Origin of the sequence: Nevskia sp. (genome assembly GCF_021732705.1) — a bacterium.
In the GTDB taxonomy this organism is placed as follows: domain Bacteria; phylum Pseudomonadota; class Gammaproteobacteria; order Nevskiales; family Nevskiaceae; genus Nevskia.
The window spans coordinates 1-93,583 of the sequence record NZ_JAKFUM010000005.1 but is presented as its reverse complement, the minus strand read 5'-3'; the positions used below and the strand labels follow the sequence as shown (position 1 = coordinate 93,583).

Sequence of the window (93,583 nt, the reverse complement as noted above, 5' to 3'; positions counted from 1 at the left end):
AAGGTCTATTTTGAGGCCTACCATAAGTCATTGTTAATAAAGACAATTATACAAAAAACACTTGTAAGCTATTGATTTTGAAGGAATCCCAAACCGCCACTTTTTCCTTCTTCAACCAGATGACCCCAGCCCGTCGACCCGCACCTTCGGATGGGCGCGCAGCATGTCCAGATAAGCCGGCACGAAGTCCTGCATCGCCTGCCGGTTCGGATACTCGATGATCACGGCGTAATCCCAGCTTTCGGTGGTGGATTCGTCGGCGCGCAGCATGCGGTAGCCGGCGATGCGGCCCTGTTCGAGGGCCTTGGCATCCAGCACCAGCCAGTTCGCCCGCAGGTAGCGTTGCAGACGTTCACGCTGGCCTGGCCGCGCGCGGACAAAGCTGATCGCCCAGACGCTTGCATCGGCTCCCGCCGCCGCCCCGACATTCGATGGTGGCGCGGCCGACGGATTCGCGTCGGGCGCAGCGCTCCCCGATTCGCGGCCGCGCAGTCCGGCACCGACCACGACCGCACCGATGGCGATGCCGGCCAGCAGCGCGATGGCGGGCTTCACGGCCACCGGCGAAACCGGGTCACAGGATGTCGAAACCCAGCACCAGCGCGTCTTCTCGGCCGACCGATGCCGGGTAATAGCCCTTGCGCACGCCGATGCGGGCGAAGCCGACCCCTTCGTACAGCTTCAGCGCCGCCTTGTTCGACTTGCGCACTTCGAGCAGCACGATCGACGCCTGCGCGGCCCGGGCAATCTTCATCAGATGCTTCAGCAGCTTGAGTCCGAAACCCTGCCGCTGCTGGACCGGATCGACGCAGATGTTCAGCACGTGCGCCTCGTCCACCGCCATGCTCATCAGGCCGTAGCCGGCCAGCGCGCCATCGTGGCCCATCAGCACCCAGGCGCTATAGCCCGCCTTCAGGCAATCCTTGAAGATGGTCTCGGTCCACGGAAACTCGTACGCGCGGCGCTCGATGTCGAGCACCTGCGGCAGCAGCGAGATGTCCATCGGGACGATGGCCCAGCCGGGTTTCAGTTGTGCGTTCAAGGACCGCTCGGGCTTCCGGTTCGCGATGCGACTGCATCGGCGCGAAAGCATAGCGGGCACGGCAGGCAGACGACAGGCCGGGGCCGGCCAGAATGGCTCAGCCCTTCGCCAGAAACCGATGCACCTGCTTCAGATCGGCCCAGCTCTTGGCCTTGTCCGACGGGGTGCGCAGCAGGTAGGCCGGGTGATAGCTGATCAGCACCGGCGTGTGCGCCGGGCCGTACGCATGCTGCGGGCCGCGGAGCTTCGACAGCGGCGCCGTGCTGCTCAGCAAGCGCTGCGCGGCGATGCGGCCCAGCGCCAGGATCAGCTTCGGCTGCAGCAGTTCGATCTGGCGGTCGAGAAACGGTCGGCAGGCGGCCACTTCATCGGATTCCGGATCGCGATTGCCGGGCGGCCGGCACTTCACGACATTGGCGATGTAGACGTTGCTGCTGCGGCTGCGGCCGACGCTCTTCAGCATCTCGTCCAGCAGCTTGCCGGCCGCGCCGACAAACGGCTCGCCGCGCGCGTCCTCCTCCGCCCCCGGGCCTTCGCCGATCACCAGCAGCGGCGCATCGGTCGGCCCGACGCCGAACACGGTCTTCGTGCGGGTCTTGCACAGCTTGCAGCGAGTGCAGGTCGACACCGCGTCGGCCAGCCCTTGCCAGTCCGCCGGTGCGACGTAAGCCGGGGCTTCAGGTGCCGTCGGTTCCAGCAGCGACAGCGGTGCCGGATTGGCCGGTGGCGGTGGTGTTCGCGGCGGCGGCATTCGCGCGGCGCGGGATTCCGCTGCCCCGTACGAGGCCCGTTCGACCGGCGCGTCGATGACGGGCGCATCGTCCGCCGCTGGCGACGTGCCGGGTGCGTCACGGCGCGTCCAGACCTCGATGTCGAGCGCTTTCAGCAGACGGTCACGGCGGCGGGCTTCCATCGCCGTACTTTACCGCGCCGCGCTCAGTCGCCGATGAAGCGTGTCGGCGACTGACGCTCACGATTGACGATCAACTGCGTGACGTCCGGCCGCGAGTAATGGCCGGCGGCATCGAAGTTCTGGCGCTCCTCGCGGACGCGCGCCGGATCGAGATCGGCGTAGACGATGGTTTCGATGCCCGCGACCGGCGCTGCCAGCCACTCGCCGTCCGGTCCGGCGATGCAGGTCCCGCCATCGGCCGGCATCGGCGGGCAGGCGGCGAGAATCCGCTCGGCCTGCGGCGTCGAGGCCGGAATGTCTTCGCGCCGCATCAGCCCGGACACCGAGATCACGAACGAGCGCGATTCGCGGGCAATGTGCCGGGTCAGGTCGATCGTGTTGCGGACATTGCCGGGCCAGACCGCGACGTGCAGGTCCTCGCCCTGCCCGTAGAGCGCCGCGCGCGCCAGCGGCATCCAGTTTTCCCAACAGTTCAGGCCGCCGACGGTGAACGCGCCGAGCGCATGCGTGCGCAGGCCATGGCCATCACCCTGTGCCCAGGTCAGCCGTTCCTCGTAGGTCGGCATCAGCTTGCGGTGGATCGAGCCGATGACGCCGTCCGCGCCGATGTAGACCAGCGAGCAGTAGACGCTGTGACCGCTGCGCCCGCCGATGCGGCCACCATCGCGCTCCAGCACGCCGACATAGATCGCGATGCGTCGCCGTGCCGCGAGCGCGCACAGCGAAGCCAGATCGCCGCCACCGTCCGCGGCTGCGCCGATCCGCACCGCCTGATCGACGTAGTGCGCGTGAATCTCCTTCTGGATCGCGCTGTTGAAGCGCGCGCCGTCAGTCAGTTCCAGCCAGAACGGATAGCCCGGCAGGATCGTTTCGCCGAAGCAGACCAACTGCGCGCCGGCATCGGCCGCCTCGTGCACGGCGCGTTCGATCTTGGCGAGTGTCGCTGCGCGATCGAGCCAGACGGGCGCGATCTGGGCGGCGGCGACCCGCAGGCGTGACGATGGCGTGGAAGCGGACATGGCAGGACACCGGCGAAGGAATGGCCGATGGTAGCGAGGTCCGCCGCCCGGCAACGGAGCACGGATCAATGCGTCGATCGTGTCGGAAGCGGAAACGACGAAGCCCCGGCGAACCGGGGCTTCGAGGGAACGACGATAACGAGGCGACTTACGGCGTCGCTTCGAACTCGGCCTTCTGCGGGTTGACGCGCTCGGCTGCATTCTCGAGACGGTTCACGGCGTTGACATAGGCCTTCGCCGAGGCGATCACGATGTCGGTATCGGCTCCGAGACCATTGACCACCCGGCCTTCCTTGGTCAGGCGCACGGTGACTTCGCCCTGGGCGTCGGTGCCGGTGGTGATGTTGTTGACCGAGTACAGCAGCAGCTTCGCCCCGGTGCCGACGCGCTGTTCGATCGCCGCGAACACGGCGTCGACCGGGCCATCGCCGAGCGCTTCGACCTCGCGAATCTCGCCATCGACGCTCAGTGCCACCTTGGCCAGCGGCCGGGTGCCGGTCTTCGACGTCACTTCGAGCCACTGCAGGCTGACTCTATCCTCGACCCGCGCCGCTTCCGCCTGCGTGACCAGCGCCTGCAGGTCCTCGTCGAAGATTTCCTGCTTCTTGTCGGCCAGATCCTTGAACCGGGCGAAGGCTTCCGCCAGTTCGCCATCGGACTTGAACACGTAGCCCAGTTCTTCCAGCCGCGCCCGGAACGCGTTGCGGCCGGACAGCTTGCCGAGGGTCAGCTTGTTCGACGACCAGCCGACATCCTGCGCGCGCATGATCTCGTAGGTTTCGCGGTGCTTCAGCACGCCGTCCTGATGGATGCCGGATTCGTGCGCGAACGCGTTGGCACCGACCACCGCCTTGTTCGGCTGCACCGGATAGCCGGTGATGTTCGACACCAGGCGCGAGCACGGGACGATCTGCGTCGCATCGACCCTTGTCGTGACGTTGAACACGTCCTGCCGGGTGCGGATGGCCATGACGATCTCCTCGACGGCGGCGTTGCCCGCGCGCTCGCCGAGGCCGTTGATCGTGCATTCCACCTGCCGCGCGCCGTTCATCACCGCCGCAAGCGAATTCGCCACCGCCATGCCGAGATCGTTGTGGCAGTGCGTCGACCAGATCACTTGGTCGGCATTCGGCACGCGCTCGATCAAGGTCTTGAAGCGCTCGCCCCACAGGCTCGGAATCATGTAGCCGACGGTGTCCGGCACGTTCAGCGTCGTGGCGCCGGCCTTGATCACCGCTTCGAACACGCGGCACAGGAAGTCGATGTCCGACCGCCCGGCGTCTTCGGCGGAGAACTCGACATCGTCGGTGAAGGTGCGGGCGAACTTGACCGCGGCGACCGCGTTCTCGATCACCTGTTCCGGCGCCATCCGGAGCTTCTTCTCCATGTGGATGGCGCTGGTCGCGATGAAGGTGTGGATGCGCTTGCGCGCCGCTGGTGCCAGCGCTTCGCCGGCGCGGCTGATGTCCGCGGCATTGGCTCGCGCCAGCGAGCAGACGGTGGATTCCTTCACTGCGCGCGCGACGGCCTGCACGGCCGCGAAATCACCCGGGCTGGCGATCGCGAAGCCGGCCTCGATGACATCGACCTTCATCTTCTGCAGCGCAAGCGCGATGCGCACCTTCTCGTCGAGGGTCATCGCCGCGCCGGGCGACTGTTCGCCATCGCGCAGGGTGGTGTCGAAAATGATCAGCTGGTCTTTCATGAGGTTCTCGCAGGGATTCGAGTCATCGGCCACGAACGGCGCTTGGCCGACGTGGCAGACCGGTCCGTTTCGGGCCGGTGGCGGGGTTCAGGCGGGTCTTGTCACGGTTTGGGGCCCCCGTGCGGGCAGGATCGATGGTCTGCCTTACGGCAGAAGTCGAAGCGCGAGCAGCAGCGTGCGGCCGAACGGCGTCGGCGCATCGAACATCGGCTGGCTGGGCGGGAACCGCATGGTGACACGATGATAGTGGAACGCGGCTGCGACGAAAACCCCCGCGGCGGCGCCCACACCGTCATGTCGGCGGTCAGGCGCGCGCGCCGGTCGGCGCGGCCTCGAGGCCGGCCACCTTCCGCAGCACCTTCTCGAAGGTATCGGCCGACTGGCCGCCTTCGACGATGTGGCGGTCGTCGAAGATGATCGCCGGCACGCCGCGGATGCCGCGCTCCAGCCACAGGTTCATCCGTTCGTCGACGTCGTCGAGATAGGTTTCGGTGGTCAGGATCTCGCGGGCACGCTCGCCGTTCAGGCCCGCTTCGACCGCGATCTCGGTCAGCACGTCGGGATCCGACATCGAGCGGCCATCGGTGAAATTGGCCTTGAACAGCGCCTGCTTCAGCAGCAGCGGATTCCCGACTTTCTCCGCCCAGTACATCAGGCGATGGGCATCGAAGGTGTTCCAGATCCGGCTGTCGCGATTCAGGTTGAAGGTCAGCCCGGATTCGGCCGCGATGGCGGTCAGGTTGCGCCGGTTTTCCTCGATCTGCGCCGCGTTCGAGCCGTACTTGTTGGCGATGTGCTCGTTCAGGTTCTCGCCTTCCGGCGGCATGTTGCGGTTCAGCTCGAACGGCTGGAAATGCAGTTCGACCTCCAGCTGATCCTGCAGACGGCCGACGGCTTCGACGAAGCTGGCCAGCCCGATCGCGCACCACGGGCAGGCGACATCGGACACGAAATCGACTTTCAGACGCTTCATCGCAAGGACTCTCCGAACGGGGAGGAGACGCCTCAGACCGGCGCCGGCTTGTTGCGCAGCCGGCGCACAACGGTCGCCGCCGGGCCCGACATCGCATAGATGAAGAAGCCGAGGAGCAGGATCAGCGGCGGATTGATCGAGACCAGCGCCAGCACGCCGATCACCGCGACGAACGGCAGGAAGCGCATGCGCCCGGTCAGGTTCAGCTTCTTGAAGCTGTTGTAGCGGATCGAGCTGACCATCAGCAGTGCCGCCCCGAGGGTGATGATGCTGGCGGGAATCAGCACGTCGAGCCCGCTCAGTTCGTACTTGAACGCGGTCCAGACGAAGAACACGACCACCGCCGCCGCCGCCGGGCTCGGCAAGCCGAAGAAGTCCTTCGAACTGCCGGAGATCGCCGCCAGCACATTGAAGCGCGCCAGCCGCAGCGCCGCGCAGGTGGCGTAGGTCATGGCCAGCACGCCACCGAGCTTGCCGCCGAGCCACTGGTAGTCCGACAGGAACCGCAAGCTGTAGGCGTAGACGACGATGCTGGAGGCGATGCCGAACGCCGCCATGTCGCACAGCGAGTCGTATTCCTTGCCGAAATCGGTCGAGGTGTTCGTCATCCGCGCGATGCGGCCGTCGAGCCCGTCGGCGATCATCGCGAACAGGATGCCGAGCGCCGCGTCGTCGAAATTGCCGTTCATCGACGCCACGATCGCGTAGAACGCGCCGAACAGCGTGCCGGTCGTGAACAGGTTGGGAATCAGATAGATGCCCTTGCGGCGGCGCTTGATCGGGGCTGCGGGTTCCATTTTCTCTCGTCGACCGGCGGAAACAGTCGCGCATCTTACGGTCGGAACGGGGCCGGAGTCAGCGGACCGTGATCGATCAGCCACGGTCCGCCGCTCGAACGATCAGTCGCTCAGTGGCGGGCCCGGTGGGAGTTTGGCTTCCGGCAACACGCTGGCCGCGGCGTCCGGTGCCATCCGGAAGCGGCTCAGCAGGTCGTTGATCAGGCGCGCCTGTGCGCGTTCGTCGTTGCTCGACTTGTTGCTCCCGGTCGACGGCGACGTCTTCGCGATCACGCTGACGTAGTCACCCTGCAGGCGATCGAGCGCAAGCAAGGCGTGGGCGCGAACGGGCGCGCTCGCCGTGCGCGCAAGGCCGATCAGTTTCTGCACCAGGATCACCTGCTGCGCGCGGCGAATCTGGGCGTCGACCGCCGACAGTCCGCGCGTCGTGAACGTGCTCGCGATCAGCCGGTCGATCACCGTGTCGAGCCCCGGCAGCGCCGGATCGCGCGCGGGCTGCTGCGCCAGCCGTGCTGCACGCTCCGGCTGCAGCAGCGCCGACATCGTCATCGTCGATGCCGCGATCGCCGGTGCCAGCGGATCGAAACTCAAGCCGGTGCTGCGCGCGAACAGTTCCCGCGTCGCCGGCCAGCCCGGTGGCCTCGGCGGAATCAGGCTCAGCAGCTTCGGCGAGAGCGCCAGTGCGTCCGGTGCCAGCGTGTCGATCAAGGCATCCAGCGCCCGCTTCTGCTCGGCCGCCGGCACCGGCTGCACCGGCACTTGCCCGTCGCCGCGCACGGCGTAGACATAACGCTGGCCACCGAGCGCCTTCGCGGTCGCGTCGATCTGGTAGCGGTGATACAGGTACAGCGGCACCAGCGCTTCCTCGATCGACGCCAGCGGCCGGCCCTGCCGGATCGCGCGCTCGCCGAAGCGCGCGAGTGCCGCCTTGCGCACCGCCATCATGTGGCGCAGTTCGGCGGATGCGTCGGCGCCGTTGTCCCACAGGCTGACGTCGGGATGCGAAGCCCCGGCGGGACGTGCATCCTCGTCGGTCAGGAAGCCGAGGCCCTGCTTTCGGGCGTCGTCGAGGATGCCGCGCAGCGCGGCCGATTCGTCGGTACCGGACGGGAACTGGCGATAGCCGTAATTGATCGCGACCTTGTCCCAGCGGCCGATCTCGCGGGTATAGCTGCTGGCGAGATCCACCGAGCCGTCGGCGTTCAGGCCGACCACCGGCTGCGGGTAGTCCATGACCGAGGTCCGGCCATCGCGGCTGGCAATGTAGTTGTGCTGCAGGCCCAGCGTGTGGCCGATCTCGTGCGCGGCAAGCTGCGCCAGACGCGCCAACACCAGCTTCTGCAGCTCCGGCGGAATGCCGTTGTCGTCGCCATAAGGCGACAGCAGCCCTTCGGCGATCAGGTAGTCGTAGCGCGCCCGCAGCGAACCCAGGGTGACGTTGCCCTTGATGATTTCGCCGGTACGCGGGTCGTTCACCGGATTGCCGTAGCTCCAGCCGCGCGTCGCGCGGTGCACCCACTGGATGACGTTGATCCGGACATCCAGCGGATCGACACCGTCCGGCATCAACTCGACCTGAAACGCGTTGCGATAGCCGGCCGCCTCGAACGCCTGATTCCACCAGCGTGCGCCTTCCAGCAGCGCCTCGCGGATCGGCGACGGTGCGCCACGGTCCAGGTAATAGACGATCGGCTTCACCGCCTCGCTGACCGCTGCGGTCGGGTCCTTCTTCTCCAGCCGGTGGCGGACCAGCCGGTGCTGGATCAGCGGCTCGCCGACCGCCGTCGCGTAGTCGGCATAGTCGACGGTGATGTAGCCATCGCCCGGCTGCGCCGTGCGCGGCTGATAGCCGGGTTCGGGCAGCGCAATGAACGAATAGCGCTCGCGCAGGCTGATCGAGTCCGGCGTCGGCGTGACGTCCTTGATGAAGTTGCCCGGAGCGTCGCCTTCGAAGGTCAGCGTGGCTTCAATCTCGGTATTGCGCGGGAACGCCTTGGTGCCGGCGAGATAGATCGCGCTGCGCTTCTCGTCGAGCTTGTAGCTGCCCTGCTCCGCCCGCTTGATCGCCGCGATCGCGCCGTGGCCGTCGCGCACCGCGAAATCGGTGGCATCCACGAGCACGCGTGGCCCGTCCTCGGCCACGACCTTGAAGCCGAACAGTACCGACTGCGCGAACGACTGCTCGACCGAGCGCCGCTCGTCCACGTTGTCGGTCATCGCCCGGAAATCCAGATTCGGCTGGATCAACAGCAGCTTGGTGCCGACGCGCTCGAAGCGCACATACCGCGCACTGCCGATCTGGCCGCGATCAAGGCCGACATCGTTCGAGCCGAGTCCCTGGGTCAGCGTGGTCAGGAACAGCAGGCTGAGGTCCGGCTTCGGAATCTCCAGATAGACCTTGCCGTCGGCTGCACTCCAGTACAGCGGCAGGAAGCCGTCAAACTTCTGATACGTCGATGTTTTTGCCGCAATCGACGGCAAGGCTTCCGGACTCTTCGCAGGTCCGTCGGCATCGGCGGCCTGCGTCAGAAGCAGGCTCGCGCCAACCGTCAGTACCAAGGCCCGCACGGAGGACAGCAGCAATCGGAACGACATCGGCACACCACCTGTAGGCGACGGGTCTTGGAGGCCTCAAGGCTAACCTGAGCATTGCGTGCGGCGAAGTCCCGGGGACGAATCGCTGATCGGGCTGCGGCGGGGAGGCCGATCATCGCGGCAACGACAACCATCCGGACCACGCCGTCAGGGAGTTCGAAGCACGGCAAGGCCCGGATCGCGCACTGGAGCTCCCCGGCGCTGGTGGGCGCGCCCCGCTGAAACGAATCAGGGCGCCGAAGCGCCCTGATCCTTGCTGCCGGAACATCGGCCTTGCGCCACAGAAACCATCACGCAAGCCGACTTCGCATGCCGTCGATCCCATTCCGACGGCAGGAATGGGCCTTCGCCGGGTGACTCGCGTCTTCAGTTCTTGGTCTTGTCGACCAGCTTGTTCTTCGCGATCCACGGCATCATCGCGCGCAGGCCGGCACCGACCTGCTCGATCTGATGCTCGGCGCCGAGGCGACGCTTGGCCTTCAGCAGCGGCTGGCCGGCCTGGTTCTCGAGCACGAAATCGCGCGCGAACTTGCCGGTCTGGATGTCGGCGAGGACGCGCTTCATTTCCTGCTTGGTTTCTTCGGTGATGATGCGCGGGCCGGTCACGTAGTCGCCGTACTCGGCGGTGTTCGAGATCGAGTAGCGCATCGTCGCGAGGCCGCCTTCGTACATCAGGTCGACGATCAGCTTCAGTTCGTGCAGGCACTCGAAGTAGGCCATTTCCGGGGCGTAGCCGGCTTCGACCAGCACTTCAAAGCCGGCCTGCACCAGCGCGGAGGCGCCGCCGCAGAGCACGGCCTGCTCGCCGAACAGGTCGGTTTCGGTCTCTTCGCGGAAGTTGGTCTCGATGATGCCGGCGCGACCGCCGCCGTTCGCCGAGGCGTACGACAGCGCGATCTGCTTGGCGGAACCCGAGGCGTCCTGATGCACCGCGATCAGGCTCGGCACGCCGCCGCCCTGGGTGTAGGTCGAACGAACGGTGTGGCCCGGGCCCTTCGGCGCGACCATGATCACGTCGAGATCGGCGCGCGGCTGGATCAGGCCGAAGTGGATGTTGAAGCCGTGGGCGAAGGCCAGAACGCCGCCTTCCTTCAGGTTGTTGACCACGCTCTGTTCATAGATCAGGCGCTGGTCCTGGTCCGGAGCGAGGATCATGACGACATCGGCTTCCTTCACCGCGTCGGCCACTTCGAGCACCTTGAGGCCGGCGTTGGCGGCCTTGACCCAGCTCTTCGAGCTCTTGCGCAGGCCGACGGTGACGTCGACACCGCTGTCCTTGAGGTTCAGCGCGTGGGCGTGGCCCTGCGAGCCGTAGCCGAGGATCGCCACCTTGCGCGACTGGATGATCGAAAGGTCGGCGTCTTTGTCGTAATAAACAGAAATGCTCACAGCGGTTCCCTCGTGATGGGACGGATGAAGCGACTTGCGTCGAAGATGGCTCGAAAGCGGCGCCCGGACGCGGCGCTCAGGCCGGCGCCGACAGGACCGCCGCACCGCGAGCGAGCGCTGCGGTGCCACTGCGGACCAGTTCGAGGACCGGCGCGATGCCCGACAGCTCCGCGAGGAAGCCGTTGACTTCGGCACCGGTGCCGGTGAGCTGCACGGTACGGGTCGTTTCGGTCTCGTCGAGGATCAGGCCGCGGTGACGGCGAACGCAGTCCACGATTTCTCGCGCGCTGCTGCCCTCGACGGCGACCTTCAGCATCACCAGTTCGGCCTCCAGATGATCGGAGCCGGCGAGATCGACGATCTCGACGATTTCGACCAGCTTCCGCGACTGCTTGACGATCTGTTCGACCACGGCATCGCTGCCGTAGGTGACCAGCGTCAGCCGCGACAAGGTCGGATCGTGGGTCGGAGCGACCGACAGCGATTCGATGTTGTAGCCGCGTGCGGAAAACATGCCGGCGACACGCGCCAGCGCGCCCGCTTCGTTCTGAAGCAGGATGGAGATGATGTGGCGTTGATCTTGACGCATAGGGCGCGCACGGTAGCCGCACCGGGCTCCGGACGCAAGACCGCTCGGGGGCGGGAAACGGGTCGAACGTGGTATAAAAGCTACCCTTTTTCGCCCGTATTCCGGGCAGTTGAAGGCCTTTTGGGGGGCCTTCCGCACCACTTTCGAGCCTGAACTCCGATGAACGCCCCGCAGTTGAACGAACTCCAGCATCCCCTCGCCGGCCAGACGATGAGCGGCGCCGACATCATCGTCCAGGTCCTGGCCGATGAGGGTGTTGATGTCGTCTTCGGCTACTCCGGCGGCGCGATTCTCCCCACCTACGACGCGATCTTCCGCTACAACGCGGCTCATCCCGGCCCGAACGGCGTCGATCCGATGCCGCTGATCGTGCCCGCCAACGAGCAGGGTGCCGGTTTCATGGCGGCCGGCTATGCGCGGTCCAGCGGCCGCGTCGGCGTCGCCCTCGTCACCTCCGGCCCGGGTGCGACCAATACCGTGACCCCGGTGCGCGATTCGATGGCCGATTCCTGCCCGATCGTCGTCATCTGCGGGCAGGTGCCGACCTCCGCAATGGGTACCGACGCCTTCCAGGAAGCGCCGATCAGCAACATCATGGGTGCCTGCGCCAAGCACGTGTTTCTGGTCACCGACCCGACCAAGCTCGAAGCGACCGTCCGCACCGCATTCGATCTGGCGCGCACCGGCCGCCCGGGTCCGGTGGTCATCGACGTGCCGAAGGACGTGCAGAACTGGAAGGGCGTGTTCACCGGCCAGCGTGGCGTGGCCGGCCAGCTGCCGATTCCGGGCTATCGCGCGCGCCTGCGCGCGACCGACGATGCCCGGATTGCCGACGCCGACCTCGCCCGCTTCCAGGAACTGCTGGCGCAGGCCAAGCGCCCGCTGATCTACGCCGGTGGCGGCGTGCTGCACGCCGAGGCCTCCAACGCCCTGCGCGCGTTCGCGAACGCCTACCGAATCCCGACGGTGATGACCCTGATGGGTCTCGGCGTCTACGACACCACCGACGAACTGTCGCTGCACATGCTCGGCATGCATGGCACCGCCTACGCCAACTACGCGACCGACGACTGCGACTTCCTGATCGCGATCGGCAGCCGTTTCGACGACCGCGTGGCCGGCGTGCCGGCCAAGTTCGCGCGCAACGCCAAGGTCATCGTCCATCTGGATGTCGATGCCAGCGAGATCAACAAGGTCAAGCGCGTGCAGTGGTCGCACGTCGGCAACCTGAAGGTCGCGCTCGCGCAACTGCTCGAGTACACGAAGGCGAACGGTTTTTCGCCGGACTACAGCGAATGGCACCGCCACATCGCGGACCTCAAGCGCGTGCACGCGATGAACTACGACCGCGCCTCCGCCGCGATCCAGCCCTATGCCGTGATCGAGGCGATCAACAAGATCACCAAGGGCGACGCGATCATCGCGACCGGTGTCGGTCAGCACCAGATGTGGGCCGCGCAGTACTTCGATTTCAAGGAGCCGCGCCTGTGGCTGACGTCCGGCTCGATGGGCACGATGGGCTTCGGTCTGCCGGCGGCGATCGGGGCGCAGTTCGCGAACCCTGACAAGATCGTCGTCGACATCGATGGCGATGCCTCGGTGCGCATGAACATCGGCGAGATGGAAACGATCACCAACTACGGCCTGCCGATCAAGGTCGTGGTGCTGAACAACGCCGGCGACGGCATGGTTCGCCAGTGGCAGAAGCTGTTCCATGAAGGCCGCTTCTCGGGAAGCGACAAGACGCTGCACAAGAAGGACTTCGTGAAGTCGGCGCAGGCTGACGGTTTCGAGTACGCGGTGCAGTTGTCGAACCCGGCCGACATCGACCGCGTGGTCGGCGAATTCGTCGCGTTCCCGGGCCCGGCCTTCCTCGAAGTGGTGATCGACCGCGATGCCGGCGTCTATCCGATGGTCGGCCCCGGCATGAGCTACGCCGAGATGATCACCGGCGACTGGATCGCCTCGCGCGAAGCGCCGAAGGTGCTCGACGTCTCGAAGACCCAGCTGTTCTGATGTTCGAGACCGCGATCGCCTTCCGCTGGCGGAACGGCGCGCTGCATCCGATCGCCCATCCGGCGACGACGCAGCTCGCCCATCTGCTCGGCATCGATCGCCAGAAAGCGGCGGCAGTGCAGAACACCGAGCAGTTTGTCGCCGGCCGGACAGCGAATCACATCCTGCTGACCGGCTCGCGCGGCACCGGCAAGTCGTCGCTGGTGAAAGCGCTGCTGACCGAGTTCGCGCCGCGCGGTCTGCGGCTGGTCGAAGTGCAGCCGCAGGATCTGGTCGATCTGCCGGACGTGGTCGCGCCGCTGCGCGGCCGCCCCGAACGCTTCGTGCTGTACGTCGACGATTTCTCGATTGCCGCGAACGACAAGGCGCTGACCCAGCTCAAGGCTGCGCTCGATGGCGGCATCGAGGAACCGGCCGAGAACGTACTGATCTACGCGACCAGCAACCGCCGGCATCTGACGCCGCAGTTGAAGTCGGACAACGCCGAGCACCGCTGGGAAAACGATGAGCTGAATCCGGGCGAGTCGACCGAGGAAAAGGTTGCGCTGTCGGAGCGCTTCGGACTGTGGCTGAGCTTTCAGCCGTTCACGCAGACGCAATACATCGAGGCCGTGAAGCTGCATCTGGCGCGGCTAGGCGTCAGCACGTGGTCGGACGAACTCAAGGTGCTGGCGCAGCGCTGGGCCTTGAATCGCGCGTCGCGCTCGGGGCGGGTGGCCTACCAGTTCGCACGGGATTACGCCGGACGGAACTGACCGCGCTGCCTTGACCGGCAAGATGGTCGGCGTCGCGCCCGGCGCTGGATCGCTGAGACACGATCCCCGACCGAGCGCGGGGTTGCGACGGGGTGGTCGGGTCTCGATTCCTGACGCGGCAGCCTCAGCCCAGCATCGCCTTCACTTTCGCCACGTACTGCGTCATCGCGGCCTCGGTCGACGTGCCCTTGAGCTTGGCCCAGGCGTCGTACTTGGCGCGGTTGACCATGTCCAGCATGCCCGGACGGGTGCCGCTGACATCACCGGCGGAACCCTGCTTGAACAGCGCATACAAGGTCAGGAGGTCTTCGTTGCTCGGGCGCTTGGTCAGCGTCTTGACGTCGATCTGGGCTTGGGCGAACGCGGCTTGGATATCGGCCATTTTTCTTCTCAGTGGGATTGGGTGAACAACTGTTTATAACAGTGCAGCAGGCCGCGATTCAAACCGACTCGGATGCCTTGCGCACGAGGGTCACAAAACGGAACGGCAGCGCGTGACGATCATCGGCAGCGTGGTCTTCGACCGCGGTCTGCCGCCACTGCGTGTCGTCGAGCGGCGGGAAATAGGTGTCGCCGGCGACTTCGGCGAGCACGTCGGTCAGTTCCAGCCGGGTCGCGAACGGCAAGGTCTGCCGATACAGCTCGGCGCCTCCGATCACCACGAGTTCCCGGCCCTGCGCGGCATTCAGCGCCTGGTCGAGCGTGCCGAACACGGTGGCGCCAGGCGCGACGAATGCGGGATCGCGAGTCAGCACCCAGTTGTCGCGATCCGGCAGAGGCCGGCCCAGCGACACCCAGGTCTTGCGGCCCATCAGCACGGTCTTTCCAACGGTCAGGCGCTTGAAGCGCTTGAGATCGTCCGGCAACCGCCACGGCAGGTCGCCATCGCGGCCGATCACGCGGTTCTGCGCGAGTGCCGCGATCAGCACCAGCGGGCTGTTCGGGTTTTGAGTCATTTCGCCGCCGTGCGATCGAGCACGTCGATGATTTCCTTCGTGACCAGATCGGGGCGGTTCCACAGCACGAAGTGGCCCTGATCGGGGACGACGACGACCTTGCCGTTCGGCTTCGGCAGCACCTTCTCGGCATAGGCGGCGGTGCGCGGGTCCACCAGTTCGTCCTTCGCGCCCTGCACCACCGTGATCGGCATCTTCAGGCTCGACCAGCGCGGCGTCTGCTTGTTCAGCTCATCGACCAGCACCAGCAGCTCCTCGTTCGACCACGCGAATTCGTTCGGCGCGATCGCCTTGACCAGCCAGAACGTCATCGCGACGTTGTACCAGCGCGGCTGCTCGGTATTCGGATCGATCGACGGCGCCACCAGCACCGCGCCACGGACCAGCTGCGGGTAGCGCATCGCCAGTTCGGCACCGATCGGCCCGCCGAGCGAGTGGCCGACGATGATCGTCGGCGCGCCCGGACCATCGAGCAGCGGCGCCAGCAGGCGCGCCTGCTCACCGAGCTGCGGCGCCGTCTTGCCGGGATTCGACGCGCCGAAGCCCGGGCGGTCGACGGCGATCAGCGTCGCGCGCTTCTGCAGCTCGGGATCGGCCAGGTAATGCGCCCAGGCCTTCCAGTCGCCCGGCGTGCCGTGCAGGAAGACGATGCGGGCCGGACCGCCGGCCACCTGCCAGTAATGGATCTCGCGATCGTCGATCTGGTAGCTGTGTTCGACCGGCTTCGGGCCATTCGGAAACAGTTCGTCGACCGCCCCGCGCGGATACGGCGGGTTCTTGGCCGCGGCCTGAAAGCACGCGAAGATCAGGCTGGCCGTGATCAAGCCTTTGAATTTCATGCGAAAACGTCCCTGATGACAGCGCCGGAATACAGTCAGACCGCGACCGGCGCCTTGATGTGCGGATGCGGCTCGTAGCCGGACAGCACGAAATCCTGCAGCGTGAATCCGAACAGATCGGTGACAGCCGGGTTCAGCGTCATCGTCGGCAACGGCTTCGGCTCGCGGGTCAGCTGCAGGCGCGCCTGTTCGAGATGGTTCGAATACAGATGGCAATCGCCGCCGGTCCAGACGAAATCGCCGGGCTTGAGGCCGCAGACCTGCGCGATCATCAGGGTCAGCAGCGCGTAGCTGGCAATGTTGAACGGCACGCCGAGGAAGATGTCGGCGCTGCGCTGGTACAGCTGGCAGCTCAGTTTCCCGTCGGCCACGTAGAACTGGAACAGCGCGTGGCATGGCATCAGTGCCATCTGGCCCAGTTCGCCGACATTCCAGGCCGAGACCATCAGCCGGCGCGAGTCCGGGGTCTTCCGGATCTGCTCGACCACGTCCTTGATCTGGTCGATGTGCCGGCCGTCGGCGGTCGGCCACGACCGCCACTGCCGTCCATAGACCGGGCCCAACTCGCCGTTCGCGTCGGCCCACTCGTCCCAGATCGACACGCCGTGCTCCTTCAGGAACGCGGTGTTGGTGTCGCCGCGCAGGAACCACAGCAGTTCGACCGCGATCGACTTCAGGTGCAGCTTCTTGGTCGTGACCATCGGGAAGCCGTGGCCGAGGTCGAAACGCATCTGGTGGCCGAAGATGGAGCGGGTGCCGGTGCCGGTGCGGTCGGTCTTTTCCGTGCCAGCCTCCAGAACAAGCTTCATCAAATCAAGATATTGGCGCACAGACTTAATCCTGATTGCGACGGTAGCCGATGAACATGAACGCAGCCCCGAGTACCAGCATCGGCACGCACAGCTGCATGCCCATCGTGAACCAGCCACTGCCGTAGAGGTAGCCGAGCTGCGCGTCGGGCACGCGGACGAACTCGACGGCGAAGCGGAAACTGCCGTACAGGATCAGGAACAGGCCGCTGATCGCCATTCGCGGCCGCGGCTTCGAGCCGAACCACCACAGGATCAGCAGCATCGCCAGACCTTCAAGGCCGGCTTCATAGAGCATGCTCGGATGGCGCGGCACGCCATCCTTCAACTGCGGGAAGACCATGCCCCACGGCAGCGTCGTCGGCGCGCCGTACAGCTCGCCGTTGATGAAGTTGCCGATGCGCCCGGTCAGCAGCCCGAACGGCACGGTGACGGCGATGAAGTCGGTCACCGTCCAGAAACTCAAGCCGTTCTGGATCGCGTAGACCTGCATCGCCACCAGCACGCCGAGCAGGCCGCCATGGAACGACATGCCGCCTTCCCAAATCCGGAAGATCACCAGCGGGTCGCTGAGGAAGATCAGATGACCCGTGTCGTCGACGTTGTAGAAGAACGTGTAGCCGATGCGCCCGCCGAGGATCACGCCGATGACGCCGTAGAACAGCACGTCGGACACCCGTTCCGGCGTCCAGAAGCGCAGCCACGGGTAGCGGCCGCGCCGCGTGCTCAGCCAATAAAATCCTGCAAAACCCAGCAGATACGTGATTCCGTACCAGTGAATCTTGATCGGCCCGAGGGCCAGCGCGACCTTGTCGAATTCGGGATGGACGAGCATGCGGGGCGGTGTTCCGTGGATGCCGGATTCTAGGCGACCTGCTCGTTGATCGCGGTGACGACAAAACCCTTCAGGTAGCGTGTCTCCGGAATCGCCGGGTGTACCGGATGATCCGGGCCCTGCTCCAGCGTTTCGAGGATCTGCAGGCGCTTCGCCGCAGCCCGTGATTCCCGCAGCAGCACGCGCTGCAGTTCGTCGGCCGCCAGATGGTGCGAGCACGAGCACGACACCAGCACGCCGCCGGGCGTCAGCAGGTTGATCGCCGCCCGGTTCAGGCGCCCGTACAGGCCAAGGCCTTCCTCGTGATCCCGCTTGCGCTTGATCAGCGCTGGCGGATCGACCACGACGACATCGAAGCGGCGGCCGTCGAGTGCCATCTGTTTCATCACGTCCAGCGCGTCGCCTTTCACCGTTTCCAGCGCCTTGCCATTCAGCTCGGCATTGCGCGCGGCTGCGGCCAGCGCCGGTGCCGAAGAATCGACACAGGTCGCGGACGCCGCACCGTGGCCGAGACCGCGCAGCGCCCAGCCACCCGCGTACGAGAAGACATCGAGCACGGTCGAATCGGGCTTGATGTAGCGGCTCAGGCGATCGCGGTTGTCGCGCTGATCGAAGAACCAGCCGGTCTTCTGGCCGCCACGCATCGCGACTTCGAATTTCACGCCGGATTCGTCGATGACCACCGTTTCCGGCACGTCGCCGACTTCCTCGACGTACAGCGGCAGGTTCTCGGCTTCACGCGACGCGCTGTCATTGCGCAGCACGATGCCGCGCGGCGAGAACGTCGCTTGCAGCGCTTCGATCAGACGCGCCTTGAGATGCTCCATCCCGGCCGTGCCGATCTGCACCACGAGGACATCGCCATAGCGATCGACCACCAGACCCGGCAGGCCATCGGCTTCGCCGAACACAAGCCGGTAGTACGGCTCGTCGTAGAGCTTTTGCCGCAGTGCAGCAGCCGCCTGCAGGCGTCGCGACAGCCAGTCGGCGTCGAACACGGCATCGTACTGGCCGGTCAGCAGGCGGCCGCACAGCAGGGCACCCGGATTGATGTAGCCGGCGCCGATCGGCTTGCCGCGACCGTCCTCGAAGCGGCACAGGCTGCCGGCCACCACGCCCTTGATCGGCGTGCGGGCGGTATCGATTTCGTTGGAGTAGATCCACAGGTGGCCGGCGCGCAGGCGACGGTCCTCCTGCGGCTTCAGGCGGATGATCAGATTGGACAAGGGAGCGTTCGCGTGATGACCGAGGACAGGGTGTCATCGGAAAGGTGTGTGACGTATCATACCGGGCATCTGACGATAGACCTGTACCGCGGCGCTCCGGACCTGATCCGGCACTGGGATGAGGCCATCTTGGCCGGCAGCCGGCGGACTTGAGAGCGAGATTGCAGAGTGGAATTTCTGACTTCCTATTCACCGCAAACCTGGGCGTTCGGCATCTACGTCGGCGCCGTGCTGTTCGTCGTCGTGCTGATGGTGACGCTGTCCTCGGTGCTCGGCAGCCGCAACAACGGCCGCGCCAAGAACGAGGCCTTCGAGTCCGGCGTGGTCGGCGTCGGCGGCGGTCACCTGCGCTTCTCCGCGAAGTTCTATCTGGTCGCGATGTTCTTCGTGCTGTTCGATCTCGAAGCCGTCTTCCTGTACGCCTGGGCCGTGTCGATCCGCGAAAGCGGCTGGGCCGGCTACATCGAGGCGACGATTTTCATCGTGGTGCTGCTGATCGGTCTCGCCTACATCTGGCGCCTCGGCGGCCTGGACTGGGCACCGAAGACCCGCGCCGGCCGCCGCAGCCTGCCGCAGCTTGATCCGCCGGCAGATGTCGTGCTGCCGCCAGCCCCGAATCCGGTCAAAAACTGAGAACTCTGTCGGACCATGGAATACGCTCTCAAGCGAATCGACAAGAACGGCCAGACCCACTCCCCGACCCCGCCCGGCGTCAATGCCGGCGAGGGCTACATCGAGGACGAAGTCAGCAAGAACATCGTCCTGACCAAGCTGTCCGACCTGGTCAACTGGAGTCGCAAGAACTCCATCTGGCCTTACAACTTCGGCATCTCGTGCTGCTACGTCGAGATGGCGACGGCCTTCACCGCCGTGCACGACCTCGCCCGCTTCGGTTCGGAAGTCATCCGCGCGTCACCGCGCCAGGCCGATCTCATCGTCATCGCCGGCACCTGCTTCCAGAAGATGGCACCGGTCGTGCAGCGCCTGTACGAGCAGATGCTTGAACCGCGCTGGGTGATCTCGATGGGCTCCTGCGCCAACTCCGGCGGCATGTACGACATCTACTCGGTGGTTCAGGGTGTCGACAAGTTCCTGCCGGTCGATGTCTACATCCCGGGCTGCCCGCCGCGTCCTGAAGCCTTCCTGCAGGCGCTGCTGCTGTTGCAGGACTCGATCACCGCCGAGCAGCGCCCGCTGTCGTGGGTGGTGGGTGATCAGGGCGTCTATCGCAAGCCGATGCCGGCCGAGCGTGATCGCAAGCAGGCGGAGCGCAATGCGCAGACGATCCTGCGTGCCCCCGATTCCGTCTGAGGCGCCTACCGATGGCTGACGACGCCCCTGGCACCAATCCCAACCTGCGCCCGCCGGCCGTGCTGCCGCCGGTCGTCCGAGAACTGTTCGACCGCTTCGGCGAAGCGAATCTCGTCTATCAGGCGTCGAAGGACGACTGCCCGACGGTCTGGGTTCCGCTGGAACTGCGCGATGCCGTGCTGGTGTACCTCAAGCACCACATCCCGCGGCCGTACAAGATGCTGCTGGACTTCCACGCGGTCGACGAGCGCATGCGCCGCCACCGCCACGGCCTGCCGCCGTCGGATTTCACGCTGTTCTACCACCTGCTGTCGATCGACCGGAATTCCGACGTCCGGATCAAGGTGGCGCTGATCGGCGAATACCCGATCGTCAAGTCGATCACCAACATCTGGGCCAACGCGAACTGGTACGAGCGCGAGACCTGGGACCTGTTCGGCATCAAGTTCGAAGGCCATCCGAACCTGCAGCGCATCCTGCTGCCGCGCTACTGGAAAGGCCACCCGCTGCGCAAGGAATATCCGGCGCGCGCGACCGAATTCGATCCCTACCTGCTGACGGCCGGTCGACAGGACGAGGAGCAGAACGCGCTGATGTTCAACCCTGAGGAATGGGGCATGAAGCGGTCCGAGAAGGACCACGATTACATGTTCCTGAACCTCGGCCCGAACCACCCGTCCGCTCACGGTGCGTTCCGCATCGTGCTGCAGCTCGATGGCGAAGAGATCGTCGACTGCGTTCCGGACATCGGCTACCACCATCGTGGCGCCGAGAAGATGGCCGAGCGGCAGTCCTGGCACACCTTCATCCCGTACACCGACCGCATCGACTACCTCGGCGGCGTGATGAACAACCTGCCTTACGTGCTCGCGGTCGAGCGCCTGGCGGGTATCAAGGTGCCGGCGCGGGTCGAGACCATCCGCGTGATGATGGTTGAGTTCTTCCGCATCACCTCGCACCTGCTGTTCCTCGGCACGTTCATCCAGGACGTCGGCGCGATGACGCCGATCTTCTTCATGTTCACCGACCGGCAGAAGGCCTATGACGTGATCGAGGCGATCTGCGGCTTCCGCATGCATCCGGCGTGGTTCCGGATCGGCGGCGTGGCGCACGATCTGCCGCAGGGCTGGGATCGCAAGGTCAAGGAATTCCTCGACTGGTTCCCGAAGCGGCTCGACGAATACCAGCGCGCCGCGCTTGACAACTCGATCCTGCGCAACCGCACGATCAATGTCGCCCAGTACAACGCTGCCGAAGCGGTCGAATGGGGCATCACCGGCCCCGGCCTGCGCGCCACCGGCGTCGACTACGACCTGCGCAAGAAGCGGCCGTACTCGGGTTACGAGAACTTCGAGTTCAACGTGCCGCTCGGCAAGAACGGCGACGCCTACGATCGCGCGCTCGTCCGCATCGACGAGATGCGCGAAAGCTGCAAGATCATCCGTCAGTGTCTGACTCACATGCCGGCCGGCCCATACAAGGCCGATCACCCGCTGACCTGCCCGCCGCCGAAAGAGCGCACGCTGAAGGACATCGAAACGCTGATCACCCACTTCCTCGGCGTCAGCTGGGGCCCGGTGATGCCGGCGAACGAGTCCTGCCAGCTGATCGAAGCGACCAAGGGCATCAACAGCTACTACCTGACGTCCGATGGCTCGACGATGAGCTACCGCACGCGCATCCGCACGCCGAGCTTCGCCCACTTGCAGCAGATCCCGTACGTGATCAAGGGCGCCATGATTCCTGACCTGATCATGATGCTCGCCACCATTGACTTCGTGATGGCCGATGTCGACCGCTAACCCCAGCTCGAACCCCAGCTCAAATCTGGCCGCCGACGTGATCAAGCTGGCCGACCTGGTCGCCAGCGCCTCGCTGCCGCCGTCCGACGGCTACGTGATGTCCGACGAGGAACGTCACGAGATCGAGGAATGCCTCCATCACTACGACGACAACCGGGCCGCATCGATCGATGCGCTCAAGATCGTGCAGAAGAAGCACGGCTGGGTGCCGGATGGCGCGATCGCCGAGATTGGTCGAGCGATCGGCATTCCCGCGGCAGACGTCGAGGGCGTGGCCACTTTCTACAACCTGATCTTCCGGCGGCCGGTGGGCCGCAACGTGATCAAGATCTGCGACAGCATTTCCTGCTATCTGACCGGCTACGACGAGGTGCGGAACGCGATCAGCGCTCACCTGCGGATCAACCTCGGTCAGACCACGCCGGACAACCGGTTCACGCTGCTGCCGATCTGCTGCCTCGGCGCCTGCGACAAGGGCCCGGTTGCGATGATCAACGACGACACCCACGGCAACCTGTCGCCGGACACGATTCCCGCCCTTCTGGAGCAGTACAAGTGACTGCAGACCTGTCCGAAACCAAACCGCTGACCGCGCGCATCGTGCCCGGCCGAGCACCGCTGAACCTCAAGGAGTACGAAGCCGTCGGCGGCTACCGCGCCGTCCGCAAGGCCCTGAAGGAAATGACGCCGGCCGACGTGACCAAGGCGGTCAAGGAGTCCAACCTGCGGGGTCGCGGTGGCGCCGGCTTCCCGACGGGCGTCAAGTGGGGTCTGGTGCCGAGCCTCGAAAAGGCACCGGGCAAGCGCTATCTGGTCTGCAACGCCGACGAGATGGAGCCGGGCACGTTCAAGGACCGCCTGCTGATGGAGTCGGATCCGCATCAGATGGTCGAATCGATGATCGTCGCCGGCTACGCCATCCAGGCCACCCGCGCGTACATCTTCCTGCGCGGCGAATACATCGAGGCGGCGAAGAACCTGAATGCCGCGATTGCCGAAGCGCAGGCCGCCGGCTATCTTGGTCAGGACATCCTTGGCTCCGGCTGGAGCATGGATCTGCATGTTCACACCGGCGCCGGTCGCTACATCTGCGGCGAAGAAACCGCGCTGATCAACTCGCTCGAAGGCCGCCGCGCCAACCCGCGCGCCAAGCCGCCGTTTCCGGCGATTGCCGGCCTCTGGGGTCGGCCGACGGTGGTGAACAACGTCGAATCGCTGTGCAACGTGCCGCACATCGTCAACAACGGTTCGGCGTGGTTTCTGGGCCTGAATCAGGGCAAGTCGAAGGACGGCGGCACCAAGCTCTACGGCTGCTCCGGTCGCGCGAAGAAGACCGGCATCTGGGAACTGCCGATCGGCACCACGGCGCGGGAAATCCTCGAAGTGCATGCCGGCGGCATGAAGGATGGCCTGAAGCTCAAGGCCTGGCTGCCGGGCGGTGCCTCGACCGACTTCCTGATGCCCGAGCATCTCGATCTGGCGATGGATTTCGACACCATCGCCAAGGCCGGCTCACGCATGGGCACCGGCCTGCTGACGGTGGTCGACGACCGCCAGAACATGGTCAGCGTCGTCCGCAATCTCGAAGATTTCTTCGCCCGCGAATCCTGCGGCTGGTGCACGCCGTGCCGCGATGGCCTGCCGTGGACCTACAAGACGCTGGTGGCGATGGAAAAGGGCGAAGGTCGCCCCGGCGACATCGAGCAACTGGAAAAGATGACCCGCTTCCTCGCACCCGGCCGCCCGTTCTGCGCCCACGCGCCCGGTGCGATGGAGCCGCTGCAGTCGGCGCTGAAGTTCTTCCGCGGCGAATTTGAAGCAACGATCAAAAAGATCGACCAGACCACTGCCTCGCACGCAGCGGCCTGAATCAACGGATACGACACCACGTGGCCATCATTCACGTAGACGGCAAGCAGTTCACGGTCGATGGAGCAGACAACCTGCTCCAGGCCTGCCTGAGCCTTGGACTCGACATCCCGTATTTCTGCTGGCATCCGGCACTCGGCAGCGTCGGCTCGTGCCGCCAGTGCGCCGTGAAGCAGTACCGCGACGAGAACGACACGGTCGGCCGCATCGTCATGTCGTGCATGGCTCCGGCCAGCGACGGCACCTGGATCTCGATCGACGATGCCGAATCGAAGGCGTTCCGCGAAAGCGTCATCGAGTGGCTGATGTCGAACCACCCGCATGACTGCCCGGTCTGCGAGGAAGGCGGCCACTGCCACCTGCAGGACATGACGGTGATGACCGGCCATGCCTCGCGTACGTATCGCTTCACCAAGCGCACGCACAACAACCAGGACCTCGGCCCGTTCATCGGGCACGAGATGAATCGCTGCATCGCCTGTTACCGCTGCGTCCGGTATTACAAGGACTACGCCGGCGGCAAGGACCTGGGCGTCTACGGCTCGGCCAGCCGCGTCTACTTCGGCCGCGCTGAAGACGGCGTGCTGGAATCCGAGTTCAGCGGCAACCTGACCGAGGTCTGCCCGACCGGCGTGTTCACCGACAAGACCCACAGCGAGCGCTACAACCGCAAGTGGGACATGCAATTCGCCCCCAGCATCTGCCAGGGCTGCTCGGTCGGCTGCAACATCTCGCCCGGTGAACGCTACGGCGAACTGCGCCGCATCGAGAATCGCTACAACGGCTCGGTCAATCACTATTTCCTGTGCGATCGCGGCCGCTTCGGCTACGGCTTCGTCAACAACGCCGACCGTCCGCGTCAGCCGATGCTGCGTCGTGACGGCAAGCTCGCGATCGTGTCGCCGGAAGAGGCCTTGCTGAACGGCGCCAACCTGCTGAAGACGGCGAAGGGCGTCGTCGGCATCGGCTCGCCACGCGCCAGCCTCGAATCGAATTTCGCGCTGCGCCAGGTCGTCGGCGTCGCCAACTTCTTCGACGGTCATGCCGCGGCCGAAGGTGTCCTCGTCAAGCGCGTCACGGAAGTTCTGCGCACTGGCCCGGTTCCGGCAGCCACCCTGCGCGGCATCGAATCGGCGGACGCCGCGTTCGTGCTTGGCGAGGACGTGATGAACACCGCGCCGCGCGTGGCGCTGGCGCTGCGGCAGGTCGCTCGCGGCAAGGCAACGCAGATGGCAGCGGCGCAGCACATCCCCGAATGGCAGGCGATTGCCATTGCCGATATCGGCCAGCATCACAAGCACCCCATCTTCATCGCCACCGCGGACGCCACGCGCATCGACGAGATCGCGCTGGAGACCGTGCGCAGCGCGCCGGCAGACCTCGCTCGACTCGGCTACGCCGTGGCCCACGCCATCGATCCGGCCTCGCCGGCCGTCGCCGACCTCGATGCGGCCACCGCCGAACGCGCCAGCCGGATCGCGAACACCCTGCTCGCCTCGACCAAGGCCGTCATCGTGTCCGGCACCGGTGCCGGCTCGGAATCGGTGATCAACGCCGCCGCCAATGTCGCCTGGGCGCTGCATGCCAAGGGCAAGTCGGTGGAACTCGTGCTGGCCGTGCCGGAAGCGAACAGCATCGGCCTCGCGATGATGGCGGCACCGGGCATCGATGACGCATTCAAGGCGATCGAGTCGGGCCGTGCCGACACGCTGGTCGTGCTCGAGAACGATCTGTATCGCCGCGCGCCGAAGGCACGCGTCGACGCCGTGCTGGCCAAGGCCAAGCTGATCGTCGTCGACCATCAGCTGACGGAGACGGCATCCCGCGCCGAGTTGCTGCTGTCCGCCGGCAGCTTTGCCGAAGCCGATGGCACGCTGATCTCGAACGAAGGGCGCGCGCAGCGCTACTTCCAGATCTACGATCCGACCTACTACAAGCCGGAGACGGCGATTCGCGAAAGCTGGAACTGGCTGCATGGCGTGCGCGCGGCACAACTCGGTCAGGCCACGGTGTGGACGCAGCTCGACGATGTCACGGCGGAAGTCGCCGCGGTGCTGCCGGCCCTTGCCCGCATCACCGAAGCGGCACCCGGCGCCAAGTTCCGGATCACCGGCCTCAAGATCGCGCGCGAGCCGCACCGCTATTCCGGTCGCACCGCGATGCGCGCCAACCTGTCGGTGCACGAGCCGCGTCAGCCGCAGGACGCCGACACCGCGCTGGCATTCTCGATGGAAGGCCACAACGGCGTGCAGGCCGGCGAACGGCCGGCAGCGCTGACGCCGTTTGCCTGGGCGCCGGGCTGGAACTCGCCGCAGTCGTGGAACAAGTACATGGACGAGGTCGGGGGCCACTCGCTCGGCGGTGACGCCGGCGTGCGGATCATCGAACCGGCGGCGAATGCGCCGGCCGTGCCGGCCTACGCGAACCACGTGCCGCCCGCGTTCGCGGCGGCGGCCGGGGAGTTCCAGATCGTCGTCTCGCATCACATCTTCGGCAGCGAAGAACTGTCGACCAAGGCGGCACCGGTGCAGAGCCGGATTCCGGCCGCGCATGTCGCGCTGAATGCAGCGGATGCCGATGCGCTGGGATTGGTCGACGGCGCGCTGGTCAGCGTTCAGCTCGACGACGTGACGGTGCAGTTGCCGCTGCAGCGCCATGCCGCACTCGCCGCTGGCACGATGGCCGTGCCGATGCTGCCGGGCGTGCCGTTCGCGGTATCCGGTAGCCGCGCCAAGATCAGCGGGGCGGCCCGCGCATGACCGCGCTCATCGAGTTCCTGACGGCGCCGGCGATCGTCGCGATCATCGTCGAGGTCCTCAAGGGCCTCGCGATCCTGTTCGGCATGGTGATCGTCGCGGCGCTGCTGATCTGGATCGAGCGTCGTCTGCTCGGCCTGTGGCAGGACCGCTACGGCCCGAACCGCGTTGGCCCGTTCGGCTCGCTGCAGGTGGTGGCGGACATGGTCAAGATCTTCTTCAAGGAAGACTGGATTCCGCCGTTCGTCGACAAGCCGACCTTCATCATGGCGCCGATGATCGCCATGGGCACCTTGATGCTGGCGTTCATGCTGATTCCGATCACGCCGACCTGGGGCGTGGCGCCGGACCTGTCGATCGGCATCCTGTTCTTCTTCGCCATTGCCGGCCTCGAGGTCTACGCGGTGATGCTCGGCGGCTGGTCGTCGAACTCGAAGTACTCGCTGCTCGGCGGCCTGCGTTCGGCCGCGCAGATGGTCAGCTACGAAGTGTTCATGGGCATCGCGCTGATGGGGGTCGTGATGCTCACCGGCTCGTTCAAGCTCAGCGACATCGTTGCGTACCAGATAGAGCACGGCTGGTTCATCGTGTCGCAGTTCTTCGGCTTCTGCACATTCTCGCTGGCCGCGATCGCCGTGGTGCATCGCCATCCGTTCGATCTTCCGGAAGCCGAACAGGAACTCGCCGCCGGCTATCACACCGAGTACTCCGGCATGAAGTTCGGCATGTTCATGGTGGCCGAATATGTCGGCGTGGTGCTGGTCTCGGCGCTGCTGGTGACCCTGTTCTTCGGCGGCTGGCATGGCCCCGGCGTCGAACAGACTCCGTGGCTGGCGCTCCCCTATTTCGTGTTCAAGACGCTGTTCTTCGTGCTGATCTTCATCCTGTTGCGCGCAGCCCTGCCCCGTCCGCGTTATGACCAGGTCATGGCCGGCGGCTGGAAGTTCTGCCTGCCCCTGGCGGTGATCAACATGCTGGTGACCGGCGCGTTCGTGCTCTCGAATCCGTAAGAATTTTTAGCCACGACACATGAAAGCAATCCTGAGCGGCATCTGGAGCAACCTGCGCAGCATGGGGATGGTCTTCACCCACAGCTGGCGCAAGCGCGACACCCTGATGTATCCGGAAGTGCCGATCTACGTGCCGCCGCGGTATCGCGGCCGCATCGTGCTGACACGCGATCCGGATGGTGAAGAGCGTTGCGTCGCGTGCAACCTGTGCGCGGCTGCCTGTCCGGTGGGCTGCATCAGCCTGCAGAAGGCCGAACGGGAAGATGGTCGCTGGTATCCGGAGTTCTTCCGCATCAATTTCTCGCGCTGCATCTTCTGCGGTTACTGCGAGGAAGCCTGCCCGACCAACGCGATCCAGCTGACACCGGACTACGAGCTCGGCGAGTACCGCCGGCAGGACCTCGTCTACGAGAAAGAACACCTGCAGATCGCCGGCACCGGCAAGTACCACGACTACAACTTCTACCGCATGTCCGGCATGGCGATCGCGGGCAAGCCGAAGGGTTCGGCCGCGAACGAGACGCCGCCGGTCGACGTGAAATCGCTGCTGCCCTGAGTCCGGACGACCATCGTGGAAATTGCCTTTTATCTGTCGGCGACCGTCGCCGTGATCGCGACCGTGTTCGCGATCACCAACACCAATCCGGTCCATGGCCTGCTGTACCTGATCGCGTCGCTGCTGGCCGTGGCCATGGTGTTCTTCTCGATCGGTGCGCCGTTTGCCGGCGCGCTCGAAGTGATCGTCTACGCCGGCGCGATTCTGGTGCTGTTCGTGTTCGTGGTGATGATGCTGAACCTCGGTCAGGCGGCGATCGATCAGGAGCGCCGCTGGCTGACGCCCAAAGGTTGGCTCGGCCCGGGGCTGCTGTGCGGCGTGTTGATGGTCGAGATGATTCGCGTGCTGTCGCCGACCGTCGGCGGCGGCATCGGCGCGGAAGCCATTGAAGCGAAGGCGGTCGGCATCGCGCTGTTCGGCCCTTACTTGCTGGTCGTGGAACTGGCGTCGATGCTGCTGCTGGCGGCACTGGTTGCGGCATTCCATCTGGGGAGACACGACTGACGCCTCCAGGCGTCAGCGATCACTAAAACGACAATGACCACCTCCGAAATCGCTACCACGGCCGCGACCGTTCCGCTGGAACACGCGCTGATCCTGTCCGGCATCCTGTTTTCGCTGGGCCTGCTCGGCATCCTCGTTCGCCGCAACATCCTGTTCGTGCTGATGTCGATCGAAGTGATGATGAACGCGGCCGCCGTCGCCTTCGTGTCGTCCGGCAGCCGCTGGGGTCAGGCCGATGGTCAGGTGATGTTCATCCTGATCCTCACGCTTGCCGCCGCCGAGGCCAGCGTCGGCCTCGCCCTCGTCCTCCAGCTGTACCGCCGGTTCCAGACGCTGGACACCGACGCGGCATCCGAGATGAAGGGGTGAGCGGCCATGCGTTGCGAGCACCGCTCGCTGTGGCCGCGAACGCCCGAGCGCGGAGCGATCGGGCCGACATGAGCGGCCATGCGTTGCGAGCACCGCTCGCTTTGGCCGCGAACGCCCGGCCATGGATGGTCGGGCTGGGACAGCTCACGAAGGCGAAAATCTCGCCAGAGACGGCTAAACAGCCGTCCGACAAACAAGCGGAAACCTGCTGATGTTCGATCTCCTGTTCCTGGTATTCCTCGCGCCGATGATCGGCTTCCTGTTGCTGGCCTTCGGCCGTGACCGGTGGAGCGAGAACGCGGCCGCCGCCATCGGCGTCGGCTCGGTCGGCATTTCGGCACTGGTCACGGCGGGCTGCGTGTTCCAGTTCATGACGTCGCCGCCGGAAGGTGGCGTCTTCACCCAGCACCTGTGGACCTGGATTTCGGTCGGCAACTTCACGCCGGAGTTTGCGTTGCGGCTCGATGGCCTGAGCCTGACAATGATCTCGGTGATCTGCGGTGTCGGCTTCCTGATTCACCTGTTCGCGTCGTGGTACATGCGCGAAGACCCGGGCTACGGCCGCTTCTTCTCGTACATGAACCTGTTCGTCATGAGCATGGTGTTCCTCGTGCTTGGCGACAACCTGCTGTTCCTGTACCTCGGCTGGGAAGGCGTCGGGCTGGCTTCGTACCTGCTGATCGGCTTCTGGTACAGCGATTCGGCCAACGGCCTCGCAGCACGGAAGGCCTTCGTCGTCACGCGTGTCGGCGACACCTTCATGGCCATCGCCCTGTTCCTGCTGTTCCGTGACCTCGGCACGCTCGACATCCAGCAGATCCTCACTGCGGCGCCGGCGTTCTACGCCGACAAGCCGGCTGCGATCACGACGATCGCCCTGCTGATGCTCGGCGGTGCTGTCGGCAAGTCGGCCCAGCTGCCGCTGCAGACCTGGTTGCCGGACGCGATGGCGGGCCCGACGCCGGTTTCGGCACTGATCCATGCGGCAACGATGGTCACCGCGGGTGTCTACCTGATCGCCCGCACCCACACGCTGTTCGAGCTGTCGCCGTTTGCCCTCGACATGGTCGGGCTGACCGGGGCCGTGACCCTGCTGATCGCCGGCTTCACGGCGATGGTGCAGACCGACATCAAGCGTGTGCTCGCCTACTCGACGATGAGCCAGATCGGCTACATGTTCCTGGCGCTCGGCGCGGGTGCCTGGTCCGCCGCGATCTTCCACCTGATGACGCACGCGTTCTTCAAGGCGCTGCTGTTCCTGGCATCGGGTGCCGTGATCCTCGGCTGCCACCACGAGCAGAACATCTTTCACATGGGTGGACTGCGCAAGAAGCTGCCGCTGGCGTTCTGGAGCTTCGTGATCGGCGGCTCGGCACTGGCTGCGCTGCCGTATCTGACGGCCGGCTTCTATTCGAAGGACGAGATCCTGATCGGCGCCTGGGCCGGCGGCCATCAGGGTCTGTTCTATGCCGCTCTGTTCGGCGCCTTCCTCACGTCGATCTACACGTCGCGCCTGATCTTCATCACCTTCTTCGGCAAGTATCACGGCCACGCCGACGTCCATGCCGGGCACGGTATCTCGTACAACCTGCCGCTGATGGTGCTGATCGTGCTGTCGACGCTCGTCGGTGGCTTCATCCATCCGCCGGTCGAAGCCGTGCTGCCAGCCACCCATCACGCCGAGCATTCGGTGCACACCAACATTGCGCTGGTGTCCGGTGCCGTGGCGCTGCTCGGCGTGGCGATCGGCTACGCGCTGTTCTTCGGCGAGCGTCGCTTCGTGACCAATCTCGGCAAGAACCCGACGGCGGCGATGATCGCCAAGTTCTGGTATAGCGCTTTCGGCTTTGATTGGCTGTACGACAAGCTGTTCGTCAAGCCGTTTACCGGTCTGGTCCACCTGCTGCGCAAGGACGCGTTCGATGTCGCGGTGATGAGCGTCACGTCGCCGCTGACCGCGCTCAATGGCGTGTTCTCGCGAACGCAGAACGGCCAGATTCGCTGGTATGCCGCGAGCCTTGCCGGCGGTGCGGTCCTCATCATTGCCCTGGTGGTGTTGTCATGATTCTGGTCTGGCTGCTGCTGATCCCGTTCGTGGGCGGACTGCTGTGCTGGCAGGGCGAACGCTTCGGCCGTGGGTTCCCACGCTGGGTCGCGCTGGGCACGATGATGGCGGTGCTCGGCATCACGGTCTGGCTCTGGATCACCGGCGATTACTCGTTGACCCTGCTGAACGGCCAGAGCCCGCGCTGGGTCGAGGAGTTCCAGACGTCGTGGATTCCGCGCCTCGGCATCAGCTTCCATCTGGCGCTTGATGGCCTGTCGCTGGTGCTGGTCGCGCTGACCGGCCTGATCGGCGTCGTCGCCGTGGCCTGCTCGTGGAACGAGGTGCAGCGCAATGTCGGCTTCTTCCACCTGAACCTGCTGTGGAACCTGTCCGGCGTCATCGGCGTGTTCCTCGCGATGGATCTCTTCCTGTTCTTCTTCTTCTGGGAAGTGATGCTGGTGCCGATGTACTTCCTGATCGCGCTGTGGGGACATAACGCCCCGGGCGGCAAGGGCCGCGTGTTTGCGGCGACCAAGTTCTTCATCTTCACCCAGGCATCGGGGCTGATGATGCTGGTGGCGATCCTGGCGCTGGTGTTCGTGCACTACACCGCCACCGGCAACCTGACGTTTGCGTACGAAGCCCTGCTGAAGACGCCGATGTCGGCCAGCACCGAGTGGTGGCTGATGCTCGGTTTCTTCGTCGCGTTCGCGGTCAAGATGCCGGTCGTGCCGCTGCACTCGTGGCTGCCGGACGCCCACTCGCAGGCACCGACGGCGGGTTCGGTCGACCTCGCAGGCATCCTGCTGAAGACCGCGGCCTACGGCATCCTGCGTTTCGGTGTGCCGTTCTTCCCGAACGCCTCTCACGAGATCGCCCCGTTCGCGATGTGGCTCGGCGTGATCGGCGTGATCTACGGTGCCGTGATGTCGATGTCCCAGAACGACGTCAAGCGCTTCGTCGCGTACACCTCGGTGTCGCACATGGGGTTCGTGATGATCGGCATCTACGCCGGCACCACGCAGTCGCTGCAGGGCGTGATCATGCAGATGCTGGCGCACGGCATCTCTGCCGGTGCGCTGTTCATCCTGTGCGGCGAAGTCTACGAACGCCTGCACACCCGCGACCTGCGCGAGATGGGTGGCCTGTGGTCGCGACTGCCGATCCTGCCGCCAATCGCGATGTTCTTCACCGCCGCGGCCCTCGGCCTTCCCGGCCTCGGTAACTTCGTTGGCGAATTCCTGATCATGGTCGGCAGCTTCAAGGTGGCACCGGTGATCACGATCATCTCGGCCAGCGGCCTGATTCTGGCGGCGGTCTACTCGCTGCTGATGATGCAGAAAGCCTTCTTCGGACCGACGCAGAGCACTGAAAAGCTCCGCGACCTGAACTTCCGTGAAATCGCCACGATGCTGAGCCTGATGATCCTGATCCTGTGGATGGGGCTGTATCCGCAGGCGATCCTCGAGATCACGAAGGCGCCGATGGCCGGTGTCGAAGCCATCTATGCAGCGGCCGCGAAGACACCTGCCGCTGCCGTCGCCGGAGTGCTGCCATGACCCGGAGTCAGTTGCTGGCGATGCTGCCGATCCTGTTCACCAGCGCCACGGTGATCTGGGTGATGACCGCCATCGCGATCAAGCGCCACCACTGGTGGAACGCGACGTTCTCCGTGGTCGGCCTGAATCTGGCGCTGATCGGCTGCGTCATCGCCTACTTCGTGTCGCCGCAGATCGTGACGCCGCTGCTGGTCGTCGACAGCTATTCCTGCTTCTACATGGCGCTGGTGCTGGCCACCGGTCTGGCGACGGCGACCTTGTCGCACGCCTACATGGAAGGCTATGACGGCAACAAGGAAGAGGTGTACCTGCTGCTGAACCTGTCGGTGCTCGGCGGGCTCGTGCTGGTCTGCGCCCGGCATTTCGCCAGTTTCTTCATCGGTCTGGAACTGCTCAGCGTGCCGCTGTACGGCCTGATCGGCTATCTGGTGAAGGAGCGCCGTTCGCTCGAGGCGAGCATGAAGTACCTGGTGCTGTCGGCTGCGGCATCGGCCTTCATCCTGTTCGGCATGGCGCTGATCTATTCGCAGACCGGCGCGCTGTCGTTCACCGACATCGGTGCGCGCGTCGCGGCGGTCACCGGATCGAGCTACACCGTCGTCGTGGTCGGTGGCGCGATGATCCTGGTCGGTCTCGGCTTCAAGCTGTCGCTGGCGCCGTTCCACTTGTGGACGCCGGACGTCTACGAGGGTGCGCCGGCCCCGGTCGCCGCCTATCTCGCGACGGCGTCCAAGGTGGCCGTGTTCGCCGTGCTGCTGCGCTACTTCATCGAGGCGAAGGCGTATCAGTACGATCTGCTGCTCGACGTGCTGGCCGCGCTGGCCATCATCTCGATCGTCGTTGGGAATGTGCTGGCGCTGCTGCAGGACAACCTGAAGCGCCTGCTCGCTTACTCGTCGATCGCCCATTTCGGCTACCTGCTGGTGGCGTTCGTGTCGGCCGGCTCGCTGGCTTCGGAAGCGGTCGGCGTCTATCTGCTGACCTATGTCGTCACGACACTCGCCGCATTCGGCGTGGTCACGCTGATGTCGAGCCCGTACAAGAGCCACGACGCCGACACGCTGTGGGATTACCGCGGCCTGTTCTGGCGTCGCCCGTACCTGACCGCAATCCTGACCGTGGCGCTGATCTCGCTGGCCGGCATCCCGATGACCGCCGGCTTCATCGGCAAGTTCTATGCGATCACCGCGGGTGTCGAGAAGCGTCAGTGGCTGCTGCTTGCCGCCATCGTCGCCGGCAGCGCCGTCGGCCTGTTCTACTACCTGCGCGCGATGGTGCAGCTGTATCTGCGTGCACCGTGGGTCCGCAAGTACTCGGCACCGCTCGACTGGGCTTCCGGCACCGGTGGTGCGATGGTCGTGGCCTTGATGGTGCTGATGATCGTCCTCGGGGTCTATCCGCAGCCGTTCATCAGCGCGATTCAGGCGGCTGGACTGCACTAGCGCGTTCGCGGTCCGCTTCGCAGGGCGTTGACGAAGGCGGGTGAAAACCCGCCTTCTTGTTTTCGGTGGTCACGGCTGTAGCCGGCAGCGGACCATGCGGTTCCGCGCCGCACTTGAGGGATCAGAACGATGCGCCTGCTGGATCGAATGCTGCGTCGTTTCGTCCGTACCGGGAGCCTGACCGTCATCGGTCCCGATGGCTCCCGCGAGGTCCATGCCGGCGCGCCAGGCCCGACGGTCGTCATTCGCCTGACCGACCCGGCGCTGTACCGCACGCTGTTCTTCAATCCCGAACTGAAGGCCGGAGAGGCCTACATGGACGGCACGCTGGTGGTCGAGCAAGGCTCGATCCGCGACCTGCTGATGATCTTCGCGCTGAATCGCGACCACCTGCGCAGCCAACCGCTGCAGAAAGCCGTGCGCGACACCTACAAGCGTCTGCGCAAGCTCGGCAGCCGCAACACGCTGAAGCGCGCACGCAGCAATGTCGCGCATCACTACGATCTGTCGAACGAACTGTACCGCCTGTTCCTCGACGACGACCTGCACTATTCCTGCGCCTACTTCCTGAGCCCGGATGACACGCTCGAAGTCGCACAGCGCAACAAGCTGCGCCACATCGCGGCGAAGCTCGACCTGAAGCCGGGCCAGCGCATTCTCGACATCGGTTGCGGCTGGGGCGGCATGGCGCTGTATCTGGCCGAAGTGGCCGACGTTGACGTCGTCGGCGTCACGCTTTCGGTCGAACAGCACGCGCTGGCGACCGAGCGCGCGCAAGAGCGCGGCCTGAGCGGGCGCGTCAGCTTCGAGCTGAAGGACTACCGCGACGTGCAGGGCCCGTTCGATCGCATCGTGTCGATCGGCATGTTCGAGCATGTCGGCGTCAGCCAGCATCAGGAATTCTTCGCCAAGGTCGCGAACCTGCTGACCGATGATGGCGCCGCCCTGATTCACACCATCGGCCGGATGGGCGGTCCGGGCTCGATCTCGCCGTGGTTTCGCAAGTACATATTCCCGGGCGCCCACGTACCGGCGGTCTCGGAATTCTCCGCCGCCGCCGAGAGCGCGAAGCTGTGGATCACCGACATCGAAATCCTGCGCCGGCACTACGCCGAGACGCTGGTGCACTGGGAGGCGCGTTTCAGCGCGCAGCGTGCGAGCGCCGAGGCGATGTTCGACGCCCGCTTCTGCCGGATGTGGGAGTTCTATCTGATCGCCGGCGAAATCGGCTTCCGCTACGGCAAGCAGATGGTGATCCAGATGCAGCTTGCGAAATCGGCGGCGGCGCTGCCGATCACCCGGGATTACCTCGGCATCGCCGAGACCGCGCTGCGATCGCGGGAATCGGCGTTGCCGAACGGTCTCGCCTGATTCAGCGACACCAGGCCGTCTCGCTGACATCGAACTCGTGCTGGGCACGGTCGAGGATCTGCGAGATCGCGCAGGGCTCTACCAGTGTCGGGTTCAGCCATGAGCCCCACAGCGACTCCGGCAGCACGCACGGCACGTATTCATGCAGCCAGGCCAGCTCCGGGGGGGCCGCGCGCATCAGGATCGTGGCCGACAGCTGCGTGTTGCCGCCGATGCTGCGCGTCCGGTAGACACCCGCGAACGACACCATCTGCTGACGCGGATTGCGCAGCGCGAAACGGCGCTTCGCCACCGCGCGGGTTTCCGGGTCCACCACCGGCTCGCCGGTGGCCTCGTCGATCCGCGGCAGACAGCGATACCAGCCGGTGGCCGGGATCAGGCAACGCGCGTTGGCCATCGCCGTGCCCCACACCGGATGACCCGGCGCCGCCTCGATCGCCGGCTCGGCAGCAAACAGGTTCGCCACGGACGAGTTGGCCGCGGGCGCCGGTGCATCGCGCATGATCGCACCCCAGCGCGCCGCGATGACCTCGGCGGACTGATCGAGCTGCCGCCGGATGATCGGAATCGAATCCGATGGCAGCACGTCCGAGTGATCGCGGATGCCGAGCAGGCGCTCGACGGAGCGGCGACCGAAATGGCGCTCGACCGTCAGGAATTTTGCGGGGGTCGGTTTGTATTCGATGCGTCCGAGCATGGTGCGGCTCCTTGTCAAAACGGCACAGCAGCTTGCCCGATGCTGCGTCAACGATTCATCAAATCTGGCACGCCGGGTGGCGCGCGGGCGGGCGAAAGTCTAGCGCGCGGAAACGCCTTCGGGGCAGGTCCTCGAGGTCAAAGCACCTGACGCAGGAAGCTGCGAAGGCGCTCGTGCTTCGGGGCATCGAAGAACGCTGCGGGCGGGTCCTCGCACAGGATCTCGCCGGCATCCATGAAGATCACGCGATTGGCCACGGCCCGGGCGAAGCCCATCTCGTGGGTCACGACGCACATGGTCATGCCTTCGGTCGCGAGTTGGCGCATCACTTCGAGCACCTCGCCGACCATTTCCGGATCGAGTGCGCTGGTCGGCTCGTCGAACAGGATCACCGCCGGCTGCATCGCCAGCGCGCGCGCGATCGCGACGCGCTGCTGCTGACCGCCCGACAGCTGCGACGGATAGCGCTCGGCCTTGTCCGACAGTCCGACCTTCTTCAGCAGCGCCAGCGCCCGCTCGACCGCCTCGGACTCCGACAGCTTCAAGACCTTGCGCGGTGCCAGCGTCAGGTTTTCAAGCACCGTCAGGTGCGGAAACAGGTTGAACTGCTGGAACACCATGCCGACTCGCTGACGCAGCGCGCGCAGGTCCGCGCCGCGCTCGTGCAGGCCATGGCCATCGACGACGATCTCGCCGGCGGTGATCGCTTCCAGGCCGTTGAAGGTGCGCAGCAGGGTCGACTTGCCCGAGCCGCTCGGGCCGACGATGACGACGACCTCGCCCGCCTTCACAGCCAGCGACGCGGTCTTCAGCCCGAGCACGCCATTCGGATAGCGCTTCTCGACGTTCTTCGCTTCAATCAAAACCGGATTCGTCATCGCTCGCTCAATCCTGGGACGCGTAACGCTTTTCAAGGCGACGAACCGCGACCGACAGCACGCCGGTCAGCAGCAGATACATCAGCGCCACGGTGAACCAGACCTCGAACGGGCTGAAAGTCGAGCTGACGACCTCACGGCCGGCCTTGGTCAGATCGGTCAGCGCCATGACCGACACCAACGACGAATCCTTGATCAGATTGATCGACTGCCCGGCCAGCGGCGGCAGGATGCGGCGCGTGGCCTGTGGCAGGATCACGTACATCATCGTCTGCGCACCGGACAGCCCGACGCTCTGCGCGGCCTCGGTCTGCCGCTTCGGCACGGCCTCGATGCCGGCACGGACGATCTCGGCGACATACGCACCGGTGAACACCGCCAGCGCCACGACCCCGGCAGCGAAGGCCGACAGCTGCAGCACGGTGCCGATGAAGAAGTAGACGATGAAGATCTGCACCAGCAGCGGCGTGCCGCGGATCACTTCGACATAGAACGCGGCGAGGTCGCGCGCCGCCGGGTTCTTCGACACCCGGCCGAGACCGAACACCAGCCCCAGCAGCAGCGCGAACACCAGCGACAGCGCCGAAATCTTCAGGGTCAGCCACAGGCCGACCAGCAGCGGGCCGGGCCCGACCTGATCGGTCTTGGCCACGACATCGCCCTCGAACACGAGATCGCCGTTGTTCGACAGGATCCGGCTGAAGCCGGTGAAGTCATGGGTCTCCGAGCCGCGCATCGCGGTCATCGACAATTGCTTGCCGTCCTCGGAGACCACGATGAAGCCATCGAACGGCGCCTTCAGGTCCTCGCCTTCGGTGGAGATCAGGTATTGCGGGATTCGCTCCCAGCGCCAGGTGTAGTCGATGCGTTTGCTGGCGATGTAGAGGCCGGTGCCGAGCGCTGCAAGCAACGCAACGGCCAAGGCATGCCACAGCCAGCGAGTGGTGGTATTGGACATTGTGGATTCATCGAGCGAAAGCCGTGCCATGACAACGGCTGGCGCGTGGAACCTTCGGGTTGACGCGACGATACCCGTTTTGATTCCGGCTGTTAAGGAAGTCTGGACGACGATGGCCGCTCGCACCGATCCCCGCGGCAATACCCGGATCAATCGACCGGCGCCGGTTGCGTCTTCGCGGCTGACGCCGCTCGCTGGCCAACAAAAATCCCGGGGTCGTTGCCGACCCCGGGATCCAGGCGCTCGACTCAGCGTCGGCGCCGATGCTTCATCAGCTTCAGTTCAGCGGTTCCAGCAGACGCCGCGTGGTCACCGTATAGGTGCCGGTGACGCCCCCGATGGTGACGCTGCCGGTGGTCGACGTCGCGAAGCGATCCGACGCCGTCACGCGGACGCGTACCGAGTCGCCGTTGATGATCGCACCCGGTGCCGTCGTGAAGACGCTGCCGTTGATGCTGTAGCTGCCGCCAGTCACCGTGATCGGCGACGCCGTGTTGATGCCGGTGATGACGACCGGGGCCGAGGTCTGCACGGAGTTGCGCAGCACGCCGGAGACGCTGCCGAAGGTGAACTCGTTTGGCACGTCGTCGTCGTCGTTCTGGATGCTGATCGTCGTCGATGCCGGCGTGCCGAGGCGAGCATTGACCGGCGTGCCGAGATTCAGCACGACGGTTTCGGTCGGCTCGACCACGTTGTCGCGGAGCACGTTCAGCGTGACGCTGGCCACCGTCGCGCCGGCCGGGAAGGTCAGCGTGCTGGTGGCGAGCGTGTAGTCCGTGCCCTGCGTGGCGGTACCGCCGCCGACCGTCACCGGCACCGTCACGGTCTGCACCGAGGCGAATGCCAGCGTTGCCGTCACCGTCACCGGGGTGTTGCCACCGCCGTTGCCTTCAGTCACCGACTGCGCAGCGAGCGTGAAGCCGACATCCGGCTGGAAGCCCTGGAAGTTGATCGTCGCCAGATTCGACGCGAGGCTGTCGTTGCCGGCGGCATCGCGGATCGCCGCCGCGCGGACGCTGGCGATCACGGTACCGTTCGCGGTCATGCCGGACACGGCGATCGTGTAGCTGCTGCCGGAGCCGCTGACCACCGCCGTCGTCGCGCCCGCCGTACCGCCGAGCACGACATCCTCGGCCGTGAAGTCGCCGGTGGCTTCCGAGAACTGCACGTCGAAGTTCACCGGAGCGACCGTCGCCGGATTCGCCTGACCCGCGGCCACGGCGACCGTTGCCGTTGGCGGATCGTGGTCGATCAGATAGGTCTCGCCCGTGAAATTGCCGTTGCCCGCACCCGTGCCGCCGAGCGGCTGGTAGCCCGAGGTGCTGAGGATGCTGTCGTTGTCGGCCACCGACAGGGTCACCGTGCCGCTGCCGGTGGTGCCGGTCGCGACATTGACCGTGTAGGTCGCGCCCGAGCCACTGACGCTGGCGACGCTGGTCGACAGGTTGCCGGTCGTGGCCAGCGAGAAATCGGTGGCATCGACACCGATGACCGGCTCGCTGAAGGTGACGTTGTAGGCCACGGTCGAGGCATTGGTCGGGCTGTTGCCGGCCCGCGCCACGCTGACCACGGTCGGGCCGCCCGCCGGCTGCGGCGGCACGTTGCAGACCGCCGACCCGGTGATCTGCAGCGAGAATGCTCGGACGCTGCCGAGATCGCCGCCCGCCAGATCCTGCACGCGCAGTTGCCACGTGCCGTTGCCGCTCTGACCGTCGAAGCCGCTCAGCGGCGCAGCCGGTCGGAACGAACCGACCCAAGGCGCATTGGCAATCGCGATGTTCTGGATGCTGATGCCGGTGCTTTCATCGTCGAGCAAGGTCTGGCAGAAGTTGTTGCCGCTGTTGCCCGTGCCACCCGGACGATTCATCAGGCTGACCACGGTGCCGCTCGGGGACACCAGCCCGATGGTCAGATCGCCGACCCAGGTGTGATTCAGACCCACCGTGGTCGAGTTGATGGTGGCGTTGCAGGTGGCGCCGTCGAAGCGGAAGTTCAGGTCCGAGATCGGGCTGGTGAGGCCAGACACGTTCAACGGAACATTGATCGCGGCACCCGGCGAATCCGGAATCGCGACCACCGGCGTGGTGTAGCTGAACGTCTGCGACGGCCCCGGCGAACCGGTGCCGACCGACAGCGGGAACGACTGCGGGCTCGTTGGCGCGCCGTAGCTCGCAACGGCGCTGAAGGCGATCGGCGTGCCGCAGACGAAGGCCGGTTCCACCCGGAACACGATCGGCGTCGCGTTCGGCGCGGTCTGGCCCGGCGCCAGATCCGGATACGAAGCCGGGCCGGTCAGCACCGTGACGTTCGACGGCACGTTGCCCAGACTGACCGACAGACCGGTGGCCGGCGCGGCGCCGACATTGGTCAGCGGCAGCGTGACCGCGAAGATCTCGTTGGTTTCGACCACGCCATCGCTGTCGCCATAGATTTGCGAATACGTCGCCGTGCCGGCCGACAGGCTCGGCTGGCCAACCGCACCGCCTGCCTGGAGCGCCGGAACCGGCATCACGATGCCGGCACCGGTGGTGCGATCAACTCCGGCCACCTCGATGTCGATCGCCGTGGAGGTCAGCAGGTTGCGCACCTGCGACTGCGTCAACGTCGGCAGCGCGCTACGCACGAGACCGGCGATCGCCGCAGCGTGCGGCGCGGCCGCCGAAGTGCCGAAGAAGGTGGCGAAGCCCGGTGCCGACGTCGACACGCCGTCCGCCGCCGTCAGGTCCGGCTTCTGGCGCAGCACACCGCCGCTGAACGTGCGGTTGCCTGGCGTCAGTTCTTCACCGGTCGGGCTCAGGATGATGCGACGCGGACCATCCGACGAGAAGGTCTCGCTCAGGTTCGCGCTGCTGAACAGGTTCGGGAACGGACCCGCGCCCGGCGGCGTGCTGAACGCCGTGGCGGCCGGCGTTGCCGCCGTGCTGAAGGCATTGGCGGCGGCACTGTGGCCGCGCGTGGCGCCACTGGTCGCGAGCGCCGCTTCCAGGCGGCCGCGGAACAGGATCATGTTGAATGCCGGGGCGCTGGTCGTGTTGCCGGCGGCAAAGCGCGCGACCACCAGACGTTCGCCGGTGAACGCGCCGCCGCCGATGAACTCGATCGGGAAGTCGTCGCCGCCAACGCCATCCTGCGCATCCGCGCTCATGTCGAACACGGTGGTCAGCGCGCCGTTCAGGTCGTAGACGTCGTAGTCGGTCGATGCGAAGCCTTCGGTCAGGGTCGAGTGCTCGGCCCAGATCAGGATCACCGGCGTGTTGGCACTGCCGGCAGCCACGAGGATCGACTGGCCGCCATTGCCGAAGTTGTGCAACGGGCCGGAGCCGGCCAGCACGGTCGGCGGCGTCGCGGTGCTCGCCAGGAAGTTGCCTTCCCAGGTGCCGGAGGTGCCGTCGCTGAGGTTGCCTTCGTTGCCGGCCGACGAGAAGTACAGCACGCCGTTGGCAGTGACCGTGTTCACGGACTGCGCGACCGGGCCGTCCTGGAACGGCGATTCGTCGAGATAGATGATGTCGTCGACGATGATCGTGCAGCCTGCCGCTGCCAGATCCAGGATGTTCTGTGCGAACGAGGCTTCGCTGGTGAACGCCGTCGCGAAACCGATGCGGGCCGCCGGCGCCACGTCGTAGATGATTTCCATCATCGCCGTGCCTTCATCGCCGGTCCCGATCTGGCCGGGCAGGATGAACACCTGGTTGCCCGGAGGCAGATCGCCCGAGGCCTGCGAAGCCTGATACGAGGTCGCACCGTCGGACAGCACGCAGATCGTCTGGCCGGCACCGTTGGTACCGTAGATCGAACGCGCGGTATCGGCGCCGTGGGTGCGGGCACCCTGTGACCGGGTCAGCGCGTTGGCCACCGGGGTCGACGCGGGGTTCGACGACTGCGCGGCAACCGGTCCGAGCTGCCGCGGCGGCGTGGCCGCGTTGGTCACAGCCGGGATCGCCATGCGGATCTTCCGGACTTCACCCATCGCGGCCAGCGCATCGACATCGTCCATGCGGACGCGGGCGCGGACCGTGCGCGACGAGAACACCACCCCCTTGTCGGTGATGATCGTCGCATCGATGGCGTTCAGCTTGTCCCAGACCGCCAGCACGTCGGTGTTCTTGCCGATGACGATGTCGACCGGCACGCGCCCGTCACGCTCCGGCTTGACGAACCGGAAATCCGGAAGCGCCGCCATTCGGGCGTCGCCCTTCTGCTTCATCATGCCCATGAACAGGCGCGAATCGATCTTCTGCTGGATCGGCGTCTTCGCTGCCTTGATCGACTGCAGCAACGCAATCTGCGCGGCTGCACTCGGCTGCATCTGGACGTCGCCGGTGCTCACGGCAGACGGCGTCGGTGCCGGGTTGAATGTCGGCAGTCCGGCATTGCCGACCAGCGACAGCGATGCGAACAAGCCGAGCGCCAGCGGTGCCGCCGGCTTCAGTCGCCGCTTCAGAGTGTCGGCCACGGATCGGCACGAATGCCGAACCCGCTGCCATGTCTTGCTTGAATGTTGAGCCATGTTGATTCTCCCGATCCCCTGAAACGGTCGAAGCGGCGCTTGAATCAGCGACCGATGAATGACGACGATTGGTTGTGACGCAGAAACAACCTCAAGTGCCGCACAATCACCCGGGCATTGGTAAAGTTTTGGTGAAATGCGATCGAGACGCGGCAACGGTCACTGGACAAGGCCAATGACCGTCGAGAGTTGCGCGGAGGCAGCAGTGGAGTCGACGCGGCACACGAATCACTGGCGCAGACGGTCGGGCGCGCTGTGAAATTCGTCAAAGATGACGAAAAACAAGCGCTTGCCGCCGGCTGTGCGCACGAGGTGAATATGGTGGGCTCCCTGAACCTCTTCCCGATCGCTGCCCGGAGTCACTCGCAAGTGACATCCTGATTGCAAACGAATGACAGGACACTAGCACAAGAATTTCAGGATTCGAATCAGGCAAATCAGGCTTTTTCCAGTTCCTGATTGACTTTTCACGACGCCGACGATGCAAAGCCAACAACGATGTCGTGAATATGTGAAAAGCTTGGACTCCATTTCCAGCGCGCACGAAAACAGTGCGATCCGTGCTGCACTGCAGCCGGAGCTGGCGGCCGATTGATGTCGATCCTTTGCCCGAAGCAGCCGCCTGATGTCTTGCTCAGCGTGCGGCGGCCGGCAGCGTCAGGCTCACGCGCAGCCCGCCACGTTCGAGATTGCCCAGCGTGATCCTGCCGCCATGCGCCTCGATGATCTCGCGTGCCAGCGCCAGACCCAGCCCGGTACCGCTGCGCTTGGTCGAATAGAACGGCAGCAGCGCATTGGCCAGCACCTGCTCGCTCATGCCGGGGCCGGCATCGCGCACCTCGATGCGCCACTCCGCCGCCACTTTCAGCACCGACAGCTGCACGTCGTCCGCGGCGCTGCCGGACTCGTGCGCGTTGCGAAGCACATTGATCAGCACCTGCTCGAGCTGGGCCACGTCGAACCAGCCGGGTTCGTTCGGTACCGCGCCTTCGAAGCGGAACGGACACTGCTCGTGGAGGCCGTCGAGAAAGGTCTGCCATTCCACCTGCTGCAGGCGCGGCGCCGGCAGCTTGGCAAAGCTCGCGTAACCACTGATGAAACCATGCAGGTGCTGCACGCGCTCGCTGATCGCGGTGAATACCGTCGCCACCCGAGCGAGGTCGCCACGCCGCGTCAGCTCGGCACCGGAATGCGCCATCGACGAGATCGGCGCCAGCGAGTTGTTCAACTCGTGGCTGATGACCCGGATCACCTTCTTCCAGGTCGCCACTTCCTGCCGCGAAAGTTCCCGCGTCATCCGCCGGAACAGCATCAGGCGATGCGGTTGATTGGCCAGCCGGAAGCCTCGCTGGGATGCGTGATACATCTCCTCGGCGCCGTCGATCTCGACGCCGAACAGCGCATCCTCGCCGTTCGCCACGGCATCGCGCAGTGCCGCCGGACACTGGCTGAGCACGCTCAGGAAATCATGGCCGTTCATGGCCCGGCCTTCATGGAACAGATGGCGCGCTGCCAGGTTCGCATACGCCACGCGGTTGCCGGCATCGACCAGCACCAGCGCCACCGGCGTGTTCTGAACCACGGTATCGAGCAGCAGTTCCCGCTGCACCAGTCCCTGCCGCTGCTCGCGCAGCGTGCTGCCCAGCCGGTTGTGCGCCGATGTCAGATCGCCGAGCTCGTCGGTGCGATCGGTGGCCAGCGAAATGCTGAAATCGCCGTCGCGATAGCTGTCGACGAGCCCGGTCAGGCCGCGCAGCAGTTGCGCCACCGGTTCGATCATCCGCTGTGCCGCCCACAGCACGAACGGCAGCGCCGCGACCAGCGACAGCAGCACGGCCAGCCGCCATTCGCCGAGCCAGGTCGTCAGCGCCGCACCGAGCAGCACGCCGACGCCGGCCGCGAGCGCGAGTGCGGCGGCGAGCTTGCCTTGCAGGGAAATGCGGCGGGGCACGGGAAGTTCCTGTCAGAGGTCCGGAGGATGCGCGGGCGGCAACGCGCGAACGGCAACGCGCGAACGGCAACGCGCGAACGGCAGCGCGCCGACCGTGAAGGCTAACCCGTGCCCGCGCGTCATCGGTAGAAAAGCGGACGCGACTGCACGCCGTCATGGAGCCATCGGAGCAGCCGCGGGTCGATGTTCGCGATCCGCGCTCGATCTGGAAACTCGATCTGGAAACTCGATGGCGCACGGGAGCAATTCCCTGTCGCCCCACGACATCGAAAGCGCACCGTGCCCGCGCTAGAGTCCGGATGTGCAGATTCCGGATAGCGGTACCGTTGCCATCACCAAACGACTCAAAGGAAGGAGCGCTGATGAATACCGATCGACGTCTTGTCATCCGTCTGCTGGGCAGCCTGCTGCTCGCGACGACCGCCATCGGCACCGCCGCAACAGCCGCTCCGCGCGCCCAAGCAGCCGTGCTCGCCCAGGACCCGCCGCTGACGGTGCCGCAGGCGACGCTCGACAGCGCCCTGCACTGCACGCCGTTCAGCCATCCCGACAAGCCCGCCGTGCTGCTGGTGCACGGCACCGGGGCCACCGGCGCCGACGAGTACACGTTCTTCTACACGCCGCAGCTGGTGGCGCTGGGTTACGACGTCTGCATCGTGACCTATCCGGACCGTGGCCTCGTCGATCAGCAGATCTCTGCCGAATACATCGTCAGCGCGCTGCGCCGGATGCATGCGCAGACCGGTCGCAAGGTCGCCATGATCGGACACAGCCAGGGCGCGACGATGCCGCGCTGGGCGCTGAAATTCTGGCCTTCCGCGCGCGAAGCGGTGGATGACTTCGTGATGCTGGCGGGCCCGAATCACGGCACCACGGTGGCGATCCCGTTCGCGCTGGCCGGCGGGCTGGTCAACCTGCCGATCTTGCGGCGCCTGCCGCTGGGCCTGCTGCCCGAGTCGATCTACCAGTTCCTGCCCGATTCGGATTTCGTCACCACGCTCAATCAGGGCGACGAGACGCCGGGCAGCATCGCCTACACATCGATCTACACCCGGTTCGATCAATTGGTGCAGCCGGTCGCGCCGATCGCCACCGCTGCGCTCGAACCTTCTGCCAGCAATCCGGATCGCAGCAATATCCTGCTGCAGGACGTCTGTCGCGGCCATCTGGCGGAACACCTGAGCATCGGGACGACCGACACGCTCGCCTTCGCGCTGGCGCTGGACGCGATCGGCAACCCAGGACCGGCCGATGTCGCGCGGGCGGGCAGCTCCGCGGCCCTGTGCCGGCTGCTGCCGGTCGATCTCCGTGCATCGCTGCAGGCGCCGGTCGTGCGCAATCTGCTGGCCATTGTCGCGCAGGATCTGCAGACCGGCCTGCCACAACTGCATCTGGCATCCGAAGAGCCGCCGCTGATGCCGTACGCCCGCGCCTCGTCCGCACCGTGACGCGAGCGGGCCAGCTGCGTCGACAGTCGCCGCGTCCGCCTCTGCGGGCCTCGTCGATGGCCGGCGCGACCGGTAGCGGTAGCGACGTCAGGCGGCGGCGCCCCTGATCGCGCCGCCTGCCGTCTCGACCGGCAGTGCCGTGAAACAGTGCAGGTGCATACTCGGTGCGTCTTTTGCGCCAGGAGAGCCCCATGACCAACAGTTTCAGCAGCCTGACCGACCTCGTCGTCGGCGCTCGCCACTACCGTTATCACCAGCTTGCGAAGCTTTCGGCAGCGCTCGGCGCGGGCTGGCGGCTGGATCGCCTGCCGTACTCGTACAAGGTGCTGCTTGAGAACCTGCTGCGCCATGAAGACGGTCTGAACACGACCGCCGACGACATCAAGACGCTGGCGACAGCCGATCTCAGGCAACTGCCGGCAAAGGACATCAATTTCACGCCGGCCCGCGTCATCCTGCAGGACTTCACTGGCGTGCCCTGCGTGGTGGACCTGGCCGCGATGCGCGATGCCATCACCACGCTCGGCGGCGATGCCACGAAGGTCAACCCGCTGTGCCCGGTGGAGCTGGTCATCGACCACTCGGTGATGATCGACCACTATGGCTCGAAAGACGCGCTGGACCTCAACGCCAAGGTCGAATTCCAGCGCAATGAGGAGCGCTACACCTTCCTGCGATGGGGTCAGCAGGCGCTGAAGAACTTCACTGCCGTGCCGCCGGATACCGGCATCGTCCATCAGGTCAACATCGAGTATCTGGCGCGCGTCGTGTTCGAGAATGCGGACGGCCTGCCCGACGCGGACGGCACGGCGGCGGTACCGATGCTCTACCCGGATTCCTGCTTCGGCACCGACAGTCACACGACGATGGTCAACGGCATCGGCGTGCTCGGCTGGGGCGTCGGCGGCATCGAGGCAGAAGCCGCGATGCTCGGCCAGCCGTCGTCGATGCTGATGCCGGAAGTGATCGGCGTCCGCGTCACCGGCAAGCTGGCCGAAGGCGCCACGGCGACCGACCTCGTGCTGACCGTCACCGAGACGCTGCGCAAGCGCGGCGTGGTCGAGAAATTCGTCGAGTTCTTCGGCCCGGGCCTTGCGAACCTGACCGCGAGCGATCGCAATACCATCGCCAACATGGCGCCGGAGTACGGCGCGACCTGCGGCATCTTCCCGATCGACGTCGAAACCCTGAACTACCTGCGCCTGACCGGGCGCAGCGAGCAGCAGATCGCCGTGGTCGAGGCCTATGCCCGGGCGCAAGGCCTGTGGTGGACGCCGGACTCACCGGAAGCCGAGTACAGCGACGTGCTGCATCTCGACCTGTCGGCGATCCAGCCGAGCCTCGCCGGGCCGAAGCGCCCGCAGGACCGGGTGCTGCTCTCGAGCATGAAGGCGAATTTCCGCAAGGCCTTCGAGGCCGAGCAGAAGGCGCGGCCCTCGAAGGGACCGGCTACCGTCACCGATCGCGACCAGACCTACGAACTGAAGGATGGCGCCGTGGTGATCGCGGCGATCACCAGTTGCACGAATACCTCGAACCCGAGCGTGCTGATCGGCGCCGGGCTGCTGGCGCGCAAGGCCCGGGCGCTGGGCCTGAAAACCCAGCCATGGGTCAAGACCTCGCTGGCGCCGGGCTCCAAGGCCGTGACCGAATACCTGAAGAAGGCCGGGCTGATCGAGGATCTCGAATACCTCGGCTTCCATGTCGCGGCCTATGGCTGCACCACCTGCATCGGCAATTCCGGCCCGCTGAACGAGCCGATCGGCCGTGCGATCCAGGACCACACCCTCAGCGTCAGCGCGGTGCTGTCCGGCAATCGCAATTTCGAAGGCCGCGTCCATCAGGACGTGCGGATGAACTACCTCGCGAGTCCGCCACTGGTCGTCGCGTACGCGATCGCGGGCACCACCGATCTCGACCTCGCTGCCGAGCCGATCGGTCACGGCGCCGACGGCGAGTCGGTGTGGCTCAAGGACATCTGGCCGAGCAATGCCGACATCCAGGCCGTGGTCGCGCAGGCGGTCACCGCCGACCTGTTCAAGGCGAGCTATGGCGACGTGCTGAAAGGCGATGCCCGCTGGCAGGGCATTCAGGTCGCGAAGTCGGATACCTATCCGTGGAGCACGGAATCGACCTACATCCAGAATCCGCCGTACTTCACCGGCATGACGATGACGCCGCCCGGCATTCCCGTGATCCGCGGCGCGCGTGCCCTGGCCGTGCTCGGCGATTCGATCACGACCGACCACATCTCGCCCGCCGGCGACATCAAGAAGGACGGGCCAGCCGGTCGTTACCTCGAAGCGCACGGCGTGCAGCGCGCCGATTTCAACAGCTTCGGCAGCCGCCGCGGCAATCACGAAATCATGATGCGCGGCACCTTCGCCAACACGCGCATCAAGAACGCAATGACGCCCGGCGTGGAAGGCGGCGTTTCCCGGCACTTCGACGGCGGCGCGGCAGGTCCGGTCGAGCCGATCTACGACGTGGCGATGCGCTACGCCGTCGCCGGGACGCCGCTGGTGGTGCTGGCCGGCAAGGAATACGGCACCGGCTCGTCGCGCGACTGGGCCGCGAAGGGCACGCTGCTGCTGGGCGTCAAGGCCGTGATCAGCGAAAGCTTCGAGCGCATCCACCGCGCCAATCTGGTCGGCATGGGCGTGCTGCCGCTGAACTTCGTCTACGGCCAGAGTGTCGCCACGCTCGGGCTCGACGGCAGCGAAGTGTTCGACTTCGACGGGCTGGTCGATGGGGCGACCACCGTGAGCGTCACCGCCACCAAGCGTGACGGCAGTGCAACGACCTTCACTGCGAAGGTCCGCATCAACACGCCGGTCGAGTGGGCCTACTACCGTCATGGCGGCGTGCTGCCATACATGTTGCGGCAGATGGCGGGCTGATATGGAAATCGGGGTTCCATGCCGTGAATGCCGGCGTTGGGACCTCGAACCATTCATTGCATTCGAACGATTCGACGGGTTTGATCCAACCGCGTGGCGACGGGAAGCCCCCTGCAAACCGTCACTGCAAATGACGCGAGAACCCGTTTCGGCGAGTTCATCGACCTCGATCAATAAGCGCCGGTTCGAGTGACCCGCCGTGTTCGGGGTGATGGTCCCTGCGGACGATGACGAAGCGTTGCGCGCGTGTTGCGCGCATCGCCCGCAGCACACGCTCGACCGAGCGGCACACCGGGCGAATGCGTTGCGATTGACGGAAGCAGGACTCGCCCGTTTGTTGGCCGATGGGCGCTGAGCGGGTCGCCATGGATCGACGAGTTGCCAACTCGTTGTGCTCGGAAGACAGCTTTCGGAAACTCGAAACGTGCCTGTGGCGATCGAAATCAGATCGCTAACTCAGCATCGAAACGCGCAAGTCGCTGCTGCCTGATTTCAGCGCCGTGACCCATTGCCTCTCACCTGAACCCGTCAACTTCGATCTCCTGCGGTGGTCGGCTGACCCTGACGACGACAAATTCGTCGCTGCAGCGATTACGGCAGAGGCAACGTGATTGGCGAGCGGTGATCGCGATCTGCGGGGAAATCGCATCGACAATGAGCGGCTTTGACAGCCTGTCCGCACCAGAAGCGCTCGCTAGCTCGGATCAAAGCATCGTCGGCCGCGCGCTGAGCGATCTTGGAGAACTGACACGGTCGAGCTTGACGGTCACCATCGGCGCATCGGGCGGTGCATCGGGCGATGCCTCGGGCGTCGCAATTCCAGCTCGGTTCAGTCCTTCGGCGGAACCAGCGCATCGTCGATCGCCCGCGCCCGGATCGCGGCCGGACGGTCCTTGATGCCGTTCCAGTACGCTTCGAATGCAGGACGGTGCTCGATCGAGCCGAACTGCAGGCCCCAGCCGATCTGCGAGCCGAAATAGACATCGGCGGCGCTGAAGCGATCACCGGCGACGTAGCGCTTGCCGGCAACCGCGGCTTCCAGCACGTCCATCACATCGGAGAACTGGCCGTAGCCAACCATGCCGCGACGCTCCGCCGGCACCTGCACCCCGAGCGCCTTGTTGATGACTGCCTGCTCGACCGGGCCGGCGGCATAGAACAGCCAGCGGAAGTAGTCGCCGGTGGCGCCCGGTGCCGGTCCGAGCCCGGATTCGGGGAAGGCATCGGCGAGATAGGCGCAGATCGCGGCGCATTCGGTGACCACCACGCCGCGATGCACGATCGCCGGGACCTTGCCCATCGGATTGATCGCCCGGTAGGCGCGGTCCTTCATCGTCGTGCCGTAGTCGAGCACGGTGGTGTCGTACGGCATGCCGACCTCCTCCAGCATCCAGCGCACGATCCGTCCGCGCGACATCGGGTTGGTATAGAAATGGACGGCGTCTGACATCGTGGTGCTCCGGTCGGGTCGGTCTGTGACCCGGCACGCTAGCAACTGGCGCAGCCGATGTCTGCCGAAGGCTCGCGCGGACCCAAGCGGGCACGACGCCGATCAAGGGATGCCGGGGCTCGGCCCTCTCTGGCCGGTCGTGCCTCCGGTCGTCGCGCATAGGCCGATAATATGGAACCGTATCGAATCCGATGGTCGGCGTCGGTCGTTGCCATGACCCCAGCCCGACCGACCCGCCTGCGACCGATCCTTTCTTCGATGACTTCCGCGTTCACCGACGCCGCGCCGCGTGCCCGAAACCCGCTGAACCGCAAGGCTGTCGCCCGGCAGATGCTGCGTGCGGCGAACGATTACGACGACTGGTCGCGGATCGCTCGACAGATCGACGAGCACAGTGGCCGTGCGCGCTGGAAGCTGCGCGAGCGTTCCAACCTGTACGACCACGCCACGATCCGCGAGCGGCTGGATCACCTGCGGGCCCTGCGGGCGCGCGGCGATGTTCGCGGCCTTGTCTTCGCTCTGGAAGAAGGGGTGCACGGCAATCTCGGCGGCATCGGCAAGCCGGTGCTGCACAGCAAGGCCTACTTCGGGACCAAGCAGCTGATCACGGACTATGTCGATGCCGTGGCCGACACGTTGCGCTACCTCGATTCGCGTCTGGAATCGGAATTGCCCGCCGCCATCCGACTCGATCTGTTCCGTCGCGCCAGCCACTGCTACGGCCGATCGGCGCTGATGATGTCCAGCGGCGGCATGTTGATGTTCTTCCACTTCGGTGTGGCCAAGGCCTTGTTCGAGCAGGGTGTCCTGCCGAACGTGATTTCCGGCTCCAGCGCCGGCGCGATCGTGGCGGCAGTCGTCGGCACCCGTACCGACGAAGAACTGCGAGGCTTCCTGAAGCCGGACAACATCTTTTTCGGCGAACCGTGGCGACCCAACGCTATCGAACGCAGAACCGGCCTGCGCCGACTGTTCGGCGCCAGTTCCTTCGATGCCACATTCGAACGCCTGATCCCGGACCTGACCTTCCGCGAAGCCTTCGAACGCTCCGGCCGCAACATCAGCATTTCGGTCAGCCCCTGCGAGCGTCACCAGAGCCCGCGCCTCTTGAACGCCATCACCTCGCCGCACGTGCTGATCCGCTCCGCCGTGCGCGCTTCCTGTGCGGTGCCGGGCCTGTTTGGGCCGGTGCAGCTGCTGGCCCGCGACAGTGACGGCCGTACCGTCAACTATCTGAATTGCCGATGGATCGACGGCGTCTTTGCGGCCGATCTGCCCGCGCGGCAACTGGCGCGGCTGTACGGGACCAACCACTACATCGTCAGTTACATCAACCCGGTGCTGCTGCCGATGTTCCGGGACCGCAAGCTCGACGCCAGCCGCCTGCAGCCAGTGGTCGATCTGGTCAAGACCTCGGCCCGCAATCTGGTGCAATCAACCGACGTGGTGCTCGGCAAGTATCTGCCGGCCTCGTCGGTCGGCACCGTCAACAAGGTCCTGCATGACCTGCTGTCGCAGCAGTACGTCGGCGATATCAACATCGCCCCGGAACGGCGTCTGGTGTCCCCGCTCAAGCTGCTGTCGCCGCTGACGCACGATGAAATCGGCGACATGCTGCTGGAAGGCCAGCGCCAGACCTGGCCACGGATCGAGATGATCCGGTTGTCGTCGAAGATCAGCCGGACGCTGGCGGACATCCTGGCGCGCTGAGGCACATCACGGGTCGACGCGGCTGCCTGCCTGTTCGACCCGGCTTGGGATGAAGGCCAGCGAAGCGACGTCGTCGACGACACTGATTCGCAGGTGGCGCTGGCGCCGTGACCCACAAAAAAGGCCGCACCAGGCGGCCTTGAGCAACTGACAATATTGAACAGATATTGGACAACGCGCCTGCGCCGCGCGTGAATCCTTGATTCATGGTGCCGAGAAGAGGAATCGAACCTCCGACCTACTGATTACGAATCAGTTGCTCTACCGACTGAGCTATCTCGGCGCGGGCCGCGATTATAAGGGGAAACTTTCGCGAGATGCGGGTTTTTTTGGCCGTCTTGATGCCGGCGTGAGCCTGAGCGGCCCGAACTGGCTTTCGCGATGTCGATCAGGCGAGGTCGTAGCGGAATTCCTTCTTGAAGCGGGCGCGGAACTGCTCCGGCGTGACGTAGTGATTCTGCGGGCCCGGGCGTTCGATCTTGATCGCGCCGATCAGCGACGCGATGCGGCCGGTGGTTTCCCAGTCGATCCCGTTCAGCAGGCCGTACAGGATGCCGCCGCGGTAGGCGTCGCCGCAGCCGGTCGGATCGGCCAGCGCCTGCGCCGAGGCCGTCGGGATCTCGTAGGTCTTGGCCTTGGTGTAGATCGTCGATCCCTTGCCGCCGCGGGTGACGATCAGCGCTTCGACGCGATCGGCGATCTGCTTCAGGCTCAGGCCGGTGCGGGCCATGATCATCTCGGATTCGTAGTCGTTGACGGCAACGTAGGTCGCCTTTTCGATGAAATCCTTGAGCTCGTCGCCGCCGAACATCGGCAAGCCCTGACCCGGGTCGAAGATGAACGGCAGGCCGGCTTCGGCGAACTGCTGTGCGTGCAGGATCATCGCGTCACGGCCGTCCGGCGACACCGAGCCGATCGTGGCACCCGCCTTGATCGCGGCATGCACGTCCTGCGTATGGGCGAAGCTCATCGCACCCGGGTGGAACGCGGTGATCTGGTTGTCGTCGAGATCGGTGGTGATGTACGCCTGCGCGGTGTACGCCTCGAGGATGGTCTTGACGTAGTGGCGCGAGATGCCGTGCTGGTCGAGCCAGGTCGCGTAGCTGGCGAAATCCTTGCCGACGGTGGCCATCGGCAGCGGTTCGCCGCCGAGCATCTTCAGGTTGTAGGCGATGTTGCCGGCCGTGCCGCCGAATTCCTTGCGCAGTTCCGGCACGAGGAACGCCACATTCAGGATGTGGACCTTGTCCGGCAGGATTTCGTTCTTGAATTGGCCGCTGAACACCATGATCGTGTCATAGGCGAGCGAGCCGCAAATCAGTGCAGACATGGTGTTTCCGTGAGTTCCGTTAGCCGAAGATGATGAGGCCCCAGACCAGCGGGACCTGCAGCAGAGAAAGATGGACCGCCGCGGACCCCAGGTCCTTGGCGCGACCGGACAATACATGACGTTCGAGGCCGATGCGATCCACCACGACTTCCACCGCGGTGTTCAGCAGCTCGACGACCAGCACCAGCAGCAGGCTCCAGAACAGGATCACGCGCTCGACGGCGTTTTCACCAAGCCAGAAAGCGAACGGCACCATCAGGAAGAACAGCACCAGCTCGATCCTGAACGCTTCTTCCTCGCGCAGCGCCCAGCCCATCCCGTCGTAACTGACCTTGGTGGCGCGGATGATCCGCCGCCAGCCCTTGATGCCATCTGCCATCGCCGTCCGGTGTCCCCGTCACAATTTCGAGCGGCAGGATAAGCGATGCCGGCAGGCCGAAGATATCGCGCGAATCAGCCGGCCAGCGCGCGCGTGATCGTGTCGGCCGGCCGGCGCGGAAGGCTGCACGATGCTCGAGCCGGCAATGTCGCAATCGCGCGCCGCACACCGCCGCCAATCACCCGCCCTGCTTTCAGCCGGCAGTCGGTGCCCAGCGGATGTCGAGCTGCCGCGCGGCGCGCACGTCGTCCAATCGACGGACCGGCATCGTGTACGGCGCGCCCTTGACGAAGGCGATGTCGCGCTTGGCCTCGTCCCAGATCGCGCACATGGCGGCAACGAAGGCGTCGAGCGTTTCCTTGTCCTCGGTCTCGGTCGGCTCGATCAGCAGGCATTCCGGCACCAGCAGCGGGAAGTACACGGTCGGCGCGTGGTACCCGTAGTCGAGCAGGCGCTTGGCGATGTCGGTCGCGGTGAGATCGATCGTCTGCTTCTGGCGCTTCAGGGTCACGATGAATTCATGCGTGGCCTTGCGCGTCGGGAACGCCAGATCGAAGCCGTGCTCGCGCAGTCGCGCCTGCAGGTAATTGGCGTTCAGTGTCGCGAACGCGGCGACGCGGGTCATGCCTTCGCGCCCGAGCAGGCGGGCGTAGACATACGCGCGCAGCAGCACGCCGGCATTGCCCATAAACGCGCTCAGGCGGCCGATGGTCTGCGGCAGGTCGCGTTCGTCAAGCCAGCGGTAGCCGCTGTCGGACTGACCGACGACCGGGATCGGCATGAACGGCAGCAGACGCTGCGACACGCCGACGGCGCCGGCACCCGGCCCGCCGCCGCCGTGCGGCGTCGAGAAGGTCTTGTGCAGATTCATGTGAATGACGTCGAAGCCCATGTCGCCCGGGCGCACTTCGCCGAGGATCGCGTTGAGATTGGCACCGTCGTAATACAGCAGACCGCCGGCTTCGTGGACGAGCTTGGCGATCGCCGCGATCTGCCGTTCGAACACGCCGAGCGTGCTCGGATTGGTCAGCATGATGCCGGCGGTCTGCGGGCCGACGACGGCGGCCAGCCGCTCGAGATCGACATCGCCTTCGGCATTGGTCGGAATCTCGCGCACGGTCATGCCGAGCATCGTCGCCGTCGCCGGATTGGTGCCGTGCGCGGCATCCGGCACCAGGATTTCGGTGCGCGCCAGATCGTTCCGGGCGCGGTGATAGGCGCGGATCATCGCGACCCCGGCGAATTCGCCCTGTGCGCCGGCCATCGGCGTCAGGCTGACGCCGGCCATGCCGGTGACATCCTTCAGGATTTCCTGCAGTTCGAACATGCAGGCCAGAAAGCCCTGCGAGTTCGCGTCCACCGCCAGCGGATGGCGGCTCAGGAACTGCGGCAGCATCGCCAGCGTGTTGCAGGCCCGCGGGTTGTATTTCATCGTGCAGCTGCCGAGCGGATAGAAGTGCGTGTCGATGCTGAAATTCAGCTTCGACAGTCGCGTGAAGTGCCGCACGGCCTGCAGTTCCGACACCTGCGGCAGCGCCGGCGGCGTCCCGCGCTTCAGGTGCGGCGGCAGCGTGACCGACGCCGGATGAATCGGCCGCTGCGCGGCGGCACTGCGACCGGCACGCGACACTTCGAAGATCAGCGGTTCCACGGGTGTCAGCGGCGCGAGCATCGGCTGGGCGGCCGGAGCTTCGGGAACGGAGGCGATCAGCAGCGGCTGGACGGCGGCGAGTGACATTCGGATGGGCTCGTGAGGCGAAGAAAAGCGGGAACAGCGGAATTCGGTGGTGACGGCGCGGCTCAGGCTTCGGGCGGCGGCTCGCCGTCGGCCGGACGCACCAGCTCGACGCCGTCGACGGTCATCCGCCAGACCGCGCCATCGCGGTACGGCGGCACATCGACCTTGAACGTGGTGTCGAACCAGCCGACGCCGACCGAGAATTTCTTCGTCGAGAACGACTTCAGCGGTGCGGTGATCTCGCGCGCCTGGCCGTTCTCGCCGATGCGCCGGTAGGCCAGATAGCCATCCGGCGTGATCGTCAGATTCATCAGCGGCGCGGTCCATTCGCCGATGAAGGCCTGCTGATCCACCAGCGCGGGCGGGTCGGACGCGCCGCCGCAGCCGGCAAGCGCGGTCACGGCGAACAGCAGCAGGATCAGCAGGCGGCGCATCGGCGGGCTCGGCGTGGTCAGGTCAGGATCGGATCAGGCCAGCGCCTTCAGCGCGGCGTCGTAGTTCGGCTCGTCGGCGACTTCGGTGACCAGTTCGCTGTGCAGCACCTTGTTGGCGGCATCGAGCACGACCACGGCGCGCGCCGTCAGGCCGGCCAGCGGGCCGTTTTCGATGCTGACGCCGTACTCGTCGGCAAAGCTCGCGCCGCGCATCAGCGACAGCGTCTGCACGTTGCTGATGCCTTCCGCGCCGCAGAAGCGCTTCTGGGCGAACGGCAGGTCGGCCGAGATGCACAGCACGACGGTGTCGTCATGGCCGGCTGCCTTCTCGTTGAACTTGCGGACCGACATCGCGCAGGTCGGCGTATCGATCGACGGGAAGATGTTCAGCACCTTCTTCTTGCCGACGTAGTCATGCAGCGTGACGTCCTTCAGGTCGCCGTTGACCAGGCGGAAGCCCGGTGCATCGCTGCCCGGCTTCGGCAGGTCGCCATTGGTGCTGAAGGCATTGCCGTGGAGGGTAATCGTGGCCATCGGTGCATCTCCTCGTTGTTGTGGTTGTCAGTGGTGCGTCAGCCCAGCGCCAAGAACGGCGCGCAGGGCGTCAGCGTAGGTATCGAGATCCGCAGCCGTGCGGGTTTCGGTGGCACAGACCAGCAGGGCCTGTCCCAGTTCCGGGTAATGGCGCGACAGGTCGAAACCGCCGAGGATGCCGCGCTGCGCCAGTGCCGCGAGCACGGGTTCGACTGGCTGCGGCAGGCGGACGACCGCTTCGTGGAAGCGGTCGCCGCTGAACGCGAGTTCGACGCCCGGAATCGCGGTGAGCCTGGCGACCAGCGCTTCGGTATTCGCCATCGAATGGGCGGCCACGCTTTCGAGCCCTTCCGGCCCGAGCAGGCTCATGTGGATGGTCGCGGCGGTGACCAGCAGGCCCTGGTTGGTGCAGATGTTCGACGTCGCCTTGCTGCGACGGATGTGCTGCTCGCGCGCCTGCAGGGTCAGGGTGAAGCCCGGCTTGCCGTCGAGATCGACCGTGCGGCCGACGATGCGGCCCGGCATCTGACGGACGAACTGCTGCCTGGCGGTCAGGAAGCCGAAGTACGGCCCGCCGGATGACAGCGGCGCGCCGAGCGGCTGGCCCTCGCCGCAGACGATGTCGGCACCCTTGCTACCCCACTCGCCCGGCGGCTTCAGCAGGGCCAGCGACACCGGATTGACCACGGCGACGACCAGCGCGCCGTTGGCGTGCGCCCAGTCGGTGATCGCATCGACGTCTTCCAGCGTGCCGAAGAAGTTCGGCTGGGCGATGACGACGGCGGTGATGCCCTGCCCCTCAAACGCCTTGAGCGGCTCGACCAGCGTCGCGCCGGTCTTCGGATCGAACGCCAGCGGCACCGGCACGATGCCCTGCGCCTCGGTGATCGACGCCACGACCTCGCGATAGAACGGATGCACGGCCTGCGGCATCAGCACACGGCCACTGCTGTTGACGCTGTTCGCGCGCACTGCCATCAGCAGTGCTTCCGCGAGGGCCGAGGCGCCGTCGTACATCGAGGCGTTCGAGACGTCCATGCCGGTCAGCGCGCACATCATCGACTGGTATTCGTACAGCAACTGCAGGGTGCCCTGACTGGCCTCGGCCTGATACGGCGTGTACGCCGAGTAGAACTCGCCGCGCGTGGTGATTTCCCAGACCGCCGCCGGAATGTGGTGCTCGTAGGCCCCGGCGCCGCAGAAGTTCAGCAGCGCGCCGTCCTGCGCCGCACGGCCGTGCATGACGCGGGCGATGTCCATCTCCGACGCCCGTGGCGGCACTTTCGACAGGCCCTTGCAGCGCAGTTCGGTCGGAATCTCGCCGAACAGGGCATCGATGCTCGGCGCGCCGATCGTGGCCAGCATCTCGGCGATATCGGTTTCGGTATGAGGAATGAAAGGCATGGGATCGGCAGGTGTTACGCGTGAGGATTGAAGCGTGGGTCGGTGGCGTGGGGCATCGGCTTTTTCGCCGTACCGGTCACGCCCGCCACCTCACGACAAGGTGGCGACGTAGCCGTCGGCATCGAGCAGGCCGGCGACATCGGCGACGTTGTCCGGCTGCAGCTTCCACAGCCAGCCACCGTCGTACGGCGCGTCGTTGACCCGTTCCGGGTTCTCGCCGAGCGCGTCGTTGGTCTCGATCACGGTGCCGGCGACCGGGGCGTAGACATCGCTCGCGGCCTTGACCGACTCGACCACGCAGCAGGCCTCGCCCGCCGCCAGCTTGCGTCCGACCTTCGGGGTTTCGACGAACACGAGATCGCCAAGCGCGGCCTGTGCGTGATCGGTGATGCCGATCAGCAAGGTGCCATCCGGCAGCGTCTTCACCCATTCGTGGGACTTGGCGTACTTCAGGTCGGCAGGCGTCTTGCTCATCGGGAACTCGTCAGGATGTGGAGGTGCTGCGGTGGAAAGGCAGTCTGCGGAGTAGCGGAAACAGGCGCACGACGGGACATCGGGCGCGGGGTATCAGGGGTCGGGCTCAGACCAGCACCTTGCCGTGGCGCACGAACGGGGCCTTGACCTCGCGAGTCGGCAGCCACTGGCCACGGACCTCGACTTCGTAGGGACCCTGGGCCACACCGGGCATGCGCGCCATCGCGATCGAGCCTTTCATCGTCGGCGCATAGCCGCCGCTGGTGGTCTCGCCCACGGCGCCATTCGCCGCGCGAACCGGCATGTGCGCGCGCAGCACGCCGCGGCCTTCGAGCACGAGGCTGACCGCCTTGCGCGGTGCCGACTCGCGCTGCGCCTCGAGTGCCGTGCGGCCCATGAAATCGCGATCGGCATCGGCGAACGACACGGTCCAGGCCAGGCCGCACTCGATCGGGCTGACCGATTCGTCCATGTCCTGCCCATACAGGTTCATGCCGGCTTCGAGCCGCAGGGTATCGCGCGCGCCAAGGCCGCAAGGCTTCACGCCGGCGACCAGCAATTCGCCCCACAGCGCCACGAGGTCGGCATGCGGCAGGATCAGCTCGTAGCCGTCTTCGCCCGAATAGCCGGTACGGCCGACGAACAGATCGCCGGACCATGCAGCACTGAACGGTGTCAACGCCGCCGTGGCGGACCGCAGTGCTGACGGCAGCAGCGCATCGACCTTCGCGCGGGCGTCCGGACCCTGCACCGCAAGAATCCCGAGATCCGACCGATGGCGAACGTCGACGGCGAAGGCGGCAGCCTGTTGCCGGATCCACGCCAGATCCTTGTCGGTGGTGCCGGCGTTGACGACGAGACGAAAAGCGTCTTCGGTCACGAAATAGACGATCAGGTCGTCGATCACGCCGGCCTGCGGGTTCAGCATGCAGCTGTACAGAGCTTTACCGATGCCGATACCGGCATCGATGGGGGCTTTACCGATGCCGATTCCGGCATCGATGGGGGCCTTACCGACGCCGATGCCGGCATCGGCGGGGGCCGTGCCGGTCGGCTTCAGCTTGGCCACGTCGTTGGCCAGCAGGTGACGCAGGAATTCGCGGGTGCGGGTGCCGTGCAGGTCGATCGCGCTCATGTGCGCGACATCGAACATGCCGGCGGACTGACGCACCGCATGGTGCTCGTCGAGCTGCGACGCATACTGGATCGGCATGTCCCAGCCGGCGAAGTCGACGAGCTTGGCGCCCAGTCGAACGTGGTCGGCGTGCAGTGCAGTCTGTTTCAGCATGATCCGTGATGGGCCCGGTGGTGCGATGGTCATGGCCGCTTCCGCTCTTGAAACCTCTGCCAGGTCAATGACCTGCGTGCGGTTCTTCGAGTTGCTGCGGCGCTTGAAGCGGGGTCGTCGCTGATCCCGTTCGATGCGCCTTGAGCCCCGCGCTTCCGTGCCGGAAGACGCTGGAAGGTGCATCGAAGTGAACCGGTGCTCCGGCCTTCGCTTCGCTACGCGACGCTCGTCCGACGTCGGTCCGAGTCAATACGCTTCTGACAGGAACGCTTCCGTGCGGGAAGACGCTTGAAGGTGCATTGAATTGAACCGGCGCTCCGGCCTTCGCTTCGCTACGGCGCTCGAAGCCAATGCGAGCCGTGCTCGCAAAACCTTGGCTTCTCGCCCCTCTGTCCATTGAACCTGAGAGTTCAGGGCCGGAATCCGGCACTTGCCCCATCGGTGAGCCGCAAGCCGCGCGGCTGCTCTCCAGAGTTTGCCCAGACCTTGCGGTCTGGAGGCATCGCGCTCCTTTTACCTGAGCGATTCCGGGCGGATTTGCGCCTTCGGTGCCGCCGTTTCCGGCGGTCTCTCGCGCGATGCTTGTTGCAGTGCAACTATAACGGCAGACTTTCGGAATGGCGAGACATATGGCGCACGTTTGTCGACCGGATCAGCGCGTTGACGCCGCGCCACGCCGCGTCCGGTTCGCGTCAACGCCGGGCGGTGGCCTGCTGCGCCAGCAGCCCCTTCAGCGGCGGAATGCGGTTGACCGCTTCCAGACCGACGCCGAGCAGATCGCGCAGCAGCGGCAGCTTCAGGCCAAACCCGCGATAAAGGCCGTCGGTCAGCGCCAGCATTTCGAGATTGCCGGCCTTGCGCGCCCGGGCATACGCCGACAGCGTCCGCGGCGCGGACCAGTCCCGGCCCGCATCGCGGGCGGAGGACAACGTGGCCGCCAGTTGCGCGACATCGGCGAAACCGAGGTTCGCGCCCTGCCCGGCCAACGGATGAATCGCATGCGCGGCATCGCCGACCAGCACCAGCCCCGGCCGGTGATAGTCGGCGGCATGCAGCAGCCGCAGCGGGAACGCCTGACGCGACGACACTTCCAGCACGTCGCCGAGCGCGTACTGGCTGGCTTCGCCGAGTTCCGCCGCAAACGCGGCGTCATCGAGCGCCAGCAGGTCGTCGGCACGGTCGGTGTCGGCCGACCAGACGATCGAATGCCGACCGTCGGACTGCGGCAGGAAGGCCAGCGGCCCGGTCGGCAGGAAGCGTTGATAGGCGGTCGCCGGTCGCGCATCGGAAACCTGCACTTGCGCCACGATGGCGCGCTGCGCGTAGGTCCAGGTCGTGACGTCGATGCCGGCCTGCGCGCGCAGCGGAGAATCCGCACCGTCGGCCGCGACGATCAGACGCGGCCTCAGTTCGACGCCGTTGCTCAAGCGCAAGGTCGGGCATTCGCCATCGTCCTCCGGCCACCGCACCGACTCGGCGTCCACCCCAGCGTGACACGGCAGATCGCCTAGCTCCTGCCACGCGGCCGCAACGATCAAGCCCTGCTCGATGATCCAGCCGAGGGCGGCGTGGCCGCTGTCGGTGGCATCGAAGCGCAGCCCGAGTTCGGCCGCGCGCTCCCAGACCTGCATCCGGCCGTACGGGCTGATCCGGGCGGCGGCAATGGCCGGCCAGACGCCGAGCGATTCGAGCAGCCGGGCCGATGCCGGGGCGATCGCGTACACCCGTGCGTCGTAGCGCGCCGGATCGAATGGCCGCGGTGGCGGGCCGCGTTCGACCATTGCGACCGAAAAACCGGCATCGCGCAGCGCCAGAGCCGCGACGGCGCCGACCGGGCCGCCACCCACGACGGCAATATCGAGTGAGGTCGCGGCGTTCATGCGGCTCCTCGCACATCGGACGGCAGGCCGAGGTGGCCCAGATGCTGGCGCAGCAGCGCCTCGCGCACCGGCGGCATCAGATCGGCCGCCACCAGCCCCCAGTGCCGCAGCTGCGCCAGCCCCGGCGTGCGATTCGAGAACGCGCGGACCAGCAGATCGGTGAAACCGGAGACGCGCTCGCGATCGCTGCGGCGGGTGGCGGCGTAGTCGCGCAGGAGCACTTCGTCGCCGCAATCGCCCACGCCGACGATGCGCTCAGCCAGATTCGCGACGTCGCGCAGGCCCAGGTTGAAGCCCTGTGCGGCGACCGGATGCAGGCTCTGCGCGGCATTGCCGATGAACACGGTGCGGCCGGCGACGAGGGTGTCGCTCATCACGCGCGCCAGCGGCCAGCCGCGCCGGGCGCCGAGTGCGGTGAAGCGGCCCAGACGGCCGCCGAACGTCGCCTGTGCGGCGGCGAGGTAGTCGTCATCCGACCACGCCAGCATGTCGTCAACCCGCTCGCTCGGCACGGTCCAGACCAGCGACGCGGCGTCATCCGGCTTCGGAATCAGCGCCATCGGGCCGTCCGGCGTGAAGCGCTCGTAGGCCATGCCGTGATGCGGGCGCGACAGGCGCACGGCTGAGACGATCGCGTGTTGGTGATAGTCACGGGTCTGCGCGATCAGGCCGAGCTGCTCGCGGATGCTCGACTGCGCACCGTCGGCCGCGACCACCAGCCGCGCGCGCAGCCTGCGCTCGCCCGCGCCATCGACCACAGTCAGCGCGACGTCGTCGGCCGACTCGCTGATCGCCGTGACGCGCGCCGGCTGCAGCACGGTGAGGTCTGGCGCGTTCGCCATCGCCTGGCTCAGCGCGGCACCGATCGCCCGCAGCGGCACGTTGTAGCCGAGTGCCGCAAGGCCAGCCTCGTCCGCCGTGAAGCGGGTGCTGCCGAAGCGGCCCTTCTCCGAGATATGCGTCGCCGTGATCGCTTCGGCATCGGCGGCCAGCGCCGGCCAGACGCCCAGCGACGACAGGATGCGATGGCTGGCGTCGTTCAACGCGATGCAGCGTTCGTCCCAGTTCGTTGCGCTCGCGGGCGGCGTGGCGGCTTCGATCAGCGCGACGCGCAGCGCGGTGCCGGCCAGCCGCACCGCAAGACTCGCGCCGACCAGGCCACCGCCGACGATGGCGACATCGAAGCCGGCTTCGGCAGGGGCGTTCACAGCGGAAACGCCAGGGTCAGCAGCGTTGAAACGGACATCACCAGCGCGACGACGATCATGTGGACGATGAGCACGAGAAAGGAAAAGAAGGCGGTGCCGCCCCAGCCGCCGCCATAGACACGGCGCAGCGCGATCGTGAGGTAGGCAGGAATCGTCAGGGCGAGCAGGGTCGACGCCGGACTCGGGATCGGCAGCAGTTCGACCAGCAGCAGGAAGAACAGGAACGAGTGGTAATTGATCGCGAACAGCAGGTGCACCGCATAGTTCAGGCGCAGGCCGAGATAGCCGATGCCGATCAGCAGCGCGAACAGCGGCAGCGTGAAGAAGATCGCGATCGGCGCGTACGAGAACAGCGCATCGGCGATCGTGGCCGACAGTTCCGCCTCCGGCAGCGCCTTCAGCGTGTCGAATCGGGCCTGGATCCGGGCATCGAGCGCCGGATAGCCAGTGTTCACGGTCAAGCCGCCTTTCTCGGCGTTGGCCGCGACGGAACCCGCCGCCGGGTCGGATGGCTTGACCGGCGCTTCGGGGCTCGCGGGTACATCCGGCGGAGCCTCGGCCACTGGTTCGGCGGCCGCTGCGCCGGACGGCCCCGCAGCCGACGTCTGCGCGGCCTCGGCCCGCTCGCCGCGGGGGAAGAAGTGCTCCGGCGACAGACTGGCGGTGAAGCCCAGGATCGCGAAGAACACGATGCTGAGCGCCAGATAGAGTCGCAACGGCCGGACATAGCGCTGGCGGCGACCGGCGATGTAGTCGACCGTCAACTGGCCGGGTCTGAACAGCAGCGAGATCAGCGTCGTCCACAGCTGGCCCTGCAGCGCCAGCGTCTGTTCGGCCAGTTCGGACAGGAAATGCCCGACCGTCGGCATCTCTATGGCCGTTTCCTGGCCGCAGACCGGGCAGTAGTGGATGTCGGCCACGGCGCCGCAGTTGCGGCAGTACGGCCCGTCGACGGGCTCCGGTCCGAGGAACGGGCGTGGCTTGCTCATGCGTTCACCGCCAGCAGGACCCCGGCCAGCGCGGCCGCCGCGATCACCGCCGCGTACGTCGCGAGGATCACTGCCAGCCGCAGCACGGTGGCCCAGGCGCTGCCCTCGTAGACCCGGCGCAGCATCCCGTACAGCACGCCGGCCAGCACCAGATTCAGCGCGTTGTTGATCCAGTCATGCGCCGGCTGCGGCCACGGAATCAGGCCGATCGGCAGCAGCAGGAACGCGAAGCTGTGGAAATGCAGCGCGAACAGCAGGTGCTCGCCATAGCGTCGCCGCGGGTACAGCGCCATCAGCAGCCCGCCGAACAGGGGCACCAGCACCAGCAGCGCTTTCGGCGCATTGCGGATCATGCCGTCCCGCAGCACATGGCTGCGCGCATCCTGCGACAGCTGCATGAAGGCGCGGACATGGCGATCGATGTCGTCGACGCCGGTGGTCGCGGCAATCATCGCCTCGCGCACGCCGAGAGTCGTGATCTCGATGCCGGTGACGCCGATCCGGATGTCGAGCCCCGGCACCTGACTCAATCCGACGAAGAACAGCACGCTGGCCGCAAGGTACAGCCGCAGTGGCGAGATATAACGCTGCCGACGGCCTTCGAGGTAGTCCCGCGTCATCTGGCCCGGCCGCAGGAACAGCATGCGCAGCGTCAGCGGCAGGCGGCCTTCGATGCCGAAGTACTTCTCGATCAGATCGGCTGCGAACTTCTTCGCCGTCGGCGTCTCGACATACGCGGTCTGGCCGCAATGCGGGCAGTAGTGGCCGTCGAAATGCGTGCCGCAGTTCGCGCAGACGAACGGATGGGGCGTTGCCGGCGCGGGCTTGACGCTGTCGGCAGGCTCGAACACGGGCGGTTCGTTCGTGGCTCGGTCAGCCGCGCATCACGGCTTCGACCTCGGCCACGGTCTTCGGCACGCCATGGGTCAGCACCTCCGGCCCGCTTGCGGTCACCAGCACATCGTCCTCGATGCGGATGCCGATGCCGTGGAAGCGCGGGTCGATGCCCGGCGTGCCCGGCGCGATGTACAGCCCGGGCTCCACCGTCATCACCATGCCCGGCTGGAACGGCCGGGCCACGCCGTCGATCTTGTAGCGACCCACGTCGTGGACATCGAGCCCCAGCCAGTGTCCGGTGCCGTGCATGTAGAACTGCCGATGCTTGCCGTCGGCAATCAGGCTGTCGACATCGCCGCTGAGCAGGCCGAGCGCGACCATCCCTTCGGTCAGCGCGCGCGTGGCGACTTCATGCGGACGCGACGAAGCATTGCCGGCAGTCAGTTCGGCGATGGCGGCCACCTGCGCGGCGAGCACCACTTCGTAGACGGCCTTCTGCGCGCCGCTGTAGGTGCCGTTGATCGGGAACGTGCGGGTGATGTCGGCGGTGTAGCCGCGATATTCGCCGCCGGCGTCGATCAGCAGCAGGTCGCCGTCGTTCAACGGCGACTCGTTTTCCTTGTAATGCAGGATGCAGGCGTTGTCGCCGCCGCCGACGATCGAGCCATAGCCGCATTCCATGCCGTGGCGCTCGAATTCGTGATGGATCTCGGCCGCGACGGCCCATTCCCAGCCACCGGGGCGGGTCGCCCGCATCGCGCGAACGTGGGCGCCAGCCGTCACCGCGCAGGCATGGCGGATCAGCTCGAGTTCCGCCTCGGTCTTGATCAGCCGCTGCTCGTGCAAGGTGGTTTCGAGCGCGACGAAATCGGTCGGCGCTGCCGCTCCGCGACGGGACACTTCGCGAATCTCCCGGACGCAGGCGGCGATCTTCGGGTCCCACTCCGGATGTTCGCCGAAGGTGTAGAACACGCGCTCGCGGCCGGCCAGCAGGTCCTGCAGCTGCTTGTCGAACTCGTCGATGACGAAGGCCTGGTCGGCGCCGTAACGGCTGACTGCGCCTTCCGGCCCGGCGCGACGGCCATCCCAGATCTCGCGCGCCGCGTCGCGCGGGCGCACGAACATCAGGAACTCGCCTTCCTTGCGATTCGGAACCAGCACCAGCAGCGAATCCGGCTCGTTGAAGCCGCTCAGGTACAGGAAGTCGGAGTCCTGGCGGAAGCGGTAGTGGGCATCGCGGTTGCGGATCACTTCGCGTGCGCTCGGGATGATCGCGACGCCAGTCGGCCCCATCGCGCGGATCAGGCGCTGGCGGCGGGCGGCGTATTCCGTCAGTTCGGCAGGAGTCGGTGCGGGCATGGTTCGGGGAGCGGGAAGTTCTGGACGACGGCGTCAGCGCAAGTCAGAGGACGTCAGTGAATGGTCGGCGATGCACCCGGCGCGCCATGGCGCGGATGCAGTTCCATGAATACCAGCTGGGCGCCGACGCGGATGTACTCGACCAGCTCGGCGTAGGCGCCTTCCTCGACCTCGTCATCGTCGCCGGAATCCAGTGACGAGCGCGTGAACTCGGTGAAATCCTTGACGATCTCGCGCACTTCCTCGCTGCATTCGCGCAGGTTCAGCTTGATGCGGCCAGCGAGGCCGTACAGGAAGCCCTCGCACCAGGCGCCGAGCGCGCGGGCACGGTCGGCAAGCCCCGAGGCGTCGTCCGGAAGAATCGGCATGAACGCGGACTGCAGGTCGGTCAGCGAGGCGATGGTTTCCTCGCGCAGCCGATGCAGTTCGGCCACGGCATCGGCTGGCGGCTGCGGCGTTTCGTCATCGAGCAGTTGCACGGGGTCGACGTCGTCGGCCTTCTGGCGGCACAGCACGCCGCACAGCACGCCGTGGAAGGTGGCGGCATCGTCGTCGTAGCCGACGCGGGCCATCAGCGCCGATAGCGCGGGGTAATCGAACGGGTTGGTCATCGGCGGATTATATGCGCCGCCGCCGGGCCGGTTCCGCCGACGGGCGTGTTCCGGGGCGACTCTATAATCGCGTGATGAACCCCGATGACTTCGTTGCCGCCCTGCGCAGTGCCGCGCCCTACGTCCATGCCCACAACGACCGCGTGTTCGTCGTCGCGTTCGGCGGCGAATCGGCACTGCGACCCGATTTCGAGCGTTTCATCTACGACCTGGCATTGCTGCACAGCCTCGGCGTCAAGCTGGTGCTGGTGCACGGCGTGCGGCCGCAGATCGAAGCGCAGTTGGCTGCGCGCCAGCTGGCGCCGCAGTTCGCGGGTGATCTGCGCATCACCGACGCGGCGACGATGGAATGCGTCAAGGCGGCGATCGGCACCCTGCGGATGGACATCGAGGCCCGGCTCTCGACCGGTCTGGCCAGCACGCCGATGGGTGGCGCGCGGCTGAAGGTCGCGGGCGGCAACTGGGTGACGGCGCGGCCGGTCGGCGTCCGCCATGGCGTCGATCACCTGCTGACCGGCGAGGTCCGCCGGATCGACATCCAGAGCATTGGCGAGGTGCTGGCGCAGGGCCGCATTGCGTTGCTGAGCCCGATCGGCTACTCGCCGACCGGCGAAATCTTCAACCTGCGCGCGGGCGACGTGGCGCAGGCCGTGGCCACCGGACTCAAGGCCGACAAGCTGGTGTTCATGCTGAATTCGGACCCGGATCGCTGGCAGCTGGCCGATGACACCGGCGATGCCGGGCAATTGCCGCTGGGCGAAGCCGAACGGCTGCTGGCGTCCGAAGGCATCCGCGCCTCGCTGTCCGGCGAGGACCGGGCGCTGCTCGATGCCGCGCTCGCAGCCGGTCGCGGCGGCGTCGAAAGAGTGCACCTGATCGGCTCCGATCCGAACGGCGCGCTGCTGCGCGAGCTGTACACGCGCGATGGCTGCGGCCTGATGTTCTACGCCGACCAGAACTACGAAGCGGTGCACGAGGCCAGCATCGAGGATGTCGGCGGCATCCTCGCGCTGATCAAACCGCTCGAAGACGCCGGCGTGCTGGTGCCGCGTTCGCGCGAACAGCTCGAACTCGAAATCAGCCTGTTCGACGTGATGGTGCGCGATGGCACGGTGATCGCCTGCAGCGCGCTGATCCCGTTCCCGGAATCGGCGATGGCCGAATTCTCGTGCGTCGCGGTGCATCCGGATTACCGGCGTGAAGGCCGGGCCGAAGCCTTGCTGAAGCGCGCCGAGGAATCGGCGCGGCAGATGGGTGTCAGGCGCCTGTTCGCGCTGACCACGCACACGCCGCACTGGTTCATCGAGCACGGCTTCGTGCCGGGCACGCTGGACGATCTGCCGCCGCAGAAGCAGCGGCTGTACAACTTCCAGCGCAAGTCGATGGTGCTGATCAAGCCGCTGTAAAACCCGTCCCGGAGCACCCGCGACATGAAATTCGTCGATTACCAGCACCGGTTCAGCTGCGCGAAGCTCGAACGCGATGGCGCCGGCGTGCTGCTGATCCGTCTGCACACCAACGACGGCCCGCTGATCTGGGGCGTGGCCCCGCATGCGGAACTGGGCGAACTGTTCGCGGCCATCGCCTCGGATCGCGACAATCGCGTGGTGGTGCTGACCGGCACCGGCGAAACCTTTCTGGCACTGCCACCGGGCGATGGACCCGGCGGGTTGGCACGCGGCGAGTATCCGGCCGAAATCTGGGATCGCATCGTGTTCGAGGGCAATCGCCTGCTGACCCAGATGCTCGACATCGAAGTGCCGATGATCGCCGCGGTCAACGGCCCGGCCAATGTCCATTCGGAACTTGCGGTGATGTGCGACATCGTTCTCGCGGCCGACACCGCGTGGTTTCAGGACGCGCCGCACTTCCCGGGCGGTCTGGTGCCCGGCGACGGCGTGCAGATCATCTGGCCGCTGCTGCTCGGTCCGAATCGCGGCCGCTATTTCCTGCTGACCGGCCAGAAGCTCGGTGCGATCGAGGCGCAGCAGCTGGGCGTGGTCGGCGAAGTGCTGCCGGCGGAGGCGGTGCTGCCGCGCGCGCTGGCGCTGGCCGCGGACATGGCCGTGCGCAACCCGGTGCTGCTGCGCAATACCCGGCATGTGCTGACCCGGCCGCTGAAGCGGGCACTCGCCCACGATCTGCACGCGGGGCTGGCGCTGGAGGCGATCGCGTCGCTGTCCGGCGCGACATTCTTCAAGCGCTGAGCGTCGATCGACATCATGTGACCGGCCGGAATGGCCGGCGGCGTTGACCGCCAGCAAGCCGCATGCCTGACGTGGTTCTCAGGCATCGATGCACGCGCTACGCTGCGGCTGCTGTGCGCCGTCCATTCAGCCACTCACTCAGGAGAAGCCCGATGACGCTGTGCCCGATTGCCCTCGCGGTAGGCTGCCCGAAATGCCCGGCCTTCAAGATTTGCCCGGCAACCACGATCCTTGGCGACCAGAAGAAGGACGCCGCACCGAAGTCCGAGAAGGACGGCAAGAAAGGCTGAGCGCCTGACCCGCGCAGCGACGCGCCGGCCATCGGGAAGACGGCCTGGCGCGCCGCGAAGGCCGGCGCTGTCAGGGGCCGGCCTTTTTCGTGGTACTCCGGTGTCCGCACGCGCCACCGCCGCCCTCGCGCGACGGCGCCCCGCGGCGATTGACAGCCCGGCGCACGGCGGGCAACGCTTGCCGCCCACGCAATGGAGAGCACCGGCATGGCCTTGATCGACTTCCTGAAAAAGCAGTTCATCGATGTCATCGAATGGGTCGAGGACTCCGATGACGTGCTCGCGTGGCGCTTTCCGATGGCGGACCGCGAAATCCAGACCGGTGCGCAGCTGACGGTTCGGGAGTCGCAGTTCGCGGTGTTCGTCAACGAAGGCGTGGTGGTGGATGCCTTCGGCCCGGGCCGTCATCGGCTCAGCACGCAGACCTTGCCGCTGCTGACCAATCTGATGAACTGGGACAAGCTGTTCGAGTCCCCGTTCAAGAGCGATGTCTACTTCTTCAGCGCCCGACAGCGGCTCGATCAGCGCTGGGGCACGTCGCAGCCGGTGACCCTGCGCGACAAGGAATTCGGTGCGGTGCGCGTCCGCGCCCACGGCAACTACAGCTTCCAGATCGCCGATCCGAAAGTCTTCCACACGCAGATTTCCGGCACGCGTGATCGCTACACCGTCGGCGAACTGGATGGCCAGCTGCTCGGCATCGTCATGCAGCAGATGGCGACGGGCGTGGCCGAATCCGGCATCGCCTTCCTCGATCTCGCCGCCAATCAGAGCGTGTTTGCCGCCGTCGTCACCAAGGCGGCGGAGCCGGCATTCGCAGCACTCGGGCTGAAGCTGACCGGGCTGACGGTGCAGAGCCTGTCGCTGCCGGACGAACTGCAGAAAGTGCTCGACCAGCGCATCGGCATGGGCATGGTCGGGCCGGACATGGCGAAGTTCCTGCAGTACCAGACCGGGCAGTCGATTCCGGACCTGGCCAAAGGCGGCGGCAGCGGCGGCGGTGTTGCCGGTGACGCGGCGGGCCTCGGCGCCGGGCTGGCGCTCGGGCAGGTGCTGGCGCAGAACCTCGCCGCCGGACTCCATCCGGCAGCCGTGGCTGCGCCCGCCGCCGCTCCAACTGCGGTCAGCGCCGACGAAGTCGTGGCGACGATCGAGAAACTGCATGGACTCAAGACCAAGGGCATCTTGAGCGATGCCGAATTCGACGCCAAGAAGGCGGAATTGCTGAAGAAACTGGTCTGACCCGTTTGCAGCCCTGCCCGCGTGCCCCCGTGACGGCCGCCCGGAATCCTGCGCGCGGCAGGCACGACCGTGGCTGAACCGACTGATTCCGGGTCCGGACCGGCGCCGATCCTGCGGCGCTGGGAAGCGCCGTGCCCGAATTGCGGCGCGGCGGTGCCGTTCCTGTCGCCGTCGTCGGCCGTGGCCGTCTGCAGCTTTTGCCGCAGCACGGTTGCCCGCGATGGCGACAGCCTGCGCAAGCTCGGTGACAGTGCCGCGCTGATCGACGACCGCAGCCGCCTGCAGATCGGCGTGCGCGGGCGCGCGGCCAACCGCGGCTTCACCATCGTCGGCCGCGTGCAACTGGGCTATGCCGCCGACGGCACCGTGCCGGAAGGCCGCTGGAGCGAGTGGCATGTCGCGTTCGATGACGGACGCGACGGCTGGCTGTCCGAAGACAACGATCAGTTTGTGTTGGTATTCGACATCGACGGGGATGCGAACGCACCCGCGGCGGACGCACTGCGCTTCGATCGTGATCTCGCGCTCGCCGGCAAGACCTGGCGGCTGGCGTCGATCGTCACCGCGACCGTGCTTGCTGCCGAGGGCGAACTGCCACGCCTGCCGCCGCTGGGCAACAGCCACCGCGTTGCCGACCTGCGCAATGCGGACAATCAGGTCGCGACCCTCGACTACGCCGACCCGTCCCGGCCGCAGCTGTCGATCGGCCAGCCGGTGCGCCTCGCCGATCTCGCGCTGCAGGGACTGGTCGACAGCCCGGACCTGGCCTTGAGTCGCCAGACCGGGCGCAGCTTCGATTGCCCGGACTGTGGCGCGGCCTGCACGCCGCTGCGCGCCGATACGCAGTCCTTGAGCTGCAAAAGCTGTCGTGCGCTCATCGATCTGTCGAAAGGCGTCGGTGCCGATCTCGTCGCCTACCAGCAAAGCTTGCGCGTGGAACCGGCGATTCCGCTCGGCAGCAGCGGCCGGCTGTCGATCCATCGCGGGCCGGAAGTGACGTGGCAAGTCGTTGGATTTTCTGTGAAATCCGCCAACGAGCGAACCAGCGAGGATTTCTTCGCCTGGCACGAATACCTGCTGCACAACATCGATGAAGGCTTTGCCTTCCTGATCGATTCCGAGGATGGCTGGGTCGGCTACCGGACCCTGACCGGCGTGCCCGCCACTGCCGGCAACGGCCGCAATGTCGTCTGGCAGGGCCGCCGGTTTCGGCCGGTTGACGAGTACCGCGCGCGGGTCGATTACGTCGAAGGCGAGTTCTACTGGCCGGTGAAGCGCGATCAGGTGCTGCGGATCGTCGACTACAAGGGCTTGAGCGCCGCGATTGACGACCGGATGTCGTCGGAAACGACGGACGCCGAGCAGATCTGGTCGATCGGCACCGTGATGTCGGCCGGCACCGTGCAGCGGGCGTTCAAGGCGCTGAAAGCGGCGATCAGCCGCGATCGCGCGCTGCCGGACGGCACGCCATCGAAGGCCCGCGCGAACCAGAGACCGGCGGTCTACACCTCGTACGACGTGGGCCCGAACTCGTCCGGCCTGTTCAACTGGGAGTCGATCCTGGTCTACCTGCTGATCTTCGCGGTCATTGCGGCCATCGCCTATTTCGATGATGGCGACGACGGCAGCTACGTCGGCGGCGGCTACAGCTACAGCGGCGGCGGCCACAAGTAGTGACTGCGCAACCCGCCACCGGAGATCGGCTGGATGCAGTGCCGGTGGCCAGCCCGGCGGAACTGGCGCTGCTGGCCTCGGTGTTCGTCATCGCCGCCTGCGGGCTGGTCTACGAACTCTCTGCCGGCACCCTCGCCTCGTATCTGCTGGGCGATTCGGTGCTTCAGTTCTCGACGATCATCGGCACCTATCTGTTCGCGATGGGCGTCGGCTCCTGGCTGTCGCGCCATTTCACCGCACAGTTGTCCGCGCATTTCCTGCGGATCGAATTGCTGGTCGGCGTCATCGGCGGGCTGATGCCGGCGCTGCTGTTTCTGGTCAGCGCCTATGCGCCGTCACCGTTTCGATGGCTGCTGTACGGGCTGGTGCTGCTGGTCGGCACGCTCGTGGGTCTCGAGATTCCGCTGGTGATGCGGCTGCTGCGCCGGCAATACGCGCTGAAGGATCTGGTGTCGCAGGTGCTGACCTTCGACTACCTCGGCGCGCTCGGCGTGTCGATCGCGTTTCCGCTGCTGCTGGTGCCGAAGCTCGGCCTGATCCGCACCAGTGTCGTGTTCGGGCTGATGAACATCGCCGTCGCCGCGTGGGCACTGTGGCTGTTTCGCGGCGAGCTGCGCCTGTTCCGCGCGCACGCCACGGCCACCGTGCTCTGTGCGGCGGTGCTGATCGCGGCGTTCGTCGGCGCGGATCGCATCACCCGGCTCAGCGAGGATCGCTACTACGCCGATGCGGTGATCTATGCCGCATCGTCGCCGTACCAGCGGATCATCGTCACGCAGGGCCGCAGCGGCCAGCCGGAATCGGTACGCCTGTTCCTGAACGGCAATCTGCAGTTCCACGCGCGGGACGAGTACCGCTATCACGAGTCGCTGGTGCACCCGCTGATGAGCAGCGCCGGCACGCCGCGTCGGGTGCTGGTGCTCGGCGGTGGTGATGGGCTCGCCGTGCGCGAGCTGCTGAAGTACCCGCAGCTGGAATCGGTGACCCTGGTCGATCTCGATCCGAAGATCACGCGGCTGTTCTCGGAGCAGCCGCTGCTGCGCCGCCTGAACGGCGATTCGCTGCTGTCGCCGAAGGTCCGCGTGATCAACGCCGATGCCTTCCAGTGGCTGCAGCAGCGGCTGGATGATGCAACCGCGGAGCCGTTCGACGCCGTGATCATCGACTTTCCGGACCCGAACAATTTCTCGCTCGGCAAGCTGTACACGACGAGCTTCTACAGCCTCGTCGAGCGCAATCTCGCGGCCAGCGGCTACATGGTGATCCAGACCACGTCGCCGCTGATCGCCCGCAAGAGCTATTGGACGGTGGTTGCGACACTCGAAGCGATCGGCCTGCAGACTGCGCCGTACCACGCGCACATCCCGAGCTTCGGCGAATGGGGGTTCGTGATCGCCGGGCATCGACCGTATCGCCTGCCGGAGACGCTGCCTGCCGGGCTGCGGTTCCTGTCGCTGCCGACCTTGCCGCTGCTGTTCGACTTCCCGCTGGACATGACCCGCGTGCCGGCCGAGCCGAATCGCCTGTCGAACCAGACGCTGGTCACGACCTTCGAAGCCGAGTGGGGCGTGGTCGAGCACGATTACTGATGGCGCGGTCGCCGGACCATCGCTCCCGCCGCCGCTTCCTGCGCGATGCTGCCAGCGGCCTCGCCGCGTTCGGGCTGGCCGGCTGTTCCGGCGGCTCCGCTGACCCCGCCGCCACGGTCGCAGCGCTGAAGCAGCGGCTGCTCGGCCCGCGCGCGATCATCGGCGGCTTCGTCGGTCAGGCTTTCGAGCGCGGCCACCGCCTGCGCGATCCGAAGGCGCTGCCGGCGCCGGACGAGACCCGGCGCACCGATGTCGCGATCATCGGCACCGGCATTGCCGGGCTGGCTGCGGCGCGCGCCGTACAGGCCGGTCACCTCGACGACTATCGCCTGTTCGAACTGGAAGACGACACCGGCGGCAACAGCCGCGGCGGCCTCGTTGCCGGCTTCGCCTGCCCGTGGGGCGCGCACTACCTGCCGACACCGGGACCCGCCGCGGACGACGTGGCGGCGCTGCTCGACGAGTACCGGCTGCGCACGGTCGTCGATGGCCAGGTGCAGTACGACGAGCGCCAGCTGTGCCACGCGCCGCAGGAACGCCTGTATCTCGACGGCCGCTGGCACGACGGCCTGCTGCCGGTGCAGGGCCAGCCGGCGGCAACGCTCGATCAATATCGCCGCTTTGCCAGCCTGATCGCACAGGAAACCCAGCCCGGCCGCTTCACGATCCCCACGAGCACGTCGCGCTGGGATGAGCGGCTGACGGCGCTCGATGCCATGCCGTTCAGCGCATGGCTCGATGGCCACGGTCTGGACGCGCCGGCGCTGCGCACCTACCTCGACTACTGCTGCCGCGACGACTATGGCGCCGGCACCGCGACGGTTTCGGCCTGGGCCGGACTGCACTACTTCATCAGCCGCCACGGCTTCGATGCGCCGCACGAGGGTGCGAAGCCGGACGACGACGTGCTGACGTGGCCGGAAGGCAATGCCTGGCTCGCCCGGCGGCTGGCGGAGCCGCATCGCAGCCACACCCAGACCGGCGCGCTGGTGCTCAAGATCGAGGATCGCGGCGCGGACGTCGCCATCGACGTGCTGGACGTCGCGAGTCAGCGGCTGACCCGCTGGCTCGCCAAGCGCGCAGTCATCGCCACGCCGCTGTTCGTCGCGGCCAGACTGGTGGCATCACCGCCCGATGCGCTCGCCGCCGCCGCGCGCGCGCAACCACATTCGCCGTGGCTGGTCGCGAACCTGCACATCGACGCACCGCTGGCGGCCAGTCGCGACGAGCCGCCGCTGAGCTGGGACAACGTCATCCACGGCAGCGCGGGGCTTGGCTACGTCAACGCGATGAACCAGAGCACCCGGCCGCATGACGGCGCGACGGTGCTGACCTACTACCGGGCATTCGGGGATGATCCCGCCGCTGGCCGCGAGGCGCTGCTGAAGCGCGGCTGGGAGGACTGGGCTGCGGCGATCGTCCGCGAGCTGTCGGCACCGCATCCGGACCTGCGTGGCAAGCTGCGTGAAGTGCAAATCATGCGCTACGGCCACGCGATGGCGATTCCGTCCCCCGGCGTGCGCAGCAGCGCCTGGCTGGCGGCGCTGCGCGAGCCGATCGGCCGGCTCGCGTTCGCGCATGCCGATCTGTCGGCGTATTCGGTGTTCGAGGAGGCGTTCGACCGTGGCCTGCGCGCCGGGCGCGAGACGGTGAAGCGGCTCGGCTAGCGCGGCCTCAACCCACCATCGCCGCCGCATTCAGGATCCCGACTGCGAGCGACATCCCCGCCGCCAGCACCGCGACCGACATGCGGTCATCGATGATGTCCTCGGACATCCGTCGAAACACGAACCGCATCACGACATAGACCGCGAGCTGCACGATCGCGGCGATCGCGCCCCAGATCAGGAAGTCGATCAGGTTGGCCCCGTGGATCATCGCGCTCGCCAGCGGCAGCGCAAAGCCGATCACCGTGCCGGACAGACACACCGCAGCGCTGACATTGCCTTCGCGGATCAGCGCGATCTCGCGCGGCGGCGTCACTGTGACGTAGAGCATGACGAACGCCGCCAGCAGCACGAGCGACAACCCCAGCCACTGCGCAAACGCCGGAAACGCGACCAGATACGGACCCATGTCGGTGAGGCTCCTCGGATGACGCTCGAATTGTGATCGACCCGCCGCAGACGCGCACCTGCGAGCCGCTGATCCGCTTCGAATCCGGCAATTGCGCTGCGGTGACTCCCTCAATCAGGAGTGGCCGACCGGCGCGCGCTGTCATACCGTCAGCCGCTCGTGCATCGAAGCCGACAACGGAGCGCCTTGATGGCCCTGCAATGGATTGAACACCTGGACGATGTCGACTGGCAGGCGCTGTCCGCGCTGTACCGCGCCGCGCCGCTGGGCGAGAAGCCGCCGGATGCGCTGCGGATCGCGTTCACCAGCAGCCACTTCCACTGCTTCGTTCATGACGACGGACAGCTGGTCGGCGTCGGCCGCGTGCTGGCCGATGGTGTCGATTGCGCCTACCTCTGCGACATCGCCGTCATGCCGAGCCATCAAGGCACCGGACTCGGCAAGGCCATCGTCGCGCGGCTGCTCGAACGTTCGCGCGGGCATCGCAAGATCATCCTGTACGCGGTGCCGGGCAAGGAAGCGTTCTATCGTCAATTCGGCTTTGCCCGGATGACCACCGCGATGGCGATCTTCGACGATCAGGACCAGGCAATCGCACGCGGGTACCTTGAATCCGGGCGATGATGGCCACCGGTTTGTTCCCGGATTCGCACCATGCACCACTACACCGCCGAGATCGACTGGCACCGCGGCGATGCCGTGTTCACCGACAACCGCTACCCGCGCCGCCACCGCATCAGCTTCGATGGCGGCGCCGAGCTGCTGGCGTCGTCGTCGCCGCTGGTCGTCCGCGCGCCGCTGTCCGACCCGGCTGGCGCCGATCCCGAGGAACTGTTCGTCGCGTCGCTGTCGAGCTGCCACATGCTGTGGTTCCTGTCGATCGCGGCCGGGCGCGGTTACTGTGTGGACCATTACGCCGACGCAGCCGAAGGCGTGATGGACAGGAATGCCGACGGCAAGCTCGCGATGACCGTCGTCACCTTGCGGCCGCAGGTCCGCTTTTCCGGAGCACCCCTGCCGGATGCCGCCGCGTTCGCCGAGATGCATCACGAGGCACACGCCGAATGCTTCATCGCGAACTCGGTGCGCACCGAACTGCGCTGCGAACCGGTGCTGCTGACCGGCCCGGACGCCTGAGCCCATGGACCTGCTGATCGGCCTCATGCTGGCGCTGGTGATCGGCATCGCCACGCGCGGCCTTGGGCTGGACCGCGACCGCGCGCTGTACCCGATCGTGACGATGGTGATCGCGAGCTACTACCTGCTGTTCGCGGTGATGGCCGGCTCGACCGACGCCCTGATCGCCGACGGCGTGATCGCGACCGGTTTCGTCGCGCTGGCCGTCGCCGGCTTCCGGATCAATCTGTGGTGGGTGGTCGCGGCACTCGCCGCTCATGGCGCGATGGACGCCGTGCACGGCCACCTCGTCGACAATCCCGGCGTGCCGTCGTGGTGGCCGGGTTTCTGCGGCGCCTACGACATCGCTGCCGCAGGCTGGCTCGCCTGGCAGCTTTCGATCGGCCGAATTCCCGCGCGGCTCGCATGACGAACCCGGCCACGACCAAGCGAACCGCTGCCTGCGGTTGCGGTCAGCTCCGCATCGAGGTCGACGGCGAACCACTCGGCGTCGGCGTCTGCCATTGCTTCGCGTGCCAGCAGCGCACCGGCAGCGTCTTCGCCACCCTCGCGAGCTTCGCCGCACCGTATCGCGTCACAGGGAACGCGACCGAATATCGGCGCATCGGCGATCAGGGCGCGAGCTTCGTGTTCCGCTTCTGCCCGGTCTGCGGCAGCAACCTGTTCCATACCGAAGACGGCGTGCGCGATCGGGTCAGCGTCGCGGTCGGGGGATTTCGCGATTCGATGTTTCCAGCGCCGACCGTATCGGTCCACGACCGGCGGCGGCACGACTGGGTCCGGTTGCCGAAGGCGATGATTCGTTTCGATGGTGATCCGCCATGACTGGCGATCATACGACCAGCATGTCGCACAACAACGACTCGCCTACCCGTGGGACCCTGCATCCGTTCCGCACACAATTTGCCGAGGAACTTAGCTGCGCCGGCGCCCGACTCACGACATCTACGGATACTGAATTGTCGTTCGAAGGTGGCTCGATCAAGACCTTTCGTTCCCAGATCATTCTGATAGGGGGTCGCGTCGTGATCAATGAATCCGGCGCGTTGCAAGACAGCCGCGTTGAAGTGTCACCGACGACGGTGTTCTTTCCGGGCTTGCTGGCCCTGATTCTCTGGCCGCTTGCGTGGCTATCGCCGTGGCTCCTGAAGGCGGCGCTCTACTTCACCGGCTTCTCAGGGCTCGGATATCTCGTCTCATGCTTCGTGGCCAACCGATGGCTGCACAGATTGGCGAACCGAGTCCTCGCAGATTCCTACCATCAGGCTAAGTCAACCCATTTCAAAGGTCTGCCTTGACTCGTCGTACACCCATCATGTTCGCGGCCTGGGGGGTTCGAACCCGTTTTCACGTAACGACGAATGAATCGTCGAATCTGATATTCCCGCACGATCCGCTGGGAGGCTAACGCACAAGCTCAGCCGCCGTTTTGCCGCAGCAAAGCGGAGGATCAGCGTCGCAATTTTTTGCACCTAACGCGAAATATCCGGCGTCCCCGGCACCACATCGCCGCACTGCCCGCGATGGCGCAACGCGTGATCGATCAGCACCAGCGCGACCATCGCCTCGGCAATTGGCGTGGCGCGGATGCCGACGCAGGGATCGTGTCGGCCGGTGGTGCGCATCTCGGTGGCGTTGCCGTCGGCGTCGATGGTCTTGCCGGGGGTGGTGATGCTGGACGTCGGCTTGATCGCGATCGACGCCAGGACGTCCTGGCCGGTCGAGATGCCGCCGGAGACGCCGCCGGAGTGGTTGGCGAGGAAGCCGTCCGGCGTCATTTCATCGCGGCCTTCGGTACCGCGCTGGCTGACGACGCCGAAGCCATCGCCGATCTCGACCCCCTTGACCGCGTTGATGCTCATCAGGCCGTGTGCGAGATCGGCGTCGAGGCGATCGAACACCGGCTCGCCGAGGCCCGGCGGCACCTTCGTGGCGATCACGTTGACCCGCGCGCCGACCGAGTCGCCATCGCGACGCAGCTGGTCGATGTAGGCTTCCAAGGTCGGGATCATCTCGGCATCGCCGCAGAAGAACGCGTTCCGCTCGACCTGATCCCAGTCCTTCAGCGCCATCGGATGCACGCCGATCTGCGAGCACCAGCCGCGGATCTCGGTGCCGAACTTTTCCTTCAGCCACTTCTTGGCGATGGCCGCCGCGGCCACGCGCACCGCGGTCTCGCGGGCGGATGAGCGACCTCCGCCGCGCGGGTCGCGAAAGCCGTATTTCTGGGTGTAGGCGTAGTCCGCGTGGTTCGGGCGGAACACGTCCTTGATCTTGTCGTAGTCGTAGCTGCGCTGGTCGGTGTTTTCGATCAGCAGCGCGATCGGCGTGCCGGTGGTGCGGCCCTGATAGACGCCGGACAGAATCCTGACCTGATCCGGCTCCTTGCGCTGGGTGACGTATTTCGAAGTGCCCGGCTTGCGGCGATCGAGATCCGGCTGGATGTCGGCCTCGGACAGCGTGAGCCCGGGCGGACAGCCGTCGACGACGCAGCCGATGGCCAGACCGTGGCTTTCGCCGAAGCTCGTCACCGTGAACAGTTTGCCGAAGGTGTTGCCGGACATCGTGCGTTACTCGGTTTCCAGACGGGGGATGGGCAGCGGCGCGGCTCGGCGCATCACTTGCGGCGGCTGCGGGCGCGCAGCCAGTCGTTCAGGTCGCGGCGGGTGATGACGAAGACGCCGTCGCCGCCTTTCTCGAATTCCGGCCAGGCGACCGGAATGCCGGGGAAGCGGGCTTCGAATTCGTCGTCCGAACCGCCGATCTCGCAGATCAGCACGCCGTCGTCGCTCAGGTGGGCCGGCGCTTCGCGCAGGATGCGCTCGACGATGTCCATGCCGTCGGCACCGGCTTCGAGCGCGCGCTTCGGCTCGTGCTGGAATTCCGGGGCCAGCGCGGCCCATTCGGCCGTCGGCACGTACGGCGGGTTGCTGACGATGAGATCGTAGCGACGGCTGCCGACCGGGCCGAACAGATCGCCGATCACCGGCCGCACGCGCTCGTTCAGATGATGGCGCGCGATGTTGCGAACCAGCACGGCGGCGGCGCCATCGTCGATCTCGGCCAGATCGACCGTGGCCTGCGGGAACGCGAACGCGCTCGCAATGCCGATGCAGCCGGAACCCGAACACAGGTCGAGGATCGTCGCCGGCTCGCTCGGCAGCCACGGCTGGAAGCCGGATTCGATCATTTCGCCGATCGGCGAACGCGGCACCAGCGTTTTCTCGTTGACCTCGAATTCCAGGCCGCAGAAGTAGGCGATGCCGGTCAGGTAAGGCGCCGGCTTGCGGCTGGCGACCCGCTCGCGCAGCACGGCGATCACCGCGGCGCGCTCGTAATCGGCCAGATGCGTCGCGAGGTAGGCCGCCGGCAGGTCGAACGGCAGTTTCAGGGTCGACAGCACGAGGTGAAACGCCTCGTCCAGCGCATTGTCGGTGCCGTGCCCGAATACCAGCCCCTGACGATTGAACTCGGACGCGCCCCAGCGAATCAGGTCGCGCACGGTGCGCAGCGGCGCGAGGACATCGGGTGTGTCGGACATGAACGGGGGCTAGACGTGATAATCCGTAAAGTATGCGGTTCCGGCCGAGGCAACGCCAAGGCTGGCGAGCCGATTGCCGGCGCGTTCGGCGACGATGAAGGCCGGTTTGCAGCAGATCAGACAGGAGTGCGACGGGTGGCGAAGGCGGAACGGAAGGGGCTGGGCCTGTGGGTGTTGCTGGTGGCGATCGCCGTGCTGACGGGCATTTTCGCCGGCACCGTGCTGCTGAAGCCGGAAGCGGTCGAGATCACGTCCGGCACGATCCTGAAGTCGCCGCGGCCGGTCGAGCCGTTCAGCCTGACCCGCGACACCGGCGCGCCGTTCACCAATGCCGATCTGGCCGGCCACTGGACGGTGGTCTTCGCCGGCTTCACGTTCTGCCCGGACGTCTGCCCGACCACCCTGGCCGAGCTGAAGGCGATGACGGCGAAGCTCGGCGCCACCGCCGATCAGGTGCGCGTAATGTTCGTGTCGGTCGATCCGGGCCGCGATACGCCGGAGAAAATCGGCCAGTACGTGCGCTTCTTCAATCCGGCCTTCGTCGGCGTCACCGGTACCGATGCCCAGCTCGAAGCGCTTGGCCGCAACCTAGGCTTCGTCTACGCCAAGGTCGATGGCGCCACGCCGGACAGCTACACGATCGACCATTCGACGGCGCTGATCCTGATCGATCCGCAGGGCCGCATTGCCGGCTACCTGACGCCGCCGTTCAAGCCGGACACGATGGCGGCCGATCTCAATACCCTGCTCGCCAGCCGCCGCTGAATTCCCTCCCGACCGACCCACGCTCCATGACCACCGACGCCAGCCTCGGCGACACCCTGTTCGCCGCCGTCCAGCGCTGTCTGCCGACGCGCGCCCTGTCCGCGCTGATGTACCGCATCGCCGAAGTCGACAACACGACGTTCAAGAACACGTTCATCCGCACGTTCCTGCGCGGCTACCCGATCGATCTAGCGGAAGCCGAGCGCGAGACGATCGAGGAATACCGGAACTTCAATGATTTCTTCACCCGCGCACTGAAGCACGGCGCCCGGCCGCAACCGAAGGATCCGGACACCTTCGCCTGCCCGGTCGATGGTCGCATCAGCCAGCTCGGCCCGATCCGCGATGGCCGGATCTTCCAGGCGAAGGGACATGACTACACGGCGGCCGAACTGCTGGCCGACCCGGACCTGGCACAAGCCTTCGATGGCGGCACGTTCGCCACCATTTACCTCGCTCCGCACAACTACCACCGCGTGCACGTGCCGTTCGGTGGCCGCCTGCGTCGCTGGACCTACGTGCCGGGCCGCCTGTTCAGCGTCAATCCGGCGACCGCGCGGTCGATGCCGCGGCTGTTCTCGCGCAACGAGCGGATGGTCGCGATCTTCGATACCGCGTTCGGGCCGATGGCCGTGGTGATGGTCGGTGCGCTGTTCGTCGGTGGCGTCGAGACCGTCTGGGGCGGCCGGCTGACGCCGCCGCATGATCGCGGCAGCCAGCCGTTCCACCACACGCCGGAACACGCCATCGCGCTGGCTCGCGGCGACGAGATGGGCCGCTTCCACATGGGCTCGACCGTCGTGCTGCTGGCCCCGCGCGGCGCACTGGACTGGCTGGCGAGCCTCGACGCCGGACAGCCGGTGACGCTCGGCCAGCCACTGGCGCGGGTGTTGCAAAGCGTGCCGGCATGAATCCATCGCTACAGGCTGTCCTTCAGGCGCTGTCCGGCATCGTTCTCGGCAAGGAACGCCAGCTCCGGCTCGCGCTGGCCTGCCTGCTGGCGCGCGGTCATCTGTTGATCGAAGACGTCCCCGGCGTCGGCAAGACGACCTTGGCGCTGGCGCTGGCCCGCGTCTTCGGTCTGGACTTCCACCGCGTGCAGTTCACCAGCGACCTGCTGCCGGCCGACATTCTGGGCGTGTCGATCTTCGACGCGCCGACCGCGACCTTTCGCTTTCATCCCGGCCCGGTTTTCTCCGAAGTGGTGCTGGCCGACGAGATCAACCGCGCCAGCCCCAAGACCCAGAGCGCGCTGCTGGAAGCGATGGAAGAGCGGCAGGTCACCAGCGACGGCGCGACGCGCGCCCTGCCCGATCCGTTCTTCGTCGTCGCCACCCAGAACCCGGGCGAGCAGATCGGCACCTACCCGCTGCCGGAATCCCAGCTCGACCGCTTCCTGATGAAGCTGTCGCTCGGCTATCCCTCGCGGGACGCCGAACGCGCGCTGCTGATCGAGCCGGAACGCCGCGATCTGCTGGCCGACCTGCCGCCGGTGATCGGCACGGTGCAACTGCGCGAGTTCCAGCGGCAGGTGCGCAGCGTGCGGACCAGTCCGGCGCTGGTCGAATACCTGATGGCGCTGATCCGCGCCACGCGCGAGCACCGCGCGCTGCGGCACGGCCTGTCGCCGCGCGCCGGCCTTGCGCTGAAGCACGCCGCGCAGGCCTGGGCGCTGCTCGAAGGACGCACGGGCGTGATTCCGGAAGACGTGCAGGCGGTGTTCGTCGCGGTGGCCGCGCACCGCCTGACCGTGGCCGAACGCAGCGACGCCCGGGCGATCGCCGACGACATTCTGGCGGCGGTGGCGATTCCGTGATCGCCGTCAGCGCGCCGCCGGGCTCGGGGCCGCGATGACGCCCTGGGCCGCGGCACGCCGACGCATCCAGCAATGGATCGCCGCGCGCACGCCACGCGTGCCCGGCCCGTGGTCGATCCACCGGCGCCGCGTCTACATCGTGCCGACGCGCTACGGCTACGGCTTCGGCCTGCTGCTGTTCACGATGCTGCTCGGCGCGATGAACTATTCGAACAGCATGGCGTTCGCGCTGACTTTCCTGCTGGCCGGCATCGGCCTGCTGGCGATGCACTACACGCACGGCAACCTGGTGAACCTGCAGGTCGCCGCGAGTCGCGTCGAGCCGGTCTTCGCCGGCGATCCCGCGAGCTTCGCGCTGACGCTCGACAATCCTTCCGCCGCCGCCCGCTATGCGCTGACCGCCGCGTGGCAGGACGCGACACCGGCGACGCACGTCGACATCGCCCCGCGCGATCGTGCCGTGCTGCGGCTGAGCCTGCCGAGCCGTCGCCGCGGCTGGCTGCCCGCGCCGCGCTTCGCGGTATCGACCGAGTTTCCGGTCGGCCTGTTCCACGCCTGGACCTGGGTCGAGCTCGATCTGCAGGCGCTCGTGTACCCGAAGCCGGCCGCGCTCGGCGCGACGCCGCCAGCCACGCAGGGCGGCGACGGCGATGCCAGCGGCGAGCGTCCGGGGCCGGAGGAATTCGCCGGGCTGCGCAGCTACCAGCCGGGTGACGCCTTGCGCGCGATCCACTGGAAAAGCCTCGCCAAGCATCCGCACCTGATGGTCAAGCAGTTCGCCGAAGCGGTGGATGACCAGCGCTGGTTCGACTGGGCCAGTCTGCCGGCCGGCTGGGATGTCGAGCAGCGCCTGTCGCAGCTGGCGCGCTGGATCGTCGATGCCGATGCCGACGCGCAGTCGTATGGTCTCAGGCTGCCGGGGCAGATCATCGAGCCGGCGAGCGGTGACAGTCATCGTCATCGCTGCCTGCAGGCGCTGGCGCTGCATCGATGATCCGCAAGTCACCCCGCCCGGTCGTCGATCTGCTGCCGCGTGTCGCGATGCTGCGCCTGCTCGCGGTGCTGACCATCGTGCTGACGCCGCATCTGCCGAGGCTGCCGATCTGGGCGGCGGCGCTGGTCGTGGTGCTGATCGGCTGGCGCGCGGCGGCGGCGCTGAACGGCTGGCGCATGCTGTCAGGTGCTGTGCGTGTGGTGCTGACCTTCAGCGCGTTCGCCGGCATCTACGCCAGCTTCGGGCGGGTGAGCGGCCAGACCGCCGGTGTGGCGCTGATCACCGTGATGGCCGCGCTCAAGCTCACCGAGCTGCGCGCCCGGCGCGACACCATGGTCATGGTGTTCCTGATGTATTTCCTGCTGATCACCCATTTCCTGTTCTCGCAGGAAATCTGGACGGCCGCCTACCTGCTGGTCTGTGCGACCCTGATCACGGGCGTGCTGATCGACGCCAACCATCCGGGCGGCGGGCTGGCGCTGCGCCCGGTGCTGAATCTCGCCGGCGGCATGGTGCTGCGTGCGCTGCCGCTGATGCTGCTGATCTTCGTGCTGTTTCCGCGCATTCCGGGGCCGATCTGGGGCCTGCCGGCCGATTCCGGCGCGGCGCGCTCGGGGCTGTCGGATTCGATGGCGCCGGGCGAGATCTCGAGCCTGATCCAGTCCGGCGAAACCGCATTCCGCGTCCGCTTCGACGACACGGTGCCGGCCCCGAACGCCCGCTACTGGCGCGGCCCGGTGTTCTCGCGGTTCGACGGCCGCAAGTGGGACCCGGGCTTCCGCCCGTCGGAGGACGGCGTGCCTTCCGCCGAGCTGTCCGGGCCGGTGATCCGCTACGAAGTCGTGCTCGAACCGAATCGCGCGCGCTGGCTGTTCGCGCTGGATCTGCCATCACGCTTCGGCCTGCCTCAGGACGCCGAACTGAACGGCGACTACCAGCTGGTGCTGAGTCAGGGCGAGGTTCGCGAGCGCCGCCTCTATCGACTGCAATCGCAGGTGCAATACCGTCTGCAGCCCGCGATGTCGGCACGCCAGCGCGAGTGGCTGACGCGCCTGCCGCGCACCAGCAATCCGCGGACCGCGGCACTTGCCCGCAGCTGGCGTGCACAGGGGCTCGGTGACGACGCGATCGTGCGCGAGGCGCTGCGCCGTTATCGCGAGCAGACGTTCTATTACACCCTGCAGCCGCCGGCGCTCGGCCGCGACAGCGTCGACGAGTTCCTGTTCGACACCCGGCGCGGCTTCTGCGAGCACTACGCCTCCAGCTTCGCGGTGCTGATGCGCGCAGCCGGCATCCCGGCGCGCATCGTCACCGGCTATCAGGGCGGCGAGAAAAGCACCGTCGGCGATTACTGGATCGTTCGCCAGAGCGATGCCCACGCCTGGACCGAGGTGTGGATCGAAGGTCGCGGCTGGCTGCGCATCGACCCGACGGCAGCCGTCGCACCGGAGCGGATCGAGCGCGGCATCGGCGAAGCGCTGGCCAGCGACGACCTGCCGGCCTTCCTGAATCCCGCGTTGCGCAGCGGCTTGCGTTTCGACCTCAGGGCCCGCTGGGATTGGCTCAACGCCCAGTGGAACTACTGGGTGCTCGGCTACGGCCCGGAACTGCAGCAGGCCGTGTTGAGCAAGCTCGGACTGGTCGACTGGCGCCGCATGATCATCGCGCTGACCGTGCTGCTGAGCGCAGCGCTGGGCGTGCTCGGCCTGCTGCTGCTGCGCCGGGCCGCGCCGGTCAACCGCGAAGACGAGGCCCTGAAGCTGTGGCGTCGACTGCAAGCGCGGCTCGCACGAGCCGGGCTTCGGCAGGCGCCGGGCGAAGGTCCAATTGATTTTGCAGCGCGCGTGGCCCGCATCCGTCCGGACCTTGCAACGACCATCCGCGAAGCAGCGGCGCGCTATCTCGCGGCCCGCTACCTGCAGCCACCGAACGACGCGGCCGACCCGTCTGCGGATCGCACGGCTCGGCAGGCGCTGTCTGCCGCGATCGCCCGCGTGAAGCCCTGAGCGTTCGCGTCCTGCTCGTCGGCGTTGCGCTGATGCCGCAAGGAAGGAAGGCTGTTTGTTCGGCCGGTCACCCGCGAACGAGTGCCCACACCGTCGGCGCTTGATCAGGAAAGCAATCGAGTCCAGATGCGCACGCCTTTGTGCGCCAGTTCTCAGTTCATCCCGGAATCGATCTCGCACTCGCTCGGCATAGCTGCGAGGCTTCATGAGACTCAAGTCACAGCGTGGCGATCCATGTGATTTGTCGCAATGAACTTGTGTCGACAGTCGTGCTGGCGCCGTTGCCGCCGGTCTCCGCAGATGGGTCGCGCGGAGCCGGTCACCACGGTTATCTGGAGCGGCCGCACGCTCGGGGGACTCGATAACAGCATCACGAGCAGCCAAAGGCTGCCGGAGCCTGCATGCGGAAAAAGAATGATCCGGTCTTCAGCGCCGACGCAGGCCCGTCCCTGCATACCGCGCGCTGGCAGATCGGCGACTTCGAGCTGGACGAGACGCGGCGCGAGCTGCGCCACAAGGGCGTGCTCGTTCCTGTCGAACCGAAGCCGCTGAATCTGCTAATGCAGTTCGCGCGCAAGCCCGGCGAACTGATCACCAAGACCGAGCTGATGGAAACGCTGTGGACCGGCACCATCGTCTCCGATGCCGTGCTCAGCAACAGCGTCAAGAAACTGCGCGACGCGCTGGATCCTTTCGGTACAGAGTGGATCAAGACCGTCCACGGTTTCGGCTACCGGTTCGATGCGCCGGTCGTGCTGATGGCCAGCGAGCCCGGCGCGCCGCTGGCGCCAACCCTCAACCTGAAGCCGGGCGATCTGGTGCCGGGACGCAGCGGCTGGCAGCTGGTCAAGCGACTCGGCTCGGCGGGCGACAGCTGGCTGGCCCAGCATCGCAAGCTCCCGTCGCGCCGCGTCTTCAAGTTCACCAACGACGCGCGCGCGCTGGTCGCGCTGAAGCGCGAGATGACCATCTTTCGCCTGCTGAAACAGAGCCTTGGCGACAACCGCGACTACGTCGAACTGATCGACTGGAACTTCGACGAACCACCGTGGTTTCTCGAAGCCGAGTATTGCGAGGGCGGCAGCCTGCAGGAATGGCTGGCCAGCATCGGCGGCCCGCAGACCCTGAGTCAGGAACTGCGCATCGAACTGATCGCCCGCATTGCCGACGCGCTGAGCGCAGTGCATCAGCTCGGCGTGCTGCACAAGGACCTGAAGCCCGGCAACGTGCTGATCGTGCCCGGAGCCGATGGCGACTGCCCGACGATCAAGCTCGGCGACTTCGGCTCTGGCCGCGTGCTGGACGACCAGCGCCTGATCGAACTCGGCATCTCGCGCGTCGGCGTCACCGCCAGCGCCATGGCCGGCGACAGCACCAGCGGCACCCCGTTGTACTACGCCCCCGAAGTGCTGGCCGGCCATCCACCGACGCTGAAGGCGGACCTCTACGCCCTCGGTATCATGCTGTATCAATTGGTGGCTGGAGATCTGCGCCTAGTGTTCGCACCCGGCTGGGAACGCAACATCGACGATCCGCTGATCCGAGAGGACATCGCCGCAGTATCCGAAGGCGATCCCGCAAAGCGCATGGCCGATGCCTCCGAACTCGCGCGGCGCCTGCGCAGCCTGCCGGAACGTCGCGAGGCTCGGGCGCAGGCCGTTGCCGATGCCATGCGAATCGATGAAGAACGCTTGGCCGAGCGGGTTCGCATCGATGCTGCAGAACGGGCGGTCGAACGACTACGGGCGCGACGCTTTGGTTTGCGGATTGCGGTTGCGGCGCTACTGGGGGGTGTAACCATCAGCACAGCTTTATATTTCAAGGCGCGGACGGCTCAGCAGCAGGCGGAAGCATCTGCTACGCAGTCAAATGCGGTCCGGGACTATCTCGCAAAAGGAATTTTTGAGGAAATCGATCCAAACAAAATTTCCATCCGGAACCTTTCGGTAAAAGAATTACTAGACGCGGCATCCAAACAGATGTCAAAGCGATTTCAGACCGATCCGCGTCTAGAAGCCACTCTTAGGCGTTCCCTTGGACAAACCTATGCGGTTCTAGACTTCAATGCTGAAGCAACTCGTGAATTTGATAGAGCACTAAAGTTATTCCTCGAAATCGACGGCGAAGTATCCGAGGAAGCGCTCGATGTTGCCTCTAAGCTTGTAACCAGCAAATACGTCATCGGACAACTTTCCGATTTTACAAAACAGATCGATTTACTTGAACAACGAGCAGTTGCCAATTTTGGGCCCCGCAATGATACAGTCTTAAGACTGCAGCTTGAACGCGCGCGCGCTGACTACTTCGCAGGAAGATGGGTCAACAGCACAGAAAAGCTAAACCGACTCCTCAAAATAATAGACGAGGGCGTTCTGCCTCAAAAGTCACTCATTGAGTCTATTCTTTCGCTCAAGGGCTTTGTTGACACCGATCTTTCTTATTACGATATTGGTGAATCTGAGTTACGAAGTGCACTCGCGAGTGCGGCAAACCGCGTCGGAAATGATCAGTTGAATGTCGGCAAGATCCACATGCAGCTCGGGATATCTCTGGTCAAAGCAAACAAAATCGAAGAAGCTGAAAATCAACTGCGTATCGCGAGAAGAGTGCTTCAAAAGTGGATCAAAGACGATGACGGTCCAATGCTGATGGTTCGGTGGGGCGAAGCTGAATTGCAAGCAATCAAAGGGAACACGATTGAAGCAGAAGAATTAATCAAATCAGTAATTTTGGACGCGGACAGGGTGACTGCAGGTGGAATCCGGCAAAGTGGTGGTATGCGGCAAGTACTTGCGATGCTTTACGCGAGAAATGGCAAGTGGAGCGAGGCAGAATTAGTTCTGCACGAAGCTTTGACGGACTTTACTGCTGCGGTTGGCGCTCATCATCCTTATACCCGCTCGGCAAAGCTGCAACTCGCTGAGCTTTTTTTGTCTATGGAGAGAATCGGTGACGCGCGTGACATAATTTTGACTCCCGAAGCACTAAGATTTTCAGATTTACCTACTGATCACCCTTTCGTTTTGCGCCTACAAGTCCTAGTCAGAAAACTGGGAATTGAACAGGATCTGGCTCGGAAGATCAATTAAATAGAACGACGGCATCTACACTAACTTTTTATAGTCTTTAAGCAGGGGAAAACAAATGTCGGAAAGAGAAGCAATTGTGGCGATTTTTGAAAAATTCGTTCAGGATCGCGGCTTGTTAACCGAAACCCAGAGAGCGCTCGAATTTTATCAAGAGAGTTTAGGGTTAATCTTGAATTATGAAGAACGGCAAAGATTCGAGTATTTTTTATTTTACGATGACGAAATCGTAACGTCGAAGTGCATTTTTTCTCGGTGTAACAGTTTACCGATTACGGTTCCGAATAATTTTAGTACAACGCAAAGACACTCTGACAGTGAGCTCGTAGAGATTCTTAAAAAACTTTTCAGCGACCGCTTGTTGAAAATAGAAATTACTAATGCTCTTAATTCAGCAATCTCTGAATTTTCTTCAAACGAGATTCCTATTAATCCTTTGGTCTTTTCGATTCGAGCCGGAATCAGAGCGATCAACGGCGGCCGAGTCTATCCTGAAAGTACATGTGTCGGGGGCGGCTGCTAAGAGCGAAGACAGAAGTAAAATCAAACCATTCAGATCTTTCTTACCGCACCGCCCGCTTCAAAGCCTCCCGAATGATCTGATCGGTGCTCATGCCTTCTTTGTGGATGGCATCGGTCAGTTTCTGGGCTTCGGGTGGCTTGTAGCCGAGCGATTCCAGTGCCGCGCGGGCTTCGGAGAGCGGGCTGGCGGGGATGGTGACGCCGGATGAGGTCAGCATGCCGAGGTCGCCCGGGCCGCCGGCGCCGGCCTTGTCGCGCAGTTCGATGACGATGCGTTCGGCGGTTTTCTTGCCGATGCCGGGCAGCTTGACCAGCCGCCCGGTCTCGGCCGCTCGAACGGCCGCCCAGAAGTCTTCGACGCCGATGCCGGACAGGATGGCGAGCGCGAGCTTGGGGCCGATGCCGCTGATCTTGATGATCTCGCGGAACAGGTTCTTTTCGATCTGGGTAGCGAACCCGAACAGCAGATGCGCGTCTTCGCGAACCACGAGATGCGTCTGCAGGACCACGGCGGTGCCGACGGCGGGCAGCTTGAAGAATGTCGACATCGGTGCTTCGATTTCGTAGCCGACGCCGCCGACATCGAGCAGCAGCAGCGGTGGCTGCTTGGCGATCAGGGTGCCGCTGAGACGTCCGATCATGGCGGTTCCTCAGGTTCGGGAAGCAGGCTGATCGCGCGGAGTGCGCATCGATCAGCCCTTGAGATTTCGATTGATGGATCTTGCAGTGACGGCCCGACTCCATGACCCGCGCAGCGCTTCGCCGGTCTTGATCACGGTGCCGCGGACGTGGGCGTGGCAGACGGCGACGGCCAGCGCGTCGGATGCATCGGTCGGCGGCGTTTCGGTGAGATTCAGCAGCACCTTGATCATGTGCTGCACCTGCTGCTTCTCGGCTCTGCCGCTGCCGACGACCGCCGACTTGATCTGCGCCGGCGCGTACTCGGCGACCGGCAGTCCGGCCGAGGCCAGCGCGCAGATCGCCGCGCCACGGGCCTGCCCGAGCACCAGCGCGCTCGAGACATTGCGATTGACGAACACTTCCTCGATGGCGGTTTCCTGCGGCTGATAGTCGCGGATCACCTGCCCGACTTCGGTGAAGATCCGCAACAGTCGCTTCGGCAGTTCGCCGTCATCCAGGTGGATGCGGCCATGATCGATGCAGCGCGAGCGATTGCCGCTATGCTCGATCACGCCCCAGCCGGTGATGCGCGAGCCGGGGTCGATGCCGAGGATGCGGATCGTCGCGCTGGTGCTCACCCGGGCGATCAGGCCGGAAGGTCGGCGTTGTGGTGCACGTCCTGCACGTCATCGAGTTCTTCGAGACGCGCGATCAGCTTGTTCATCTGCGCGGCGGCCTCGCCATCCAGCGCAGCGCGGGTCGCCGGGCGCATCACGACATCCGAATCGATCGGCGCCAGCCCGGCTTTCTCGAAGGCGGCCTTGACGCCAAGGTAACTGTCCGGCGAGGTCAGCACGTCGATGAAGCCGTCTTCGCTAAGCACGTCATCGGCACCGGCTTCGAGCGCGACTTCCATGATCTTTTCCTCGAGCGCGGGGGTCTCGCGGATGTCGAAGATGATCTCGCCGGTCTTGGTGAACTGGAAGGCAACCGAGCCGGACGTGCCGAGATTGCCGCCATTGCGGCTGAACGCGGCCCGCACGTCGGCCACGGTGCGCGTCGGGTTGTCGGTCATGCAGTCGACCATCACGGCGACGCCGCCCGGGCCGTAGCCTTCGTAGCGGATTTCCACGACCTGCTCGGTGGCGCCTTCGCCGGTGCCGCGCTTCAGGGCACGCTCGATCGTGTCCTTGGTCATGTTCGCGGTCAGGGCCTTGTCGATCGCGAGACGCAGGCGCGGGTTGGCGATGGGATCGCCGCCGCCAACGCGCGCGGCGATCGTGATCTCGCGGATGAACTTGGTGAATTTCTTCGCTTTCTGGGCGTCGGCCGCGTTCTTGCGGCCTTCGATCGAGGGTCCACGTCCCATGGTGTGCTTCCGTGATGCCGATGCTGGAATTGGAATGCGGCAAGGGAAAAGGCCTCCCTTGCCGGCGTCGCTGTCCGAGTCCGCTTCGAACGAGACGGACTCGGAATCGACTACTTCTTCTTGTTCGCCGAGTGGATCGCGTGGCCGTCCACGGCCAGCGCGGCCTCATGGAAGGTTTCGGACAGCGTCGGATGGCCGTGCATGGTCAGCTGGATGTCCTGCGTCGTGGCGCCGAACTCCAGCGCCAGCACCGCTTCGGCGCACAGCTCGGACACGTACGGGCCGATCATGTGGACACCGAGCACGCGATCGGTCTTGGCATCGGAAATGAACTTGACCTGGCCGGCAATCGATTCGATCGCGCGGGCCCGGCCGTTCGCCGCGAACGGGCTCGAACCGACCTTGACCTCATGGCCGGCCGCCTTGGCCTGCTCTTCCGAGAGTCCGACCCAGGCGATTTCCGGATTGGTGTAGATCACCGACGGAATGGCGTTGTAGTTGATCTCGCTCTTTTCGCCGTGCAGCTGCTCGACCAGCACCACGCCTTCCTCGATCGCCTTGTGCGCCAGCATCGCGCCGCCAATGACGTCGCCGACGGCATAGATGCCGGGTGCCGACGTGCGGTAATGCTTGTCGACCTTGACGAAGCCGCGCTCGTCGAGCGCGACCCCGGCCGCTTCGGCACCCAGATCGGTCGTGTGCGGGCGGCGGCCGACAGCCACGATCAGCTTGTCGAACTTTTCCGTCTTCAGCTCGCCGCCCTGGTCGTAGGTCACGACCACATCGGACTCGGTCTTCTCCACGGCGGTGACCTTGGCGCCGAGGCGGATATCGAGACCCTGCTTGGTGAACTGGCGCAGCGCTTCCTTGGAAATCGCGGCGTCGACCATCGGCAGGAAACCCGGCAGCGCTTCGAGCACGACGGTCTTGGCGCCGAGGCGCGACCAGACGCTGCCCAGTTCCACGCCGATGACGCCGGCGCCGATGATGCCGAGCCGTCCCGGAACCGCCGTGAAATCGAGCGCGCCCCAGGAATCGACGATGCGGTCGCCGTCGAACGGCGCGATCTTCTTCAGCTCGACCGGCGCCGAGCCGGTGGCGATGATGATGTGCTTGGCCGAGTAGACCTCGGTCTTGCCGTCGTGCGCGGTGTACTGGACCTGGCTGTTGCCGAGCAGCTTGCCGTAGCCGAACAGGCCCGTGACCTTGTTGGCCGCGAACAGCAGCTTGACGCCGCCGGAGTTGGCCTTCGACACCGCCTGCTTGCGGGCCTGCATCTTCGCGATGTCCATCGTCGGCGTCGACACGCCGATGCCGTGAACGTCGAACTCGTGGCCGGCCTTGTGGAACAGCTCGGACGATTCGAGCAGCGCCTTGGACGGGATGCAGCCGGCATTCAGGCAGGTGCCGCCGAAGCTGGGCGTGTTGTCACGGTTCAGCCAGCCGTCGATGCACAGGGTCTTCATGCCGAGCTGCGCGGCGCGGATGGCGGCCGGGTAGCCGCCGGGGCCACCGCCAATGACAATGACGTCGAAGGATTTGTCGCTGGTATCGCTCATGCTCGGGTCCGTTCTGGTAGCGAAGAACGGGCCGCGCAATGAAAGCGGCGGCCCGCTGGTCAGTTCGCTACTTTAACGCATGGCCCGTGCTGGCAACGCCTGAAGTGGCGGGCGACGCGAGCGCCGGACCATCCGGCATCCCGGCGCGTCTGGCCTCAGCCCGCCGTCTTGGCCGCGTCCGCCCCCGAGCCTGGACCCAGCGTGCGGGCGCCGACGATCAGGCACTGGAACATACGGACCAGATGCGCGTGAACGGTTTCCACCGGCACCTGCGGATCGGACATCAGCCATTTGCTCATCACTTCGCGTATCGCGCCGATCATCGCGATGCAGCTTTGCAGGTAGTCCCGGTCCGGCAGCTGGCCGCTCTTGACCAGCTGCTGGGAGAACGTGTTCAAGACATTCGCGAACTCGTGCACCGCCGCGCGGCGACGCTCGAACATCTCCGGACTGACGCCGATCACCTCGACGCACAGGATGCGGGTACGACGCTTGTCTTCGGTGCAGGCACTGACGAACGCGCGGATCGCCGCGAACATGCGCTCCTGCGGGTCCAGCCCCGGCATCTGCAGCGACGCCGCCACCGAGGCCCGCGTGGTGATGTTGATGCGGTCGTACAGCGCAACGAGCACCGCTTCACGAGAATCGAAATGCTCGTAGAAGTGTCGCGTGGTGACGCGGGCAGTGGAGCACAGCAGTTCGATCGGCGTGCGCGAGAAGCCGCGATCGGCGAACAGGTCCAGCGCAGCGTCCAGCAGCCGCTGACGCCGTTCTTCCGCCAACTGCTCGGCACTTCGTCCGGCGTAGCCGCGACGCTTCGGCGGCGTCTTCAATGGAGTGGACGTGCGGGCTGCGAAGCCTGCGTGCAACAACGAATTGGAGGACATGCTTTCTCGATTTCCGTAGCAGCGATGCTCGCGTGTGACGCGAGTAAAGTTGACTATTGAGCCGGCATTGAAATATTGAACTGATGGTGCCGCGTAGAGTCGGAGTTTGCATGGACAAAATCGACTCTCGAACGCTGCCGGTGGAGGCGCTCAACGAGCGGCGCCGCCGGGCGGTGAAGAT

Annotated in this window: 82 protein-coding genes, 1 tRNA gene and 2 riboswitches; of the genes, 38 read left to right on the top strand and 45 right to left on the bottom strand. The window is 65.8% G+C overall.

Annotated elements, in window-relative coordinates; all coding sequences use genetic code 11:
• Positions 1 to 111: 111 nt before the first annotated feature.
• The 10 genes from QZ951_RS05390 to ilvN all read right to left on the bottom strand — a co-directional run bounded on the left by QZ951_RS05390 (position 112) and on the right by ilvN (position 11,022).
• Positions 112 to 561: a hypothetical protein gene (locus tag QZ951_RS05390; protein ID WP_292999348.1), complete on the bottom strand. Its 450-nt coding sequence runs from the start codon at positions 559 to 561 to the stop codon at positions 112 to 114.
• Between the two features lie 13 nt (positions 562 to 574).
• Entirely contained in the window at positions 575 to 1,042 is a 468-nt protein-coding gene (rimI, locus tag QZ951_RS05385; protein WP_292999346.1) for a ribosomal protein S18-alanine N-acetyltransferase, read from the bottom strand.
• A gap of 97 nt (positions 1,043 to 1,139) precedes the next feature.
• Positions 1,140 to 1,955 (bottom strand): uracil-DNA glycosylase, encoded by an 816-nt coding sequence (locus QZ951_RS05380; protein ID WP_292999344.1) that lies wholly within the window; start codon positions 1,953 to 1,955, stop codon positions 1,140 to 1,142.
• Between the two features lie 23 nt (positions 1,956 to 1,978).
• Positions 1,979 to 2,974, bottom strand: a complete 996-nt coding sequence (locus QZ951_RS05375; RefSeq protein ID WP_292999342.1) for a carbon-nitrogen hydrolase family protein — start codon at positions 2,972 to 2,974, stop codon at positions 1,979 to 1,981.
• 148 nt (positions 2,975 to 3,122) lie between these two features.
• Entirely contained in the window at positions 3,123 to 4,679 is a 1,557-nt protein-coding gene (locus tag QZ951_RS05370) for a 2-isopropylmalate synthase (protein ID WP_292999340.1), read from the bottom strand.
• Positions 4,680 to 4,983: 304 nt separating this feature from the next.
• Positions 4,984 to 5,652: a DsbA family oxidoreductase gene (locus tag QZ951_RS05365; protein WP_292999338.1), complete on the bottom strand. Its 669-nt coding sequence runs from the start codon at positions 5,650 to 5,652 to the stop codon at positions 4,984 to 4,986.
• 32 nt (positions 5,653 to 5,684) lie between these two features.
• The gene (locus QZ951_RS05360; RefSeq protein WP_292999336.1) at positions 5,685 to 6,449 is read right to left on the bottom strand and encodes a phosphatidylcholine/phosphatidylserine synthase; all 765 of its coding nucleotides are present in this window, start codon (positions 6,447 to 6,449) and stop codon (positions 5,685 to 5,687) included.
• A 102-nt stretch (positions 6,450 to 6,551) separates the two neighbouring features.
• Positions 6,552 to 9,044, bottom strand: a complete 2,493-nt coding sequence (locus QZ951_RS05355) for a zinc-dependent metalloprotease (RefSeq protein ID WP_292999334.1) — start codon at positions 9,042 to 9,044, stop codon at positions 6,552 to 6,554.
• Positions 9,045 to 9,410: 366 nt separating this feature from the next.
• Entirely contained in the window at positions 9,411 to 10,427 is a 1,017-nt protein-coding gene (ilvC, locus tag QZ951_RS05350) for a ketol-acid reductoisomerase (protein ID WP_292999354.1), read from the bottom strand.
• Positions 10,428 to 10,509: 82 nt separating this feature from the next.
• The gene (ilvN, locus tag QZ951_RS05345; protein WP_292999332.1) at positions 10,510 to 11,022 is read right to left on the bottom strand and encodes an acetolactate synthase small subunit; all 513 of its coding nucleotides are present in this window, start codon (positions 11,020 to 11,022) and stop codon (positions 10,510 to 10,512) included.
• 159 nt (positions 11,023 to 11,181) lie between these two features.
• Between ilvN and ilvB the strand changes: the two genes are divergently transcribed.
• Positions 11,182 to 13,038, top strand: coding sequence for a biosynthetic-type acetolactate synthase large subunit (gene ilvB, locus QZ951_RS05340; protein ID WP_292999330.1), 1,857 nt, complete (start codon positions 11,182 to 11,184; stop codon positions 13,036 to 13,038).
• Positions 13,038 to 13,793: an ATP-binding protein gene (locus tag QZ951_RS05335; protein ID WP_292999328.1), complete on the top strand. Its 756-nt coding sequence runs from the start codon at positions 13,038 to 13,040 to the stop codon at positions 13,791 to 13,793. The genes ilvB and QZ951_RS05335 overlap by 1 nt, the downstream gene beginning before the upstream one ends.
• Before the next feature lie 124 nt (positions 13,794 to 13,917).
• Here the strand turns inward: QZ951_RS05335 and QZ951_RS05330 are convergent, their stop codons facing one another.
• The 6 genes from QZ951_RS05330 to QZ951_RS05305 are packed head-to-tail and all read right to left on the bottom strand — an operon-like array spanning position 13,918 to position 18,458.
• On the bottom strand, positions 13,918 to 14,175 hold the full coding sequence (locus QZ951_RS05330) for an acyl-CoA-binding protein (protein WP_292999326.1): 258 nt from the start codon (positions 14,173 to 14,175) through the stop codon (positions 13,918 to 13,920).
• 58 nt (positions 14,176 to 14,233) lie between these two features.
• Positions 14,234 to 14,749, bottom strand: a complete 516-nt coding sequence (locus QZ951_RS05325; RefSeq protein ID WP_292999324.1) for a dihydrofolate reductase — start codon at positions 14,747 to 14,749, stop codon at positions 14,234 to 14,236.
• Positions 14,746 to 15,588 carry an alpha/beta hydrolase gene (locus QZ951_RS05320; protein WP_292999322.1) on the bottom strand — a complete coding sequence of 281 codons (843 nt, stop codon included), beginning with the start codon at positions 15,586 to 15,588 and terminating at the stop codon, positions 14,746 to 14,748. The genes QZ951_RS05325 and QZ951_RS05320 overlap by 4 nt, the downstream gene beginning before the upstream one ends.
• A gap of 35 nt (positions 15,589 to 15,623) precedes the next feature.
• Positions 15,624 to 16,418, bottom strand: a complete 795-nt coding sequence (locus tag QZ951_RS05315; protein WP_292999320.1) for a thymidylate synthase — start codon at positions 16,416 to 16,418, stop codon at positions 15,624 to 15,626.
• Between the two features lie 4 nt (positions 16,419 to 16,422).
• Positions 16,423 to 17,232 carry a prolipoprotein diacylglyceryl transferase gene (gene lgt / locus QZ951_RS05310; protein WP_292999318.1) on the bottom strand — a complete coding sequence of 270 codons (810 nt, stop codon included), beginning with the start codon at positions 17,230 to 17,232 and terminating at the stop codon, positions 16,423 to 16,425.
• Between the two features lie 29 nt (positions 17,233 to 17,261).
• A complete protein-coding gene (locus tag QZ951_RS05305) occupies positions 17,262 to 18,458 on the bottom strand; it encodes a class I SAM-dependent rRNA methyltransferase (protein WP_292999316.1) in 1,197 nt (398 codons plus the stop codon).
• Between the two features lie 177 nt (positions 18,459 to 18,635).
• Here QZ951_RS05305 and ndhC point away from each other — a divergent pair, with 177 nt between their 5' ends.
• From ndhC to QZ951_RS05235, 14 genes are all read left to right on the top strand, one after another.
• Complete coding sequence (gene ndhC, locus QZ951_RS05300; RefSeq protein WP_366943813.1) at positions 18,636 to 19,091, top strand: NADH-quinone oxidoreductase subunit A; 456 nt, start codon at positions 18,636 to 18,638, stop codon at positions 19,089 to 19,091.
• 15 nt (positions 19,092 to 19,106) lie between these two features.
• Positions 19,107 to 19,769 carry an NADH-quinone oxidoreductase subunit B family protein gene (locus QZ951_RS05295; RefSeq protein ID WP_292999314.1) on the top strand — a complete coding sequence of 221 codons (663 nt, stop codon included), beginning with the start codon at positions 19,107 to 19,109 and terminating at the stop codon, positions 19,767 to 19,769.
• A gap of 11 nt (positions 19,770 to 19,780) precedes the next feature.
• Entirely contained in the window at positions 19,781 to 21,571 is a 1,791-nt protein-coding gene (gene nuoC / locus QZ951_RS05290) for an NADH-quinone oxidoreductase subunit C/D (protein ID WP_292999312.1), read from the top strand.
• The gene (gene nuoE / locus QZ951_RS05285; protein WP_366943809.1) at positions 21,558 to 22,130 is read left to right on the top strand and encodes an NADH-quinone oxidoreductase subunit NuoE; all 573 of its coding nucleotides are present in this window, start codon (positions 21,558 to 21,560) and stop codon (positions 22,128 to 22,130) included. The genes nuoC and nuoE overlap by 14 nt, the downstream gene beginning before the upstream one ends.
• The gene (gene nuoF, locus QZ951_RS05280; RefSeq protein ID WP_292999310.1) at positions 22,127 to 23,440 is read left to right on the top strand and encodes an NADH-quinone oxidoreductase subunit NuoF; all 1,314 of its coding nucleotides are present in this window, start codon (positions 22,127 to 22,129) and stop codon (positions 23,438 to 23,440) included. The genes nuoE and nuoF overlap by 4 nt, the downstream gene beginning before the upstream one ends.
• A 20-nt stretch (positions 23,441 to 23,460) precedes the next feature.
• Positions 23,461 to 26,199 (top strand): NADH-quinone oxidoreductase subunit NuoG, encoded by a 2,739-nt coding sequence (nuoG, locus tag QZ951_RS05275; protein ID WP_292999308.1) that lies wholly within the window; start codon positions 23,461 to 23,463, stop codon positions 26,197 to 26,199.
• An 8-nt stretch (positions 26,200 to 26,207) separates the two neighbouring features.
• Positions 26,208 to 27,206 carry an NADH-quinone oxidoreductase subunit NuoH gene (gene nuoH / locus QZ951_RS05270; RefSeq protein WP_366943812.1) on the top strand — a complete coding sequence of 333 codons (999 nt, stop codon included), beginning with the start codon at positions 26,208 to 26,210 and terminating at the stop codon, positions 27,204 to 27,206.
• 19 nt (positions 27,207 to 27,225) lie between these two features.
• Entirely contained in the window at positions 27,226 to 27,762 is a 537-nt protein-coding gene (gene nuoI, locus QZ951_RS05265; RefSeq protein ID WP_292999305.1) for an NADH-quinone oxidoreductase subunit NuoI, read from the top strand.
• A 15-nt stretch (positions 27,763 to 27,777) separates the two neighbouring features.
• A complete protein-coding gene (nuoJ, locus tag QZ951_RS05260; RefSeq protein ID WP_292999304.1) occupies positions 27,778 to 28,266 on the top strand; it encodes an NADH-quinone oxidoreductase subunit J in 489 nt (162 codons plus the stop codon).
• A gap of 33 nt (positions 28,267 to 28,299) precedes the next feature.
• Entirely contained in the window at positions 28,300 to 28,635 is a 336-nt protein-coding gene (gene nuoK, locus QZ951_RS05255) for an NADH-quinone oxidoreductase subunit NuoK (protein ID WP_292999302.1), read from the top strand.
• 211 nt (positions 28,636 to 28,846) lie between these two features.
• Positions 28,847 to 30,700 (top strand): NADH-quinone oxidoreductase subunit L, encoded by a 1,854-nt coding sequence (gene nuoL / locus QZ951_RS05250; RefSeq protein WP_292999300.1) that lies wholly within the window; start codon positions 28,847 to 28,849, stop codon positions 30,698 to 30,700.
• Positions 30,697 to 32,241, top strand: a complete 1,545-nt coding sequence (gene nuoM, locus QZ951_RS05245; RefSeq protein WP_292999298.1) for an NADH-quinone oxidoreductase subunit M — start codon at positions 30,697 to 30,699, stop codon at positions 32,239 to 32,241. Before nuoL ends, nuoM begins: the two co-directional genes overlap by 4 nt.
• Positions 32,238 to 33,683, top strand: coding sequence for an NADH-quinone oxidoreductase subunit NuoN (gene nuoN, locus QZ951_RS05240; RefSeq protein WP_292999296.1), 1,446 nt, complete (start codon positions 32,238 to 32,240; stop codon positions 33,681 to 33,683). Before nuoM ends, nuoN begins: the two co-directional genes overlap by 4 nt.
• Before the next feature lie 129 nt (positions 33,684 to 33,812).
• Positions 33,813 to 35,054 carry a cyclopropane-fatty-acyl-phospholipid synthase family protein gene (locus QZ951_RS05235; protein ID WP_292999294.1) on the top strand — a complete coding sequence of 414 codons (1,242 nt, stop codon included), beginning with the start codon at positions 33,813 to 33,815 and terminating at the stop codon, positions 35,052 to 35,054.
• A gap of 1 nt (position 35,055) precedes the next feature.
• On the opposite strand, the gene QZ951_RS05230 is transcribed toward QZ951_RS05235, so the two are convergent.
• From QZ951_RS05230 to QZ951_RS05210, 5 genes are all read right to left on the bottom strand, one after another.
• Positions 35,056 to 35,751, bottom strand: a complete 696-nt coding sequence (locus QZ951_RS05230; RefSeq protein WP_292999292.1) for an SOS response-associated peptidase family protein — start codon at positions 35,749 to 35,751, stop codon at positions 35,056 to 35,058.
• Between the two features lie 137 nt (positions 35,752 to 35,888).
• Positions 35,889 to 36,629 carry an amino acid ABC transporter ATP-binding protein gene (locus tag QZ951_RS05225; RefSeq protein WP_292999290.1) on the bottom strand — a complete coding sequence of 247 codons (741 nt, stop codon included), beginning with the start codon at positions 36,627 to 36,629 and terminating at the stop codon, positions 35,889 to 35,891.
• Positions 36,630 to 36,636: 7 nt separating this feature from the next.
• Positions 36,637 to 37,587, bottom strand: a complete 951-nt coding sequence (locus tag QZ951_RS05220; RefSeq protein WP_292999288.1) for an amino acid ABC transporter permease — start codon at positions 37,585 to 37,587, stop codon at positions 36,637 to 36,639.
• A 277-nt stretch (positions 37,588 to 37,864) separates the two neighbouring features.
• Entirely contained in the window at positions 37,865 to 42,043 is a 4,179-nt protein-coding gene (locus QZ951_RS05215; protein ID WP_292999286.1) for a proprotein convertase P-domain-containing protein, read from the bottom strand.
• 688 nt (positions 42,044 to 42,731) lie between these two features.
• Positions 42,732 to 44,048: an ATP-binding protein gene (locus tag QZ951_RS05210; protein ID WP_292999284.1), complete on the bottom strand. Its 1,317-nt coding sequence runs from the start codon at positions 44,046 to 44,048 to the stop codon at positions 42,732 to 42,734.
• A 362-nt stretch (positions 44,049 to 44,410) separates the two neighbouring features.
• Here QZ951_RS05210 and QZ951_RS05205 point away from each other — a divergent pair, with 362 nt between their 5' ends.
• The gene (locus tag QZ951_RS05205; protein WP_292999282.1) at positions 44,411 to 45,496 is read left to right on the top strand and encodes a hypothetical protein; all 1,086 of its coding nucleotides are present in this window, start codon (positions 44,411 to 44,413) and stop codon (positions 45,494 to 45,496) included.
• A gap of 191 nt (positions 45,497 to 45,687) precedes the next feature.
• Positions 45,688 to 48,396, top strand: a complete 2,709-nt coding sequence (gene acnA, locus QZ951_RS05200) for an aconitate hydratase AcnA (RefSeq protein ID WP_292999280.1) — start codon at positions 45,688 to 45,690, stop codon at positions 48,394 to 48,396.
• An 829-nt stretch (positions 48,397 to 49,225) separates the two neighbouring features.
• Here the strand turns inward: acnA and QZ951_RS05195 are convergent.
• Positions 49,226 to 49,846 (bottom strand): glutathione S-transferase family protein, encoded by a 621-nt coding sequence (locus QZ951_RS05195; protein ID WP_292999278.1) that lies wholly within the window; start codon positions 49,844 to 49,846, stop codon positions 49,226 to 49,228.
• 258 nt (positions 49,847 to 50,104) lie between these two features.
• Here QZ951_RS05195 and QZ951_RS05190 point away from each other — a divergent pair, with 258 nt between their 5' ends.
• Complete coding sequence (locus QZ951_RS05190) at positions 50,105 to 51,556, top strand: DUF3336 domain-containing protein (protein ID WP_292999276.1); 1,452 nt, start codon at positions 50,105 to 50,107, stop codon at positions 51,554 to 51,556.
• Positions 51,557 to 51,763: 207 nt separating this feature from the next.
• On the opposite strand, the gene QZ951_RS05185 is transcribed toward QZ951_RS05190, so the two are convergent.
• The 15 genes from QZ951_RS05185 to QZ951_RS05115 form a co-directional block, all read right to left on the bottom strand.
• Positions 51,764 to 51,839, bottom strand: a tRNA-Thr gene (locus QZ951_RS05185).
• Positions 51,840 to 51,944: 105 nt separating this feature from the next.
• Positions 51,945 to 52,886, bottom strand: coding sequence for a carbohydrate kinase family protein (locus QZ951_RS05180; protein WP_292999274.1), 942 nt, complete (start codon positions 52,884 to 52,886; stop codon positions 51,945 to 51,947).
• A 19-nt stretch (positions 52,887 to 52,905) separates the two neighbouring features.
• Positions 52,906 to 53,265: a diacylglycerol kinase gene (locus QZ951_RS05175; RefSeq protein ID WP_292999272.1), complete on the bottom strand. Its 360-nt coding sequence runs from the start codon at positions 53,263 to 53,265 to the stop codon at positions 52,906 to 52,908.
• A gap of 193 nt (positions 53,266 to 53,458) precedes the next feature.
• On the bottom strand, positions 53,459 to 54,937 hold the full coding sequence (gene gcvPB, locus QZ951_RS05170) for an aminomethyl-transferring glycine dehydrogenase subunit GcvPB (protein ID WP_366943811.1): 1,479 nt from the start codon (positions 54,935 to 54,937) through the stop codon (positions 53,459 to 53,461).
• Positions 54,938 to 55,065: 128 nt separating this feature from the next.
• Positions 55,066 to 55,437, bottom strand: coding sequence for a hypothetical protein (locus tag QZ951_RS05165; RefSeq protein ID WP_292999268.1), 372 nt, complete (start codon positions 55,435 to 55,437; stop codon positions 55,066 to 55,068).
• Between the two features lie 33 nt (positions 55,438 to 55,470).
• On the bottom strand, positions 55,471 to 55,971 hold the full coding sequence (tpx, locus tag QZ951_RS05160) for a thiol peroxidase (RefSeq protein ID WP_292999266.1): 501 nt from the start codon (positions 55,969 to 55,971) through the stop codon (positions 55,471 to 55,473).
• Positions 55,972 to 55,998: 27 nt separating this feature from the next.
• Positions 55,999 to 57,375 carry an aminomethyl-transferring glycine dehydrogenase subunit GcvPA gene (gene gcvPA, locus QZ951_RS05155; protein WP_292999264.1) on the bottom strand — a complete coding sequence of 459 codons (1,377 nt, stop codon included), beginning with the start codon at positions 57,373 to 57,375 and terminating at the stop codon, positions 55,999 to 56,001.
• A 90-nt stretch (positions 57,376 to 57,465) separates the two neighbouring features.
• Positions 57,466 to 57,849 (bottom strand): glycine cleavage system protein GcvH, encoded by a 384-nt coding sequence (gcvH, locus tag QZ951_RS05150; protein WP_292999262.1) that lies wholly within the window; start codon positions 57,847 to 57,849, stop codon positions 57,466 to 57,468.
• 106 nt (positions 57,850 to 57,955) lie between these two features.
• A complete protein-coding gene (gene gcvT / locus QZ951_RS05145; RefSeq protein WP_292999260.1) occupies positions 57,956 to 59,137 on the bottom strand; it encodes a glycine cleavage system aminomethyltransferase GcvT in 1,182 nt (393 codons plus the stop codon).
• A 379-nt stretch (positions 59,138 to 59,516) separates the two neighbouring features.
• Positions 59,517 to 59,619, bottom strand: a riboswitch (glycine riboswitch).
• 13 nt (positions 59,620 to 59,632) lie between these two features.
• A riboswitch (glycine riboswitch) is annotated at positions 59,633 to 59,723 on the bottom strand.
• Positions 59,724 to 59,829: 106 nt separating this feature from the next.
• Positions 59,830 to 61,017: an FAD-dependent monooxygenase gene (locus QZ951_RS05140; RefSeq protein WP_292999258.1), complete on the bottom strand. Its 1,188-nt coding sequence runs from the start codon at positions 61,015 to 61,017 to the stop codon at positions 59,830 to 59,832.
• Positions 61,014 to 62,225 (bottom strand): 2-octaprenyl-6-methoxyphenyl hydroxylase, encoded by a 1,212-nt coding sequence (ubiH, locus tag QZ951_RS05135; protein ID WP_292999256.1) that lies wholly within the window; start codon positions 62,223 to 62,225, stop codon positions 61,014 to 61,016. Before ubiH ends, QZ951_RS05140 begins: the two co-directional genes overlap by 4 nt.
• Entirely contained in the window at positions 62,222 to 63,214 is a 993-nt protein-coding gene (locus QZ951_RS05130; protein ID WP_292999254.1) for a DUF3667 domain-containing protein, read from the bottom strand. The genes ubiH and QZ951_RS05130 overlap by 4 nt, the downstream gene beginning before the upstream one ends.
• Positions 63,211 to 64,065 carry a DUF3667 domain-containing protein gene (locus QZ951_RS05125; protein ID WP_292999252.1) on the bottom strand — a complete coding sequence of 285 codons (855 nt, stop codon included), beginning with the start codon at positions 64,063 to 64,065 and terminating at the stop codon, positions 63,211 to 63,213. The genes QZ951_RS05130 and QZ951_RS05125 overlap by 4 nt, the downstream gene beginning before the upstream one ends.
• 22 nt (positions 64,066 to 64,087) lie before the next feature.
• On the bottom strand, positions 64,088 to 65,410 hold the full coding sequence (gene pepP, locus QZ951_RS05120; RefSeq protein WP_292999250.1) for a Xaa-Pro aminopeptidase: 1,323 nt from the start codon (positions 65,408 to 65,410) through the stop codon (positions 64,088 to 64,090).
• Positions 65,411 to 65,463: 53 nt separating this feature from the next.
• Positions 65,464 to 66,021: a UPF0149 family protein gene (locus QZ951_RS05115; RefSeq protein ID WP_292999248.1), complete on the bottom strand. Its 558-nt coding sequence runs from the start codon at positions 66,019 to 66,021 to the stop codon at positions 65,464 to 65,466.
• Positions 66,022 to 66,095: 74 nt separating this feature from the next.
• Between QZ951_RS05115 and argA the strand changes: the two genes are divergently transcribed.
• From argA to QZ951_RS05080, 7 genes are all read left to right on the top strand, one after another.
• On the top strand, positions 66,096 to 67,427 hold the full coding sequence (gene argA / locus QZ951_RS05110; RefSeq protein ID WP_292999246.1) for an amino-acid N-acetyltransferase: 1,332 nt from the start codon (positions 66,096 to 66,098) through the stop codon (positions 67,425 to 67,427).
• Positions 67,428 to 67,451: 24 nt separating this feature from the next.
• Positions 67,452 to 68,228, top strand: coding sequence for an enoyl-CoA hydratase/isomerase family protein (locus tag QZ951_RS05105; protein ID WP_292999244.1), 777 nt, complete (start codon positions 67,452 to 67,454; stop codon positions 68,226 to 68,228).
• A 152-nt stretch (positions 68,229 to 68,380) separates the two neighbouring features.
• Positions 68,381 to 68,518 carry a hypothetical protein gene (locus tag QZ951_RS05100; protein WP_292999242.1) on the top strand — a complete coding sequence of 46 codons (138 nt, stop codon included), beginning with the start codon at positions 68,381 to 68,383 and terminating at the stop codon, positions 68,516 to 68,518.
• Positions 68,519 to 68,725: 207 nt separating this feature from the next.
• A complete protein-coding gene (locus QZ951_RS05095; protein WP_292999240.1) occupies positions 68,726 to 69,760 on the top strand; it encodes an SPFH domain-containing protein in 1,035 nt (344 codons plus the stop codon).
• Between the two features lie 69 nt (positions 69,761 to 69,829).
• Positions 69,830 to 71,434 carry a DUF4178 domain-containing protein gene (locus tag QZ951_RS05090; RefSeq protein WP_292999238.1) on the top strand — a complete coding sequence of 535 codons (1,605 nt, stop codon included), beginning with the start codon at positions 69,830 to 69,832 and terminating at the stop codon, positions 71,432 to 71,434.
• Positions 71,434 to 73,023 (top strand): polyamine aminopropyltransferase, encoded by a 1,590-nt coding sequence (locus tag QZ951_RS05085; protein ID WP_292999236.1) that lies wholly within the window; start codon positions 71,434 to 71,436, stop codon positions 73,021 to 73,023. The genes QZ951_RS05090 and QZ951_RS05085 overlap by 1 nt, the downstream gene beginning before the upstream one ends.
• Entirely contained in the window at positions 73,023 to 74,690 is a 1,668-nt protein-coding gene (locus QZ951_RS05080; protein WP_292999234.1) for an NAD(P)-binding protein, read from the top strand. Before QZ951_RS05085 ends, QZ951_RS05080 begins: the two co-directional genes overlap by 1 nt.
• Positions 74,691 to 74,697: 7 nt before the next feature.
• Here QZ951_RS05080 and QZ951_RS05075 read toward each other — a convergent pair whose 3' ends face one another.
• Complete coding sequence (locus QZ951_RS05075; protein WP_292999232.1) at positions 74,698 to 75,099, bottom strand: DUF350 domain-containing protein; 402 nt, start codon at positions 75,097 to 75,099, stop codon at positions 74,698 to 74,700.
• Between the two features lie 189 nt (positions 75,100 to 75,288).
• On the opposite strand from QZ951_RS05075, the gene QZ951_RS05070 reads away from it, so the two are divergent.
• The 5 genes from QZ951_RS05070 to QZ951_RS05050 are packed head-to-tail and all read left to right on the top strand — an operon-like array spanning position 75,289 to position 77,534.
• Entirely contained in the window at positions 75,289 to 75,723 is a 435-nt protein-coding gene (locus tag QZ951_RS05070; protein ID WP_292999230.1) for a GNAT family N-acetyltransferase, read from the top strand.
• A gap of 30 nt (positions 75,724 to 75,753) precedes the next feature.
• On the top strand, positions 75,754 to 76,236 hold the full coding sequence (locus QZ951_RS05065; RefSeq protein ID WP_292999228.1) for an OsmC family protein: 483 nt from the start codon (positions 75,754 to 75,756) through the stop codon (positions 76,234 to 76,236).
• A 4-nt stretch (positions 76,237 to 76,240) separates the two neighbouring features.
• Positions 76,241 to 76,645 carry a hypothetical protein gene (locus QZ951_RS05060; protein ID WP_292999226.1) on the top strand — a complete coding sequence of 135 codons (405 nt, stop codon included), beginning with the start codon at positions 76,241 to 76,243 and terminating at the stop codon, positions 76,643 to 76,645.
• Positions 76,642 to 77,061 carry a GFA family protein gene (locus QZ951_RS05055; RefSeq protein WP_292999224.1) on the top strand — a complete coding sequence of 140 codons (420 nt, stop codon included), beginning with the start codon at positions 76,642 to 76,644 and terminating at the stop codon, positions 77,059 to 77,061. The genes QZ951_RS05060 and QZ951_RS05055 overlap by 4 nt, the downstream gene beginning before the upstream one ends.
• Positions 77,058 to 77,534: a hypothetical protein gene (locus tag QZ951_RS05050; RefSeq protein ID WP_292999222.1), complete on the top strand. Its 477-nt coding sequence runs from the start codon at positions 77,058 to 77,060 to the stop codon at positions 77,532 to 77,534. Before QZ951_RS05055 ends, QZ951_RS05050 begins: the two co-directional genes overlap by 4 nt.
• A gap of 174 nt (positions 77,535 to 77,708) precedes the next feature.
• On the opposite strand, the gene aroC is transcribed toward QZ951_RS05050, so the two are convergent.
• Positions 77,709 to 78,800 carry a chorismate synthase gene (aroC, locus tag QZ951_RS05045; RefSeq protein WP_292999220.1) on the bottom strand — a complete coding sequence of 364 codons (1,092 nt, stop codon included), beginning with the start codon at positions 78,798 to 78,800 and terminating at the stop codon, positions 77,709 to 77,711.
• 53 nt (positions 78,801 to 78,853) lie between these two features.
• Entirely contained in the window at positions 78,854 to 79,777 is a 924-nt protein-coding gene (gene prmB / locus QZ951_RS05040) for a 50S ribosomal protein L3 N(5)-glutamine methyltransferase (protein ID WP_292999218.1), read from the bottom strand.
• Between the two features lie 135 nt (positions 79,778 to 79,912).
• Between prmB and QZ951_RS05035 the strand changes: the two genes are divergently transcribed.
• The 7 genes from QZ951_RS05035 (at position 79,913) to QZ951_RS05005 (ending at position 88,967) form a co-directional block, all read left to right on the top strand.
• Entirely contained in the window at positions 79,913 to 80,542 is a 630-nt protein-coding gene (locus tag QZ951_RS05035) for an SCO family protein (protein WP_292999216.1), read from the top strand.
• A 26-nt stretch (positions 80,543 to 80,568) separates the two neighbouring features.
• Positions 80,569 to 81,453, top strand: a complete 885-nt coding sequence (gene asd / locus QZ951_RS05030) for an archaetidylserine decarboxylase (RefSeq protein ID WP_292999214.1) — start codon at positions 80,569 to 80,571, stop codon at positions 81,451 to 81,453.
• Entirely contained in the window at positions 81,450 to 82,358 is a 909-nt protein-coding gene (locus tag QZ951_RS05025) for an AAA family ATPase (RefSeq protein WP_292999212.1), read from the top strand. The genes asd and QZ951_RS05025 overlap by 4 nt, the downstream gene beginning before the upstream one ends.
• A gap of 34 nt (positions 82,359 to 82,392) precedes the next feature.
• Entirely contained in the window at positions 82,393 to 83,352 is a 960-nt protein-coding gene (locus QZ951_RS05020; RefSeq protein ID WP_292999210.1) for a DUF58 domain-containing protein, read from the top strand.
• Positions 83,349 to 85,358 carry a DUF3488 and transglutaminase-like domain-containing protein gene (locus QZ951_RS05015; protein WP_292999208.1) on the top strand — a complete coding sequence of 670 codons (2,010 nt, stop codon included), beginning with the start codon at positions 83,349 to 83,351 and terminating at the stop codon, positions 85,356 to 85,358. Before QZ951_RS05020 ends, QZ951_RS05015 begins: the two co-directional genes overlap by 4 nt.
• Positions 85,359 to 85,759: 401 nt before the next feature.
• Positions 85,760 to 88,447: a winged helix-turn-helix domain-containing protein gene (locus tag QZ951_RS05010; protein ID WP_292999206.1), complete on the top strand. Its 2,688-nt coding sequence runs from the start codon at positions 85,760 to 85,762 to the stop codon at positions 88,445 to 88,447.
• 55 nt (positions 88,448 to 88,502) lie between these two features.
• On the top strand, positions 88,503 to 88,967 hold the full coding sequence (locus QZ951_RS05005) for a hypothetical protein (RefSeq protein ID WP_292999204.1): 465 nt from the start codon (positions 88,503 to 88,505) through the stop codon (positions 88,965 to 88,967).
• Between the two features lie 40 nt (positions 88,968 to 89,007).
• On the opposite strand, the gene ruvA is transcribed toward QZ951_RS05005, so the two are convergent.
• From ruvA to QZ951_RS04980, 5 genes are all read right to left on the bottom strand, one after another.
• Positions 89,008 to 89,607 carry a Holliday junction branch migration protein RuvA gene (ruvA, locus tag QZ951_RS05000; protein ID WP_292999202.1) on the bottom strand — a complete coding sequence of 200 codons (600 nt, stop codon included), beginning with the start codon at positions 89,605 to 89,607 and terminating at the stop codon, positions 89,008 to 89,010.
• Between the two features lie 51 nt (positions 89,608 to 89,658).
• Positions 89,659 to 90,207: a crossover junction endodeoxyribonuclease RuvC gene (ruvC, locus tag QZ951_RS04995; RefSeq protein ID WP_366943810.1), complete on the bottom strand. Its 549-nt coding sequence runs from the start codon at positions 90,205 to 90,207 to the stop codon at positions 89,659 to 89,661.
• Between the two features lie 26 nt (positions 90,208 to 90,233).
• Entirely contained in the window at positions 90,234 to 90,956 is a 723-nt protein-coding gene (locus tag QZ951_RS04990; RefSeq protein WP_292999198.1) for a YebC/PmpR family DNA-binding transcriptional regulator, read from the bottom strand.
• 110 nt (positions 90,957 to 91,066) lie between these two features.
• Positions 91,067 to 92,515 carry a dihydrolipoyl dehydrogenase gene (lpdA, locus tag QZ951_RS04985; protein WP_292999196.1) on the bottom strand — a complete coding sequence of 483 codons (1,449 nt, stop codon included), beginning with the start codon at positions 92,513 to 92,515 and terminating at the stop codon, positions 91,067 to 91,069.
• Between the two features lie 155 nt (positions 92,516 to 92,670).
• Positions 92,671 to 93,402, bottom strand: a complete 732-nt coding sequence (locus QZ951_RS04980; protein WP_292999194.1) for a TetR/AcrR family transcriptional regulator — start codon at positions 93,400 to 93,402, stop codon at positions 92,671 to 92,673.
• Positions 93,403 to 93,583 lie beyond the last annotated feature (181 nt).

Coding starts and splice junctions, on each gene's coding strand:
- QZ951_RS05050 (WP_292999222.1), top strand. CDS start 77,058: ATGACTGGCGATCATACGACCAGCATGTCGCACAACAACGACTCGCCT.
- asd (WP_292999214.1), top strand. CDS start 80,569: ATGACCACCGACGCCAGCCTCGGCGACACCCTGTTCGCCGCCGTCCAG.
- tpx (WP_292999266.1), bottom strand. CDS start 55,971: ATGGCCACGATTACCCTCCACGGCAATGCCTTCAGCACCAATGGCGAC.
- QZ951_RS05205 (WP_292999282.1), top strand. CDS start 44,411: ATGAATACCGATCGACGTCTTGTCATCCGTCTGCTGGGCAGCCTGCTG.
- QZ951_RS05220 (WP_292999288.1), bottom strand. CDS start 37,587: ATGTCCAATACCACCACTCGCTGGCTGTGGCATGCCTTGGCCGTTGCG.
- QZ951_RS05115 (WP_292999248.1), bottom strand. CDS start 66,021: ATGACCAACCCGTTCGATTACCCCGCGCTATCGGCGCTGATGGCCCGC.
- QZ951_RS05325 (WP_292999324.1), bottom strand. CDS start 14,749: ATGACTCAAAACCCGAACAGCCCGCTGGTGCTGATCGCGGCACTCGCG.
- aroC (WP_292999220.1), bottom strand. CDS start 78,800: ATGTCCGGCAACACCTTCGGCAAACTGTTCACGGTGACGAGCTTCGGC.
- QZ951_RS05230 (WP_292999292.1), bottom strand. CDS start 35,751: ATGCTCGGACGCATCGAATACAAACCGACCCCCGCAAAATTCCTGACG.
- QZ951_RS05235 (WP_292999294.1), top strand. CDS start 33,813: ATGCGCCTGCTGGATCGAATGCTGCGTCGTTTCGTCCGTACCGGGAGC.
- QZ951_RS04980 (WP_292999194.1), bottom strand. CDS start 93,402: ATGTCCTCCAATTCGTTGTTGCACGCAGGCTTCGCAGCCCGCACGTCC.
- QZ951_RS05095 (WP_292999240.1), top strand. CDS start 68,726: ATGGCCTTGATCGACTTCCTGAAAAAGCAGTTCATCGATGTCATCGAA.
- nuoI (WP_292999305.1), top strand. CDS start 27,226: ATGAAAGCAATCCTGAGCGGCATCTGGAGCAACCTGCGCAGCATGGGG.
- nuoL (WP_292999300.1), top strand. CDS start 28,847: ATGTTCGATCTCCTGTTCCTGGTATTCCTCGCGCCGATGATCGGCTTC.
- QZ951_RS05335 (WP_292999328.1), top strand. CDS start 13,038: ATGTTCGAGACCGCGATCGCCTTCCGCTGGCGGAACGGCGCGCTGCAT.
- QZ951_RS05370 (WP_292999340.1), bottom strand. CDS start 4,679: ATGAAAGACCAGCTGATCATTTTCGACACCACCCTGCGCGATGGCGAA.
- QZ951_RS05355 (WP_292999334.1), bottom strand. CDS start 9,044: ATGTCGTTCCGATTGCTGCTGTCCTCCGTGCGGGCCTTGGTACTGACG.
- QZ951_RS05180 (WP_292999274.1), bottom strand. CDS start 52,886: ATGTCTGCACTGATTTGCGGCTCGCTCGCCTATGACACGATCATGGTG.
- QZ951_RS05020 (WP_292999210.1), top strand. CDS start 82,393: ATGACGCCCTGGGCCGCGGCACGCCGACGCATCCAGCAATGGATCGCC.
- QZ951_RS05010 (WP_292999206.1), top strand. CDS start 85,760: ATGCGGAAAAAGAATGATCCGGTCTTCAGCGCCGACGCAGGCCCGTCC.
- pepP (WP_292999250.1), bottom strand. CDS start 65,410: ATGCCCGCACCGACTCCTGCCGAACTGACGGAATACGCCGCCCGCCGC.
- QZ951_RS05065 (WP_292999228.1), top strand. CDS start 75,754: ATGCACCACTACACCGCCGAGATCGACTGGCACCGCGGCGATGCCGTG.
- QZ951_RS05105 (WP_292999244.1), top strand. CDS start 67,452: ATGAAATTCGTCGATTACCAGCACCGGTTCAGCTGCGCGAAGCTCGAA.
- lgt (WP_292999318.1), bottom strand. CDS start 17,232: ATGCTCGTCCATCCCGAATTCGACAAGGTCGCGCTGGCCCTCGGGCCG.
- QZ951_RS05130 (WP_292999254.1), bottom strand. CDS start 63,214: ATGAGCAAGCCACGCCCGTTCCTCGGACCGGAGCCCGTCGACGGGCCG.
- QZ951_RS05005 (WP_292999204.1), top strand. CDS start 88,503: ATGTCGGAAAGAGAAGCAATTGTGGCGATTTTTGAAAAATTCGTTCAG.
- prmB (WP_292999218.1), bottom strand. CDS start 79,777: ATGTCCGACACACCCGATGTCCTCGCGCCGCTGCGCACCGTGCGCGAC.
- QZ951_RS05070 (WP_292999230.1), top strand. CDS start 75,289: ATGGCCCTGCAATGGATTGAACACCTGGACGATGTCGACTGGCAGGCG.
- QZ951_RS05080 (WP_292999234.1), top strand. CDS start 73,023: ATGGCGCGGTCGCCGGACCATCGCTCCCGCCGCCGCTTCCTGCGCGAT.
- ilvB (WP_292999330.1), top strand. CDS start 11,182: ATGAACGCCCCGCAGTTGAACGAACTCCAGCATCCCCTCGCCGGCCAG.
- gcvPA (WP_292999264.1), bottom strand. CDS start 57,375: ATGCCTTTCATTCCTCATACCGAAACCGATATCGCCGAGATGCTGGCC.
- QZ951_RS05060 (WP_292999226.1), top strand. CDS start 76,241: ATGGACCTGCTGATCGGCCTCATGCTGGCGCTGGTGATCGGCATCGCC.
- ilvN (WP_292999332.1), bottom strand. CDS start 11,022: ATGCGTCAAGATCAACGCCACATCATCTCCATCCTGCTTCAGAACGAA.
- QZ951_RS05365 (WP_292999338.1), bottom strand. CDS start 5,652: ATGAAGCGTCTGAAAGTCGATTTCGTGTCCGATGTCGCCTGCCCGTGG.
- QZ951_RS05195 (WP_292999278.1), bottom strand. CDS start 49,846: ATGTCAGACGCCGTCCATTTCTATACCAACCCGATGTCGCGCGGACGG.
- QZ951_RS05375 (WP_292999342.1), bottom strand. CDS start 2,974: ATGTCCGCTTCCACGCCATCGTCACGCCTGCGGGTCGCCGCCGCCCAG.
- QZ951_RS05225 (WP_292999290.1), bottom strand. CDS start 36,629: ATGACGAATCCGGTTTTGATTGAAGCGAAGAACGTCGAGAAGCGCTAT.
- QZ951_RS05165 (WP_292999268.1), bottom strand. CDS start 55,437: ATGCGCCGCCTGCTGATCCTGCTGCTGTTCGCCGTGACCGCGCTTGCC.
- QZ951_RS05330 (WP_292999326.1), bottom strand. CDS start 14,175: ATGGCCGATATCCAAGCCGCGTTCGCCCAAGCCCAGATCGACGTCAAG.
- QZ951_RS05025 (WP_292999212.1), top strand. CDS start 81,450: ATGAATCCATCGCTACAGGCTGTCCTTCAGGCGCTGTCCGGCATCGTT.
- nuoM (WP_292999298.1), top strand. CDS start 30,697: ATGATTCTGGTCTGGCTGCTGCTGATCCCGTTCGTGGGCGGACTGCTG.
- nuoC (WP_292999312.1), top strand. CDS start 19,781: ATGGCTGACGACGCCCCTGGCACCAATCCCAACCTGCGCCCGCCGGCC.
- lpdA (WP_292999196.1), bottom strand. CDS start 92,515: ATGAGCGATACCAGCGACAAATCCTTCGACGTCATTGTCATTGGCGGT.
- nuoK (WP_292999302.1), top strand. CDS start 28,300: ATGACCACCTCCGAAATCGCTACCACGGCCGCGACCGTTCCGCTGGAA.
- QZ951_RS05055 (WP_292999224.1), top strand. CDS start 76,642: ATGACGAACCCGGCCACGACCAAGCGAACCGCTGCCTGCGGTTGCGGT.
- nuoE (WP_366943809.1), top strand. CDS start 21,558: ATGTCGACCGCTAACCCCAGCTCGAACCCCAGCTCAAATCTGGCCGCC.
- QZ951_RS05075 (WP_292999232.1), bottom strand. CDS start 75,099: ATGGGTCCGTATCTGGTCGCGTTTCCGGCGTTTGCGCAGTGGCTGGGG.
- QZ951_RS05295 (WP_292999314.1), top strand. CDS start 19,107: ATGGAATACGCTCTCAAGCGAATCGACAAGAACGGCCAGACCCACTCC.
- QZ951_RS05175 (WP_292999272.1), bottom strand. CDS start 53,265: ATGGCAGATGGCATCAAGGGCTGGCGGCGGATCATCCGCGCCACCAAG.
- gcvT (WP_292999260.1), bottom strand. CDS start 59,137: ATGCTGAAACAGACTGCACTGCACGCCGACCACGTTCGACTGGGCGCC.
- argA (WP_292999246.1), top strand. CDS start 66,096: ATGAACCCCGATGACTTCGTTGCCGCCCTGCGCAGTGCCGCGCCCTAC.
- QZ951_RS05380 (WP_292999344.1), bottom strand. CDS start 1,955: ATGGAAGCCCGCCGCCGTGACCGTCTGCTGAAAGCGCTCGACATCGAG.
- ruvA (WP_292999202.1), bottom strand. CDS start 89,607: ATGATCGGACGTCTCAGCGGCACCCTGATCGCCAAGCAGCCACCGCTG.
- gcvH (WP_292999262.1), bottom strand. CDS start 57,849: ATGAGCAAGACGCCTGCCGACCTGAAGTACGCCAAGTCCCACGAATGG.
- QZ951_RS05015 (WP_292999208.1), top strand. CDS start 83,349: ATGATCCGCAAGTCACCCCGCCCGGTCGTCGATCTGCTGCCGCGTGTC.
- QZ951_RS05360 (WP_292999336.1), bottom strand. CDS start 6,449: ATGGAACCCGCAGCCCCGATCAAGCGCCGCCGCAAGGGCATCTATCTG.
- QZ951_RS05320 (WP_292999322.1), bottom strand. CDS start 15,588: ATGAAATTCAAAGGCTTGATCACGGCCAGCCTGATCTTCGCGTGCTTT.
- gcvPB (WP_366943811.1), bottom strand. CDS start 54,937: ATGCTCGCGCCGCTGACACCCGTGGAACCGCTGATCTTCGAAGTGTCG.
- QZ951_RS04990 (WP_292999198.1), bottom strand. CDS start 90,956: ATGGGACGTGGACCCTCGATCGAAGGCCGCAAGAACGCGGCCGACGCC.
- QZ951_RS05140 (WP_292999258.1), bottom strand. CDS start 61,017: ATGAACGCCGCGACCTCACTCGATATTGCCGTCGTGGGTGGCGGCCCG.
- acnA (WP_292999280.1), top strand. CDS start 45,688: ATGACCAACAGTTTCAGCAGCCTGACCGACCTCGTCGTCGGCGCTCGC.
- QZ951_RS05190 (WP_292999276.1), top strand. CDS start 50,105: ATGACTTCCGCGTTCACCGACGCCGCGCCGCGTGCCCGAAACCCGCTG.
- nuoN (WP_292999296.1), top strand. CDS start 32,238: ATGACCCGGAGTCAGTTGCTGGCGATGCTGCCGATCCTGTTCACCAGC.
- QZ951_RS05100 (WP_292999242.1), top strand. CDS start 68,381: ATGACGCTGTGCCCGATTGCCCTCGCGGTAGGCTGCCCGAAATGCCCG.